Source organism: Asaia siamensis (genome assembly GCF_014635085.1).
In the GTDB taxonomy this organism is placed as follows: Bacteria; Pseudomonadota; Alphaproteobacteria; order Acetobacterales; family Acetobacteraceae; genus Asaia; species Asaia siamensis.
This window is the reverse complement of sequence record NZ_BMCH01000002.1, coordinates 57,672-170,593: the sequence shown is the minus strand read 5'-3', so window position 1 is coordinate 170,593 and position 112,922 is coordinate 57,672. Positions and strand designations below refer to the sequence as shown.

The following is a 112,922-nucleotide window of genomic DNA, read 5'->3' as shown; positions in this document are numbered from 1 at the left end:
CTGCGCACGATGCAGGGCGATACGCGCGCGCATCTCGTCATCCCAGGCGCGTCCCGTGGCAACATAACGCCAGGGCCCCGCTTGCGCCGTGACCAGCGCCTCGGCGTGCCGGCTCTTGCCCGAACGCGCGCCGCCCAGAACCAGAATGGAATTCATCACCCGCTTCCTCTTGCAGAACAGCGCTTATCCCAACAGAAAGGCCTGATGTCACCTTTCCACTCGCTCGATGCGCTGCACGCGGCCTGCACCACACTGCCCATGCCGGACAAAGAGGCCGTTTCCCGGATACGGGCACGCGAGGCGGTTCTGACCAAACCTGCAGGCAGTCTCGGGCGACTGGAAGAACTTGTCGAATGGTTCGGCGCTTGGCGCCCCCTGCAGATCGATCAGGTAGATCTCTGCATTTTTGCTGGCAATCACGGTGTTCTGGCCCAGAACGTCTCGTCATGGCCCGCCGATGTCACCGCCGCCATGGTCGCCAATTTCACTCAGCAGGGTGCAGCCATCAACCAGCTTGCGCGGGTTGCCGATGCGCATCTGCATATCGTGCCCATCAGTGACCTGACACCCAGCGCCGATTTCACGCTGCATCCGGCCCTCTCTCCCGAAGATTTTCTCGCGGCCGTATCGGCAGGATATGACGCCGTTCCGACCCGGTGCGACCTGCTGGCGCTTGGTGAACTTGGCGTTGGCAACACGACCGCCGCCGCCGCCCTCGCCGCCGCACTCTTCGGTCAGAATGGCGCCTACTGGGCCGGGCGTGGCGCCGGGCTCGACGAAGCGGGACTAGCCCGTAAGGCTAGCGCCATCGACAGGGCGCTCGCCCTTCATGGACGCAATCACAGCCCGCTCGATCTGGCGCGCCTCTATGGCGGGTGGGAGCTTGCCGCCCTGATGGGCGCCACGCTCGCGGCACGTCACCGCCGTATACCGGTGCTTCTGGACGGTTTTGTCGTTACCGCCGCCGTTGCCCCGCTTGCCCTGCTCGACCCGACAGGTCTCGATCACACGCGTCTCGCCCATCAATCGCAGGAGCAGGGACACCGCGAGCTGGCCGAGCGTCTCGGCCTCGACCCCCTGATCAACCTGCAACTGCGCCTTGGCGAAGGCTCGGGCGCGGCTCTGGCCATCCCGCTTGTGCGTGCCGCACTCGCCTGTCACAACGGCATGGCGCGCTTTGCCGATGCCTCGATCGACGACATGAACGAACGAAAAACAACAAAAATAAAAACAGATGACTGAGATACGCGCAGATTTGGCGGCGGGCCTCAGCCTGCTCACGCGGCTCCCGACAGGATGGCTCTATTCGCCCAAGGGCGACATCAACCTTGCCCGCTCCAGCTGGTGCTGGCCTCTGATCGGTGGAGCCATTGGCGCCCTGACCGGCGCCGTGCTGGTGCTTGGTATCACCCTTGGCATGCCTGCCATCGTTGCTACCGGCTGGGCTATTGTCGTCCAGCTCGTCCTGACAGGCGCTCTGCACGAAGACGGCTTCGCCGATTGCATCGATGGATTATTCGGCGGAAACACCCCTCAGAAACGCCTGGAAATCATGCGTGACAGCCGTATCGGGAGTTATGGCGGGCTGGCACTCAGTCTCGTGATGCTGCTGCGGGCCGGGACCATGAACACACTTGCTACGCAGCCACTGCATATCGTCTCCATTCTTATGACGGCCGGTGCCTTTTCACGTCTGGCGCTCATGCTGCCTCTTCTCTGGCTGCGCCCTGCCCGCGCAGATGGGCTGGCCCATCAGCTCCGGCATCTGCCCGCACGCTGCCTTCTGATCGCGATGCTGTTGACGGCAGTGATCGCAAGCTCGCTTTCCGTGCTCGGCGCCCTGTCTCTGTTTCTGGTCGCCTGCCTCGGCACGCTGGGTCTGTGCAGCGTCGCCTATCGCCTGATCGGCGGCTATACCGGCGATGTTCTTGGCGCGACGGCAATCATCGCCGAGTTGCTGGTGCTGACAGGGGCAAGCCTCAAAGGCTTCGAATCACTGCCGTTCTGATAAGCCCGGTGGCGCAAGGCCCCCGCGGATAAAGAGCCGTATCGCACCAAAGGAAAGGGGCGCGCCCCTTCCTCATCTCTACTCAGCTTTCCGGATAAACCACCGTCATCTGACAGGAAGGGAGGCACGGAGGCCTAAGGCAGCCTCACCCGGCTGATGAAAGATCGATTGCTGCAATCACCCCATCGTCGGTGCCGAACACCATCACCCCACCCAGAGGCGAGAAAACGAGGCCTGTCACCTTGCCGCGCTTGCCAAGACAGATTGGCAGCACCCGCTCAGAACCGAGTTCAGCGAGCAGCACGGACCCGTCTTCGAAGCCAGCCGCGATGATGTCGTTCTTCGGATGCGCGCAGACAGCAGAGCAGAAGACGCCGGGCAGACGTGCCATCTCCGTGGGGGGCTTGCCCATGGGGCCGCCGCCGAAGAACGGCCACAGCACAATGGCGTCGGCACCCGATGTCGCCAGCCAGCGGCCGTTACGGGTGAAGGAGAGCGACGTAACACGCTTGGGGTAGCCGCTCATGCGCATGTTATGGCCGTCTGACAGACGCCACCCATGCAGGTCATTCTCCTGCATGGCCGTCACGAGAGCCTCGCCACCCGGATGAATGGCGAGCACTGTATGGCTACCTTTCCATTCAAGCGGGCGCACCGTATCGACCTTGGCTCCGATGAACCACATCGACACGCCGTTGTAATGCGACGCGGCAACGCGCTTGCCCTTGGCGTCGAAGACAATGCCGGTGACCGTCGAAGGGTGATCGAGGGTCTTCAGCGTTACCTGACCGACAGCATCGCGAATTTCGAGCTGCTTGCCGACAGAAAACGCAATATTGGCCGTCGTGGTCGCCACGCAATCGACCCAGCGGCGCCCGCAATAAAGCTCGGTGACACTGCCATCGGTCTCGGTGCGGCACAGACGGTTATCTTCACCACCGCTGACAAAGCCTGTCTTGCCCGTATCGGGGGCGAGACAGAGCACAGCACCGTCATGAGCCTCGACCCGCTGCCATGTCTCGGGATGCTTCAGCCCGGCGACGGGAATGAGAAAGATCTCGCCCTCAACCGTGCCCAGAGCGAAGGTCTGGCCATCGCGGGCACAGGCCACGACAGTGACAGGCGAACCAATTGTCTTTTCTGCACCACGCGTGGCGAGAAGTTCGGTCATCTCGCTCATGCGCGGCAGCTCTCGAAGCCGCGACGCAGCTGCGGGCGATTCAGATCGCGCCCGATGAACACGATGCGGGACTCCTTGCTGTCCCCTTCCTTGCCTTTGCCGATATAATCGCCATCCGCCATCATATGGACAGCCTGAAACGCAAAGCGCTCCTCCTGACCGGCAAAATGAAGAATACCTTTCGAACGCAGGATATCAGCCCCGCGCTCCTGAAGCAGCGCACCGATCCAGGCCTGAAAGCGTGGTTCGTCCAGCGGCTCTGACACCGAGAACGACATGCTGGTCACGCCTTCCTCATGCGAGTGCTCGGTGTTCTCCAGGAAGTCGGGCATGGTTTCCAGCGCACGTTCCAGGTCGAAGCCCCCCTGGTCAAGCACCGTGCTCAGCGCAACGGCGCTATGACAGGCGCGATGGATTTGCACGCTGACATTGATACCACGCAGACGGGCCTCGATGGCTTCAAGACCGGCCTCGTCGACCAGATCGGTCTTGTTGAGAATGATCACATCGGCAAACGCCACCTGACTGACGGCTTCAGGGCTCTCATCAAGAGTCTGCATGACGTTGAAGGCATCGACCACCGTCACAACGGCATCGAGACGGGATTTTTCGCGGAGGTTCTCGTCAACAAAGAAGGTCTGGGCCACAGGTGCAGGGTCGGCCAGACCTGTCGTCTCGACAATGATGCCATCGAACTTGCCGCGACGGCGCAGCAGACTGCCCAGAATTCGGATCAGATCGCCGCGGACCGTGCAGCAGATGCAGCCGTTATTGGTCTCGAAGACCTCTTCATCCGCGTCGACAACCAGATCGCCATCGACACCAAGCTCACCGAACTCGTTGACGAGCACGGCATATTTGCGCCCGTGCTCGGTGGCGAGAATATGGTTGAGAAGCGTGGTTTTTCCGGCACCGAGAAAGCCTGTGAGAACGGTGACGGGAATCTTGGTCTCTGACATCGGCACTCCGGGTGCTAGCGAAGGGTTGCTGTGGGCTCAGCATATAGGGTGGCAGACGATGGAGGAACAGAGGCAGCGCGTGCCATGGCCTCGGCCAGCCCCACGCCGAGCAGTGTGAACGCCCAACCACCAAGCGGCAGATTGAGGAAATCGCTGGCAGAGGCCAGCGGCCATTCCTGCACGAAAAAAGCGGCAAACAGCCCGATGCGCCAGGCCTGATGGGCTCCCTGCAGGGGCCAGAGCGCCCGCAGACAGGCAAAGACAAAACCGCCGAACAGGAACAACCCCGGCAGCCCGGCATTGGTCAGGGCCTGCAGATAATGATTATGCGCATGCTGCACACAGATTTGCGTGCCGCCTCCATCCTGCGCCGTACTGAGCCAGGAAAGGCCATGCTGATAGGCCGGGCTGGCGCAGGCATGTCGAAACGCGTCGTAACCGAGCCCGGTGACGGGATGGGTCTGTGCCATGACAACAGCGCGGGTAAAGACCAGACCGTAATGCGACTGCCAGAAATGGCCCAGCTGCTGTGCCGCCAGAATGACAAGGTGATGGAAGGCCTGGGGGGCGAAGAGGCGCGCCAGAAGCACAAGCACCGGCAGGCTGCAAAGGGCAACCAGCGCGGCGGGGCGAAGCGGGCGATAGAACAACGCGCAGACCGCCATGCCAAGAACAGTCAACGCCATCGGAATGCGCTGACCGGCAAGCACCATCAACGCCACCACTCCGATGGCCAGAATGCTCATGCCCAGAAAGCCACGCAGCTTTGCTGCACGATCGGGCATTGCCCCGTTCCTGCCCGCATGATCCACAAGCCACGCACAGCCTAGCATCATCACCGGCAGAACAAGACGTGAGAAAGGCGCAGCTGCACGCGGATGAGCATAAGGCCCCGTCAGCGTGCCATCGAAATAGCGCGGATAGCCGAACAGGTTATGGCCGAACACCGCCTGCACGACGAATTGCAGCACGAAGTAGAGGCAGCACGCGACCAGCACCCCGGCCATCACACGCCGTGCCCGGTCGGTCGAAAGCGTCCAGACCTGCAGCGCCGCAGCCATCAGCGGGAAGCGTATAGCGAGAACAGCCTGTGTGAGCGCCTGGGATGAGCCAAGCCCGATATGAGGCAACGAACAGACGATTTGCCACCCCCACCAGAGCAGGGCAACGCGCACCCAGAACTGGTTCACCCACCCCCAGCCAAGCCCTGATGCGGAACGTGCCAACAGGCCGATTGCCAGCAGGTCCATCAGGATCTCTGAAAAGACCCTGCCATGGATGAGAAACACCGGCAGCAACAGCGTTGCCACCAGACCGAGACGATCAAGCACAGGGAGGAAACGGTCGGTTCTGGTCATGAAACGGTGATGCCCCGTCGCTGCACAGGGCGCAAGGGAGGCAACGATTACCCTGTGCAACCGTATGGAACACGATGTCATCTTTTCCGATCAGGGAGTGTTTTCAATGACGACCGATACAATTACCATCAAGGGTCTCGACAAGCCCGTCACACGCATAGCCCTCGGCACCTGGGCCATAGGTGGGTGGATGTGGGGTGGCCCTGACGACGACAACGCCATACGCACCATTCATCGCGCGCTCGATAGCGGGATCAACTTCATCGACACGGCCCCTGTCTATGGGTTCGGTCATAGTGAAGAGGTCATCGGTCGCGCCCTTGAGGGCGGCAGGCGCAAGGATGTCATCCTGGCAACAAAGCTTGGTCTGGCGTGGACAGATGACCAGAAAGTCTATCGCGACAGCCGTCCGGAACGTGTCCGCAAGGAGGTTGAAGACTCCCTGCGCCGCCTGAAAACCGATGTGATCGATCTGGAACAGGTGCATTGGCCGGACGGTAAGACCCCGGTGGAGGAAACCGCCCACGAGCTGGAAAAGCTCCGGCAGGAGGGCAAGATCAGGGCCATCGGTGTCAGCAATTTCTCGGTGACAGATATGGACCGGTTTGCTGCCGTCACCCCGATCAGCACGATCCAGCCGCCCTATAATCTGTTCGAACGCGTTACCACCGAGCGCGATATCCTGCCTTACGCCAAAGCCCATAACGCAATCGTGATGGCGTATGGCCCTCTCTGTCGCGGACTTCTGGCCGGGAAGATGAATAGCGGGACGCGTTTTCCGAAAGACGATCTGAGAAGCGCTGACCCGAAATTCCAGCCACCAGTATTCGAGCATTATCTGCACGCCGTCGAGGCCCTCAAGGCCATTGCTGCCCGCCACGATAAATCAATGCTGGCCCTCGCCATTCGCTGGGTGCTCGATCAGGGGCCGACAGTGGCACTGTGGGGGGCACGCAAGCCCGAACAGATCGAAGGGATCGACGCCGCCTTTGGCTGGGCGCTAAGCGCGCAGGACAAGAGCGACATCGAGGCCATTCTGCGCACACATGTGCCTGACCCGATCGAGCCCGATTTCATGGCACCGCCACAGCGCGACTGAAGCCAAGCTGCGCCAAGCACAAGGTCGCCGGAAACGGCGACCTTGCACCGCCTGTCGTCCGCCTGGCAGAGCAGCCGCAAAATGCCTGAATGGCGCGCGTAGACAGGATTGAGGCTGTTTGACGGCAGTCCCGGTTATCAGATCCGACGGCGCGAATTCCTGATATTATTATCGTGAAGAGCTATTTTTCTGCCAGTATTGACCAGAACCGTCAGGATATCTGAAACAGGAGAGAATATAAAACAGCAAGAAAAATCCATGACACGCCAATACGAACTCACCCCTGCGGGACCGACTGTCAGATTTCTTTCGCGATGCCTTGATACCGCAATTTGGTGCAGCCTCATCTGGCCTGTCGTAGAATACATTATCTCGCAATGCGGGCTTATAGACGACATCACACCAAAAACGTCGCATAGTGCTAATTATTTCATTTTTATTTATTGTATAATAGCATTTTTAACTTCAGGAATATATTTTATTTCAGATTCCATGATATCTTGTGTTTTCGGAAATAACATTGGCAACTTCATATTCGGCATTTCAATCAGATTCGACGGAAATCCCGATCCGGGATTAACGAGCTATCTGAAACGCAATTTTTACATATGGTCGCTTGGCTTCGGCTGCATGATCCCGGGCCTGAATATCGTCGCCCTGATCGTTCAGTGGTTCGCAAGCACTGGCGCCTCAGGAGCCTCATGGGACAGACGTTGCAAAACGGTCGTTCTGAGCCCACGGGGCAATGAGACCAGAGTGCTGATCGGCATCGTGGCTCTTCTCATTGTCCAAGACATTCTGACATCATTCCGCGGATCCCGGGAGACAACCACGCCAGACGCTCTCCTGAACTCAATAAAGGAAGAGAAGAGAAATTTGCCGCGACGTCTCAGTGACTCGATTGTCGCTGTCGATATCACCTTAGAGAAACAGACGATCGCCAATGATTTCGATCTGCGTGTCAGAACTGGCGACCCTATCCCCGTTACCGACGATCTGAGACAAAAACTCCTGAGCGAACTGCGACCCAAAGTAGAAGCATACTATTGCTCAAAATCAACGAAGCTCCTGCGCGATGCTGGTTACTCGATGTCATGGACATACAGAGGGCTAGACAACGAAACGCTCTTCATCGTCCTTGCGCCATCTGACTGCCCCTAGCCGTCTCCACAAGTGCCGGACGATCCGATCCAATAAGACCGCGTCAGGACCAGAAAGCATCTGCCCCACGCTTGCCGTCCGGTCTCATCAGCGAGATCGGACCGATAAGACTGCAATCCTTTTCACTGCCTCGCGATCACACGAGAAGACGGGAACGAAAATCGATGCGGTGAGTTAACGCTGCATAACGCATTCCCTTTTGAGAGGAACAAACAGATGCGCTCATTTACCCGCCGGGCTCTGGCCGCTTCCACCTTCGCTGCAGCCGCCCTGGCCGTGATGCCGGTTGCCCATGCCGCCCCTGACGCTCTCGGCACGCCGGTTGGTCACATCACGCTCACGGCCAAGTCGGCCGATGTCGGCATCGGGTACACTTGGGGTCAGGGCACGCTGACCTTCGGTCACAAGACCTATCGCTTCAAGATTTCGGGCGGCAACATTGCAGCTGTGGGTTTCTCGAAGATCGAAGCCACGGGCATCGTCTACAACCTCAAGAACCTGCATGATTTCGACGGCGGTTACGGTGCACTGAATGGCGACGCTACGCTCGATCGCGGAATCGGCGGCGCGATCCTGAGCAACAGCAATGGCGTGAAGATCAAGATCACCACTGCAACACGTGGCGCCCATCTGGCCGCTGGCGGTCAGGGCCTGTCGTTCCAGATCGAAGACTGATCACCACTCTTTCGGTGATCGGAAAAAGCGGCTTTCGGGCCGCTTTTTTTGTGCCTTCAGCAGACAATGCCGCTCGCCCAATACTGCCCGGCAGACAGCAACAAGTGACGAAATAGCGCAGGGCTGTGGCGGCTTTCGTCTGTCGGTAGGGCTGTTCAGCTCGACCCGACCAGAAGCCGCCATCAGATTTGCTCACCTGATGCTGCTGCTCACTCAGTCATGCGAGGCAGAATGCTCCCCGCCCGGAGAAACTGAACCGCCGCCGATCATGCTCTGAAGAACGCCATCGCGGCGGATCAGAAAGTGAAACAGGGCGGCCCCGCCATGCGCCATGATTAGGGCAAAAAGGGCGAAAGCCAGCACCGTATGCGTGAGACGCAGCCAGCCCCAGAGCGCCGCGTCATGCGGCAGCAGCGGTGGCAGCAGAACGCCGTTCCCGAATAGCGGAATGGGGTAACCGCCTGCTGAAAGCATGGCCCAGCCTATGAGAGGCAAAGCCATCATCAGCGCGTAGAGCGCCCAATGAGAGGCCTTGGCGCCAATCGCCATGAGCGGCGGCAGATCGGCGGGCAAGGCAGGCGGACGATGAAAGAAGCGATTGATCAGACGCAATACGACAAGCGCGAGCAAGGCAATCCCGAGAGGGCGATGAAACCCGACAAGAGCGTGATAGGCGGGCCCGACACTCGCTGCCATGAACACGCCGACAAACAACATCACCAGGATCAGAACTGCCATAAGCCAGTGCAGCACACGCGAGGAACGCGCAAAAAACACGATCGGGTTCATGACGCTTTCTCCGACGAAACAGACTCCGAACCGGTTTTTTCACTGGGCGACACCGCCGGATCGAAAGCAGGCCTGGGCCGTTTTTCGCGCGAACGCTCGGCAAAGGAACGCATATAGGTCGCCGAGCGCGCCTGAAGAACCGGATCATCGGAAGGCATTATGCCCTCGGGCAGGACCAGCGGGTCGAAGACAATGTCGGTGCAGTCGCCCCCCGCCTCGCTCGCGAGGTGGGTCAGGGTAAGGGTACCCGCCGTAATCTGCTTGTCCTGCCCCGACCAGAGGCGGCTCGGATCGTTTACCGCATCGTCCGCTCCCGCCAGTGTCAGCACCAGCGTCCAGCGCAACGGATGGGCCGAAATGGCCTCATCGAGCTGGTCGAAGGAGGCGTTCTTTCCCTTGCCAGGCATATCGGCAAATCTGGCCTCCTCTGGCACCATCGCAAACCTTATGGCAGTGCTGCGCCCATCGACACCCTGCAGCACGAAACTATCGAGACTCAGGTAGGTGTCGTTCTCAAAACCGGACGTGATCGGCCGCTCTGCGAGTGCCTTTCCGGCCGACGCCAGCCATGGATGCGCCGCGCGAAATGCCTGGACGGCCAGCGGATCAGGTTTGCCTGTTGCCGCCACAGGGCGGACCGCCTGCTGCAAAGCCTGAAATTCCTGCGGCGTACTGACGGGAAAGACTGGGATATCGTTTAGCCCCATGCGCCATTCCTGCCCACCCGGCCCTTTCAGCGCGAGTGCCATACTGCGCACCTTGCCGGGTGCATCACCCTGGTAGGGCATCCCGCCTGCCAGCGCGAAGCGACCGATCACCGGCACACGCTTCGTATCGAACGCAAAAGCCGGAGAATAAGATGCTGCTTGGCCATTGCCTTCAAACCACCCCGCCACACAGACACCTTTGGCGTGATTGCGCCGAAACCCCGGATGCGCGCCATCGACACCCCGAAGCGCGGCAAGCATTGTATTCGGTGTCACGCGATGCGGGCTGAGCCAGCCTCCGGCAGCCGCAAACCCGACGGCCAGCAGGCAAGGCAGAGACGCAACGCCCAGCCACCGTATCAGCCTCCCAGAACCACCAGACGCGTTTGCGCTCATAGTATTTCCTATTCCTGATTGTCATCACCGGGCAGTTCGAGCTGTCCGCATGAGAGAAGCTGAAAGAGGCAGATAGCCGCTCTTGAAAACACTCGTTACCGTGAGCCTATTGAAGTCCCGACAGGATCGTTACGAAAATCCGTTTTAACCAGGCACACGCATCACGCGCAGCCAAGCTGCTTGAAAACCCGCTGTGTCGAGGCGGGCGACCTGCCCAGAAACCGGACAGGTCTGGTTGGCCGCCTGACGAGATCGCCCCCGCAATTGGGGCAGAGCCCGCCAAGCCTGACTGTCGTGCAGTCCAGACAGAAAGTGCATTCGAACGAACAGATCATGGCCTGATCCGTGTCCGGGGGCAGATCACGATCGCAGCATTCACAGCCGGGTCTGAGTTCAAGCATGTCGTCTCTCCTTTGTGCGTGCCGATAACCCGGAGAGCCAATCGTTTCTGCCTATGAGCCTTTATTGCACAATAAAAACGCATCCGGGGTCGTTCACAGGTTTCAGAAAGAAGCGGGTGGGGATAGCCCTCAAAGTTGCGAAGCGCTCTCATCTCAGGCAAGCTCCAATCGTTTCGATCTGATTTTCATTATGCTCCGCCCAACGCCGTCTGCAAAAGGCCCGATCCATGCGCGCAGTTTTCAAAAATACCCTTTCGCTTCTTTCTCTTGCCCTTGCCGTCACCGCTGCCCCCCATGCCTACGCGGCAGAAACAGCAAGCGGCACGCTTTTGGGCACCGATGGCAAGCCTCATGGCACCGTGACCGTTACCGATGCCCCCAAGGGCGTCCTGCTGCGTGTTGTCGCCGAGGGCCTCGCTCCTGGCTGGCATGGCATGCATTTTCATGAAAAAGGCAGCTGCACCCCGCCGAAATTCACCAGCGCCGGTGGCCATGTGCATGCAGTCACCCCCGTCGTACATGGGCTACTGACCCCCAATGCGACGGATGCAGGCGATCTGCCCAATCTCTATGTCGCCAAGGATGGCACGGCGACCGTCGAACTCTACTCGACCCTTGTGTCCCTGCATGGCGCCGATGGCCGTCCCGCCCTGAAAGACGCCGATGGCTCGGCCCTGATCGTCCATACAAGCCCTGACGACTACACGACCCAGCCCATCGGTGGCGCTGGTGCCCGTGTCGCCTGTGCTGTGCTGAACTGAGCGGGTTCATGGGGCTTTGCCCCATTCTCCACCCAAGGGAGGTCGCCCTTTGGAAATTCTCGAATTGGGATGGGAAGGGTAAGCCTCCCTTCCCGGCAGGTGGGTCAGCGCCCCACAAATCTCAGCTCAGAGACCGAGATCGCTCAGAGACGGGTGATCTTCAGGTCTTGTGCCCTGTTGCCAGAAAAACAGGCGGTCTTTTTCGGCTATGGCAACATCGTTGATTGACGCCAGACGCCGCGCCATCAGCCCCTCGGCATCGAAAACCCAGTTCTCATTGCCATAAGACCGAAACCACTGGCCGGTACCATCATGCCATTCATAGGCAAAGCGCACGGCAATACGCGCATCGTCATGGGCGAACAGTTCCTTGATCAGGCGGTATTCATGCTCCCTCGCCCATTTCTCCGTGAGAAACGCGATGATCGCCTTACGTCCCTGAAGAAAGCAGTCCCGGTTACGCCAGACGCTGTCGGGGCTGTAGGCCAGAGCGACCTGCTCAGGGTTGCGGCTGTTCCAGCCATTTTCGGCACGGCGTACTTTCTGACGTGCCGTGTCATGCGTGAAAGGCGGCACAAGAAGAAGGCTCATCACATCGTTCCTTGACGGGCGATCAGGCAGCCCTGCGAAAGGCCCCTTCGCGAATGACGCTCTGAATGGCGGCGGTGAGCTTCGTCAGAGCGTCGGGGGTAATCGTGAAGGCTGGCGTCAGATAAACGATCTGGCGGAATGGGCGCACCCAGACGTCATGAGCTACAAGCGCCGCCTTGAGGCGGTTCATGTCATCGATTGAATCAAGTTCCACCACGCCAATTGCGCCCAGAACGCGCACGTCACGCACACCAGGCAGGGCACGGCACGGCTCCAGCTCTTCACAAAGCTGACGCGCAATAGCGGCGACCTGATCGAGACGCGACTCACGCTCGAAGATCTCCAGCGAGGCGCAAGCCGCCGTGCAGGCGAGCGGATTTGCCATGAATGTCGGCCCATGCATCAGCGCGGCCACAGGCGAATCTGACAAAAAGGCCTCGAATACATGGCGGCGCGCCACTGTGGCCGCCAGCGCCATGGTGCCGCCGGTCAGTGCTTTTGAAAGCGTGATGATATCGGGAACGATACCGGCCTGTTCGCAGGCAAACATCGTGCCGGTACGCCCGAAGCCGGTGAAGATTTCATCGAGAATCAGCAGCACATCGTGCTTGTCGGCCAGGACGCGCAGACGCGCCAGAACCTCGGGAGTGTGGAAGATCATGCCACTCGCCCCCTGAACCAGAGGCTCGACGATAATAGCCGCGATCTCATGATTGCGTTCGGCCAGCAGCGTATCAAGCGCGTCGATAAGCGCCTTGTCGCGCGGCAGATCGGCAAGCACCTGTTCGGGAAAAGCTCCCGCGAAAAGGCTGTGCATCCCTTCTTCTGGGTCGCAGATCGACATCGTGGCCAGCGTGTCGCCGTGATAGCCATCACGGAAGGACAACAGCTTTTTCCGCCCCGTCACGCCTCGATTGATCCAGTACTGGATCGCCATTTTCATGGCGACCTCGACAGCAACCGAACCGCTATCGGTATAGAAGCAGTGGTCAAGATCACCCGGCAGCAAGGCCGCAAGGCGACGCGACAGGTCTTTCACCGGTTCATGCACAAGACCGCCCAGCATCACATGCGGCATACGCTCGAGCTGCGCGCCTATACGGGCACGTATATGCGGATGGTTATAGCCGTGGCAAGCCGTCCACCACGAAGCAATGCCATCGACCAGTTCGCGCCCGTCTTCCAGCACGATTGTCGTGCCTTCAGTGCGCGTCGCGACCAAAGGCATCGGCGCGGTCTTCATCTGGGTATAGGGCAGCCAGATTTGCAGCAGGCCGGTCGAGATGTCGGTGCTCATGCAGGGCTGCCTTACTGCCCGCTATCCGGCTCGCGATCGGCGTCGTAAAGTACCTGAAGCACGGCACACCAGGGATAACGCGTATCGTAGAACTGCCCCTCGGCTGTCGCCAGGGCGCCGTTCGAATCGGTCGGCACATGGGTGAGCGACACCGTGTCGTCCACATTGCCGCCAATGATGCTCAGCTCATTGCCGAAAGGCGGGGCATTCTGATGCGTTGCCACCACGATGCCGCAATGCGACGGAAAGCCGTAGGAGGTCGGCAGCATGGCAAAAGTCACGCTGCGGCTCTTGCCACGACCGACACAGAGCAGATCGCCGAGCTGCGGTATGTAGGTCTTCGGGTCCTGGGCGCGCAGCCCGGTCGACTGGCCCGAGGCGGCGGCATTGATATAGGTCGAATGATTGGGCGAATAGGGAAAGCGGTCATTCGCGCCAGCGACGCGCATCACATAGGAGATGAATGCGGCAGACCACGCGTAATGCCCGTCATTCTCCGGGCGGAAGAGCTGGCCATCGGCATTGTATTTGCCGCTCCAGGAGACCTCGGTCTCATAAGGGTCCTGCCCGATCCACCAATATTCACCCACGCGCTGCCACAGACCGGGAATACGCTCCGGCTTGAGCGAGGGAACACTGGCATCGGGGCGCTCTTCCGGATCGTCATCGCTCACCGGCATGCCGAACATCCGCCATTCGCGCATGGCGATGGCTACGACATCCTGACGATTGAACGGGACAAAATTGCGCGAGGCAAAATCGGGCACATGGCCATCGACGCCATAGGGGCCGGTTCGGCCATTCGCGTATTGCGCCATGGGCGTTTGCGCGACGCCCTGGGCGACGGGCTGCACCGGCTCCGAACAGCCCGGGATCAGGCCCAGCAGGCCCAGAGCCGGCAGCAGACGCCAGGTCAGACGTGCTGAAGGCAGGCGGTTCGATGGCAGATAAGACAGTCCGGCGCTCATGATTTGTTCCTATTCCTCAAACGCGTAACGAGAGCCGAACAGCGCCGGTTCATGACAAGGAGATAGGAACGAGAGCGACCCTTCGGTCAAGTGCCGCCCTCTCAACAGCAAGTCAGCCTGCCAGATCGGGGAACAGGGCAGCCAGACCTTCGGCAGTGGCATCGCATCGCCCGCGCTCGGTAAGAAGCCCCGAGACGAGACGCGCCGGTGTCACATCGAATGCCGGGTTGGCGGTCCTGGTGCCTTTTGGCGTGACACGCAGACGCGCCGCCTGACCCTGCTCGTCGAGACCGTGCACATAGGTCACTTCCTCACCCGAGCGCTCCTCGATCGGGATTTCCTTCACGCCATCGGTCACGCGCCAGTCGATGGTGGAGGAAGGCAGCGCCACCCAGAACGGTACGTCATTGTCCTGTGCGGCAAGCGCCTTGAGATAGGTGCCGATCTTGTTGGCAACATCGCCCTGACGCGTCACACGGTCTGTGCCAACGATCACCAGATCGACCTCGCCATGCTGCATCAGATGGCCGCCAGCATTATCGGCCAGCAGGGTATGCGGCACGCCATGCGCGCCCAGTTCCCATGCGGTGAGCAGGGCCCCCTGATTGCGCGGACGGGTTTCATCCACCCAGACATGCACCGGCAGACCGGCATCATGCGCCATGTAGATGGGCGCAAGAGCCGTGCCCCAGTCGACAGTCGCAATCCAGCCCGCATTGCAATGAGTCAGGATATTCAGACGCTCCTGGCCCGGGCGACGCTTTTCCCAGAGGGCGCGAAACAGTTCCAGCCCGTGACGACCGATGGATTCATTGACCTGCACGTCTTCATCGCAGATCGCATCGGCCTCTGCATAGGCAGCTGCCACGCGGGAATCGGGCGAGAGCGGGCTTAGATGCGCGACCATGCGCTCGATGGCCCAGCGCAGATTGATGGCGGTCGGTCGCGTCTCGACCAGCATCGCTGCAGCCTCCGTGAGCCCCTTATCCGACGCATCCTTCTGAAGCGCGAAAGCAAGCCCATAGGCGGCCACGGCGCCGATCAGCGGCGCACCGCGCACCTGCATGCTGCGTATGGCATGGGCCACCTGCGCCTCGTCGCGCAGCGCGAGAATATCGAGCGTCCAGGGCAGTTTCGTCTGGTCGAAAATATGTACCAGTTCGGGGTCATGTGCGTCGCGCCAGACGCTGCGATAGGGCGTGCCGTTGATTTTCACGTGAATATCCGTCTTTCGGGCGTCAGGATCAGAGGCCTTCCATGTGGCAAATAAGGGAGAAGGACTCAAGTTATCTGCACGTTCTTTCCTGTTCTGCACGTAAAGTCTTCATGGATCTGACATGAGACAATTGCGTTCATGACGCATCCCACGGGTCGGGAGAGTGTTTTACGACCGCACCGATCCGGTCTATATTGAGGCTTGAGCAGAAGGACCTCGGGATGAGCGCACCGCAATGGCTGGTTTGGGCAAGGGATGTACAGGCAATCGCCCAGAATGGTCTGACCTTCTGCCAGAATCCCTATGATCGCGAACGTTATGAGCAGCTTCGTCTGCTTTCATCGAACATGCTCGCAGCCCTGAGCAGCACGACACCCGAGCCCATTCTGACCCTTCTGGAAAATGAACGTGGCTATGCCACGCCCAAAATCGATGTGCGCGGCGCCGTCTTCAACGAACAGGGCCAGATCCTGATGGTGCGCGAGGCGATCGACCACGATCGCTGGACGCTGCCCGGCGGCTGGGCCGATGTGAACCTCACCACGGCCCAGAACACCCTGAAGGAAGTGCTGGAAGAAAGCGGCTATACTGCCGAGATCACGAAGCTTGCCGCCTTGTGGGATCGCGACCGGCAGGGGCACCCGCCCGATCTCTTCAGCTGCGCCAAAGTCTTTTATCTCTGTCGCCTGACAGGGGGCACGCCAACGATCGATAATCTCGAAACCTCCGGCATAGGCTGGTTCGATCGACACGATCTGCCGACTGATCTCTCTCTCGGTCGCCTGCAGCCATCTCAGCTCGCCCGCATGTTCGATCATTACGACCACCCCGAGCTGGCGACGGATTACGACTGACACCATGAGAGTTCTGACCGTTCTCCCCCGCCGGGAAGGCTATGCGCCGGACCGGGCGGGCGCCATCGCGCTTCTGGTATCACGTCTCGCCACGCCTGACGACATCGTCATCGGCACCGAGGTAACGGGCACGCCCCTGCCGGGCGGGCAGTTTTTTGCCATCACCGAGCCGGGCGGCCTGCATCGCTGGAGACGCGATGGCACGCGTTACCGCATTGCTTGCCAGCGTGAGATTCGTCGGCACAAGCCCGATCTCATCGAGGTGCATAACCGCCCTGCCCTCGCCTATGCCCTGAGCCGGTGCGGCATTCCCGTTCATCTCATCCTGCATAACGACCCGCAGGACATGCACGGCGCCAAGCGTCCCCGCCAGAGACAGGAATTGATGCAGCGTGTGCGCGTCTTCACCGTCTCTCTCTGGCTGCGCCGCCGCTTTCTGGAAGATCTGGATGACGGCCCGGTTACGGTCATGCCGAACTGTCTGGATCTCTCAACCCTGCCCGAACCACCGGCAGAGCGCGCCAAGCTTGTCCTGTTTGCGGGGCGCATGGTGTCGGACAAGGGCGCCGACGCCTTTGTACGCGCCTGGTCGGCCATCAGCGCGCAAGCGCCGGAATGGCGCGCCATCATGATCGGCGCCGATCGTTTCCGCTTCAACTCACCCCGCACGACCTTCGTCGATCGGGTCGAGACCGATGCGCGCGCAGCGGGCATCACGCTCTGCGGTTATCAGATGCATCATCAGGTGCTCGAGGCCATGGCCGCCGCGTCGATCGTGGTGGTGCCGAGCCGCTGGCCTGAACCTTTCGGCCTGACCGCACTCGAAGCCATGGCCAGCGGTGCGGCGGTCATCGCCTCGCCTCGCGGCGGCCTGCCGGAAGTGGTCGGAGACGCCGCCCTCCTCGCTTTGCCCGATGATGGCGATGCCCTTGAGCGGGCGCTGCTGCGCATGATCGGCGATCCGGCACTCAGGGCGGAATATATGGCCCGCGGACGCAGGCAGGCGCAGAAATTTGATCTCGTCGCGGCACGCCAGTTGCTGCAGAAAATGCGTGATCGCTCTGTAAAGAGCCGGAAATCCAGATAGATATCTGACTTTCACGCCGCATATTCGACACATTGAGCTCATTTAAAGTACGCCATCAGTATCTGATCGAGAGAAATCATGAACAAGACCCGTTTTTTATCCTCCATGGCGTTAGCATCTCTGGTTTCCATGCCTCTGGCTCATGCCCAGACTTCGGGATGCAACAACAATACTTCCGGCACCGATATGATCGGTCGCCTGGCCAACAAGGAAAACTGCCTGAACCAGCGTGTGGAAAACTGGCAGCAGAAGAACCGCGACGCCGCCGCAGCGCGCCAGAAAAAAATCGACGACCTGCGCGACAAATATACCAATGCTCCTGAGCGCGAGCGCGAGAAGATCCAGGGCAAGATCGAGGATCAGAAGAACAAGCTCAACCAGATCAAGGAAGAGCGCACCCAGAAGCTGGACCAGTTCCGTGCCGACCAGAAGGCGCAGCACGAACGCATGAAAGCGCTTTCCGACAAGACGAAGCAGGATTTCCGCAATCTCGGCCATCTGAACTGACAGCCCGATTGTCACGCCCCTGACCGGGCGCCCTCCTGCGTCAGAGCGCGGGAGGGGAAAGGTCGAGATTAAAAAAGACCGCACCCTATCGAATTCGCATGTCTCATGCCGAATTTCGAGGGTAAGACGGAATGCATGACGGTTTCTTCCCCCCTGCAGGGCGCTTCTCTCGCGACTTCTTTCTCTCGCGAGACCGAACATGGCCTGACTATCTCGCCCCGACATCGGAAGCGCGTGGTTCTGACCGGCGCATCGGGCGGAATCGGTATTCTGATCGCAAGGCGCCTGCTCGCCCTCGATTATCAGGTTATCGCGCTCTGCCGGTCAGCGCCGGCGATCGAGAACGATGCCTTTATTCACCTACCCTGCGATCTCGGCTCACCTGACGCACTGAGCGAGGCCTCTGCCCTGATCGGTGAAAACAGCGAGCCCGTTTTCGCCGTCATTCACTGTGCAGGCACGATTGCGCCATCACCCGTCGCCCAAAGCGATGAAGCCGCTATTGCCGATCAGATCGCTCTCAACCTCAGCGCGCCTATTCTGCTGACACGCCTGATGCTGCCTCTGATGCAAACGGTCGATGGCCCACAGAAGAGCCGCATCGTTTTCGTCAACTCGATGGCTGCGGTCATGCCGCTGGCGGGAAGTGCTGTCTATGCCGCCGCAAAAGCCGGGCTGCGCAGTTTTGCCCTCTCGCTCGCTCAGGAAGTGCGTTCGCGCGGCATTCTGGTCAGCACCGTTTTCCCCGGTGCCGTGCAGACCGACATGCTGACCCGCGAAATGCAGCAGGGCGGGTCGATGCTGAATTATGTCAGCACGCCCCTCGACCCCGATCTGGTTGCCAGGGCCGTGACCGATCAGCTTACCCGGCATCGGGAAGAACGGTTCCTGCCAGCGATTGATGGCACTTTCGGCCGGTTATGCATGCTGGCCCCCTGCCTGCTGCGCCTTTGTCTGCCGCTGCTCGGCCTTCTCGGTCGGCGCGGCTACCGAAAGGCCATGAAGCGGTAACGCAACCTCGGGCATGATAACGCGCAATTGACAAGGGCGGGTCACGACGGCAGGGACAGGGCATGACGCGTTTCGATCCGCTTCTCAGACAGGCCCTCGACTCTCTTGAGGCACGCGCCCTGCGTCGTCGACTGCGCCCCCTGCAACGAACGCCAGATCAGGTGCTGCGTCACGGGCAGGCCATACGCGATTTCTCATCCAATGATTATCTCGGCCTCTCGGGTCACAAAATGCTGCGCGAGCGTGCTGCCGACTGGGCCTTGCGCCATGGCACCGGGTCACGCGCGTCGCGACTGGTTTCGGGCACGCTCGACCTTCACGAGCAGGTCGAAACCCGGCTGGCCGCGTTTAAGGGCACAGAGGCTACGCTGCTTTTCGCCTCTGGCTGGCAGGCCAATGCTGCCGTCCTGCCTGCGCTGTTCCGCCTTGCGAAAGAACAGACCGGCGAGGCACCGCTTGTTTTTTGCGACAAGCTCAACCATGCCAGCATGCATCAGGGCTGCGCTGCCTCAGGCGTAAGGCAGATCCGCTTTCGTCATAACGATCTCGACCATCTTGAAGCCCTGCTCAAGCGCCACGCCGATCTGCCCGGTATGCGCTTCATCCTGACAGAGAGCGTGTTCTCGATGGATGGCGACACAGCCGATATCGCGGCGCTTTCAGCGCTCGCAAGACGCTATGATGCGTTCTTCTATCTCGATGAAGCCCATGCGACCGGCGTACTCGGTCCGCAGGGTCGCGGCCTCTCTCATGGTCACGAGGTCGATCTCGTGATGGGCACGTTCAGCAAGGCACTTGGCGGCATGGGTGCCTATATCGCCGGATCGCGCGCACTCTGCGACTGGCTCATCACGACGAGTTCCGGCTTCATTTACAGCACAGCACCCTCGCCCCCGATGCTGGGCGCGATGGATGCCGCGCTCGAACTCGTGCCCGGTCTCGACCCGCAGCGACACGCGCTTCAGCAGAATGCTGCGACATTGCGCGGCCTGCTCGGCGACGCCGGAATCAATACCGGGCTTTCAACCACCCAGATCGTGCCCGTCATTCTCGGCGATGAAGAAACGACACTCGCTGTTGCGGGCAGGCTGGAGCAACAGGGTTTTCTCACTATCGCCATCAGACCGCCTACCGTGCCACCCGGCTCGGCCCGGCTGCGTCTGGCCCTGAGTGCCGCTCATGACAGCACGGATATCACGCGCCTGGCCGAGGCGGTCATTACAGCCAGCCAGTCCCGCCCGGCATGAAGCTCGTCTTTGTCCATGGCTGGAGTTTTGACGCCAGCTTCTGGCGCCCGCTTCATCAGGCGCTCAACCAGCCTGACGCGCTCTTTCCCGACCGTGGTTATGGCGGCGCCCCTGCCCATATCGCCCTGCCTGAAGAACCGTATTTCCTGATTGGCCATTCAGCCGGGGTGCTTTGGGCATTGACCCGATCCCTGCCCGCCTGTCGGGGAATCATCGCCTTCAACGGTTTCTCACGCTTCAGCCAGTCGGCGGATTTCGCACCGGGCATACCCGGACGGGTGGTCACACGCATGCGTAGCCGCCTCGCCAGCGCGCCGGAAGAGACGGTCACGCAGTTCAGACGGCAATTCGAGCCTTTCCTGCCCTGCGATACCGCGCTCGACAAGCAGGCGCTCGAAACCGGGCTGACCGAACTTCTCGACGCGGATGGACGCGACCGAGCGCGTGAATGGGGCCGCGCCCTGACCGCCATTCATGGCGCGCAGGACCCGCTGATTTCGACCGCCATGCATGAAGCCAGCTTTCCCGAGGCAACACGCCTCGTGATGGAGGGCGGGCATCTTCTGCCGGTCACCGCTCCCCGCGCCTGCGCGGCCCTTATCGACGATATCCTGAAAGCCGCCTCATGACCGATGCGCGCAGCACGATTGCATCGCGGTTCGACAGCGCCGATTTCTATGAAGAGGCCGCGCGTGTGCAGGCCATCGCCGCCTCTGCGCTCGCTGAGAGGCTGACGGCGCTTTATGCAGATCGCCCGGCTCCGAAGCGTATTCTCGAACTCGGCTGCGGAACCGGCATTCTCACCCGCGCCCTGCGCAGGCTTTTTCCGAAAGCGAGGCTAACGGCAATCGATCTCTCTCCCAGAATGGTCGAGCGCACCCGTCAGGCCGTGCCGGATGCTGTCGTTCGTGTGATGGATGCCGAGACACCAACGCTAGACGGCTCTTTCAACCTGATCTGCTCGAGCTTCTGCATGCAATGGTTTACCGATCGCAAAGCTGCCTTCCGGCGGCTGGCCCGGTTGCTGACACCGGGCGGCAGGATCGAGGTCACCACGCTCGCTCAGGGCAGCTTCGCTCAATGGCGGGCCTCCTGCGAGGCGCTCGGTCTGCCCTGCGGCTTTCCGGATTATCCGGCGCTGCCTCTCTTGCAGACCGAATGGCCGCACGCGCTTCGAGGCCAGTGGACGGTCACGCTCCTTCGCGACCCAGTAAGATCGGCACGGGATTTTCTGCGTGATCTGAAAGCGATTGGTGCGACCACCCCCAGAATCGGCAGCACGCCTCTGCCCGCACGCGATCTGCGCCGGGTCATGCAGCATTTCGACAGGACCGCAGACAGCATGGATTATCAGGTCGCTTTCGGCTCTGCCGAAAAACAGGCGCGTTTTTTTGTCACCGGCACCGACACGGGCATCGGCAAGACCCTTGTCTCTGCCATTCTCACCAGAGCCCTCGGCGCCACCTACTGGAAACCCTTCCAGACCGGGCTGAATGAAGAGGCGGGCGATACGGCAGGTGTGACCACTCTGGCGGGGCTGACGCCGGATCGTGTCATCCCGCCTGCCTATGCGTTTCAGGCCCCCCTCTCACCGCAGGATGCGGCAGCGCTCGAGAATATAATCGTAAGGCCGGATACGCTGACACTGCCCGATACGAACAAACCTCTGGTCGTTGAGGGCGCTGGCGGGTTGATGGTGCCGCTCAATGACGACACGCTGCTGATCGACTGGCTGGCCGGCCTCGATCTGCCGGTCATTCTCGTCTGCCGCAGCGGCCTTGGCACCATCAACCACACATTGCTCAGCCTCGCCGCCCTGCGTGAACGGGGCATCGAAACCGCCGGAATCGTGATGAGTGGCGTACCGAATGCGGGCAATCGTGCCGCCATCGAACGCTTTGGCAAGATCGCGGTACTGGCTGAAATTCCACTTCTCGACGACGTCACACCAGAGCGTGTCGCCATCGAGGCGGAAAAACTCGCCCTGACGCTGGGCGTGCAGGGCGCCTGATCGTCAGCCGGGGAAAAAGCGTGGCAGGTCCTGAAACTGCCAGCCGCAAACGCGCCCACGCTGCCCGGTGGCATCAGGGGGGCCTTCATAACCCTCGACGATATTGATGCTCGTCTCATAACCCAGATGCGCGGCCAGTTCCGCCGTCTGCTGCGAGCGCATACCCGAGCGACACAGGAAGAGCAGCGGCGTATTCAGCGAAGGCACGGCCTCACGCAGCGCCTCGGCAAAACCGACCGCGTCATACGGGTCCCAGCTCAGCGCGATCGCCTCCTTGTCGAGCGTGCTCAGATTGGGCAGGCCGACAGCTTGCCACTCACCCGGCGTACGCACATCGATCAGAACGGCATCCTTGTCGGCGCCCAGACGTTCCCACGCTTCGCGCGCTGAAATACAGTCGACCATCGTTTTTCCTCATTTATTTTACATGTCGCGACGTTAAACTCTGAAACCGCAGACGTATAGGATGGAATGCAGATGACCACGCAGACCCCGAATTCTCCGCTTTCTTCGGGCATTATTCCCGGGTGGAAGCACCCTTCCGATGGCATGATCGGTGCGATTGGCGGCACGCCGCTCATCCGCCTGAGACTCGCTTCCGAGGCGACGGGCTGCGACATCTACGGCAAGGCGGAATTCATGAATCCGGGTGGTTCGGTCAAGGACCGTGCCGCCCTTGCCATCATTCTCGACGCCGAGTCACGCGGTGTGCTCAAGCCGGGCGGCGTGATCGTGGAAGGCACGGCTGGCAATACAGGCATCGGGTTGACCCTCGTTGCCAAGGCGCGCGGCTATCGCACCATCATCGTGATGCCTGAAACGCAGAGTCAGGAGAAAATCGATTTCCTGCGTATGATCGGTGCCGATCTGCGCCTGGTGCCTGCCAAGCCATTCCGCGATCCGGGCAATTACGTGCATGTCTCGCGCCGTATTGCCGAAGAAACCGATAATGCGGTCTGGGCCAACCAGTTTGACAACACCGCCAATCGCGAAGGCCATCGTGCGACCACGGCAGCAGAGATCTGGCATCAGCTCGACGGGAAGATCGACGCCTTTACCTGCGCCTGCGGCACGGGTGGCACACTGGCTGGCGTTGCCCTCGGCCTAGGCGATCTGGCCGAGCAGGCCGGCCGCAAGCGCCCCGAGATCGTTCTGGCCGATCCTGAAGGGTCGGGTCTGTATGGCTGGGTCAAATCCAACGATCTCAGCGTCTCTGGCGGTTCGATCACCGAAGGGATCGGGCAATCGCGCGTGACGGGCAATCTTGAAGGCGTCACGATCGACGATGCCGAGCGCATTCCCGATACCGAAGCTCTGGAGCAGATTTTCTCGCTTCAGGATCGTGAGGGCATTTCGCTGGGCGGTTCGGCCGGAATCAACGTGGCCGCCGCGATTCGCGTGGCCAGACGCCTTGGTGCGGGGCATCGGATTGTAACAATTCTCTGCGATGGCGGCGCGCGCTACCAGTCCAAGATCTTCAATCCGTCCTTTCTGCGGGCAAAAAACCTGCCGACCCCACCCTGGCTCGATTGAGACAGGGTTTCGCAACTTGTGACGGAGTGAAACACCCTCTTGTGGCGCCAATGCGATTCGGACCAATGTTACATTTATGGATACGAACCCGCACCTTCTGATCGTTGATGATGACCGCGAGATCCGAGAGCTGCTCTGCCGCTTTCTGGAGCGCAACCATTTCCGCGTGACAGCCGCACGCGACGGGCGAGAAGCCCGTCGTGCCTGGGCTGCCGGGCATTATCAGCTTGTGGTGCTGGATCTCATGCTGCCTGGCGAAAGCGGCCTCGACATCGCACGCTGGCTGCGTAGCCAGGATAATGTGCCCATCATCATGCTGACCGCCATGAGCGATGAGACGGACCGTATCATCGGCCTCGAATTCGGCGCCGATGACTATGTCGCCAAGCCCTTCAACCCGCGTGAACTCCTGGCCCGCATCCGTGCCGTTCTGCGTCGCACCGCCGACAGCTCGGACAAGAAACTCTCTGCTGACTCCCGTACGATCCGCTTCTCAGGCTGGACCCTGGAGCCCGCACGTCGCCGCCTGCTCAACCCTGAAGGCGCCGAGATTCCGCTGACCGGCGGCGAGTACGACATGCTTCTGGCTTTTCTGGAGCGCGCGAACCGCGTGCTGACCCGCGACATGCTGCTCGAATTGCTGCGCGGCCGACAGGCAGGTCCGTTCGATCGCGCCATCGACGTTGCCGTCAGCCGTCTGCGTCGCAAGCTGGAAGATGACGGGCGCAATGCGCAGATGATCAAGACCGTACGTGGTGGTGGCTATGTTCTCGCCGCCGATGTCGAACGCCTCTGACGCTGTGCTGCATCTGCTGCCGCGCTCACTGAGAGCGCGCACCAATCTGCTTCTGATTGCCGGGCTCTGCGTGGTTCAGGCTGCCGGTCTGACCATCCATGCCCTGGATCACCTCAATATCGCCGACCGGGCTGAGATGCACGAAAACGAGCATCACGCCTTTTCCATCTATCATACCCTGGTCGAGCTTCCCCCCTCGGATCGTGAAGCCAGTCTGGCCGCCCTCGAGGTGCCGTCGAACTTCAAGATCATCTTCGATAACAAGCCGGATACGCATCTTCCTGGCTCCTTCATTCCGCTCCCCTTCGGCATGAACCCCATGATGCGCGGCGGCCCACCGGGCGGACAGGAAGATCCCAATTTCGGCGGACCGCCCCCTGTTGGCGGCCCAGGCGATTTCTCGGGTGGCGAAGGCCGTCCGCCCTTCCCTTTCGAAAATGGACCTCCCCCTAATGGCGGTGAGGGTTTTCCCTCTGAAGAGCGTCGAAACCAGACTTTCATGCCACCGCCACTGGCAGGCATCGGCATGCTGCCCGCGAGGCTGCGCCCCGAGCGCGTCATCATCGGGCACAAGCCCGGCACGCGGCATTACGCCCTTTCCTTCCAGATGCCCGACGACCATCGCTGGCTGGTCATGAGCTACACGGTGAGGCCGCCTAACCCGTTTGGTTCCCCTACCTTCATGATCTCGTTTGCCCTCATGACCATTTGCGGTGGCGGGCTGATCCTGTGGGGATCGCATCGTCTCATTGCGCCTGTCGCGACGCTGGCCAATGCCGCCACGGCACTCGGACGCAACGTCCATGCCCAGCCTCTGCCCGAAGCCGGGCCGACGGAAATCCGTCAGGCGGCCGTTGCCTTCAATACCATGGCCGCCCGTATCCGGCGTTTCGTGACCGATCGCACGCTCATGCTGACCGCCATCGGCCATGATTTGCGTACCCCGATCACCCGTCTCAAGCTGCGTGCCGAGTTCATCGATGATGATGAATTGCGCGACAAGTTTCTCGCCGATCTGGACGAGATGGAAAGCATGGTCGCCGCGACTCTCGCCTTCGGGCGCGACAGTTCGACCCTCGAACCCATGACCGCGCTCGATCTGAGTGCCCTGCTCCAGACCGTGGCTGACGAAGCCGCCGAGGCGCGCCCCGATCTGGCTGAAGACGTCAGCTACGAACCCCCGCCGACACCTATCCGCATCAAGGCACGCTCGCTTGCCCTGAAGCGCGCCTTGACCAATCTGGTGATGAACGCCCTGAAATATGGCGGGTCGGTCTCGATCAGCGTCGCCTGCGTGCGTGGCCCGGAGCAGGAAAAATCCGTCTGCATCCGCATTGACGACAGCGGCCCCGGCCTGCCGCCGGAAGATCTCGAACGCATGTTCGAACCCTTCGTCCGCGCCGAGACCAGCCGCAACCGTGAAACCGGCGGCACCGGGCTGGGTCTTGCCATCGCCCGCTCCACCCTGCGCGGCCAGGGCGGCGATGTGACACTGACCAACCGCGCTGAAGGCGGGCTACGGGCGAGCGTCATTCTGCCGATTTGATGTGTGTCGGGCTCCGCCCGAACCCGGCACGGACCTCGGCCTCTGCACCCCGCTTCCCACAGACAAAACGAGTCCAGAGGCAAGCCTCTGGCGGGGTCTGGGACAGCGCCCCATTGCTTATCGCCGTACAGCCCTGACAGCGAGCGTCCCGGCCCCCTGAATGACCCCCACGAGCAGGATCAGCACGGCAACCACGGCAAACATGATGGTCGTGTTGAAGCGCTGATAACCATAGCGGATAGCGAGGTCGCCCAGTCCACCGGCGCCAATGGCGCCTGCCATGGCAGAGGCCCCGACAAGGGTGATTGCCGTCACGGTCAGGCCGGAGAGAAGACCGGGTAGCGCCTCGGGAATCAGCACATAGCGAATGACCATCCAGCGCGTGCCCCCCATGACACGCACGGCCTCGATGAGACCGGGCTCGATCTCCTGCAACGAGATTTCGGCAATACGCGCGTAATAGGGAATGGCCGCAATCGAGAGCGGTACGATGGCTGCCAACGTGCCGAGCGATGTGCCTGCGATGAAGCGGGTGACGGGGATCAGCAGCACCAGCAGAATGATGAACGGAATGGCGCGAACCGCATCGATGACCCAGCCGATAGGGCGACCCAGCCAGGGCAGATCATAAAGATCGGTGCGACGGGTCGCGATCATGAGCACAGCCAGAGGCAGGCCGAAAAGAACAGCGACAAGGCTTGATGCGGCAACCATCTCGACGGTCTGCAGCGTCGATTCAGCGATGAGCCTAGCGATCAGACGGTACATGACCGAGCACCTCCGTCACATGGGCCTGTTGCTCCAGGAAAGCAGCAAGCGGTTCGGTCACAGGGGCAGAGAATGCCAGAATCATGTCGGTCAGGAGATCCCCTCCGCAGGATAGGGTGCCGCCCTGCACCAGGGTGATCTGCTGATCGAAACGCGTGGTCAGGAGTGACAGGAAGGGCGTCTTAGCGGCTTCAGGGCCCAGCACGATGCGCATGAGTGTCAGACCACCCGGCACAGGGACGGCGCTTAACTGGCGTTTGATCGTCTCAGGCAGACCGGGGCGCGTATCGGCCAGCAGGCGCTCAAGCCTCGGATCACCCCGGCTATCACGCATCAGCGTCGCCATGCTGCCGTTTTCGATCAGCGCGCCATGATCGAGCACCAGAACGCGATGGGCAAAGCGACGCACGACTTCCATTTCATGGGTGATGAGAATGATGGTCAGGCCAAGCGTGCGATTGATATCGGCCAGCAGCTCGAGAATGGAGGCGGTCGTATGCGGATCGAGCGCCGAGGTTGCCTCATCGCAAAGCAGAAGCGAGGGCGAATTGGCAATGGCCCGTGCAATACCGACACGCTGTTTCTGACCGCCGGAAAGCTGGGAAGGACGTTTGTGACCGTGGCTCTCGAGCCCGACGAGCGCGAGGAGTTCCTCGACACGTTCCGCGATGCGCGGTTTCGGCCAGCCGGCAATCTCGAGCGGCAGGGCAATATTGGCAGCCACCGAGCGGGAATTCAGCAGATTGAAATGCTGGAAAACGAGCCCCACCTTGCGCCGGGCCGCCACGAGATCACGCTCGGAAAGCTGCGTGAGATCAGCGCCATCAAGCAGGATATGCCCTTCGGTCGGGCGCTCCAGCGCGCAGAGGCAGCGCAGAAGCGTGGATTTCCCCGCCCCCGAACTGCCGATCACCCCGACGATCTCACCCTTGTCGACCTTAAAGCTGATATCACTCAGCGCCGTCTGTGACCCGAAACGGCAGGACAGACCCGAAACGTCAAGAAGGCTCATGGAAAGGCAGGGATCACGGTATTGGCGTACACGTCAATCAGGGCCTGACGGATATTGGGCTGCTGATAGGCGCTCACCAGCGGCTTGACCCAGGGGGCCTGCGCCTCATCGCTGTTGACGGCAATGACGCAGATATAGGGATTGTCCTTCACCCCTTCGCGGGCCAGACGCTCGTGAACCACATCCACACCCGCCTTGTGCGCCCAGTCCGTATTGATCACGGCAGCGTCGAGATCGGGCAGCGCGCGCCCTACTACACCGGCATCCAGCTCCCGTATCGTGAAGTCATGCGGGTTCTCGGTGATGTCGAGCGGTGTCGGCAGCAGGCCCGCCGAAGGCGAAAGCTTGATGAAACCGAGCGACTGAAGCAGCAGGAGCGCCCGCCCTTCATTGCTCGGGTCGTTCGGCACACCGATGACCGCGCCCTTTGGAAGGGTGGCGAGCGTCTTCCATTTGCGGGAATACAGCCCGATCGGCGCAACATAGGTATTGCCTACGGGCACGATCTTGAACCCGTGCCCTTCATTCTGGGCTTTCAGAAACGGCATGTGCTGGAACGAATTCGCATCGAGATCATGCGATGCCAGCGCCTCGTCGGGCGTGGAGTAGTCGGAAAATGTGACGATCTTGAGGGTCAGCCCGGATTTCTGCGCGTTCTGGCTGACAAGACGCCAGATATCCTCATCTTCACCCGCCATGATACCGACACGGATCGGTTTGTCTGCTGCGCGCGCAGAGCGCAGGCCAAGAGCCAGAGGCGCGGCAAGAAGCGTAGACAACACCGAACGACGCGGCAGCGAGGCAAAGGACATGAGAGGAGCACCCGGTTTCTGGCGCGAGTCGGTAAATTGAACGATTATTAATCGTTATTATAAACAGTCTCGACGCATTCAACGATTTATCCGTGTTTTATACAGAACGCCCCATAAATCAATGATCGATCTGGGCAAGCCCCCTCAGATGTCGCCATCGATCTGCGCCGAAACCTTGACGGTATTGGACACGGCGTCCCTTTTGCGCCGGACCATGAGAAAGGCGCCCTGCCAGCTGCCCATTATGATCCATGTGCCTTCAATCTCGTCCCCTGCCTCATTCAGCATGCCCTCATAAAGCACGGTGTGATTGCGGCGATCTGTCTGATAGGTCTTGCGAAACTGCACATGCCGCCCCTGACGTGTCCCGCTGACAAGGGCGACAAAGCAGGCCGAATCTTCTGTGCTGGCATGGGCTCGCTCGGTGATGGTGCCACCAATCACGGATTCCGCCTCAAAAAGCGCCGCCTGGAAGAATTCCGGCTCATAATCACGGGGATAGGTAAACTGCCCGTCCCACTGCCCCGCAACAGACAAGGCCTCACTCATCGCTCTCTCCTCTCGGCCTGCAGCGCGTTTTTGCCCTCGGGCCGGAATGCTGCTCAAAACAGCCCATCCTGTGAAACCACCCTGACGGACGCGCCTTATGCTGACCCTGTGTCTCTATCTTGCGGCAGGTTTTGCCGAAATTGCCGGCTGTTTTGCCTTCTGGGCATGGCTGCGTCTGGACCGGTCAATCTGGTGGATCATCCCCGGGCTGTTCAGCCTGGTATTGTTTGCCTTCATTCTGACCCGCATCGACAGCGACAGCGCAGGCAGGGCCTACGCGGCCTATGGCGGTGTCTATATCACCGCCTCGCTGATCTGGATGCGCCTCTTCGAGGGTCGCAGCCCGGACCGATGGGAGCTGGCAGGCGCGGCGATCTGCCTGTGCGGGGCAGCGCTCATCCTCTGGGGACCACGCTCGACATAAAACGCGGCTTGGGCCATTGACGGGTTTCCTGAATTCCGGAGGCCTTTCGTGTTCCAGCCGCTCTATCGTCGCACGCTCGCCCTTGCGGCCTCGCCTCATGCTGGCTGGTGGCTTTTTGCCGTTGCCTTTGCCGAAGCCTCGTTCTTTCCAATTCCTGTCGATCTCATGCTGATCCCGATGGTGCTGGCGGCGCGCGAGCGGGCCTTCGTGCTGGCGGCGATCTGCACCGCCGGTTCGGTCATGGGGGCCATGCTGGGCTGGGTGATCGGTGCGGTTCTGCTGCAGCATGTCGCCATGCCGATCGTTCATTTCTATCATGCCGAGCACAGCCTCGCGGCGCTTCAGGAAAAATTCAGGCAGTACGGGGTGGCGATCATCCTGCTCAAGGGCCTGACACCGATTCCGTTCAAGATTGTCACCATCGCTGCCGGTGCAGCCCATTTTGCCATTCTGCCGTTTCTGGCGGCCAGTCTGGTCACGCGCGGTGCGCGGTTCTTTCTGGTGGCAACCCTGCTCTGGTTCTACGGCGCCCCGATCAAGGACTTCATCGAGCGCCGCCTGACACTGGTCATGACAGGCTTTCTCTTTCTGATCATCGCTGGCATTCTGGCTGTCACCCTTCTGTAGACCGTATGAGGATTGCCGCCATGCCCAACCAGATTGCCGTCGTCACTGGCGCCGGAGCCGGTATCGGGCGCGCCACGGTGCGTATGCTGGCCTCCTATGGTTTCGATATCGCCCTGCTTGGCCGGAACGAGCAGCGCCTGCAGGATTCTGCGGATGAGCTCGAAACCAGCGCCATTCGCACGCTTATCGTGCCGGTCGATGTCTCGGACGCAAAAGCGGTCTTCGACGCAGCCGAGCGTGTCGAGCGCGAGCTCGGCCCGATTACGGTCTGGATCAACGCGGCAGGTGTAGCGGCCATAGGGCCGGTCCTCTCGCTGGATGCCGAAACGCTCAGGCGCGTAACCGACGTGACCTATCTCGGCTCGGTATTCGGCACACAGGCAGCCCTGGCCTGCATGCGCCGACGCGGCAGTGGCACGATCGTCAATCTGGGGCTCGCCCACCCGCTGCGTGGCCTGCCGCTTCAGGCAGCCATCAATGGCGCCCATGCTGCAATCAGCGCCTTTTGCGACAGTGTCCGCCCCGAAATCCGTGCGCTTTCAGATCGCATTGACCTGACAGTCGTGCATCTGCCCTCGATCAACACGCCACGCCTCGGCTGGAGCCGCAACCGCTCTGGCCATGCGCTCAAGCCTCTTGGCCGCATCTATGAGCCGGAAGTGGCGGCTCACGCAATCGGTCAGGCCGTACTGGGTCATCATCGCGATATCTGGGTCGGCGCCTCGTCGATCCTGCCAAGCCTGATCAATGGCATCGCGCCGTCGCTGCGTGACCGCTATCTCGCCAAGAAAGGCATTGTCGCCCAATACGCATCGGGCAAGGCGGAAACAGAAAGCGACACGCTCAACGAAAGCCTGCCCGGCGCTTATGCCGCCCATGGCCCCTATGAAGGCATCCCCCTGCGCGATCAGGGACGCAAGCCGCTACTGCTGACCATTCCAAGGCGGATCGGTTTTGGCGCTACGCTTCTGTCTCTGGCAGGGGTGCTGCTCGGCTGGGCAGCCCTGCGTCGCAAGGCCTAGCTCGGCTGGCGCGACGTGCCGGCTGCCATCAGGGCGCGGTGCTGCTTGAGGCCATTGACCAGTTTCTCACTATCCTCAGGGGCGAGAACCAGCCCCACCGGCCCATAGGCCGGATGCTGGAAGGCAAGCGTTGAACCCTCGGTCAGCGCGTCGATCTGTAATGCCCAGTTCGTGCTGTATACGGGCAGAAACGGCACATTGCCGATCGCAGGCTGGGGCTGACTGGCCGTCATGGCATAGCGTACGCGACCAAGGCTTGTGATGAGCTGGCTCAGCTGGTCGAGCGTGAGGTCTATTTCCCCCTCGATCCCGCTCCCTTCAAGAAAACGCAGCGTCGCCCCTGTGCCATCCTCTTTCTGGATGACCTGCATTCTTGCACCCATGACCGGAAGCTCCCTCTTTTCGCATTTTCCCAAGGCGGGCCGGCGCGCAAAAGCCGCCGGACCAAAAAAGGTTATGTCTTCTTGCGGGGTTGGAACCCGATCGGAATACCCGGAGACATACCGGGCGATCTAGCGACGATCCTCTGTGTTCTGAACCCATCCGGCGTCTGCCCACCATCCCTGAGCACGAAGGCTTTCTGCCGCCCTACATGCCGCATCCAGATCGGCATAAAGGCCAAAACAGGTCGCTCCCGAACCGCTCATGCGGGCAAAGTGACATTCTTCCGAACGCTCCAGATGGCTCAAGACTTCACCGATTACGGGAAAGAGAGCAATCGCCGGGGCCTGAAGATCATTCGAAGTTGATCGCAGGCTTTCGGCCAGAGCCGCCACATCATGCCATTGCGCTGGCAGCTTGGCAGAAGGACGAAACGCAGCGCCGGATTCCTTCCAGGCGCGGAAAACGGCAGGTGTCGGCACGGCGACACCGGGATTGACCAGCACCATTGCGCAGCGCGGCAGGCGTGGCGCTGCGGCGAGAATTTCACCGATACCCTGCATGCGCCGGGATTTCTGGGCGATACAGACCGGCACATCTGCCCCGAGCGAGGCAGCGATCGGCGCCAGGTCGACATCCTCGCACTGCCAGGCTGCTGCGAGCAGACGCAGGGCAGCGGCAGCATCAGCGGAGCCCCCTCCGATACCCGAGGCCACGGGCAAGTTCTTGGTGAGCCGCATCTGCCAGGCAGGCAGAGTGTCAGAAAGGGAGGCAGCCAGACGCAGGGCCGATGCAGCGCGCAGCACCAGATTATCTGACCCGGCCTCGAGCCCCGCGCCAAACGGCCCGTCGATGGCAAGGCTCATACCGTGCTCAGCAGGACGGGGCGCCTCGAGTGTCAGCAGATCGGCCGTCTGGGCGAATACGGCCAGAGAATCCAGCTCGTGATAGCCATTATCGCGACGTGCGGTGATGTGCAGAAACAGATTGATCTTGGCATGTGCCAGCGAACGGGCAGGTAACATCGACGAACTCATCGGGGCGAAGGAATGGCACGACCGCGCATGACGGGCAGATCCGGCCCACCGGCAAGAGCGGCATCGATCAGCGCCTTTGTCTCGGGCTCGGGCTTGTTGTTGAGCGCCTGGCTCCACTGATCGCGGGCTTCGAGCTGGCGGCCCTGATACCAGTAGGCAACGCCCAGATGATAAGCGATCTCTGCATCGGCGGGGGCCGAATTGACTGCGGAAAGAAGCAATGGCAGCGCCTGGGCCAGATCGCCCTTCTGCTTGAGCAGTGCCCAGGCATAGCTGTCGCGTATCTCGGCATCATCCGGCGCCATGTCCATGGCACGACGCAACAGCAGCAGGGCCTGCTCGGGGCGCTCATTATGCTCGACATCCGAGTAGCCCGCGTAATTGAGCAGAACAGGCTCGGCAGGGGCCAGAGCCAGAGCGCGATCGAGATCGGCCTGGGCCTTGTCACGACGCTTGAGATGGTCCCACGCAATGGCGCGCCCCAGAAGCAGCGGCCAGACCCGTGATTCCATGACGCTCACCTTATTGAGCGCATGGGTAAAGGTCTCGATGGCGGCGTCGGAATGGCCAAGCTGGTCCTGAACCGAACCGAGTTCGTTCAGGATATCGGGGTTGCCGGGGTTGGCCTTGACCACCCGCCCCAGCGCATGGAGCGCCGCGTTGAGATCGTGACGCTTGAGAGCGACCTGCGCCTGGGCATGATCGGAGAGCGGTGCCAGAGGATCGTCTTCCGCCACGCCGTCGAGCGCGGATTGTGCCATGTCGAGCTGGCCGTCATTGCGCAGTTCTTCGGCCAGCAGGATCTTGCCGAGTGTCAGATCAGGGGCGAGCAACAGGGCCTGACGCAGCAGCAGAATCTTGAGCTGACGCAGATCCTTGAGCTTGTCGTCATCCGGGTTGGGCGCCCCGGCATTGCCACTGTCATGCGATGCTGTATCGCCCAGAAGGGCGGTCACACCGATATAGAATTCAGCCAGTCCCTGATTGGGAGAGAAATCGGTACCAATCCTGCCCGGACGCAGGCGCCCGGCGACGAGCTGAAAGGCAGGCAGAAGACCACCGACATTCTTCAGCCTCTGGCGCGCCTCGGCATCGTGATGACGAAAGGCCAGCCAGTCCGCCTCGAACTGCAATGCCTGTACCCGCACCAGAGGCGGCACGGCGACTGCGCTGCGATCAAGCTGGGCAAACAGACTATCCGTACGCGCCTCGTCGCGCAGCGAGGCAATGCGCGCCTGCTGCAAAAGCGCAAGCCAGGTTACCGGGTCGATCCCCCCCTGAGGAAGCGTGATGTCGTCTTCCTGTCCATTGGCGGGATTTGCCCCGTAATGGCACCAGTCACGCAGGCCGCGCCCTGCCATGCGCAGCAGACCATCGGTCTCCTTGCTGTGCAGGGCGAAAAAACCCTCGGCGCTCTTCCAGTGACGATCACGAAACGCTGCCGTACCCAGAACAAGACGCGCCAGGTTTTGCTGTGGCATCAGCCTGGCAAGTGTGACCGCCCGCGCGGCAGAGTCCGACCCGGCATCCATCGCGGCAAAACGCAGGGCCATCAGCACGAAATCGGGATCGCGATAGCCCTGCATCACTGCCTCATAGAGGGCATGATCGGCATCGCTCACATTATTGCGTTGCACCGAGACAATACTGCCAAGCAGACTGCCCGTCAGGGAATAATCGGGCGCCATAAGCGCCACACCGCCCTGAGTGTCGGCGGCCAGAGCTCTGGTCACAGGCACACCGGCAACAGAGGCCAGACAGGCAAGAAGAACGAGCCGGGACGGAGAGCGCTTGGTTTGCATCGTGTGACAATCTAGACTGAACCCGTTCAGACACCAAACTGATAAGAAACCATGTCCCTTTCCCTGTCCGGTCAGGACCGCTCCGAGATTCTTGCCCTGCTGGACCTGTATCGGGACTGGGGAGTCGATTGTGCCCTCGACGAGGTCGCGCCGCACAGGCTCGACCGGGCGGCGTCGCTCGCGCTGCCTCAGGGAGTGCGTCAACGCCCGGCGCGCGCGCCAGCCGCGAGACCAGCCCCTCCCTCTCCCGCCCAGCCGCGTCAGGCCCCGATCGATCCGCAGGCCGCCCAGGCCTGGGGGGTGGAAATATTCCCGGAATGCGCCCTTGCGCGCACGGCCTCGACCAGTGTGCGACCACGCATCGTGCCCGGTGCCCCATTGATGCTGATTGGCGATGCGCCGGATGCTGATGAAGACCGCTCAGGCGAGGTGTTTGCGGGGGAAACGGGGCGCCTGCTGGACATGATCCTTCCCAGTATCGGGCTTGATCGCGCCAGCCTCTCTCAGGCGCCCGCCCTGCCCTGGCGTCCTCCAGGCGGCCGCGCTGTCTCGCTGATAGAAAGCCGCGAGTGCCGCGCTCTGCTCAATGCCGCCATCGTCACGGCCCGTCCCGAACGCCTCGTTCTGCTCGGTCTGACCCCCCTGCGACTCCTGCTGGATGAGCAGGCGAGCATGGCACGGTCACGTGGCGCCTGGCACAAGGTGCGACTCGATGACGGGACCATGGTCGAGGCCTTGGCCATGCAGCACCCGCAACAGCTGCTTTCCAGCGCCAGAGCCCGTCGGGAGATGTGGAAAGACCTTGTTTTTCTGGCAGAAACGCTCTCGTCCTCGTGAGTACGCATCTGGTTTCAGGAGCGTCATAAAAAAAAACGATTTTAGCCCCGGAAAATGCGGTTTTTTAGTGTTATCCCTCTGGTAGAATTCGAGAAACGATCTTAGAATAGCGAACTCCTCTGGTGTGACCTTTTGGCCACTCTTGCTTTATCAGGCAAGGGGGGCTACCAGCATCTCCACCATGCGAGGAATTTCTTATTTCGCGTCGAGTAACAGTGCCCGTGCGTTGATGCTGTGCGCTGTGCTTGTGGCGGGAGCGACGTTCAATCCGCTTCGTGCACAAGAAAGCAAATCGACGCTTAACCCTGCCGATCATGACAACAGCCAGAGCGAGGAAACGGCGTTTGCAACGCCGCATTCGTCTGCGCCTGGTGGTTCGAATGGTCTTCCCCACCCCCTTTCCGCCTCAGATGCTGCGCTTCTGAAAGAGGCTTTCCGCGCCCAGCGTTCCGGCGATTTCGAAACCGCAATCGCCCGTTCCCGTGCGGCCCATGACAACGTGCTCATCGGCGACCTGCTCGCCGAGCGCTATCTCAACCCGGCCTACCATCCCGAACCCGTGCAATTGCGCCTGTGGCTCAAGACTTTTCCCAGTCTGGCCGATGCCGGTGCCATCCAGAACCTGCTGGTCTCGATCAGCCCGAAGGGCAGCGTCGCCCCTCAGAGCTTCCCGACACCACTCGCGCCATCGGATGTCTCATCGACGGGCACAACGGCAGCGCCAGATCCTCTGGCGCATCTTCTCAACCGCAATCCCCTGCTCGATCGCACGATCGGCGAGCGCCTTTCCTGGGGTCTCAAGGGCGGTCAAAGCGCCGTCAAACTGGTGAACTCAACCCCCGGCATGACGCCGCTCTATGCGGGTCAGCTCAAGGCCGAGATTGCACTCGGCATGCTCAGCGCAGGCGAAACCGCCTTTGCCCTGCAAACCGCTCGTGACGGCTTTGCCCAGAGCGCACATCAACTCGGCTATGCCGGATATGTCGCCGGGCTTGCCGCCTGGCGTCAGGGCGCCCTGCACGAGGCATTGGGCTATTTCGAACAGGCTTCACGTGCGGGCACGACAACCAATGAACTGCGCGCCGCCTCCGCCTACTGGGCGTCACGTGCCCATCGTCATCTCGGCAATGCGCCGACCCTGACCACCTCCTGGTTGCAGCGCGCCGCCGCCGAACCAGGCACATTCTATGGTATTCTGGCGCGACAGATGCTGGGACTGCATCATGCAGGCATGACCCCCGGCAAGGACCCAACGCAAAAAGACGGGCATGACGGCATCTCTGCCGATGACACGACGGCGCTTCAGAACCCGATCCCGGTCATGGGTGAAATCGATGTCGAGGCCGTTGCGGCCACCCCTCAGGGTCATCGTCTCTTCGCCCTGCTGCAGATCGGCGAAACCTCGCGTGCCGAAGCCTTGCTGCGCCGCATGTGGCCCGACATCACGTCGGACACGGCCCTGTGCCACTCGGTACAGCTTGTGGCTGCGGCGGCCGGTCTGCATGATCTGTCCGAGCAGATTGCCACTATTCTGGCCGCACGTGACGGTCGCCCCGCCCATCTGGCAGGGTTCCCGACGCCGCAGCTTGCCCCACGTCACGGCTTCAGAATGGACCCGGCACTGGTCTACGCGCTGACCCGTCTGGAATCGAATTTCGATCCCAAGGCGTCATCCAGCGCTGGTGCCCATGGACTGATGCAGATCCGCCCCCTGACCGCCAGCTTTGTCAGTGGCCCCAAGCCTGCGCTCGACGCCCATGGCGTTGCCATCATAAACGTACCGGCCGATATGGTCGGGCGTCTGCACAATCCGGCCGTCAATCTCGAAATCGGTCAGCTCTATGTGCAGTATCTCGCCGGTCTGTCGGAGCGTTCAGAAGAAGCACCCAAGGGGGGCGATCTCATTCACACCCTCGCCTCCTATAATGCCGGGCCGGGCGCCATTGCGCGTTGGGAAAGCGGTGCACCGGGCGAAGCCGGACAGATTCATGATCCGCTGCTTTTCATGGAACTGCTGCCCAATGGCGAGACGCGGGATTATGTTCATCACGCCTTTGCCTATCTCTGGATCTATGCCGACAAGCTGGGCCTGCCTGCCCCGTCGCTTCATGCTCTTGCACGCGCCCAGTGGCCGCGCTTTGCCGATGAGCAGGAAATCGCCAGTGCGCGGCCTGTGACCTATCACTGACCGCATTTTCTACCGTCAGGAGGCACCAAGACTCTCCTGACGGATGATCGTCGCTCCCATCGTCTCGAGAAACGCCCCGTCATGCGTTGACAGAAGCACGCAGGCTATTCGGGATTTCTCGGCCAGCAGCGCGCCGAAAAAAGCGTGCGATTGTGCATCGAGACCATTTGCCGGTTCATCCATCAATAGAAGCGACGGCTCACCGATAAAGGCCGAGGCAATCAGCATTTTTCGCCTCGTGCCCAGCGACAGCGCGTCGTAACGCTTGTCGAGATGCGGCGCGAGGCCGAACCCCTCTATTATTGAAGGGGCTATATCCGGCGCCTTGCGTGCCCAGGCGCAGAGCGCCATCAGATCATGGCCTGTCATGAAGGGATAAACCACTGCCTCGTCGGGCACATAGGCCAGGCTCTGCCGCGCCGCAACGTCGTCACGCACCAGGTGCTTTCCATTGATCCAGACATCGCCATGATCGGGTCTTGCCGAGCCGGACAACATGCGCAGCAAGGTCGATTTGCCGGTGCCGTTCGCTCCCCAGAGACCATAGAATCCGACACCGAGCGACAGGCTGACCGAAGAGAGAACGGGTCGCCCTCCATAAGCCACACAAAGGTCCGAACAGCGCAGGATGGCGGTCATGCCGTCACCTCCATCAGAATGAAACTGACCCAGAGAATGCTCAGGGTCACACTGGCCATGGGCCGCCAGCGCGTATCGATGCGCAGGCTCGATCGCATCGCCACAAGCAGCAGGGCGTAGGACACCACGATCACGATCAGCGCGACCGGAGAAACGAGCGCGTGCAGACACAGAGGCAGCACAAAGACGAAAGCAGAGGGCGCAAAGACGGTCAGCACGAGCGCAAGATCGCGCCTGATCCAGAAAGAGCGCGATAGCGGAAGTGTTGCAATAAAAGCCTTCGCCCGACGATGCGCGGTATCGAGCGCGACGAATGGTGCAAGGCTGCATTGCGAAACGAGGGCCATCCCGACAATCATCACCGGAATGGATCGCCCATCATAGGCAAAGACCGATAACAGCACCCATAAACCGATCGGCAGCAAAAGGGCGATGACAAGTACCACCCCGACACCACTTTCAGGCTCCAACCAGCTGCGCAGCTGCACACGCAGTACGGGAGAAAGCCGCGCCAGCCTGTCGACCGGCCTGGCTCTGACATGGCGCGGGAGCCTCCGATGCGCAGACAGCCATGCCGAAAGAGCACCAATTCCAGGCTCTCGACCGGCCAGAACAAATCCGGCTGCGCCAGATCCGGCAGCACCAATAAGGCACAATACCCTCGACCAGACGGGCTGCGTTACACAGCCGCCAGCGAGCAGAAAATCCGCCACAAAAATCGCGATGCAGAGAGGAATAAGGCGCTCAACGAGCGCTGCCTGAAGAACCAGGACCAGCCCCGCAAAAACCATCAGCGCCATACAATAGAGACACAGGGCTGATAGCGACGCCGCGCCGGTCAGAATGCCACCGATCACGAAAGGCAGGAAAAGCGGCAGATCGAGTGCCGCAAGCAGGGCGCCTGCTGTCAGCAGACGGGTCTGTGGTGTGATGGGCAGGGTATCGAGAAAAGGGCGAAAATTCCCACCGCGCAAGAAGCGGCACAACCCCTGGGACCAGGCTACGAAACCGGTTTGAGCCGCGAAAACCGCTATGAGATGCGCCCGAAAGCCTTGCGGGCCCGCCAGCACCGCCATGGATAAATGGCCCAGTTGCAGAAAAATGGCCACGAAAGGAATGGAAGGGGATGCCAGTACGGCCCCCACCAACATCATCCAGCGCTGCATGAGCAACGCTTTTGCAGCATGAAGCAGATAACGGGCCCGCAGCTTGAAAAAGAAAGTGAAACCCGAACTTGCACGGGTCGATCTCAAGCCTGACATTTGTCCCCCGCCCCATTCATTCAGAATGATAGCGTTACAATCCGGCGGGTAACAAACGAGTTCTGATTAATTTTCCGCTAGAACCTGACGGCTGGCACGCACCTTAGTCACGCGGCGCTGCTCCATCTCGACAACCTCGAACAGCCATCCGGCGAACACCACCTTGTCACCCTTGGCCGGCACGCGGCGCAGCAGGGCGAGAATGGCACCGGCGAGCGTGTGGTAACTGCCCGCAGCAGGCAGATCCGGCAGATCGAGCACCGAGCGCACCTCATCGGCAGGCATGAACCCGTCGAGCACATACTCATCACGCCGCTGCGGATTTTCACGCTCGGTCTTGTTCTTCTCGGCATTTTCGTCACCGACAATCGCCTCGAAGATATCGGAAGGCGTCACGATGCCTTCAAAAGACCCATATTCGTCGAGCACGAAAGCAATACCCAGGCGCTCGCCACGCATGCGTTCGATCATGTCCTGCGCGGTCAGGCTGTCGGGCACCACGATAGGCTGGCGGAGCGCCGCCTCGATCGAGACAGGCAACCCCTGAAGCAGGCGATCCATGAGATCCTTGGCCAGAACGACACCGACCGGGTGATCGACATCGCCCTCGCAAACCAGAATACGCGTATAGGTCGACTGGCGCAGCTTGACGATCAGCGCATCGCGGCTTGCATGGCGATCGACCCAGAAAAGCTCATTGCGTGGCGTCATGATGGCGCGCACAGGACGATCGGCCAGGCGCAGAAGGCGTTCGATCATGATGCGCTCCTCAGTCTCGAGCACGCCAGCCTGCGCCCCTTCAGCCAGAATGGCACGCAGCTCTTCTTCGGTAATGGCCGCACGTGTCAGGCGGCCGACGCCGAACAGACGCAACACAAGAGATGACGCCCCGCTCAGCAGAGCCACGACCGGACGGGAGATGGTCAGAAGCGCCGAGAGAATGAACGAGAGACGCGCCGCGATCTTTTCCGGCTGCTGCAGGGCGATCTGCTTGGGCACCAGCTCGCCGAAGACCAGCATGGCAAAGGTGATGCCCATCACCACAATACCGATGGACAGCTCATTGGCAAAAGGACGCAACAGATCGCTGCGGCGTATCAGAAGCGCCAGATTTTCCTCGATCTGGCTGCCACCAAAGGCGCCTTCGAGAATCGAGACCAGCGTCATGCCGATCTGCACGGTCGGCAAAAAGGAATGCGGCTCATCCGCCAGACGCAGCGCCCGCTCTGCCCCGCGCACCTGCCGTTTGACCAGCGCTGCAAGGCGCGGCCGCTTGGCCGAGATCAGCGCCATTTCGCCCATGGCAAAAATGCTGTTCAGCGCAATGAGAAGGCAGATGACCAGAATGGGGGTGAGCATGGGGTCCTTCGATCGGAAAAAAGAAAAGGCGGACATACACATCGTATGTCCGCCTTTTCAGGATAAAGCTGTCGCGCCCTGTTTGACCAGAGCGCTGAAGAGCGGGCACCTGCCCGACCCTCCCGGGGCCTCACCCCCTTGGATATGAGACGTCAGTCTGCCGCGTCAGCCACTTCGACCGGCTTGTCTTCGGCCTTGTGCACACGCACGCGCGGGCCACGAGCCGGCTTGCGTGATTCAAGCAGGGTTACCTGCTCGGCCACCTGAGCCTCATATTTGTATTCGGCCTTGCGCTGGTTCGCGAGAGAGATCTCAGGGACCATCGGCTTTTCGGTCTCGGGGCCGAACAGCGCAACCTTGGCGATGTGCCACGGACGCTTGACGGCATCCATGACAGCCGTCGATTCATAGCCGGAATGGACCATGCAATCGGCGCATTTTTCGTAGGCACCGGTGCCGTATTGATCCCAAGCCGTATCGTCCATCAGCTCCTTGAACGTCTTGGCATAGCCTTCGCCGAGCAGGTAGCAGGGGCGCTGCCAGCCAAACACGGTGCGCAGCGGCTTGCCCCAGGGCGTGCAATGATAGTTTTCATTGCCTGCCAGGAAGTTCAGGAAGAGCGGCGACTGGGTAAAGCGCCACTTCTTTCCCTTGCCGAGACGGAAGATGTCGCGGAAGAGCTGCTTGGTCTTCTGACGGTTCAGGAAGTGCTCCTGATCCGGTGCGCGCTCATAGGCATAGCCCGGTGCCGTCATGACACCATCGACGCCAAGCGCCATGACCTCATCGAAGAACCGCGCCACGCGCTCGGGCTGAGCGCCATCGAACAGGGTGCAGTTGATGGAAACACGGAAGCCGCGCTCCTTCGCCTTGCGGATGGCGGCAACCGCACGCTCGTAAACACCTTCCTGACAGACTGACGAATCGTGCATCGCCTTGTCGCCGTCGAGATGGATATCCCACGAGAAGAACGGATTGGGTTCGTAATCGTCGAGCTTCTTATCGAGCAGAAGCCCGTTCGTGCAAAGGTAGACGTATTTCTTGCGTGCCGTCAGACCCTTGACGATCTCGGGCATCTCCTTGTGCAGAAGAGGCTCGCCACCGGCGATGGCGATGACGGGGGCGTCAGCTTCGGCATCGGCATCCAGGCATTCCTGCAGGCTCAAGCGCTGGTTCAGGATCTGTGCCGGATAATCGATCTTTCCGCAGCCCGAGCAGGCCAGATTGCATCGGAACAACGGCTCGAGCATCAGAACGAGCGGATAGCGCTTGCGACCCAGCAGATGCTGTTTGACCACATAGCGTCCGACACGGACGGCCTGCATCAATGGAACGGCCATGTATCTCTATGCTCCTACACCAGATGACGTGCGGGCGCGGTGTCAGAAAAGGCCCGACATGAATACCGCGTCGCCGTCATACGTAAGACCCGTTGGTCATATGATTTCGAAAAACAACACCGGAATAAGGGGTGGTGTGCAAGACTGAAAATGATATGCGCGGGCTGGTAAAACGTGGCCTATACACCGCGCATGGGCCACGCCTCAATATCGAAGGCGCTTCGTAGCGCCTACTGTGTCATTTTGGCGACATTTATCTTCACCAGCTAACCAAATTTTAAGCTGAAATCTGTTGCGCGCCCCCTGCCGATGGGCGAATTCGCTGCCTTCGTTATTGCAGGACGGCGGGAAGATTGCACTTTTCGACGTTATGTCGGACATATGCCGCCGCAGTTGAACGCCGGATGACTTGTTTTTGCAGGGAGTCTCCCCAGCTTTCCGACTACGGATCCAGACATATGTCTCTCCCGATTGGCGGGACAGATTTGAGGACGCAGCATGACACAGTTCCCCAGCAGAGTGCCCCAGACCGCCCGTACAGCGCGCACGAGGCGCGCCGCTCTGGGACTGATGGCCCTGTTTTCTGCCCCCGTCGCGCTTTCTTCCTCCGCCCTGATTGCTCCGGCCTATGCCCAGTCTGCCGCTGTCGCTCCGATCAACGCTCTCTATGCAGCTCTCGGTCAGATCCAGTCTTCGGGTAGCGGCACCTCCGACGCCCGCGCGCAGGCCATCGCTCCTGTCATTGATCGCAGCTTCGACCTCTCGACCATTTTGCACAGCTCGATCGGCATGCGTTACACGACGCTTTCAGCCGATGAGCAGAGCAAGCTTCTGACTGCTTTCCGCCAGTTCACGATTGCCCGCTACGTTTCTAGCTTCAAGAAGGGCGGCGACGCCAAATTTACTGTGAGTCCGACCACGCGCCCCGCTCCGACCGGCGGCAGTACGATTGTCAGCACCACCATCGGTGATGGATCCGATTCCGGCACCGCTATCAATTATGTGATGATGCCCTCAGGTGGCGGATACCGCATCGTTGATATTCTTCTCAATGGCCGCATCAGCCAGGTCGCCGCGCAACGCGCCGATTTCAGCTCGACCCTGGCCCGTGGCGGTGTTGATGCCCTCGTGACCCTGCTCAACCACAAGACCGCAAAGTTCATGAATAATTAAGATGCGTGGCCAGTTTCCCCAGATAGCATACCCTGAAAAGGGAAAAGGGGTCACGTGGCTCTCGCTCTGAACTGGCTAGGCTATGCATCGGCTGCCCTTGCGGTGGCTGGTTGCGCCCAATCGGCTATCGGCGCCGGGCTGATCATTGCCTTTCGGGGCAGCGAAAAGCGACGCATCGCCAGAATACCGTCCTCGCCAGGGCCGCAGCCTGCGGTAACCGTCCTCAAGCCCCTGCATGGGGACGAACCGCTTCTTGAAGATGCATTGCGCAGCTTCTGCGAGCAGGATTATCCGATCTATCAGATTGTCTTCGGTGTCCAGCGTCACGACGACAGCGCCATAGAAATCGTCAGACGACTGATCGCCGACTATCCCGAGCGGGACATGACGCTTGTGATCGATGATACGCAGCACGGTACCAACCGCAAGATCGCCAATCTGATCAATATGTATCCTTCGGTGAAGCACGATATTCTCGTCATCTCCGACTCCGATATTCATGTACAGCGCGATTATCTGCGCGACGTGGTATCGACAATCCAGCAGCCGGATACAGGTCTCGTCACCACACTCTATGCGGGTCTTCCTGCCTCGACCGCGCTGGTCAGGGAATTTGCCGCATCCCAGATCAATCACAATTTCATGCCAGGCGTGATGATGTCGCGTCTGCTCGGACGTCAGGACTGCCTCGGCGCCACGATGGCCCTAAGACGCTCGCTGCTCGAACGGGTCGGCGGGCTGGCTGCTCTGGCCGATCATGTCGCCGATGACGCCATTCTCGGCCAGCTCGTCCGCGCTCATGGCAAAAAGATTGCCCTCGCCCCCTGCATGACCTGGACTACGGTCGCGGAAGACACAGCGGGCGACATGATCGCGCACGAGCTCCGCTGGGGCCGGACGGTCAAGAATGTCGAGCCGGTCGGTTATGGGCTTTCCGCCATCCAGCTTCCGCTCTTCTGGTCGAGTGTGGTGCTGTTCTGCTGCTGGCCCGCACGCTGGGCTCTGTGGTTTTTCATCGCAGCCTGGGCTGTGCGCGGGCTTTCAGCGCTGGTCATCGACCGCTCTCTGGGCCGGCTTACACCTGCGGTTTACGCGTTGTTTCCCCTGCGTGAATGGTTGTCGGCCGCAATCATGGTCGGCAGCGCCAGAGGCCAGCGTGTCGCCTGGCGCGGGCAGACGCTGCATATTCGTCGGGCAGCGCCGATTACACCGCCAATACAACCGGTCGAACCCGGAGATTAGACTTTTTAGTGTTTCGGCCTCATATGCTGGGGCATTCGTCAGAAATATCTGAGCCTTTCACCTTTGCGGATCCTGCGATCCGACGGTTTACCCAAGGATTTTCTTCACCATGATGCGCACGCTGTTCCTTCAGCCCCCTTCATTCGACGGTTTCGATGGCGGAGCCGGTTCGCGTTACCAGGCCAAGCGCGAGATCCGCTCTTTCTGGTTCCCGACCTGGCTGGCACAGCCTGCCGCCATGGTCGAAGGGTCACGCCTGATCGATGCCCCGCCGGCTGGCATTGGCATGGAGCCGATCCTGAAGGACGTGATGAATCGCGACCTCGTGGTGATGCACACCTCAACCCCGTCTTTCGCTTCTGATGTACGCGTTGCGCAGATGCTCAAAGACGCCAATCCCAAGCTGATGATCGGCATGGTCGGCGCTAAGGTGGCGGTGCAGCCTGACGAATCGATGGCGAAGGGCAGCCCGATCGACTTCGTGGCGCGCAACGAATTCGATTTCACGATCAAGGAAATTGCCGAAGGCCGCGAGCTGAAGGACGTGGACGGCATCACCTGGCGCAACAAGGATGGCGAGATCATCGCCAACCGTGACCGCGCCATGATCGAGGACATGGATTCCCTGCCCTTCGTGACGGAAGTCTACAAGCGCGACCTGAAGATCGAGGATTACTTCATCGGGTATCTGATGCACCCGTATATCTCGATCTATACCGGCCGTGGCTGCAAGTCGCGCTGCACCTTCTGCCTGTGGCCGCAGACCGTGGGTGGCCATCGCTACCGCACGCGCAGCCCCGAGCATGTGGCTGCCGAAATCCGTCTCGCCAAGCAGTATTTCCCGCAGGTGAAGGAGTTCATGTTCGATGACGACACCTTCACCGACGATCTGCCCCGTGCGGAAGCCATTGCGCGTGAAATGGGCAAGCTGGGCGTAACCTGGTCGTGCAACGCCAAGGCGAACGTGCCCTATGAAACGCTCAAGATCATGAAGGAAAACGGGCTGCGCCTGCTTCTGGTCGGCTATGAGAGCGGCAACCAGCAGATCCTGCACAACATCAAGAAGGGCATGCGCGTCGAAACGGCTCGCGAGTTCACCAAGAACTGCCACAAGCTGGGTATCAAGATCCACGGCACCTTCATTGTCGGCCTGCCCGGCGAAACGAAGGAGACCATCCAGGAGACCATCCAGTTCGCCCGCGAGATCAACCCGCACACGCTGCAGGTTTCGCTGGCAGCTCCCTATCCCGGCACGGCGCTGCACAAGCAGGCCACCGAGAATGGCTGGTTCAACGAAGCTGAAGCCGAGCTGATCGACGAGAACGGCGTGCAGATCGCCCCGCTGCACTACCCGCATCTTTCTCATACCGAGATCTTCAACTCGGTTGAGGAATTCTATCGCAAGTTCTACTTCCGCGCGCCGAAGATCGCCTCGATCGTCAACGAGATGGTTCGCAGCCCGCAGATGATGAAGCGCCGTCTGCGCGAGGGTGTGGAATTCTTCCAGTTCCTCAAGGGCCGTAACGCCGCCTGATCACTCAGGCGTCGTTTATTCCCATGCGTCGTCTGATTGTCTCGGCCGATGATTTCGGCCTGAGCGAGGAAGTCAACGAGGCCATCGAGATCGCCCATCGTGACGGGCTGCTCTCGACGGCCAGCCTGATGGTGGCAGGCCCGGCCAGCATGGACGCCGTGCGCCGTGCGCGCCGGATGCCCAATCTGCGTGTCGGGCTGCATCTGGTCGTCATCGAGGGCGATACTGCCCTGCCCGGCGCCAGCATCGGCGCCATTGCGACCCCGGACGACCAGTTTGGCACCAGCCAGCTTGGTCTTGGGGTGTCCTATTTCTTCCGACCAGCCGCAAGGCGTGCTCTCTCACGCGAGATCGAAGCCCAGTTCCGGGCCTTCATGGCTTCAGGCCTGCGTCTCGATCATGCCAATGCGCACAAGCACATGCATCTCCATCCCACCATCGGGCGGATGATGATCGAAACCGGACAGCATTACGGTTTGCGCCATGTACGCACACCCTGCGAACCGCCCGAACCGCTTGCCGCCGCTGAGACCCATTTCGACTCGCTGGGGGCTGCCGCGCTGCGTCGCTGGTGCGGTGTGCTGCGCCATCAGATCTCGCGGGCAGGCATGACGACCAACGACCATTGTTTCGGCCTGGCCTGGAGCGGCCAGATGCGACCTGGTCGTGTGGCAGGGCTGATACCGCATCTGCCCGAAGGTCTGTCGGAGCTTTATTTTCATCCGGCACTGGAACAGAGCGCGCTGTTGCAGCGCCTCATGCCGGATTATGACCAGCGTGGCGAGTTCGATGCGTTGATAAGCCCCGAACTGCGTCAGGCGGTGCGCTCAGCAAAGATTACCCTGAGCGACTGGGCAGGAAATACCCTGCCCCGTGCCTGAAAGCCTTCGTCTCTAGAAGGCTCTCCACGACACTCAGAGTGCCGAGTCGACCCATGCCTTGAGCGCGCTCTTGGGCAGGGCGCCGGTCTTCTGGGCGACGACTTCACCGTTCTTGAAGACCATGAGCGTCGGGATGCTGCGCACGCCAAAACGCGTCGGTGCTTCAGGATTTTCGTCGATATTGATCTTGGCGACCGTCAGACGGCCCTTGTATTCACCGCCGATCTCATCGAGCGCGGGCGCGATCATCTTGCAGGGGCCGCACCATTCTGCCCAGAAATCGACCAGAACGGGGCCTTCAGCCTGCAGCACGTCCTTTTCGAAACCGCTGTCGCTGACAGCTACGGTGTTGTCGCTCATCCTGTTCTCCATTCGCAATGCAGACCGTTCGGGTCCGTCTCAACACGACATATCAGCAGTTCAGGCAAAGCGTTCAAGAGCTAGTGAAGCAGGAATCGCCCCGTATCAAGAAACACAGTTCCTCCCGACGCGTTTTAGGAAGCAAGGTCATCACGTTACCGGAGAGGTTCTTTTGTCGATGCGTCATGTTTCGCGCGTATTCTGGCTATCGGTGCTGTGCAGCACGAGCCTCCTGACGGCGGTGCCTGCCGCATTGGCTCAACCCACGCTGGCTCCCCTGCCGCCTGCGCCCGAGAATTATACGCCCGAACATATCCCCTCTCCCGTCGTAGCGCCTGCTGCACCCGGCGCATTCGACGCGCTGACCGTGCCCGCAACACATCGCCTGCTACCGGGCAAGATCGTGTTCTCGATGCTGGTCACACCCGACCTCGCCCGTGCGGAACGTTTCTATGGCGGGTTGTTCGGCTGGGGTTTCCGTCCGATCGACGATGGCAGGACACCCCGTGTCGAAATCACGCTTGGCACCCAGCCGGTCGGCATGATGGTGGCGCACAAGCTCGATGACCCCAAACGTGATGTTCCGTTCTGGATGCCGTTCCTGTCGACCTCGGATACCGCGACCGTGACTCGGGTCACGAAGCAGCATGGTGGCAAGGCGATTTTCGGCCCTAAACCCATAGCCGGTCTGGGGCAGGCGGTGATCGTTGCCGACCCGCAGCATGGCCTCTATGCCGCCCTCAGCGCCCAGTCAGGCGATCCGGCTGACCATGGCACTGACCCGACGCTGAACAGCTGGTCCTGGGCAACGCTGCTCTCCCCGGACCCGAGAGCAGCGGCTGGTTATTATCAGCTCCTGTTCAATTACAGGATCGTCGCCTCTCCCGAAGCCGATAGTCCCCAGCATTACATGCTCACCGCGCAGGACAAGGAGCGCGCCAGCATCAACACACTGCCTCCGGGCATCGAGCCGCGTGACAGGGCGCGCTGGGTGCAGTTCGTCGAGGTAAATGACAGCGCGAGCCTTGCTGACAGAGCGCAGAAGCTGGGTGGTCGGGTGATTGTGCCGACACATGTCGACCGTGATGGCGCCCAGATTGCCGTTCTGGCCGATCCGGATGGGGCCGTGTTCGGTGTTATCGAAACCCAGAAAGACATGCTTGAAGGAGCGCTGCCCCGGTGAAGAAAGCATCCGCCCTTTTCGCCCTCGCGGTGATTTCTTCTCTCGGTTTGTCAGGCTGTGGCGGCTATGATGGCTATGGCGGCGGCTATTACGGTTATCCCGGAGGCTGGGGACGCCAAGGCTGGAATGGCGGCTACGCTGTCGGGCCGCATTATACCGGGCGCGGCTGGGGGGGCCGCGGCTATCGCCCGCGCTATGATGACCGGCGCGGCGATCGCGGCCCGCGCAACGGCAATCATGGCGGCGATCATCACCACCATTGATGCAGGCCTTGCCTGAGCGGTCCGGCCGCGGCACGTAGAATGGATAATCTGACGCACCGCCGGGTTCTTGCGCTCAGGCCTCAGGAAACTCCGTCGAAGCGCCCCGCGTCACCGAAACGGGCAGCTGCGCTTCTCACGAGCCTCGGCCCCATGAAGCGTCAGTCATCCGTCACGCTTCGGCGCTACGCCTCCGTCTGAACAAGACTGACGGTCGGGCCTTCGGTCCAGACCAGTGCCATGACAAGTTCATGCTCCGGATAGAGCTGCCTGAGCACGGCACCATAGGCCGCCATCTGGCGTCGATAGGCGGCAGGCACTGCCTGACCGGGGCGGGGCGGGTGCTGATTTGTCTTGAAATCGCAAAGCATCACGCAGCTTTCGGTCACACGCAGACGATCGACCTGACCAAGGACAACCTGACCGAAGGCAAGGCCTGTGATCGGCTGCTCCGCAAGGCTGCCAGGCGCGAAAAGCGGGGCGAGCGTCTTATCCTTCAGAATAGCCAGAACCTGCGTCACCAGACGCTCTACGGCGTCAGGCGCAAGACCATGGGCAGGCCGGGACAGAAAATCCTCTGCGAGAAAACGCCATTCCGACTCGTCACGGTCGGGCAGCCATTGCAGGAGACGATGCACCAGCGTGCCACGATCGAGCGCGCGTTTACGCCCGCTCTCCTGCCCTGCAGCGAGTTGCAGAGGCGACAGGGCCGGCGGTGCCGCGCCATAGGAGGCATTATCCGGCCGACTGGGTGCCAGAGGCCGCGTGAGCGGCGCCTCATGTGGTGCAGGCTGCGCATGCCAGTCCGGAGCATGACCGAACAGGGCAGGCATCGGTACAGGAGAAACAGGAGTGCGCAATCTCGCTGCCTGAGGGGCGCTTTCAGGCTCTGCCTCGATCACAAGGCGCTCGCCATCCCACCCGCCCTCGAAGGGATAGGCTGATGCGCCCAGCTGGGTGAACCCGGCCTCGCAAAGCGCATACCAGGAGTGTTCGCTCGGCTTGCGTCGCGGCTCCCAGCCACACACGACCAGCCAGTCGCTGGCACGTGTCAGAGCGACATAGAGCAAGCGGTTACGCTCTGCCTGCGCCGCTTCCTTTTCCTGCTCCTTGAGTCTGTCCCCAAGCCTGGAGGGCAATTCCTTGCCCGGCATCCACACAGGCAGATCAAGCCCGTTCTGGCGCGTCCAGAGAAGCTTCGTCTCGCCCTGCACCTCACCCGTCATGTCGGGCAGGATCACGAGGCGGGCCTGCAATCCTTTGGAGCCGTGAACGGTCATGATGCGCACGGCATCGATCTCGGACTCGGCCTCGCGCTTGACGGTCAGGCTGCTGGAAGCAAGCCAGTGCAGGAAGCCCTGCATCGACGGCGCGTGCAGCGCCTCGAAACGCAGCGCTGCAGAAAGCAGATCATCCAGCGGTTCTGCCGCCTCCGGCCCGAGACGGGCCAGTGCCCGGGCGCGCCCTTCATGACGACCCAGCGCATCGGCCAGAATCTGATAGGGGGTGGCAAAATCGATACGGGTCTGAAGCGCGGAGAGTCGCTCCCACGCACTCTGCCATTCGGGTCGTTCGAGATGGCGCTCCCGCAGGACCGTCCAGAGCGGGCGCTCGCCACGCTCCATCGCCAGATCCATGAGCGAGGCATCGCTGACGCCACCGAAAGGCGAGGTCAGCGCCGTAGCGAGGGTCAGGTTATCCTGAGGCAGAAGCAGCGCATGACACAGCGCCATCATATCCTGCACCGCCAGTGAATCGGTGAGCCCGACACCGACGAGTGTCGCCACTTCGACGCCCTGACCTTTCAATGCGCGAATGAGCGCCCGCAGGAAGGCCGAACGGCGTGGCACCAGAACCAGAACCTCACCCGCACGCAACGGCGCCTGGCCCGGCTGGGGCGGCTTGCCGATCTGACGGGCGATCCACTGAGCCAGCGTATCGGCCAGTTTCTGCGGGGCACGACTTTGTCCCGCATTGCCGGTAGGGGCCGCCCATGGGTCGTCAATGGCGTCTTTCTCATCTGCCGGGACCAGTGGCCAGAGCTCGACGCGCCCGCCCTGACCGGGGCGGGCAGAACGATGCGGCGGCAGGGAGTCACGCCCCGGCTCGCGCAAACCATCAGCGGCAAGGGGGCTGGCAAAGACCGCATCGACCAGATCGAGCACTGGCGTGACGGAACGAAAGGACACGCCAATTTCAGGATTGCGCCAGTCCTGCTCCGCACCCAGAACCATCTCGCGGAAGCGATCTCTCGCGCCGAACAAACCCTGAGGATCGGCGCCCTGAAAGGCATAGATGGATTGCTTGAAATCACCCACCGCGAAAACCGTGCGCGGGCGGCCTTCCATCTCGCGGGCGCCCTCACCCACGAAGAATTCCTCGATCAGCGCCGTCGCAATTTCCCATTGGGCTGCGGACGTATCCTGCACCTCGTCAAGCAACAGATGATCGAGACCGCCATCGAGTTTGTACAATACCCAGGAAGCACCCGGATCGCGCAGCAGATCCCGCGTGCTGGCGATGAGGTCGTCGTAATCGACCAGACCGCGCAGCGTCTTGTCCTGCGCGTAACGGTCGAGCGTGGGGGCTGCGAGAGCGAACAGGGCCAGATTGAGCGCAATCAGGCGCTGCACGGCAATCGCCTGATCCAGAGCGATGAGCCGCTCGGCTTCGGCGGTGAACGCCTCCATGATATGAGGCCGATCGCGGGCGATGGCAGCGGGGACAAAAGCCCGCGCGGCCCTCGGTGTGCCGGTGCCGGTCACAAAGAACTCGACCCACAGAGCAGGATCGCGCTCGACTGCCGGGCGCGAGAGCGCGTCGAGCATCCTGGTCAGGGTCGCCTGCATGGTGGCGGTACCAAGAGGCAAAGCCTCCTGCGCGCAACGTCGCAGGACATCTTCCTGCGGTGAGGCGCAGCGCTGGGCTTCGAGATCAGCCAGATCGACCTCATCTTCGGCGCCAAAAGCCTTGCGATAGGCCCGCTCGATGGCGCCAGGCTCGATCTGCCAGCGCGCAAAACTCTGCCTCAACCGCGAAACACGGCCCTGCAACGCCCTGATGCGATCGAGATAATCTTCCAGCCCGACCTGCCCCGCCAGAAGGGTGAGACGCGCCTCCATTGACGGGTCACCCTTGGCGCGAGACAGCGTCTGCTCGATGGCATTGGCCAGAGCGAGGCTTGAATCCGTCTCTTCCATCAGGGTGAAATGCGGGTTGATGGCCGCTTCCAGCGGGAAGCGCCTGAGCAGCGACTGACAGAATGCATGGATCGTGCCGATCTTCATGCCTCCCGGCAGATCGAGCACGCGCACGAAGAGGGCACGAGCCGCCTGACGGGTTTCAGGCGATACCGGCACGCTGAGCCCGTGCAATTCGCGATCGAGGGCGTCATCGGGCAGAGACACCCAGCGTCCCAGACGGGATTGCAGGCGATTGGCCATTTCCGCCGCCGCCGCACGGGTAAAGGTCAGACACTGGATACGTGCCGGGTCACTCCCCGGCAGCAATACCGGCGCCCCCGTCTCGGGGTCGGGCATCAGCACCGGCAGCATCAGGCGCAGCAGCCGGTCGATCAGCAGCTTGGTCTTGCCACTCCCCGCCGAAGCCGAGACGAAAACCGACGCCAGCGGATCGGAAGCCTGTCTCTGGATGTCATTGGCTGTGGCAATGACCTGCGAATTCAGCTTTGCCAGATCGCTCATTCTCCGCCCTCCTCACGCGCGGCGCTCCATTCCGACACACGGGCCAGATGGGCGTAATCGCTGTAGCGCGGCACATAATCGGGGTGAGGGTGAGAACGATAGGCCGTCTTCGGATCGTCAAAAACCTCGACACGTCGACGCAGCCTGTCGAGCGCGGAATCGACAAGGGGCTCCAGATCTTCGGGCTTGCGCGGCACGCTGAGCTCCTGACCGCGATGACGGTCGCCCGTCAGACGCCAGTAAAGCAGTGAGGCGGTCTCCGCCGCTGGCAGACCGGCAAAACCACCCAGACGCAGCATGGCCGCTTCAAGCACGAGCTGCGAACTCCAACCGGCTTCGACATCGCTCACCTTGGGCAGAGAGCCCGTCTTGTAATCGATGATCGTGGCACGACCGTCCTGCCCGATCTCTATCCGGTCGGCGCGGGCCGTCAGGCGGAACGGGGCGTAAGGCGGCGTCAGGGTGAGTGTGCCCTTCTGCTCGGTTTTCAGCATGGAAGGTTTCTCACGCAGTGCCTCGCGCTCACACACCCAGTCGGCAATGCGCAACACACGCGGGCGCCACCAGGCAGCCAGGGCCGGGCGCAACTCACGGGCTTCGAGCACCGCAAGCAGACATTCATGCAAGGCCCTGCCGCCCTTTTGTCCCTGTTCCAGCCAACGATCGATCCCGTCATGCACCACCACACCGATATCGGAGCGATCAGCAGCTTCCTCCAGCGCGGGCAGCGCCTTCAGCTTCAGCACATGACGCGCATAGATCGCATAAGGATCGCGCAGCCAGGAATCGATTTCGGTCACGGAAAGCCGGCGCGGACGCAGGGCGACGGGCGGGCGAGGCTCGGGCGGCAGCACGGGGCGCGCTGCTCCTGCAGGCTGATCCATGGTGGCCTGCCAGATCAGGGCGGGATGGGCGGGCAACTTCTGCCCTCGCCCTTCGAGCAGCGCCTCAAGACGCACCAGCCAGCGCGCCGGAACAGCAGGGGCGCCATCGCGTCTGGCCGCACTCGACAGCACGATTTCCTCACCCGAGAGAAAGGCCGTGGTGAAATCATGCGCTGCGGTGCCGATCAGCCGCTCCGGCGAGGGCAGACCGGCGCGTGTGCGCATGGGGCGGCTCAGCCAGGGCCCGGGATCGGTCGCGGGGGGCCAGATTCCCTCGTTCAACCCACCCAGAATGACCAGATTGGCGAATTGCAGACGCGCTTCAAGCACACCCAGAATGGACACGCGGGGATGCAGCGCCTCGCCATCGCGCCCCTGCAGAACGCGCTGACCGAACACCATTTTCCCGGCCATCGACGCCAGCAGGAATGCAGGCAGCCCCACCAGACTCTGGGGCGGCAGAACTGCGCCATGCGTCATCAGACCGACCAGATGACGTGACAGGGCATGGCCCTCTGCGCCCATCCAGAGACGCTCTTCACCCGGTTGCTCCTGCGTGCTGGCCAGAGCTTCCGCCGCCCTGATAAGGCGTGTCAGCAGCTCCGGCAGAGGCAGGGCACCGCAATTCAGCAAGGGCGAGACAGCCGCGTCGAGACGATCCAGAAACAGATCGAGCGGCTCGGCCTGATCGGGGCGATCGGCACTCTCGGCCTCGCTCTGGTCCTGACGATCGAGCGCCTGACGAAGGCCTTTCATGCCCGGTGGTGGTGCAGGCCCACGTAAAACCAGACGCTCGAGACGGCGCGCCGTTGCACGGCAATTGCCGGGTGTGCTGCCAAGCGCCACGAGCGGATGCTTGAGCAGGGATAGAAGCGCCACCGGCGCCAGATTTTCGGCAGCGGCCTCAGCCAGAAGACGGAGAAGGATCGCAGCCGGGCTGAGCGCGAGGCTCTCGCCTGCGCTGTCATCCGCCACGATGCCGTAGCGCAGCAATTCGGTCGCGACTCGTCTGGCCAGAGCGCGGTCCGGGGTGACAAGCGATGCCGTTCTGCCGGAGCTTTCAACTGCCTCTCGCAGAATCATGGCGATGCTGGCGGCTTCCTGCTGCTGATCGGCCGCATCTAGACGGGTGATTCTGGTCAGAGGCAGAGGCACTGTGCTTTCTCCCCAGGCAGAAAGTCCCTCCATGGGGCGCATCATCAGGCTTGCCAGCTTTATGCGGTCCTGCATGGCTTCGCGAAAAACCATCCCTTGCGGTAGCACCCCGTCATCCCAGAGTGTGATGGTTTCACGGGAAACACCCAGATCATCGAGAAGACGTCGAAAGCCCGATTGCGGATGGCTTTCCGGCAGGGTTGCCCACAGCGTATCGGGCAGATCGAGATCGACACCGGGCAGGATCACGCAACCCTGAGGCGCATCGAGCACGGCGCGAAGAATGGCGCAGACAGCAAACATGCCATCGGTGAAACCCACAGCCCAGAGCCTTCCCTGCGGGGGTGCCTGCGTCCAGCGTTCGGCCTGCGCCCTGAGCACGGCGACCTGACGCGCCACCGGGTTCATCAGACCGGTTTCGCTCAGCCAGGCGGGCCAGGCTTCGGTGACGATATGCAGGAACTGCAGCGTCTTGTGCCAGTGATCGGCAAAACGCGGCTCGGCGGCATCGGGCAGGCGCTCGCGCAGATCGACCCCCACACGCTCGGCATCGTCCATCAACTCCGCCAGAGCCGAGGCCAGAGGCCAGGCCTGTTCGAGCGTCAGTTCCGCGCTGAATACGCCCTTCGCCCGCAGAACCAGCGCCGCCAGAACCGACAGACGACGCAGCGGATCAACCGCGGCAGGAAAGGAAAACGCCTCGACACCCGAAAGCGCCAGATCGTCTTCGCTCACATCGCCCACTGGCAGGATGCGCGGCAATAATGCCGCCTTGCCATCGAGACAACGCAGGAACGCCTCGGTGAGGTTGCGTGCCGCACGACGCCCCGGCACAAGAATCAGCGCGTTGGCATCGTCCTGAGCAGCACCCCCCTCAAGCCAGCGTCTTGCCACGTCATCAAGAAAGGAACGGTCTGCGGGGATGGTTGCGAGAATCACAGCCTGCCGCTCCAGCCCTTGATGGTCATCCTGCGCGCCTCTTCGGCTTCCCCTTCGGTCAGGGTGAGATGCAGCGCATGATCGGGCAGTTCGTCTTCTGCGCGTTCGGGCCATTCGACCAGCATGATGCCCTCCTGCAACTCGTCCCAGCCGAGCTCGAAAAGAGCGTCCGGCCCATCAAGACGCCAGAGATCGAAATGCGCCACAGCCCCTTTGGCGGTGTCATAGGTCTGGACCAGCGAAAAGGTGGGGCTGGGCACCTCAAGTGCAGGATCCTGCGCCAGCGCTCTCAGAAAGGCCCGGGCAAACACACTCTTGCCCATGCCCATCTCGCCATGCAGCGCGATCACATCCCCCGGCTGCGCAAGACCCGCCAGACGGGCGGCGAAAGCTTCGGTGGCGGGCTGATCGGGCAGGTCGATTTGGCTCATACTGACAGTGTAAAGCCCGGCTATCTGGATGGGTAGGGGTCTGACAAGCGAGCGAGCCCGATATGTCTGACGCTTCTGGCAGATCTGACCTGAAGGGCCTCAAAAAGGCCCGAAGGTAAAGCTCTTACCGGCGATAGGCAGGCAGGTCGACCTTGCCGAGAATGGCATAGCCGCGCAGGCAGAAACCCAGCACCACGGCAATCGCCCCTGCAGCGATTGGAGGAAGACCGACAGCATCCAGACCGACATATAACCCTGCGGCGAGGGCTGCGGCGGTGACATAGAGCTCGGGCCGGATCACGATGGAAGGCAGACCTGCCAGCACGTCACGGATAATGCCGCCCATGCAGGCCGTGACCACCCCCATGATGGCCGCTGGCAACCAAGGAATGCCATAGGCTGTGGCCTTGGCGGCGCCATAGACAGCATAAGAGGCAAGCCCCAGCCCGTCGAACCAGTCGATGGCGCGCTCATGCCAGACACGATGAGGCGTAAACCACACCAGCAGGGCGATGCCCAGACAGACGGCAATCGGCGCCGTGGCATGCATCCAGAATACCGGCGCGCCGATCAGCAGATCGCGCAGCGTGCCGCCTCCAACGCCGGTCATGGCCGCGAAGAAGGCAAAGGTGACCATGTTCTGCCTTGCCCTTGCAGCAACAAGCGCGCCCGATATCGCAAACACAGCCGTGCCCGCCATGTCGAGATCGGACAATGTCGATGCCGAGAGCGCATGAATACTGGCAAGAGTGGCAGGGCTCACGCCGCGAGCGCTTCAATATCGGCGGCGAGTTGTGCCACGCGTTCGGGTGCGGCATCCCAGGCAAACATGAATCTCGCCCCCCCGCCGATGAACGTATAGAAACGCCATCCCCGCTCGCGCAGCCCTTCGAGCACGGTTTCCGGTGCCTTGAGAAACACGGCATTGGCCTGTGCCGGAAACATCAGGGAAAGACCGGGAACTGCCGTGATCCGCTCCGCCAGCGCCCTGGCGCTGTCATTGCCGTGCTGGCCGTTACGCAGCCAGGCGCCACTCTCCAGCAGACCGACCCAGGGTGCGGAGATGAAGCGCATTTTCGACGCCAGCTGCCCGGCCTGCTTGCAGCGATAATCGAAGCCTTCGGCCAAGGCCGGGTCGAAAAACAGGATCGCCTCGCCAACGGCCATTCCATTTTTCGTGCCGCCAAAACACAGCACGTCCACCCCTGCCTGCCAGGTCATTTCAGCGGGTGTGCAGCCCAGAGCGGCGCAGGCATTGGCAAAGCGGGCGCCATCCATATGCAGACGCAGCCCAAGTTCGCGACAGGTATCGGCAATGGCGCGTATTTCCGCCAGGGAATAGACCTCACCCGTCTCGGTCGGCTGGGTGATCGTCACGACCTTGGGCTTGGGATAGTGGATATCGCTTCGACACGTCGCCAGAGCGCGAATGTCTTCCGGAAACAGCTTGGCATGGTCCGTGCGAGCCACTAGGAGCTTGGAACCATTGGAGAAAAATTCGGGAGCACCACATTCATCAGTTTCGACATGGGCGAAAGATGAACAGATGACGCTGTTATAGGACTGGCAGAGCGATGCCAGCGCCAGCGAATTGGCTGCCGTGCCATTGAAGGCAAAGAACACTTCGCATTGCGTACCGAACAGCGTGCGGAAACTGTCAGAGGCGCGGTTTGTCCATTCATCATCGCCATAAGCCGGCACTGAACCCGCATTGGCCTGCTGCATCACATCCCAGACTTCGGGGCAGATACCGGCATAATTGTCACTGGCAAATTGCTGGGCCACGATGATCAGTCCTTTCTGGACGTACAGGGGCTCCGTGCGAAAGGGGGGTGTGGCGTGTCCCGAGATTGCCGGAGCGGCCACATCTCTCCGGCGGAAACCGGAGATACCACCTTGCCCGGGAGCAGGTTGGCGCCGACAGGACCTGTCGGCTCTTGATGCTGGCGGCTTTCGTATCAAAGCCATGAGTGTCACGCAATGTGCTTCTGTCCAACTGGCGCTAACGCAAGCCATCCTCCGGCTCTGGGCGAGCCTCGCGGTTTCTGTTAGCTGCTATGAGGAACACAGGACATAACAGACAGGATTGAACGCGCTTATGGGCCAGACTCCTCTCGACATCGATGTCGCCATTATCGGTGCAGGGCCGACCGCCCTTTTTGCGGCTTTCGAATGCGGGATGCTCAAACTCTCCTGCGTTCTGATCGACGCTCTGGGAGAGATCGGTGGCCAATGTGCGGCGCTTTATCCTGAGAAGCCGATCTATGACATTCCGGGCCATCCCTCGATCGAAGGCGGCGCACTGATTGCGGCACTTGATGCCCAGATCGCCCCGTTCGATGTGCCGCGTCTGCTTGGCCAGCGTGTCGAGAAGCTTTCTGGCGCCCGTGGCGCGTTCACGCTCGAGACGGACAAGGGCCAGGTCGTGACGGCACGCGCTGTCATCATTGCAGCCGGTGCCGGTGCTTTCGGGCCGAATCGCCCGCCGCTGGAGGGCCTCGACGCCTACGAGGCCAGCGGAGCCGTTCAGTATTACGTCCGCAAGCGCGCCGATTTTGCCGGCAAGCGCATTGTCGTGGCTGGTGGTGGCGACTCCGCCCTCGACTGGGCGCTGTCGCTCTCGGATATCGCTGAAAAAATCTATCTGCTGCATCGCCGCGATCGCTTCCGTGGGGCGCCGGAAACACTGGCTCAGATCGAGGCCCGGGTGGCAGAAGGCCGCATCGAGAAGGTGGTGCCCTATCAGCTTCATGCGCTTCAGGGTGACAATGGCGCCCTGTCGGCTGTCGACGTGATCGATCTCGATGGGCAGGTGCGCCGTATCGAGGCGGATACGCTGCTGCCTTTCTACGGGCTTTCGACCGATCTTGGCCCGATTGCCACCTGGAATATCGACACGATCCGCAGCACCCTGCCGGTGACGCCTTCGACCATGGAAACCAGCCTGCCCGGCGTTTTTGCCATTGGCGATGTGGCGACCTATCCCGGCAAACTCAAGCTGATTTTGCAGGGCTTCAGCGAGGGCGCAATGGCAGCTCATGCCATTCACCCCATCGTTCATCCTGACCAGGCGCTGCATTTCGAATATTCCACCAGCAAGGGTGTGCCCGCAGGCTCTTGAGCGACGGCAGGGCGCGGTTTAGAATGATTCCGAAATGATCGAAAGACGCGAACCCTGATGACAGTACAGCAGAGCGAGGTGGAAGCAGGCGCAAAACAGCGCGCCGGAGGGTGGTTGCGAATCGACCTTGATGCCCTCAAGCAGAACTACGCTCTGCTGCAACAGAAGGTGGGCAGAGAAATTGCCGTGGGCGCTGCCGTCAAGGCCGATGCCTATGGGCTGGGCGTGGCGCGTGTCGCTCCGGCCCTGTATCGTGCCGGCTGCCGTCGCTTCTTTGTTGCAACGGTTGACGAGGGGCTGGGCCTGCGTCCGCTCCTGCCCGCAGATGCGGCCATCTGCGTTCTGAACGGTCCGCCCCAGGGCAGCGAAGCGCTTCTTCTTGCCTCGGGCCTGACACCTGTCCTGAACAGCCTCGACCAGGCGCGGCGCTGGGCAGCGCTCTGCCGGGAAACAGGGCGCAAGGCGGCCTGTCTGCTTCAGCTTGATAGCGGCATGTCGCGTTTCGGTCTTTCGGAAGAGGATCTCGACACGCTCTGCGCAGAGGGTCTGCCCGATGCGCTCGATATCGCCTTCGTCATGAGCCATCTCGCCTGCGCGGATGATGCCACCTCGTCACGCAATGAGGGGCAGCGCCGGGCATTCGAAACGCTGAGGCGCAAGCTACCTGCCCTGCCAGCCAGTCTTGCGGCATCGAGCGGTATCTTTCTGGGCGAAGAATTTCACTTCTCTCTGGTTCGCCCTGGCTACGCGCTGTACGGCGGCAATCCGACCCCTGCCCTTCCCAACCCGATGCATCCGGTCGTTACCATGCTGGGTGGGCTGGTTCAGGATCGGTGGATCGCGCCCGAGACTGCAGTCGGGTACAGTGCCCGCTTTGTGGCCACACAGAAGACCCGCATTGCCACGCTTTCCGTCGGCTATGCCGACGGTTTTCATCGCCGCGCCGGTGGCCTCACCAGCGCGATCCTGCCTGCAAGACCCGAGATTTCGCTCCCTGTCGTAGGGCGGATCTCGATGGATTGCATGGCGCTGGACGTCACCGCGCTGGGAGATATGGATCTGCCCCCCGGCACGGGTTTCGAGCTGATCGGCCCCCACCGTCCGCTGGACGAACTGGCCTCAGCGCTGGATACGATCGGATATGAGCTGCTGACCAGTCTCGGGAAGCGCTTCCATCGTGAATACATTGAGAGTTCACAATGAAGATCATCGTCATGGGCGCCGGTGTGATCGGCGTCACTACTGCCTGGTATCTCGCCGAACAGGGCCATGAGGTTGAGGTCATCGATCGCCAGCCCGGTGTCGGCCTCGAAACTTCCTTTGCCAATGCGGGTCAGGTCTCGCCGGGTTATTCCACGCCCTGGGCAATGCCGGGCCTGCCGCTCAAGGCAGCGCGCTGGATGTTCCAGAAACATGCACCGCTCGTGGTGCGCGCAGCTGCTGTCAACGCGCCCATGCTGCGCTTCATGACGCAGCTTCTGACCAACTGCACGCATCATGCCTATGACATCAACAAGAGCCGTATGCTGCGTATTGCGGAATACAGCCGCGACTGTCAGGCCGAACTGCGCCGCTCGACCGGCATCACCTATGATGACGGCCAGAAGGGGCTGATCCAGCTCTTCCGCACCGACAAGCAGGTTGAACATGCTCATGAAGACATGCGTCTGCTTGCCGAAAGCGGCGTAACGCATGAGCTTCTGGGCATGGACGAGGTGCTGAAATACGAGCCCGGTCTGGGCGGCGCCCGTCATCTGCTCAAGGGCGGTCTGCGTCTGCCGGGCGACGAGTCGGGTGATGCCTATCTCTTCACCCAGCGCCTGGCCGCCATGGCTGCGGAAAAAGGCGTGAGCTTCCGCTTCCGCACCGAGATCCAGGCCATCGAGGCAGCAAGCGATGCCATTTATGGCATCCGCACCAGTGCTGGCCGCCTGACAGCCGACGCCTATGTGCTGGCGCTTGGCAGCTATTCGCCGCGTCTGCTCAAGCCAATCGAGCTCGACCTGCCGGTCTATCCGGTAAAGGGCTACTCGCTCACGGCACCGATCACCGATGAGAGCCGCGTGCCGACCTCGACGGTCAATGATGAGACCTACAAGGTGGCCATGACCCGCCTTGGCGACCGTATCCGTATTGGCGGCACGGCAGAACTGACTGGCTGGCGTCTCAAGCTGAGCCAGGATCGTCGCGAGACGCTCGAACTCTCGTTCAACGAGATGTATGGCGGCGCCGATCTCAGCCGCGCCCGCTACTGGACCGGCCTGCGCCCCTGCACACCCGATGGTACGCCTGTGATCGGCCCGTCCGGCCGTTACAGCAATCTCTGGCTCAACACGGGCCATGGCACGCTGGGCTGGACCATGGCCTGTGGCTCGGGCCGAATCCTGGCTGACCGCATCAGCGGCAAGCGCACGGATATTCCGGCGCTCGATCTGTCGCTGGATCGCTATACTTCCTGAGGTGCTTTGGGGCTCTGCCCTGAACCCGGAAGGGGGCTTGCCCCCTTCACCCCAACTAGGAGATCACGATCTGATCTTCAGGCGGCATGACTGCACGATACAAACAGCTCTGCTCGGTCTTTCGTTACAGGAGGCCGTCAGCTTTGGTGAATTTCCAGCAGCCTGACCGACAAGCTGAAGCAGGCCTTGTGGGCCATCGCCTCATACCTCCCGGGACATGGCGCATCGGGCACAAAAAAAGGGGCCGTTTCCGGCCCCTTTTCCGTAACCAGTCTCAGGACTGATCAGTTGCCGGAAGCGTCCTTCTCGGCGGCAGCTTCTGCACCCTTCTTGTGGTGCTTGTGCTTGTGCTTGCCCTTATGCTTGTGCTTGGCAGCCTTGTCGTCGGTCGATGCCGCCGGAGCAGCTTCAGACGTCGAAGCCGGAGCGGTGGCTTCCGGAGCTGCAGGAGCGGCCGGCGCAGCAGCAGCAGGAGCCTGGGCAGCCGGAGCGGCATCCTGAGCGAAAGCAGGAACGCTCAGCGTCATGGCAAGAGCGGCAACACCGGTGAGAAGGCGACGATTGAAAACGAGCATGAAACGAGCTCCAGAAAACGAATTCACATAATCACAGGCGTCAGTCAGTCCGAAGAAAAGGGCCGTCTGAACTCATGACCTTGTAGACGCTAACAGTATTTTCTCAAATCGTCTCGAAAGAAATTAGATAAAATGAATGTAATCGCACGGTAAAGGCGCATATTCGCCTTAATCGCGACACGATCATAAAAAAAGGCCACCGCTGCCGGTGACCTTTTTTGAAGGCTGATTCGTTTGTGAACCGGCCTTGTCGTCCTGTCAGAATGCCGCCTGACCGATTGGTGCCAACCGGTCAGGATACATGTCCTTATCAGACGTCAGACTTGACCTTGGACATACGCTTGCGCTCGTTCGGATCGAGGTAGCGCTTGCGGATACGCACCGCAGTCGGCGTCACTTCGACCAGCTCGTCGTCTTCAATATAGGCAATGGCCTGCTCAAGGCTCATCTTGCGCGGCGGGGTCAGAAGCAGTGCGTCGTCCTTGCCGGCGGCACGGATGTTCGTCAGCTTCTTTTCACGCACGGCGTTCACATCGAGATCGTTCTCACGCGAATGCTCACCGAGAATCATGCCCGTGTAGATCTTCTCGCCAGCATCGACGAAAAGCGTACCGCGATCCTGCAGCGAGAACAGGGCGTACTGCGTGGTCGCACCGTCTTCTGCCGAGATCAGCGAGCCGTTGCGACGGCCTTCGATCGTGCCTGCATAGGGCTTATAGCCCGCGAAGAGACGGTTCATGATGCCTGTGCCGCGCGTGTCGGTCAGGAACTCGCCGTGATAGCCGATCAGGCCGCGCGACGGGATGAGGAAGGTCAGACGAACCTTGTCACCACCCGACGGACGCATGTCCTGCATCACGCCCTTACGCATCGACATCTTTTCGACGACCACGCCCGAATAGGGCTCGTCGACATCGACCAGAACCTCTTCGTACGGCTCTTCACGCTCGCCGGTTTCTTCGTTGTTGCGGAAGAGAACGCGCGGACGACCGATGGTCAGCTCGAAGCCTTCGCGACGCATGGTCTCGATAAGCACGCCAAGCTGAAGTTCACCACGACCGGCAACCTCGAAAGCTTCGCTTTCGGCGCTCTCGGTCACCTTGATGGCGACGTTGCCTTCGGTTTCCTTGAACAGACGGTCACGGATCTGGCGCGACGTCACCTTCTTGCCTTCACGACCGCCCAGAGGGCCGTCATTGATGCGGAAGGTCATGGTCAGGGTCGGCGGATCGACCGGGGTGGAGGGCAGCGGGGCGTCGAGAGCTGGGTCTGCAATGGTGTCGGGGATGGTTGCGTCGGACAGACCGGCCACAGCCACGATATCACCGGCTTCGGCTTCATCCACCGGCACGCGGTCCAGACCACGGAACGACAGCAGCTTGGTCAGACGACCCGTTTCCACGATCGTGCCATCGGGGCGCAGCACGCGCACCGGCATGTTCACGCGGGCGCGGCCCTGCTCGATACGCCCCGTCAGGATGCGGCCCAGGAAGTTGTCGCTCTCGAGAATGGTCGAAACCATGCCGAAAGGGGCTTCCTTGTCGAGGCCCGGCGTCGGCACGTGGCGCAGCACCAGGTCGAACAGCGGGGACAGATCCTTGCGGGGGCCGTTCATTTCCAGATCGGCCCAGCCCTGACGGCCCGAAGCGTACAGCATCGGGAAGTCGAGCTGATGCTCGTCGGCGCCCAAAGCTGCGAACAGGTCGAAGATTTCTTCATGAACTTCATCGGGACGGGCATCGCCACGGTCGATCTTGTTCACGACCACGATCGGACGCAGGCCGCGGGCCAGCGCCTTGCCGAGCACGAACTTGGTCTGCGGCAGAGCGCCTTCAGCCGAGTCGACCAGGATGATCGCGCCGTCCACCATGCTCAGGATACGCTCGACCTCACCACCGAAATCGGCGTGGCCTGGCGTGTCGATGATGTTGATACGCGTCTCGTTCCAGACGACCGAGGTGCACTTGGCAAGAATGGTGATGCCACGCTCGCGCTCGAGGTCGTTGCTGTCCATCGCGCGCTCAGCAACATGCTGGTTTTCGCGGAACGAGCCGGATTGCTTGAGAAGCTGGTCAACAAGGGTGGTCTTGCCATGATCGACGTGCGCGATAATGGCGATGTTACGGATTTCCATGAAGCGGTCCTGATCGGGCTTGCAGGGTCACGCCCTGCCGGATCGCTCCCTGGGAACGACACAAAGCCGGGACTGACAGAATGGCCGTGTTCTGCACAATTTCCCGTCAGAGTGCAATGAAAGGTTCCGAAAAGACGGGTTTTTCAGGCATCACATGGTGAAATCGTGCCTGCTCGATGGGGATGGACTTCTAACGGGCAAGGTATGCGGGGCGCTGCCCCGCTTCCCGGAAAGGAGCACGCCCCTTTCATTCCTGTTTGATTTCAAAAGGGTTTCCAAAGGGCGACTGCCCTTTGGCGGGGGATGGGGCAGAGCCCCACGAAGACCTCACGCCTTGAGCGCGAAGTCCTCTGCAGGGCGGGCGCCCATGCGGGTGATGATAGCCCCGGCCGACTGGTTGCCGAGTTTGGCGCAGGCCTCAAGGCTGTGCCCCTTGGCAAGACCGGCAAGGAAACCGGCAGCAAAGGCATCGCCAGCGCCCGTGGTATCGACCACCTTGACCGGTTCGGTCGGCACGACGAGCCTCTGACCTTCAGAGAGAATGACAGCGCCCTTCTCGGCGCGGGTAAGCACGACCAGAGAGGCATCAGCGCCTGCCTGGGCCGAGGCGGAATCGAAATCATCGGTGCCGTAGAGGGCGCAGATCTCGGCTTCGTTGGCGAAAAGAATATCGATATGGCCAGCCACGAGCGCGCGGAAAGCGTCGTGGTGACGGGCAACGCAGAATGTATCCGACAGGGTGAGCGCGACGCGGCGCCCTGCCTTGTGAGCAGTCTCGGCGGCAAGGATGAAGGCAGCCTGGGCGCGATCCTTGTCGAAGAGATAGCCTTCCATATAGGTCACGGCAGCGCTGGAAACTGCTTGCTGATCGACATCCTCAGGCCCGAACTCGGTGCAGATGCCGAGATAGGTATGCATGGTACGCTGCCCGTCAGGGGTGACCAGAATGATGCATCGCGCCGTCGGGCGGTCTGCACCCTCGACGGGAACAGAAGGATAAAGCAGGTTTTGCGCGGTCAGGTCTCTGGCATAGCCAAGCCCGGCCTCGTCGGCGGCAACCTTGCCGAGATAGCCCACGCGGGCGCCGAGACGGGCGGCAACAACAGCAGTATTGGCAGCGGAGCCACCACCCATGACCTGCTCAGGCGTGATCTTCGCTTCGATTTCTGCAGCCTGGGCGGCATCGATCAGGGTCATGCTGCCCAGGGGCGAACCGAGCGCGGTCAGCGTCTCCTGGGAAACCGGGGCCAGAATATCGACAATGGCGTTGCCGATGCAGAGCAGATCAAGAGCAGGCGCAGTCATGAAGTCTCCAGAAGAGATGAATTAAAGCGGAAGAACCCTTATTCACGCCATGAAATCAACATGATCAATCGCGATCGTAACGCTGCGTGAACGACAGGTTCGGCATTCTTCGCCAAAGGCCATGACACAAGACTCGGTCAGGGTCAAAAACCGCGAAAACCTGCCGTTTATCGGCTTGTCGCTTGCGCATCTTAACGTGTAAGCCGGGTAAGGGCGTGAGGTGCTGTTTTGCTGGCATCTCGCCTGTCCCAAGCCGCCAGCGGCACCCGAACCGCCACCTCTTTGAACGCGCAGCGGGGTTCTCTTGTTCAAACGACGCAAACCAGAAGATACAGCTCCTCAATCTTCAGGTGCTTCGGCCAGTATTGGTCAAAAAGCGACTGCTCCCGGCTCGGGCAGCGCTTCGCTCTTTCCTGAGCGTCCGGCCCCAGCAGCCGACGCTTCACCAGCCTCTCAAATCAAGGATTCTGCCGCGATGGGTCGTTCGCCGTTCCCCACCCCTCCCTCTCCTGCCACGCCTGCGGCCCCGGCAGCTCCGGCACGCCCCGCAGCAGCAGCTGCTGCTGCCCCCGGCGGTCGTCGTGAAACCTCTGATCGCCGTACGCTCGTCGTGGGACGCGGCATCTCGGTTCAGGGCTCGATTCAGGACGCAGAGCGTCTTGTGGTCGAAGGGACGGTTGAGGCCTCCCTGCTTCAGGCAGCCGAGCTTTCCGTTGCACCGGGCGGTGTTTTCCGCGGCGAGATCGAAGTGGAAGATGCCGATCTGGCCGGTACGATTGACGGCACGCTGACCGTGCGCGGCAACCTGACCGTGCGCGCTACCGGCAAACTGATCGGCAAGACGCGTTGCCGCCGCCTGCAGGTCGAAGATGGTGGCCAGATCACGGGTCATCTCGAAATGATCACGGGTGACATGCCGCCGCGCCCCGCTTCGCTCGAAACGTCGGCGCCGGCTGTCGAAAAGCCGGAAGAAACGACCCCTTCCGCCTGAGCCCGCCAGGGACCAGATACAAAAAAGCCCGGTCCTTGATGACCGGGCTTTTTTATAGGGCGAAGCCTTAAGCTGGAAAGATCAGCCGACGCTTTCGCGACGGTCACGCAGCTTCACATAGGCAATTGCGCAATGCTCGGCGCAGTAAGGCTTGCCGGGAACGGGCTTGGCACCGCAGAAATGGAACCCGGGCGTGCCGGGATCACCGTTCGGCCAGCAGCAGGCCGGACCGCGGCGCGGTGAGGTTTCTGTCGTCAACGGGCGCAGAAGCGGGCGAAGCATCAGGTCTGGCGACATGGTTTTGGCCTCGGCGGGTTTGCGGGTCGGGCTGGGCTTGCTGGCAGCAGGCGCAGCGTTATCAGGCACTGCAGAACTGGCGCTTGCGGCGGGTTTTTCAACCGGTTCCGGTCTGGAAACAGGCGGCGCGACCGGCTCGGCGGCGACAGGCGCTGCGGGTGCAGCTGCGACTGACGGTTTCGCCTCGCTGACGGGCGCGGTCTGCGGCGCAGCCGGAGCTACCGTTACCGTCTCGTCGGCGACAGGCGCGGCCGGAGCTTCGGTTGCTGCGTCCTTGCGTGGCTTGGCCGTCGCGCGGATCGGCGATGGGCGCGGTGGCAGACCCAGGCGATGGGCCTTGCCGACAACGGCGTTTTTCGTGATCGACAATTGCCTGCCAATCTCGGCAGTGGATAGTCCTTCCTGCCAAAGCGTCTGAAGACGGGAGATTATTTCGTCAGTCCATTCCATCGCCCGTGCTCCTCATTCAGTCCTGTGACGTAAAACTAGGGTGTCGCTACGACTTGCTCAATCCGTAAAGCGGATTTTTCTATGATGAGACTGGCGGATAAACACGGAGCTCTTGCTCAAGTCAATCTGAACCCGCACGAATTACCAAAGAATGAGGGGCGAGCCGCTGTCATGACGCAGAAGGCATCGCCACTTATGCCCATTCACTCCGCGCTGGGGGACCTGACGAGGCGAACACTGCGCCCCTCGACCACGAGATGGATCTCTCCCTTGAGCAAAGCAAGCGCGTCTTCGCCAAAAACGGCGCGACGCCATCCCTGCAGGACGGGGCTGTCGGTCTCGCCCAGCGCGAGACTGTCCAGATCATCACTCGTCGCGACCAGCTTGGGCGCCACGCGATTGGCCTCACAGCTTGCAGCCAGCACCACCTTGAGCAGCGCCACGAGCGCAGCAGATGGCTTGGCCCCATCCGACTTGCGCGGCGGGCGGGGCAGGTCTTTTTCCGGCAGATCAATGCCGGTCTGTATGGCAGCGAGCAGCCCCGGTGCGGCCTTACCTTCAGCAAAACCACGCGAGACACCACGCACACGCGACAGCGCCTCGGAATCCTGAGGACGAACAGCAGCGATTTCCAGCAGGCTCTCGTCGCGGATCAGACGCTGACGCGGAATATTCAGCGCCTGCGCCTCGGTCTCGCGCCAGGCAGCAACCTCACGCAGCACGGCCAGCATGCGGCGATTATTGGTGCGCGCCTTGAGGCGCTCCCACTGGCGGCGCGGATCGGGACGGAAGGTTGCCGGATCATTCAGCACAGCAAGCTCGGCGTCGGCCCAGCGCAGGCGGTTCTGCTTTTCAAGCTCGTCATGCAGCGTCAGATAGACATTGCGCAAATGGGTGACGTCTGCCGCTGCATAGGCGATCTGCGCCTTCGACAGGGGGCGGGCTGCCCAGTCGCTGAAACGATGCGTCTTGTCGATGCTCGCGCCGGTAATGGCATTGACCAGCGTGTCATAGCCGACCTGATCGCCATAGCCACCGACCATGGCGGCCACCTGCGTGTCAAAAATGGAGCGGGGCAGCGCATCGAAGAGATGCAGGAAAATCTCGAGATCCTGACGGGCTGCGTGGAAGACCTTCACGCAGCTTTCTGTCGCCAGCAGATCGGCAAGAGGTGCGAGGTCCAGCCCGGGCGCCAGCGTATCGATGACGGCTACATCGGACACACCACCCAGCTGCACCACACAAAGCTCAGGCCAGTATGTATGTTCGCGCACGAACTCCGTATCGATCGTAACGAACGGCTCCTGCTTGAGTCGGGCGCAAAGTTGCGCCAAATCTTCTGTAGAAGACACGATGACTGGGGCTGGGAAACCGGCTTGAGACACTTGCATTTCCCTTCCATACATCAGGGCAGACCATCATGACCACATCAGAGAACGATCTGGCGGCGCTTAGCCAGCTCGGCCGTCAGACAACCCAGCCGGACAGCCCGGAAACCGCAACGCTTGAACGCGTACCGAGCCCGCATAAAGGCCGCGATTACGTCGTGCGCTTCACGGCACCGGAGTTCACCTCGCTTTGCCCCGTCACGGGCCAGCCCGATTTTGCACATATCGTGATCGACTATATTCCAGACGAATGGATCGTCGAAAGCAAGTCACTGAAGCTCTATCTGACCAGCTTCCGCAATCATGGCGCGTTTCACGAAGACTGCTCGGTCAGTATCGCCGTGAAACTGGTCGAGATCCTGAACCCGAAATGGCTGCGTATCGGCGCCTACTGGTATCCGCGCGGCGGTATTCCCATCGACGTCTTCTGGCAGACGGGTGAAGCACCGAAGGGTGTCTGGATTCCGGCTCAGGACGTGCCCGGCTATCGCGGTCGCGGCTAGATCACGCGACCATCGCCCCCAGGACGGGGGCGGAATGGAAGCGATCGTAAAAAATCGCTTTCCGGTATGAAAAAGGCCGGTACCCTGAGAGGGAACCGGCCTTTTTCAAGAATTCAGTGAAGCGGGTGGGTCGCTTCGGCGGCCTCGATGGCCGCTCTGGTCGCCTGAATCTTGCGAGACAGACGATCCTGATCGGCAATGTCGTCAGCGGCCACATTCGTCAGCTGGGTTTCCAGCATTTCGAGGCGGCTCTCTGCTTCACTCAGAACGATATCCTCGATCGGAAGCGCCTCATCCGCAAGGATGGTGCAGCGATCGGCCGTGATATCGGCGAAACCACCGGAGACGAAGAAACGCTCGGTAACGACGCCATTCTCATAGAGACTGACGACGCCACCGCGCAGCAGCAGCATGATCGGCGCGTGATCCGGCATGGCCGCGATATCGCCTTCCTCGCCCGGGATGACAGCCATGTCTACTTCCTTCTGGAAGAGCAGCTTCTCCGGGCTGATGATTTCGACCTGAACCGGCATGGGCTTACGCCGACTCCTTCATCTTCTCGGCCTTGGCGATCGCTTCGTCGATCGGGCCGACCATGTAGAAAGCGCCTTCCGGCAGGTGGTCGTATTCACCGGCCACAATCGCCTTGAAGCTGCGCACGGTGTCGTCAAGCGCAACGAGCTTGCCCGGCGAACCCGTGAAGACTTCAGCCACGTGGAACGGCTGCGACAGGAAGCGCTGGATGCGACGTGCGCGCGCCACGACCTGCTTGTCCTCTTCCGAAAGCTCGTCCATGCCCAAGATCGCGATGATGTCCTGCAGGCCCTTGTAGGTCTGAAGGATACGCTGCACGTCACGGGCCACCTGGTAGTGCTCTTCACCGACGATCTTCGGGTCGAGAGAACGTGAGGTGGAGTCGAGCGGATCGACAGCCGGGTAGATACCCATTTCAGCGATCGAGCGGTTCAGCACGGTCGTGGCATCAAGATGGGCGAAGGTCGCGGCAGGAGCCGGATCGGTCAGATCGTCGGCAGGCACGTAAACGGCCTGAACCGAGGTGATCGAGCCCTTCTTGGTCGAGGTGATGCGCTCCTGCAGGGCGCCCATCTCGGTGGCCAGCGTCGGCTGATAGCCAACGGCCGAAGGAATACGACCCAGCAGAGCCGAAACTTCCGAACCAGCCTGGGTGAAGCGGAAGATGTTGTCCACGAAGAACAGCACGTCCTGGCCTTCCTCGTCGCGGAAATATTCTGCGAGAGACAGGGCAGACAGGGCAACGCGGGCGCGGGCACCCGGCGGCTCGTTCATCTGGCCATAGACCAGTGCGACCTTGGAGCCAGCCGTCGAGCCGTCTTCGCCAATCTTGATCACGCCGGCATCCTGCATTTCGAAATACAGGTCGTTGCCTTCACGCGTACGCTCGCCGACACCGGCAAAAACGGACACGCCGCCATGGGCCTTGGCGATGTTGTTGATCAGTTCCTGAATGATAACGGTCTTGCCGACGCCGGCGCCACCGAACAGACCGATCTTGCCACCCTTGAGGTAAGGGCAGAGCAGATCGACAACCTTGATGCCGGTCACGAGAATTTCGGACGCAGCAGCCTGGTCTTCGAAGGACGGGGCCTTGCGGTGAATCGGATAATGCTTGTCGGACACAACCGGGCCGCGCTCATCGACGGGCTCGCCAATGACGTTCAAGATACGGCCAAGCGTGGCCGGACCAACCGGAACGGTGATCTGCGCGCCAGTATCCTTGACGGCACTGCCACGGACCAGACCATCGGTGCTGTCCATGGCGATGCAGCGCACTTCGCGCTCACCGATTTCCTGTGCCACTTCGAGCACGAGGGTCTGGTCGCCAATCTGGACGTGCAGCGCATTGAGGATATGCGGCAGCGTGCCTTCGAACTGGACATCGACCACGGGACCGCGGACCTGCGTCACGCGACCCACGACGTTGCTGCTGGCAGACGACAGAGTTTCGGACATCGTATTTCGGCTCCTGCGTAAAAGTCTCAGACGGCTTCAGCGCCGGAGATGATCTCGATAAGTTCTTTGGTGATGTTGCTCTGTCGGGTGCGGTTGTAGCGCTGCGACAATTCGTCGATCGCCTTGCCTGCGTTCCGTGTCGCGTTATCCATGGCGGTCATGCGCGCGCCCTGCTCGCCAGCTGCACTTTCGAGAAGCGCTGCGTAGAACTGCACCTGGATGTTACGCGGCAGAAGCTGAGCGAGCAGCTCGGCTTCATTGGGCTCAAATTCGTATTGAGCGCTATATTCTGTCTGATTGTCGTTCTCAGGCACCGTCAGCGGCACCAGGGCCTCTTCTGTCGGTGTCTGCGTCATGGCGTTCACGAAGCGGTTGAACACAACCGTCACGCGATCGACCTGACCCGAGGTCAGCAATTCCGTCACACGCTCGCCAAGCTCGGCAGCAGCCTGGAACTGCACCTCGCGGCCGCCCGTGCCCGTGATACGGTCAACAAGCTTGGTGGGGAAGATGCGCGCCATGGCATCGCCGCCCTTGCGGCCGACGGGCAGGATGCGCACCGTTTCGCCCTGTGCCTCGAGACGCGCCACGATCTGACGCGTTGCGCGCACCAGATTGGCGTTGAAGCCACCGGCAAGACCGAAATCGCTGGTCAGAAGAACGACGAGATGGGTCGAGCCCTTGCCACCTTCGAGCAGGATCGGCAGCTCGCCCTGACCGGCTGTTGCAACAGCCAGCTCGGCCAGCATGCGACGCATGGCAGCAGCATAGGGACGCGAGGCCTCGGCATGCTTCTGAAAACGGCGCAGCTTTGACGCTGCAACCATTTTCATGGCGCTCGTGATCTTGCGCTGTGATTTCACGCCCGCGATCCGGGCGCGCAGTTCCTTCAGCGAGGGCATGATCCGTCCTTAGGCTTCGAAGCGCTTGTTGAACGCCGTGAGCAGCTCGGTCAGCTTGGCTTCGACTTCCGGCTTGATCTGGCGATCATTGCGGATGGCGTCGAGAATGTCCTTGCCCGGGCCACGCATCTCGGCAAGCAGAGCGGCTTCGTAGCGCACGACCTGATCGACCTTTACCACGTCGACAAAGCCACGCGTACCGGCAAACAGCACCACAACCTGCTCTTCAACCGGCAGCGGCGAGGTCTGCGGCTGCTTCAGCAGCTCGGTCAGACGGGCGCCACGTTCCAGCTGCTTGCGGGTTGCGGGGTCGAGATCGGAAGCGAACTGCGCGAACGCAGCCATTTCACGATACTGGGCCAGGTCCAGCTTGATCTTGCCGGCAACCTGCTTCATCGCCTTGATCTGGGCTGCGGAGCCGACGCGCGACACCGAACCACCGACGTTCACAGCAGGGCGGATGCCCTTGTAGAACAGATCGGTCTCAAGGAAGATCTGACCGTCGGTGATCGAGATCACGTTGGTCGGGATGTAGGCAGCAACGTCACCAGCCTGCGTCTCGATGACCGGCAGAGCCGTCAGCGAACCACCGCCGAACTCGTCGGACATCTTGGCAGCGCGCTCGAGCAGACGCGAATGCAGATAGAACACGTCACCCGGGAAAGCCTCACGGCCCGGCGGACGACGGAGCAGCAGCGACATCTGGCGATAGGCCACGGCCTGCTTGGACAGATCGTCATAGCAGATCAGGGCATGCATGCCGTTGTCACGGAAGAACTCACCCATCGAGCAGGCCGAGTACGGAGCAAGATACTGCATCGGTGCCGGGTCGGAAGCCGTTGCGGCGACAACGATGGAGTATTCCATCGAGCCTTCTTCCGTCAGCGTGCGAACGAGGTTGGCAACGGTCGAACGCTTCTGGCCGATGGCAACATAGATGCAGTAGAGCTTTTGCTTCTCGTCACCTGTGGCGTTGACGGGCTTCTGAGCAACGATGGTGTCGATCAGAATGGCGGTCTTGCCGGTCTGACGGTCACCAATCACGAGCTCACGCTGGCCACGGCCGATCGGCACCAGGGCGTCAATGGCCTTGATACCGGTCTGCATCGGCTCGCAGACGGACTGGCGCGGCATGATGCCGGGCGCCTTGACCTCTGCGCGCTTCATGACGACGTCGGTCAGCGGGCCCTTGCCGTCGATCGGGTTACCGAGAGCGTCAACAACGCGACCCAGAAGACCCTTGCCGACCGGCACTTCGACCACAGCGCCCGTACGGGTGACGGTGTCACCTTCGCGGATGCCGTCACCATCGCCGAACACGACAACGCCAACGCTGTCTTCTTCAAGGTTCAGCACCATGCCACGGTCGCCCGTGGTCTGGAAATCGACCATTTCGCCGGACATGGCGTTGGACAGGCCATAGACGCGCGCAATGCCGTCACCGATCGACAGGACCGTGCCCGTCTCGGAGACCTGCGCATCGTCATTGAAGGACGCGATCTGCTGCTTGAGGATGTCCGAAATCTCTGCGGGACGGATATCCATCACGCGGCTCCCTTCATGGCATTCTGGATGCGGGTCAGACGCCCGCGAATGGAGGTATCAAATAGCTTGGCGCCGATCTGCACGACAAGGCCACCGATCAGCTCGGGCTCGACGCGTTCGATCATGGACACACGGGCATAGCCCGCTTCTGCCAGGCGAGTCTGCAAGGCGCTGCGCTGTGCCGCACTGAGCGGCTGTGCGCTGCGCACTTCGGCCACGGTCTCACCACGACGCTTGGCGTCAAGAGCGATAACCGCACCGAGAATATCATCGAGGCGTGCGGCGCGACGGTTGCGCGCGATGACGCCAATGAAACGCTGAAGCGTTTCGCTGAAACCCTGGGCCTTCAGCACGGCGCCGAGTCCCTGGCCAGCCTGACGGGAATCAAGACTCTGGTCGGTGAGGAAGTCGCGCAGCGGCGCGCTTTCCACAATCAGCTTGCGCAGCGCACGCACCTGATCGAGCACCTCAGGGAGTACCGACTTCTCTTCGGCATACTCGTAGAGCGCCAGGGCGTAGCGATGGGCCACGCCTCCTGGCGAGTCCAAGCTGACCTGCGGTGCTTCGGCTGTTTCGACCACTGTCACGTCTGGCGTTCCCACCCCAATTACACAAACATCCTGACGACCAACGGGGGAGCCGTGCAGGGTTTTGCCCCAACGCACCACTCATGCAACCGATTGATCATGACTCAGGTAACGAGACTGTTCATCCCGATTCCGCAATAACGGATCAGGCCTCGCGGGGCGTCTAGCACGCGTCTAGCGCCCTGTGCAACTGACACTCTGGTGCAAAGCAGGCCACGGACAGGAACCTTCCCGGCTTCACCAGACCTTCCGCAAGCGCTTTGTTCCGGATTTGCACTCTCGCGGCGGTTTTTGCCACAACCGGGCGCTTCTCCCTGCTCAGAACAAGGACACTTATGTCACTCATTTCCTGCGCCCCTCTCATTCCCTCCCGACGCAGTCTCGCCCCGCTTGTCTGCTCTCTGGCGATTCTCTCCTCACCCGCGTTGGCCGCAGCCCCACCGGAACAACCTGCAGGTGTGCCCTACTGGGATAACTGGACCGATGAGCAGGGCGTGAGCCATCTGACAAAATGCAAACTGCGCAATTTCACTCTCAGGCAACTGGCACCCCATGCGGACCCGCAATGGGTCAATCACGCGCAGCAGGGGCAGGCCCGTATGGTGACCAGTGTGCAGCCTGCACACTGGAAGGGCGGCTGGCATGCGCCGGAGAGCGTGCAATGGATCGTCCCGATCCAAGGCGTGTGGTTTGTTCAGAGCATGGATGGCACACGGGTGGAACTGAACCCGGGCGACGCCCTGCTGAGTGAGGACGTTGGCGCCAAAGCCGACAGGGACGGTCATATCGGCCATCTCTCGGGCAATGTCGGCGATGCGCCTGTCGCCCTCATGATCACGCAGTTTGCGTCAGCAACGCCCAGCCACAAACCCTGCCTGACAGAGTGAGCACGCGGACACGCGCCTGAACAAAGGCACTCTGATGTAATTTTTCGGGAGAGGATCGGCTGGAGCGGGCGAAGGGAATCGAACCCTCCTCAGAAGCTTGGAAGGCTACTGCATTACCACTATGCTACGCCCGCGCTTCAGCTGATGACCCTCCCTAACGCCGATCCCGGCGCGAGGCAAGTGACAGTTTTGGCCGAAAAACTGCAAATGATCTCTTGACTTAAGCGCTCCGGCGCCGCATTACGCCGCAAGTGGTCTCGTCATGACCCAACCGGACCGGATGTTTCATCTGCGATGGTTGACCAGGCGGACGACGTTAGGGGTGTAGCTCAATTGGCTAGAGCGCCGGTCTCCAAAACCGGAGGTTGAGAGTTCGAGACCCTCCGCCCCTGCCACCACGCCGCAGCCGCTGGCTGATAAAGTCAGCGAGCGGAGTCGGGCGCGGTATTCCGCCACGCGCGGCTTTCAGATAAACATGAGGATGACGGTGTCGGTCACTACCCCCAAAAACGGGTCGCAGCAGTCTTCGCCCTCTAAGGGTGGCGCCCCGAAACCCTCTGCAAAACCAGCAATCCGTTTCAATCTGGTGCAATACCTGAAAGACGTCCGCGCGGAAGCAACCAGGGTCACCTGGCCGACTCGCCGCAATACGCTGGTTACAACGGGCGCCGTGCTGGCCATGGCCGCCCTCACCTCTGTTTTCTTTTTCGTCGTCGACCAGGTTATCGGGCTTGGCGTGCGCGAACTCTTTGGCATTGGAGGCTAAGACGAACAACCATGGCTAAGCGTTGGTACGTCGTGCATGTCTATTCCGGGTTCGAGAAGAAGATTGCCACCCACATCAAGGAACAGGCAGCTCAGAAAGGTCTGAGCGATCAGTTCGAGGAAGTTCTGGTACCGTCCGAGGACGTTACCGAAGTGCGCCGTGGTCGCAAGATCAATGCCGAGCGCAAGTTCTTCCCGGGCTATGTTCTGGTGAAAATGGAACTGACCGACGATGCCTGGCATCTGGTCAAGGATACCCCCAAGGTCACCGGCTTTCTGGGCACGCGCAACCGTCCCTCGCCCATCACCGAGGCGGAAGCAGAGCGTATGCTCAAGCAGGCTGAAGAAGGTGTCGAGCGTCCGCGTTCGGCTCTTACCTTCGAGATCGGCGAACAGATCCGCGTAGCCGATGGTCCGTTCACTTCGTTCAACGGTGTCATCGAGGAAGTGGACGAAGAGCGTTCGCGCCTCAAGGTCAGCGTCTCGATCTTCGGTCGCTCCACACCGGTGGAACTCGACTACACACAGGTCGAGAAGCTCTGATTATTCGGCTCTAAGCCTGAAAAAACCCGCCTCCGAAAGGAAGCGGGTTTTTTTGTGCCTGTTTGGCAGAGCCCGAAAGGCTCCTCCCTGAAAACAAGGGAGAAGCCGTCGCAAGCCCTCAGGGCGTGGCCGGAAGCACTGGCAATACCGGCAGGGCGCGGATCTTCTGTGCTGCCAGATCGGCCAGTTGCCCTGTCAGGGTGCTGAGACCAGCCACCAGCGTGTTGGCCTGCTTGTTTTCGAGATGGGTCTGCAGCTGGACCGGAATCGTGAGATTCGGACCAATGCCGGATTTTTCGCCATGAACCGAGAGCGACCCGACAAGGGACGCATTCCCCTGCTGATCGGCATTGAAGGCCGTAACCGTCAGCTCGACGAAAGCGAGAGGCTTGGTCGAAACCGCGTCGTTCTGGGCAAAAACGGTCGTTCCCGACAGGCGCTGCGCCAGATCCTGCGTCAAAACACGCCCGATCATGTCACCAATCCCTTCGCTCCAGGCATTCCCCTTCGCGATGCCCAGTTTGTAGTCCTTGTCCTGACGCACGATTTCGTCGCGATCAAGGCTGGCGGTCACGACAGGCGTGCGCACCTCGACCACAACCGGGCCGCCCTGCTGGGCGACGCCGGGTACGGGCGCGATGGAGTAAAGTGTCGGATCGCTGCCACAGGCCGAGAGCCCCGTCATCGTCAGAAGCGACAGGGCAGCAACAGCGACGGGACGGCGCATGGCGCGATGCGAGCGGAGAGAAAGCAATATCTTCACGTCAGTGGCGTCCCGTAATCAGTGCCGAAGGATGGTGATTCAGGTAGTCGGTAAGGAAGCGTATGGAACGCGCCGCCTGGCCGAGCTGGGTGATCATGGCCTGCAAATCGCGATGGAAATCGGTATCGCCACCATAGCTGGCCAGCACTACCTGCGCGTTTTTCAACGTACCCTGAAGCGCATCGCTCATGGCGGGCAGCTTCTTGAGCAGGGGCTTCATGCCCTGATCGGCATTCTGGGTCAGCTCGGAAATATGACGCAGCGAATCGCGCAGAGCGACAATCGACTGCTTCACTTCCGGGCTCGCCAGGCGCTGATCGGCATGTGCCAGCAGATCATTCAGATGCTCACCGATCTGGGTAAGCGGCATGGCCGCCACCTTGTCCATGGTCGTCGCCGCAGAAGCCATGATGCCGTCGATACCGCCAGGCTGGCTCGGAATGATGGCGACATCATCCTCATAGGTCAGACTCTCGGGCTTGGCGTTCTTGACAAATTGCAGGCCGATCATCGATTCGCCGGTCAGGAAGCTGGCGCTTTCGACCGAAGCCCTCATCCCTCGCGCCACAAATGCCTCAAGCAGTTTGTGCCGTGCGTCGCGTGAGCTGTCTTCGGTGCTCAGAACACGCTCCGGTTCGAGTTCCATCTCGACACGGACGCGGGCCGAAGCATCCTTTTCGTTCACCTTGAGCGAAACATCGGTCACGCTGCCCACTTGAATGCCAAACATGCTGACCGTTGCCCCGCTTGTGAGGCCCTTGACGGAGCTGTCGATATAGGTGGCGGCCTTGATTCTCTGATGATAGCGCGCGTTATCGGCCTCGGCCTGGCTGCCATACAGTCTGAAGACCGAATTGGCAGGCGCCTGGGGCGCATCCACCTTGAGGCGTCTTGTTGGCAGACCAAAAGCCACGCCGCCCGAAAGCAGCGCCTGAAGCGAGGTAAGCTGAACCTTGAGCCCACCTGCACCGAGCCCGACCTGAACACCAGAGACATTCCAGAAGCGTGTATCAGTGCGCAGGTAATGATCGTAGGGCGACTTGACGAAGACCTGGACCATGATCGGGCCTTCGCCACCCGGTGGCATGGTGTAACCCAGCACCTCACCTACCGACATGTCACGGAAGAAGACCGGCGCCCCTTCACCAATCGAGCCAAGCGTGGGCGTTACCAGCATAAAGGTGGAACCGGGCTGGTCCGAGCGCACGCCAGGGGCTGCTTCAAGCCCTGTGAAATTGCTCTCGTAGCGACCACCCTTCTCACCCGGATCGATCGCGATATAGGCCCCGGACAGCAGCGTTTCGAGACCGGTAATGCTGGCACCGTTGATACGCGGGCGCACGACCCAGAAACGCGTGTGATCGGTCAGGATATCCTCGGTATCGCCATTCATGCGCACATGTACGATCACGCGGCGCATATCCGGCGTCAGGCTGATATCCTGCACCGTACCCAACGTCACGGCCTTGTTCTTGACCTGGGTCTGCCCCGCAGTCAGGCCGGAAGCCGTATCGAAGGTAATGGTGATGTCCGGCCCGCGATTGGCAAGGCTCCGCCAGGCAAGCCATCCGGCAATCACGATCGCTAGGATCGGAATCAGCCAGATGACCGAGAAACGCGTCTTTCTGACCCCGGCCTGTTTGGGGGCGGGTGAATTCTGACGGGATTGATCGTTTTGGTCGCTCACGCGCGCTCAGGCTCCATATCGTGAGGAGGAAATGAAGTACCGCCCTCGGAGATCCCTCCCGGTGCGGAATTTTGTCTTGCCTCGTCGGGAGCCGGAACCGGGCCGTTTTCCCCTGCGGCGTCCCACATGCTGCGTGGGTCGAAGCTATGCACCGCAAATATCGTCACAATGACGACGATGGTGAAGAAAACCACACCTGGATCGGCGAGAACATTGGCGAGAAAGTTAAAATGTACGATCGCAACCAGAATTGAGATCATGAACACGTCGATCATCGACCAGCGTCCGATCAGATCGATCAGTCGATACAGCTTGGTGAGATTGCGCAGGCCCCTTTTCTGCTTGCGCCATGTGCCGATAACCATGACGGCAAGAGAGACGATCTTGAGCACCGGCACGGTGATCGAGGCAAAAAGCACCAGCAGCGCCAACGGGATCAGATCAGACTGCCAGAGTTCGATCACGCCATGGATGATGGTGCTGGTGTCGGGCTGACCCATCTTCGTATAGGTCATGACCGGCAGGAGATTGGCCGGAATATAGCAGATGATCCCGGCCAGCAGCAGGGCGGCGGCATTGGTCAGGCTGTTGGATTTGCGTCGGCGCAGGATCTGATGGCAGCGCGGGCAATCGCCCATATCGCCTTCACGCGACACGGGGTGATCGAATGCCATGACCAGCCCGCATGAATGGCAGGACAGCATGTGCTGCAGCGATGGCATGAACTCTTCAGTTGCCGTCAGATGCTCGACCGGCAGGATACGTCCCTCGCCATCTGCCATCTCTTCGCGAATGTCGCGGTTATGCCAGATACGCTCGACATCGAGTGTGGAATCGGTAGCCGCCATGGTGAACATGAGCGCCGCGATCAGGAACACGCCAGCCTGCAGATCGACAATCGCCAGATCGATGAGCTTGGTATAGGCGACGAACACGCCGAGAATATAAACCTCGATCATCGACCATTCGCGCAGCCTGTCGTACCAGGACATGAGGCGCGGCGCCCAATCCGGCATATGCCGCCGGCTGGCCCCGATCAGAATGGCCCCCATAAGCGCAATCACGATGCCTGGCATGACCAGAGTGGTCAGGCCGACAATGACGCCAATTTCGCCAAATCCTTCTCTGCCGAGTTCGATCGGCCCTGTCAGAATCGTGACCGTGTTCACGCGACCATGAACATTGATCGTCAGCAACTGGGTGATGAGAAGCGCCAGATAGAGCGCTGCCGAGGCAAGACAGAAGGCCGTGGGGGCAGCGATAGGCGCCGTGCGCCTGCGCCGGGCCAACTGGGCATCGCACCGCGTGCAGAAGGCCACCTGCCCGCGCTTGAGACGCGGCACTGTCTGGAAAAGCCCGCAATAGGGGCATTCGCGCACACCCTCCACGACTTTCAGCGTCGGGGAAGGCGTCACGGAAGAAGTCATCGTGACGGCATTGCGCCACAGACGCTTATGGAAGCGATCAGACATGAATCATAGTGTAGCGAACGATTCCGTTGAGAGATAGGTGTTTGCCCTGTTGCAGTCCCCCGCAGTCTCGGCTATAGCACCGCGCCAAGGACGCCGACATAGCTCAGGGGTAGAGCAACTGATTCGTAATCAGTAGGTCCTCGGTTCAATTCCGAGTGTCGGCACCACTTTCCCGTTGCATCATCCCGCCTTGTGGATCGCCCTCGTGCTTCGACGCCCGAGCACCCAGCCTGCGACACAGTATAACGCCAGAAACCCGAGCGGGATCCAGTCGCCTCTCAGGCTTTGTGCGACCAGATCACTCAGCACAGTGGTCAGATTGACCAGACAGGTCACGATCGCCAGCACGGGCACAATACCGATCCAGAGAGTCCCGACGCGCAGACCGGGCAAAGGCACGCGAAAACGCGCCGGAGCGCGTGTGGCATCGCCACGCAGCTTCATGACCGCCACTGCAATCACGACAAAGCCGATCATGGTGCCGATACTGACCAGATCGGCCAGAAGCGCGATGGGCAGCAGAGCCGCGGTCAGGGCTGTGAGCGCCGTCGTCATGGCAATCGCCAGAACCGGTGCGCCGCTTTTCGGATCGACCAGACTGAACCGTTCACTGATCAGCCTGTCATGAGCCAGGATATGGCAGAGCCGTGACTGACCATAGAGACTGACGAACAGCACAGACCCCAGACCGATCACCGATCCGAATTGCAGAACGAATCCCAGAGACGGCATGGCGAGGGCCTGCACGGCAAGGGCGACAGGGCTTGCGACATCGAGCGCGCGAAACGGCACCAGCCCGGTCATGACCAGCGACACCATCACATAAAGTACCGCACTGATCGCCAGCGCACCGATCAGACCGAACGGCACATCACGTCCGGGATTGCGCGCCTCCGATGCGGCAATAGAGATCGAGTCAAACCCGAGATAGGCAAAGGACACAACCGCGACGGCACGCAGCAGACCCGCCGGACCGAAATGGAACCCGCCCTCGGATTGCGGCAGGAAAGGATGCCACAGAGCAGGCCTGACATGGCTCCAGCCCACGGAGACAAAAACGACGAGAACGGCCAGTTTGAGCAGAACGAAAGCGCCATTCGCCCGGCTCGCCTGACGAATGCCCCGAGACAGGATCAGACCGAGCACAAGAACCAGACAGAGCGAGACCGCATTGATCTGGCCAGCCAGATGGAAACCCCCGTCATGCCAGATGACCGTCGAATTGGTTGCAGCACCAGGCAGGGTCAGGCCACAGGATGCCAGCAGGCCGGAAAGATAGCCGGTCAGGCCAACCGACACGGCCGAGCCAGCCAGAGCATATTCAAGCACCAGCATCCAGGCGACCCACCACGCAGGGCCAATGCCCAGAATAACGCGCGAATAGCCATAGGCCCCCCCCATGGCTTCAGGCAGGGCAGAAGCAAGCTCGGCATAGCACAGGCCAATAAAGCCGCAGCTTATGGCAGCCAGAACGAATGAGAGGGAGACGGCAGGCCCGGCATAATGGGCGGCGGCAATACCGGGCAGAACATAGATACCGGCACCGACCACACTGCCGATACCCATCATCAACAGGCTGAACGGCCCGAGCTGACGATGCAGGATGCGAGACTGGCCTTCAGCCGCCATGATGCCGTTTTCCTCAAGAGCTTGAACAAAAGGAAGCGTGACGCGCTCCCTGTCGCAAGGCAAGCCCACAAGCCCGGCAAACGACAGCTGACGCCGTCAGAACATCATGTTGACGGCAATCTGTGGCGAAACGGTCAGACTGGTATTGTGGCCTGCAAAAAAGGTCGAGGCGCCTGCAATCACACCAAAGCGTGGTGACCAGCTGTATTCGAGGGCTGGCGCCACCATCCAGTCGCCTGACGAGGCCCCGATACGGTCAATGCGTCGTCCGTCACGATAGGAGCCCCAGACCCGCGACCCGTTGGACCAGTCGCGCACCATATCGACCGCCAGCACGAGACGCTGGTTGAAACCGAACTCGAGTGAAAAGCCGGTCTGACCGTTCATGCCGGGGCGCCCGCGCCCGACAAAGCCCTTGGTCGTGCCATAACTCGTCATGTCCTGCAGCTGTGCGGAAGAGACCGCACGCCGGAACGTGCCCCACATGCGCAGACGCAGCGTGTAGTCATGGGGCAGTTCATAGGTCGATTGCTCGACCAGGGCCGTACGAAAGACATAGGCGCCATTACCCACACCATCCTGGCTGCGGCCAAGCTGCGAGTAATCGCCTGTCGGCATGAGCATGCCGACAAAAAGGCTCATGACCGGAATATAGCGTTTGGGATCAGGATCGAGGAAGCGCCACAGGAAATCGACCGGCATGTCGCCGAATTTGAGCCCGCTCGTATTGCCGTCATGTTTCTTCCAGCCATAGCTGATCGCGGGGAAGATCTGGATACTGATATGATCGGTCAGACCATATTTCACCATGGTCGAGTTGCTGATGGTTCTCTGTCCACCATCCATCGGCGCACTCGAGCCGTTGGCCCCGAGATAATCGACTGCCTGATTATAGGTGAGATACGGTTCGATCCCGAGCACACCCGCCTTGAACTGCGGACCAGATGGCGAGATGAGCGAGCCAGTATACCATTGCTCGCGTTTAGGTTGCGGCTCGTCATCAGAGGCACGCGCCGAAATCGTCATGCAAAAAGCAAAAGCGATCACGAATAAGCGAGGTAATCCAGACAAGACTGGACGACTTATTTTTGCAAAAGTGGGATTTTGTCTCAAAATTACGCCGTGCTGTTCTTTTGTTTCTTCGCAACGGTTTAATTTCTTATTTTATGAACGCAACCGTTATCCCGGCGGTATTTTCTGCACAGGGAGACAGGTTCATTAACAGGCAAGGGTTATACAGGAACCGCCTCACGCAAAAGTGAGAAAGTAATCACTGCAACTCATTTTTCTGTATTCGATTTTATTCTGGATTTCGGAAGCGCTGCTCCAGACAAATGAAAGTCTTGTCTGGAGCGGGCGATGGGATTCGAACCCACGACCCCAACCTTGGCAAGGTTGTGCTCTACCCCTGAGCTACGCCCGCGTTCCGTTGGACGGGTTAATATTGCCTACAGCGTTATGGCGCAAGAGGGTTTTTTCAAAAAACGCGTTTTTTTTCACTTTCCCTGCGTCAGGCCCTGTCGGACTTGCTTCCTAAGGGCTTCAGAACAATCTTGTAGCCAAGCTTACCGGGCGGCAAAGCCCCTCACCGGCATCGCCTTAGAACAGAGAGATTCCATGGATTACATCATCGGGCAGAACCCTCCCCAGCCGCAGGGTGTAACGGGCGCCCCCCAGAATGCTGGCGCCATGATCGTCGATGCCGACCAGCGCAGCTTCATGCCAGAAGTGCTGGAGGCCAGCCGCCAGCTTCCGGTACTGGTCGATTTCTGGGCCCCCTGGTGCGGGCCATGCAAACAGCTCACGCCCATTCTTGAACGCGCCGTCACGGCGGCTGGCGGCCGGGTCAAGCTGGTCAAGGTCGATGTCGAAGCCAATGCGGCGCTGGCTGCACAGCTCGGACAGATCGGCCTGCCCATTCAGTCGATCCCGCTGGTCGCTGCTTTCTACAAGGGACAGATTCTCGACATCATGCAGGGCGCCCAGCCTGAGAGCGAAGTGCGTCGCTTCATAGAGCAGGTCCTCAAGGCGACAGGCGCCACCATGCCAAGCGCCGATCTGCTTGCTGCCGCTAATGCTGCCCTGCAGGACGGCGAGGCGGCAGAAGCGGCCAGTCTCTATGCGTCACTGCTGGAAATGGAACCAGAGAACCCCGAAGGCTGGGGAGGCATGATCCGTGCCCTGATCGCTCTCGATGACGATGAAGGTGCCGATGAAGCCCTGAGTCAGGTGCCGCCCAAGCTGGCAGAGCACCCCAGCGTCTCCGGTGCCCGCTCTGCTCTGGCCCTTCACAAGGAAAGCCGTCAGGCTGCCTCGGCTCTGGACGGGCTTCGCGCTGAATGTGCCGCCGCGCCTGATGACCTCGCCCTGCGCTTTCGTCTTGCGGGTGCGCTGAACGGCGCGGGTGACAAGGCGGAAGCTGCCGACACATTGCTGTCGATCCTGCGCCAGGACCGTGAATGGAATGAAGGTGCCGCCAAGGCCGAACTGTTGCGCTTCTTCGAAGCTTGGGGAAACAGCGACCCGGCAACACTTCCGGCCCGTCGCAAGCTCTCCGCCCTGCTCTTTTCCTGAGCCTTCTCCGGCCCTATCACAGATCAGGGCCGGATTTCCCCAGGCGAGGCGTCATGTTTCATGAACAGACGCCCCGGCGATACGGCCTCTCAACATTTCAGGATTTCGAACATGGCTCAGGATCTCGACCCACGCCTTCTCTCCATGCTGGTTTGCCCGGTCACCAAAGAAGCGCTGGTCTATGACCGCGATGCGCAGGAACTCATCAGCAAGGGGGCCGGGCTGGCCTATCCCGTTCGCGACGGCATTCCGGTGATGCTGCCAGAAGAAGCACGTCATATTTCGGACTGACAGGCAGATTTGCAGGCGCGACCCCACAAGGGGTCAGCGCAGGACGAACAGGGCCGTGTCCAGCGTGAAACTGCCATCTTCGTCGATTTCCAGCATTTCCCTGACGGAGGGGCTGGTCGCACGCTGCAGAGAAAGAATGGCCTGCTGATGCAGGTCTGGCGTTTTCGTGCGCGCTACCCAGGGTACAAAATCGAGGCGCAACCGCCTGTTGGTGACGGCCTCGACCTGAAAACCGGCAGCGGCAAGCAGACGGCACCACTCCGATACCTTGTAATTGCGCATGTGAGACGGGTCGCGCAGCGTTTCTATGGTCTGCAGCACCGAATCGGCCATGGCATTTTCCGGGGCGACCGTATCGACCAGAATCCCTGTGCCGCCGTGACGCAGGACCCGCCTCCATTCACTCAGCCCCGTTTCCAGATCGGCCCAGTGATGCGCACTGAAGCGACTCAGAACAGCATCGAACGATGAAGCAGCAAATGGCAGGCTCTCGGCATAACCGCAAACCGGGCTCAGCTGGACAAGGCCACGCTTGTGCGCTTCTTCCTGCACCGCCCGCGCCATGCTGCGTGTCGGGTCATACGCCACAACCCGATCGACATGCGGCGCGACAGCGTAGCTGACATGCCCTCCCCCACAACCGAGATCGAGAACAACGCGCGCCTCTGATGCTTTCACGAGAGCGGCTATATGATCCAGATCTGCACCCGCGGCATGGACTGCACTCTGCACGTAATCGCGTGCACGCGGGTCATATTGCCCGGTCACGAACTCACTCATGCCCCGCATCCTTCTTGCCGTAAGAGACTTCTGCGTCAGGCACCGCATATTGCGGCTTGACCTCACTGGTGACCGTCTCTGTTGCAAGCCCCGGCAGTATTGGCGGGCCAGACTGCCCGTCCATACCCGGAATGGCGATGGGCAACGAGGCATAGGCACGGGCCATACGGTCGTGATGGGGCGGTCGCCCTGGCGGATGGCCGGGCGGGCCGTTGACAGCCAGATCAGGCCTGGGCGGGCCGAACGTCTCTGCCGCGCAGCCGGTAAGAACCGTCATCAAGAAGAGAAGCGAAAAGGCACGCATGCAATGAGTTGTATCAACCCCACTCACGCGCGGCAATTGACGGATGGGCGCCGCTGCGGCAGGCAGGGCGAATTGTCTCAAGGAGAGAGTTTCGTGTTCGATGGATCGCTTGCCTCACCCCGTGGTCGCCGCAGGGCGTGGATCGACAGCCTGTTTGTCGATCATGCGATCTTTCGCCTACCCTGGACCAATCTGGCAACTGTGGTGCCGGGCAAGGTCTATCGCTGCAATCACCCGACGCCGGCAAGGCTCGCGCGTCTGAAGCGCCGCCTGGGACTGCATACGCTGGTCAATCTGCGCGGTCATCGGCGCTGTGGCTCCGACGCGCTTTCTCGCGATGCTGCACAGAACCTTGGTCTTGCCCATATCGACATGGCCTTTGAAAGCCGTGGCGCCCCTCATCGCGATCGCATCTTGCGCTTTGCCGGGCTTTATAAATCCATCGACATGCCAATGCTCATGCATTGCAAGTCGGGTGCCGATCGCGCCGGTCTGGCCTCTGCTCTGGTCATTCTCTTTGAGGGAGGCTCTGCAGCCGAGGCGCTCAGGCAGCTCCATTGGCGTTTTGGCCATTTCAATCGCGCCCGTACCGGCATTCTGGACGCCTTCGTTCTGCGCTATCAGAGGCAGGCTGAAGGTCGAGTTCCGTTTCTCGACTGGGTCGAGCACGAATATGACGAGGTTCAGCTCAAGCAGGATTTCGTGGCCGGCAAACTGGCATCTTTTCTTACGGATCAGGTTCTGCGTCGGGAATAGAACCTGCCGGGCGCACGCCCTATTCGGGCGAGGCCATGCTTTTCACGAGATTAACGAGCTGTCGCCTGACACGCTCGTCGGAAATGCGTTGAAACGCCCGGAGAAGCTCCAACGATGACTCGTCAAGATCAGAGCCTTTCGCCGCAAAACGCGATGCATCACGCCCCATCTCGCTTCCTTTGCCATTGAAGCCTGGCGGCACCTCGGAGAACCCCGCGCCCTGCGGAGAAAATCCCGGGTTCGACGGCCTGACACCTGCTAGATCATCAAAAAAGAACCCTATCGGCACGTTCAATACGCGCGACATCTCGTAGAGACGGCTGGCACCAACCTTGTTGGCACCACGCTCGTATTTCTGCACCTGCTGGAAGGTCAATCCAAGTGCTGCGCCAAGCTTCTCCTGAGAGATACCCAGAAGAGTCCGTCGAAGCCGAATACGCGCTCCCACAAGGGCGTCTATCGGACCAGCGGCCGAAGCGCTTTTCGTGGTATTACTCATACACAAGGACTCATACTGGGGTTAATCACAGGTGCCAATCGTAATCCATTAACCTTTTATTATCTATCTTCGCTGGCGCCCAAGGAAAACAGCCAGAAAAACCCCAAAAGCACAGAGAACTAGCGGCAGATTCCTTCCATAGCGGGCAAAGATGGTCGGTGGCTGAGGCGAAGGTAAGGCAATGACCAGACTGTCTGCATGCCCCCAGGACAGACGACCCAGTTCGTGACCCGAAGCATCGAATGCCGCGGTGATACCCATATTTGCCGCCTGAGCGACCGGAAGCCCCTCTTCGACGGCGCGCATTCTGGCCGTGGCGAGATGCTGGCGCGGTCCGGCACTATTGCCGAACCACGCATCGTTGGTGACATTGGCCAGCCAGCTGGGTCGGCTTGGCCCGATGACATGCCCAGAGAAAATAATCTCGTAGCACACCATGGGGCCCACTTGCCCCAGAGCAGGAAGGGACCAGGTTGCGAGGCCGCGACCGGGTGTCAGTTGGTCAGGAAGAAGGTTGAACGGAATGAAGCGCGGCTGGTACTCACCAAACGGAACGAGTGTCGCCTTGTCATAGACCGCTGCAATCTTGCCGCTCTCGTCCAGCGCCATGACACTGTTGTAAAAGCGGTTCTGGGTATCGCGCCGATCAGACCCGATCATGCCCCACGCACCGTCTGCGGCCTGCGCGATCAGCCGACGCGCGGCTTCATCCTCATCCAGCAGCCCTGGAAATCCGGATTCAGGCCAGAGATAGACGACGCTGCGATCCGCGGCCAATTCACGCGCCCGGGCGACCCCTTCATTCGTCAGACGCAGATAGAGCCTGAACGCATCCAGCGCTCCCGAACGCGAGAGAATATCACGTTCCTGCACATTGCCCTGCAGCAGGGCGACCACCGGATTGGTTACCGGAAGCAGGGTCGGATGAGAGAGGCGATACCAGCCTGCCCCGATCCATGCGGCATAGAAGATGCCTAGAAAAATACGCGCCCGGCGGGAGTGCCACACGAGGAGACCGGTGAGAACAGCGAGAAAACTCAACCCGTCGACGCCGATATAGGCCGCAGGCTGGATCAGGATGTCTCCTGCCAGACCGGGAAGCTCGAAAACGCTGCCTGTCGGGTTCCAGGGGAAGCCTGTGAAGATAAAGACACGTGCCATGTCGGCGAGTGTCCAGAGCGCTGCAAGCAGAATCATTCTGGACAGACCGGAAGGCGCCAGACGACACAGCAGGACGGGCACCACGGTAAGCGGAGCCAGAATCAGGGCACATCCGGGCGCAGCGATAGGCACGGCCCACCAGAACTCATGGGCGCGGGTCAGGATGGCATTGGTCAGCCAGGAAAGCGCCAGGGTATGGTAGCCAAGGCCGAAGAAGAAGGCGTGGAGAGCCAGCTGTCGGGCGCTCGACGCATCCTGGGTGCAGCGATAAAGGTAGAGAAGCCCGAGTGCCAGTGCCGGCAGAAAAAAGAGGGGCGGAAGCGCCAGGGCTGCAAACGCCCCGACGAGAAGATCAGCCAGAATCATTTTCCCGGTGGAAAATGGAAGCCGGCTCGGCGGGAAAGGAGAATTCCAGAGCCGGTAAGTCACAGTTTGCTCCTGGTTTTATTCGAGAGCGTCCCTCAAGCGACGCTCATAGTGACGGTAATATTTGTCCGCCAGAAGCTCGCTTTTGACGAGAACGGCAACATCCGTCGTGTTGAATTGCTCATCGACGACAGCGCCGTCACCAATGAAACCACCCAGACGCAGATACCCCTTGATGAGAGGCGGCAATCTGGAGAGACATTTACGGTGATCAAGCAGATGCGGATCACTGCGCTGCATATCGACATAACGATCTGGCAGGGCACGGATACGCAGCGCCGGAGGCGCCAGATGGTTATGATAGAGATAGGTCAGTTCGTCTGCCATCAACTCCGGATTGGTACCGGGCAGACTGGCACAGCCGAACAGCACATCGATCCGATGCAGGAAAATGTAGGAGGCGATTCCCCGCCAGAGGAGCTGCATGGCCGAACGACCGCGATAACGCTGATCGACGCAGGAGCGACCAACCTCCAGCAGGCGCCCCGGAAACTCGGTCAGCGGGGAAATATCGTATTCGCTGGACGTGTAGTAACGCCCAAGGAGGGCTGCCTTGTCACTGGTGAGCAGACGATAGGTGCCCACCACACCTTCCGCTCCGGAAGAGACGGCATGGTCGATAACCAGCAGGTGGTCGGCCACTTCATCAAAATCGTCGATATCGCGCTTCAGCCGGGCGGTGCGTTCATCGGCGCGCGCACCCATCTCTTCAAAAAAGACGCGATAGCGCAGCGCCTGCGCTGCCTCGCGCTCGGCATCTGTTGTCGCGATCCTGACACCCAGCTGCCCGCCGCGTAATTCAGGAAAGGCATCCCGCGCCAGATCGAGTGTCGAGAGTGACTGACTGGACGCTCCCGTGCTGTCGCCATCTGTCACCAGAAGGCGAAACATCTCGGCGTGCGAAGGTTTGGCGTTCATCCGTCCTGACCTGTCGGCTCACCTGCCTTCTGCGGCAGGCGGCGACCAAAAAGTTCGAGACGATGAGAAACCAGATCGAAGCCAAGACGACGCGCGAGCCTCTCCATCAGGGCTGCGTGTTCCTCATCCTCAAATTCCACGACATGGCCGGTATCGACGTCGATAAGATGGTAATGGTGCTGGTGACCCGGCTCACTGGCCTCATAGCGTGCGCGACCGCCGCCAAAGTCACGACGCTCGAGAATGCCCTTTTCCTCGAGCAGCCTGACCGTGCGATAGACCGTGGCGATCGAGATCCGGCTATCGAGCTGTGACGCGCGGCGATACAGCTCCTCGACATCGGGGTGATCTTCAGCCTCTGACAGAACGCGCGCGATAACGCGACGCTGCCCTGTCATTTTCAGGCCACGTTCGATGCATAATTGACCGATGCGCGACTCATCCTGAGCCCGCCCGCTTCGCTTTGCGTCAGCTTTCGCTTCAGATACCATGAAATAGGGCGTAGCCGAAAACCGAGCCCTTTGCCAACGTTAAGTGGCAGGCAAAGGGCGGCTTTCTCACCGTCTGTGACCCAGGCCGATCTTGCGGGCAAGATTCGAACGATGGCTGGCGTAATTTGGCGCGACCATCGGATACTCGGGTGGCAGATCCCAGCGCTCACGGTATTGCTGAGGCGTCATATCGTACACTGTCTGCAAATGACGACGCAGTAATTTCAGCTTTTTTCCGTCTTCAAGGCAAATGATGTAATCGGGAAAGACTGATTTCTTGGGAGGGACTGCCGGAGTTGGCTTGACGGTCTCGGGCTTGGTATGGGCAACACTTGAAAGCGTCTGATGCACCGAACGGATCAGGTTTGGTAGATCCTGACCAGCAATTTCGTTATGAGTTACATAAGCGGAAATAATCTGTGTAGTTAGCTTTTGAAGGGTCAAGTTATCCGGATCGTCGGACATGTGAATTCTCCCCAAAGAACGTATTTAAGGAAAGATATACTGATTGGTAAAATGAATTCAAGAAAATATAACAACTATTCGTAAAGTTTAAATATTATGCCGTTAAAAACAATCGACATCCGTGACAAGACCTGCCCCATGACGACGGTTCACGTCAGACTTGCTCTGGATAAAAGCAGTCCCGGTGAAGCATTGGAAATTATTTTACGCGGCGAAGAAACGAGACGGAATGTGGAAATTCTTCTCAGAACACTTGGGCAGAAAAGTGACTGTCAGCCGCTCGGCGAAGATACGATAGCTGATTACCGCGTGACGCTCGTCAAATCGTAGCTCAGGACTGATGCGTCACTCCCGTCGGGATAATACGCCTTTCTGCGCCCGCACAGAATGAAGCCGTGCTTCAGATAAAGTGCCTTCGCCGCATCATTCCTGACTGAGACCTCGAGAAAAAGGGTGGTCACGTCGCGCGCTCTGAGCGCCGCGCAGCCTGCGACCAGCAGTTGCGCTGCCAGGTTTTTCCTTCGATATCGGGGGTGAACACCCAGAGTCAGAATTTCGGCTTCGTCGGCGCTCTGCCGCAGCATCAGCAGCCCGGCTGGATCTTCGCCGACCACAATAACCCACGCCATGATACCGGGGGTCGCAAACAGTCCCGAGAAAGCGTCTTCATTCCAGCGCTCGTCTTCCTCAAAGCAGGCGGAATGCAGATCAGAAAGCAGCAAAGCATGAGAAGGCCCTGCTGGGATGCAGGCTGGGGAACCGGTCAAGGAAGCGGCGCAGGCCGCAGGCCCTGCGCAGGCGGCCTGGCTTCTGGCGCATCGATATACAAGGGCTGCAAAGGACCGCTGGCGGGTATTCGTGATCCGGCTTTGAAGATCAGGGCGATATCAGGCTGCGCCACATCAATACGCCTGAGACCTGCATCCTGGAGCAGGGAAGCCCCGTTCCCGATCACGCAACTGCCCTCTGGCAGGGCAAGGTCGTCAGGAGCACCAGCCCAAAATCTGCCGTCCTGAAACTCGACATAGATCCTGTTCCGCCTTGCCTGCGTCACACAGATACTGTTTTCCCATGCGGGATTGGATCTGAAGCATTGCCCGGTTGTCACGCCATGAAGGGTCGCTCCAAAGCCGAATGCCAGACCATCGGCAAGAGCCAGACTGGCCCGCAGCCCGGTAAATGACCCAGGCCCGGTAACGGCGATGATGCGATGAGGACCCTTTTGCCAACCGAGCGTGCGAAGCAGGTTCTGGCAGGTAGCGGCCAGAGAGGCGGTTGCCCCGACCCCCTCCAGATGTTCCTGGGCGACGCACTCACTCCCGAGAAAAGCCGCCACATCGCCACATGACCCGGCACCAAGCGTGGCGCCATTCAGCACCAGACTGCGCGTTGCACCATCTGCCTGCATCAGAGAACGAGACAGCTCTCGTCAAAGCCCAGACGCATGGCACGCTCGGGCAGAGCCTGGGCATCGGGATAACCGAGCCCGGCTATGAAATTGATCCGCCACCCTGTGTCACCGAGGAAAATCTCTTCCACAGCGTATGAATCGAAACCAGAGAATGGCGCCACGGACAGGCCCAGGGCGCGGGCCGCCAGGATCAGATAGCCTCCCTGAAGGGAGCCATTGCGAAAGGCCGTTTCTTCCGACAAGCCAACATCGGCGGCAAACCAGTTACGCAGATCGGCTTCGCGACTCAGCCTTGGCAAATGCTCGAAGAAAAGTGGGTCGTGGCACACGAGCACCACGACAGGCGCCTGCAGACAGAGCGCGATATTACCGGATGAGAGAGCCGGTCTGAGCCGCTCCTTCATGTCATCGGATGTCAGGAAAACAAAGCGCGCCGGGCAGCAATTGCCTGAAGTCGGTCCGAGCTTGAGCAGGTCATAGAGCGCAACAAGCGTTTCACGCTCGACCGGCAGGTCGGACCAGCCACGCGGCGAGCGCGCGTGGCGGAAGAGTTGATCGAGTGAAGTCTCATCCAGGGGGGCCGTCATGAAGGTCTCTGGATGGGTCTCGCTCACGTCTTCAATCCTCAACCTGTTCGACGGCCACCACTTCAGGAACGTAGTGGCGCAGCATGTTCTCTACACCGTGCTTGAGTGTTGCACGCGAAGAAGGACAGCCCGCACAGGCACCCTGCATCGTCAGGCGCACAACGCCATCACGGTAGCCCCTGAATACGATATCACCACCATCCCCCGCAACGGCAGGGCGAACGCGTGTATCGAGCAATTCGCGAATCTGGGCGACAACAGCCTCATCTTCCGGCGCAATCGCTTCTTCCTGCGTCTCGGCAGCGGCCTCAAGGCTGGGCGCGCCCGACTCGAAATGACTGGTGATGGCGGCAAGAAGCAGCGGCTTGAGCGTGTTCCAGCTGAACTCATCTGTCTTGGTGACAGAGATAAAATCGGCCCCGAGGAAAACGCCACAGACACCGTTCACATCGAACAGCGTCGTCGCCAGGGGAGAGCGCCCCTCTGCTGCCTTGGCCTCGGCAAAATCGGCCGTCCCGCGATGGCCGGTCACGGCGCGACCGGGCAAGAATTTCAAGGTGGCGGGGTTTGGTGTATCCTCGGTCTCGATGAACATCACGACTCTCAATTTGCAGTTGTCGCTGTGAGATGTGCCATCAATCGCGACTACGCAAGTCCCTTATCCCGAATTCAGACCTTTGCGGCACCGAGAGGAAGCGTGATCTGAACGCAAAGCCCGCGACCCGGCACGTTGTGCAGATCAACCTTGCCTCTGGCGCGGCCCACCTCGCGGGTAACGATGGCAAGCCCTAGCCCCATGCCGCCCGTCGCACGAGAGCGCGACCCCTCGACACGATAGAACGCAGAAAGCACCTTTTCGAGTTCGGCTTCGGGAATGCCGGGACCGTCATCGACGACCGATATAATGGCTGCCTGACCCGCGGTTTCGAGCGTGACATGGGCATCGCCACCATAATTGCAGGCATTATCAATGAGATTGGCAAACACACGCTTGATGGCAAGCGGTCGCACCCAGGCCTGACAACGGTCGGGGCCGGTATAGCTCGTCTCCCTGCCCCGATCGCTCTGTGAGTCGAGCAGGGTATTGAGTATGGCCACGAGATCGACCTGCTTGACCGGCTCGGGATCGAGATCGCCAGCCAGATAGGCAAGCACGCCTGTCACCATGGCCTCCATCTCATCGATATCGGCCTCAATGGCTGCCTGTGTTTCCTCGTCGTCCATGAAGCCGGCGCGCAGTCTCAGACGCGCCAGAGGTGTTCGCAGATCATGCGATACGGCGGCCAGAATTTCGGTGCGGTCATTGATAAGGCGACGAATGCGATGCTGCATCTTGTTGATTGCATTGGCCAGACCACGCACTTCTCGCGGCCCACGCTCATCGACCATCGTCCATTGCATGTCATCGGATTTGGCGATGCTATCGGCCACCTCCGCCAGCGCCCTCAGCGGGGTGCTGAGCGACCGCACGATCATGGCTGCTGCAATCGCGACGGCACTGGCCGTAATCGCCGCAGAGGCCAGGCCACCCGTCATATGACGATGCTTCAGAATACCGGGCACATTGAAGACAAGGCGGCTGCCATCAGCCAGCTGCAAGGTGCCGTGGATGCTCGATGAATCGGCGCGATCGGCCCAGACATGAAGATCGGCCCGCGCCAGATCGCGATCATTGGCGATCAGGCTGTCTTCGACATGACGCAGCCGATGCGGCTGATCGCGCTCGAAACTCTGATTGGCTGACCGCCAGGCCACGCTGATTCCGTTGTCTGAAAGCAGCGCCCCCAGCAGCCCGCGCTGGCTGATCGGGGTTGTACGCAACACCCTGAGATCGGTACTCAGCTCTTCGGCAAGCTGGGTAATGCGGCTGTCATCGTCGATATAGGTTTCGGCTTCCTCATAGAAGAACGCACTGGCCACAAAGACGAGAATGACTGCCGCCAACAGCACGACGCTGACACGCCCCACAAGCCCGACAGGCCAGAGACGAATGATGCGGGGCGTGCTGCCCCCTCCCAGGGTGAAAGGCATTTACCCTCAGACGCGCTCGACTTCAGCGACAAAGATATAGCCGAGGCCACGCACCGTACGAATCAACGCGTCAGCATCGGCGCCGAGCTTGCGACGCAGGCGGCTGACCAGAACGTCGATGCTGCGATCTGAAACATCGCCCAGACGTGTGCGCGACAGTTCGAGCAGACGATCACGAGCGATGACACGCTGGGGGTTGTCGAGGAAGCTGATGAGCAGATCATGCTCTGCGCCCGAAATATCGACGACGGCCCCGGACGGGTCGGTCAGTTCGCGACGGCGCAGATCGAGCTTCCAGCCTGCAAACAGGATGGTTTCCTTGCGGGAAACTTCGGTCGGCGCTGCACCCTGGCCGCGGCGCAGGACAGCGCGCACACGGGCAAGAAGCTCGCGCTGGCCGAAGGGCTTAGCCACGTAGTCATCGGCACCGATCTCGAGGCCGAGAACGCGGTCACGCTCTTCACCGCGTGCGGAAACCATGATGATGGGGGTCTGGGCGAGAGGCGATTCGCCCGGATGGTTGGTTCCCTGGCCGTTGCGGATGGCACGGCAGAGTTCAATGCCACTGGTCTTGGGGAGCATCACATCCATCACCAGAAGGTCTACCGGACCGACTGCGAGGGCGTCCCACATCTCATCTCCTGAAGCCACACTGCGAACCCGGAAACCATCGCCCTGAAGGGCGCGCTGGATCAGGGTTCGCATGCCGGGGTCGTCTTCAACGATAAGGATACGAGCCGGCAGGTCAGGAGCTGGAGTTACTGTCGTCATTTATCCCATCGATCATGCTGTGGTAGACGAGATTTGATACAATCTATGTCTACCACGGCGCAAGGACAACCGTTGGGAGCGCGTTTACACGCGCTTTACCTCACTTTGATGGTTTCGTTACAAGAAGCGTCCAAAGCTGAGCCAGATCCGCAGATCCGTGGTCGCCATGGACATCAGCAAAAGTCTTGACGGCGTCGTCCTTGCGACCACCATCCATCTGCGCCATGCCGTATTGAAGCTTGGCTCCTTCCGGCGCGGCCGGTTTTTTGGCCAGGCCTTCACGCATCAACGCAAGACCGGCATCGACCTGACCATTCAGCACCAGGTTATAGCCTGCCGTGAGTGACGGGGCCGCGTTGGGCATCTTGCGGGCCGCATCGGCATCAGCCGCAAGGCTGGCCTTTGTCTCAGCAACACGCTTGACGACCATGGCTTTCAGGCGTGCCTCGCGGGCGGCGCCGGCATCCTTGCCCAGCGCACCAGACGCATAGGCCTGATCCATCAGATTGAGACCGAGCTGGGGCAGACCTGCCTGAACCGCGCGCTCAACCATATCCATATAGTCAGAGGGGTCCTTGAGAACACCGGTCGCCATGCGCAGGCGCTCTAGATTGAACTGCAGCGCATCCGGCATCTGCGGGTCAGCCGCGAGATTATGGATCAGCATCGCCCAGTAATCAGGCTTTGAGTAGAACTTGGCCAGCAGCACATAGGCATGCGTCTCGTTGGCCGAATCCTTCATCTGATGATAGCAGGTCGCCAGGAACTGAAGCTGGTTCTCGCTGGGGACGTGCTTCGCCTTGATTTCGGCGTCGATCTGATCCTGCTGGACACGGGCAGCATTCTTGTAATCCTGCTGCAGGTAATAGGCCTGCACCAGAAGAGCCTGCATCTGCGCATTGGGGCCGGCGATCTTCAGATAGCGCTCGATAGCCGGCACAGCGTGAGCATAATCCTTGGCGTTATACGCCATGGTCGCATTGGCCATGAGCATCTGCTGCTTGGCAGCAGCAGGCGTGCGCGACGAGGCGATGAGAACATCGTAGGCCTTCGACGCAGCCGCCACATCACCCGACGACGCAGCAACAGCCGCGCGCATCTGGGCAATGGTGTATTTCTCGTACTCGGTTTTCCCCGGCAGGGCATCGGCCGCATCAACGGCAGCCATGGCCTTGGCATAGTTTTTCGCACCCAGAGCCGATTGCGCCTCCTGGAGCGGCTTACCAACCTTGGCGCTCAGCTGGTCTTCAGCGTAAGCGGCAGGAGCCACCCAGGCACCGATGACGGGAACGGAAGAGGAAACCGCCAGAAGCGAGCTGGCTGCAAGGAGGGCGCGAGAACAACGGGGAAAACGCACTTACTGTCCTTCCATGAACTGGTCTTGACCAACGATACCGAGCTTGGTGACGCCCAGACGCTGAGCGTCGGCGAGCACGTGAGCTACCGTCTTGTAGTCGGCCAGACGATTGGGGTGAATATGCATTTCAGGCTGATCAGGCTGATTGGCTGCATCCATGAAATGAGCCTGGAGATCGGCCTCGGACGAAATGGGGGCACCATTCCAGCTGATCGAGTTATCGAAATCGATCGCAACCGTGACAACCTTGGGCTCTTCCGTGCTCGGCGGCGGGTTGCCCTGCGGCAGGTCCAGCGCGACCGAATGGGTCTGGAGCGGGATGGTGATGATCAGCATGATGAGCAGCACGAGCATGACGTCAATCAGGGGCGTCGTGTTGATATCGACGATGCCCTCGTCTTCATGCGTGCTGTCGGATCCGACGCTCATGGCCATGAGAGAACTCTCCAACAGGCGGAAAACCGGCAGAGGCCGGATTCTGGAAAAAACGGAGCCGGAAGACCCTGCCCTGTGAGCGGGGTCTTCCTGTAGCTGGGGCCCTGACCGGGATCAGGAGTGAGGCTGCTCGGTGATAAAGTCGATGTGGTAGATGCCAGCTTCCTGGCATGTAGCAACGACCTTGCCGACAGCTTCGTACCGTGCCTTGCCGTCGCCCCGGATCTGGATCTGGGGCTGCGGCTTGATGACTGCGACCTTCTCGAGACGATCGAGCAGATCCTGATGACCGCGCAGAGGAATCTCGTTCCAGTACGCCTGACCATTCGCCGTGACCGCCAGGACAACGTTGCCTGGCTTGGTCTGGGTCGGCTGGTTGGCGTCGCGCGGCAGCTGCACCTTCACGGAATGCGTCGCAACCGGGATGGTGATCAGGAAGATGATGAGAAGAACAAGCATCACGTCGACGAGCGGCGTCGTGTTGATCGCCGAGACGACTTCGTCTTCTTCACCACCCCCACCGACGTTCATTGCCATGATCAGGCAACTCGCGAGCTGGTGGTCGTGGTCGTCGGGCTGTGGTCACCACCGGTCGTCGGCGTTACGCCGTGACGGAAGCCACCCAGCAGAACGGACTGAACGTCGGCGGCGAAGTTGCGCACGCGGTCCATGGCGCCCTTGTTGCGACGAACGAGCAGGTTGTAGCCCAGAACGGCCGGAACAGCGGTAGCAAGACCGATAGCCGTCATGATGAGCGATTCACCAACCGGACCGGCAACCTTGTCGATCGATGCCTGGCCTGCAATGCCGATGGCGGTCAGAGCGTGATAGATACCCCAGACGGTACCGAACAGACCGACGAACGGCGAGGTCGAACCCACGGTGCCGAGGAAGGCCAGGCCGCCCTGCAGACGCGTGTTGATGGTGTCGACCGAACGCTGCACGGACATCGCGGTCCAGCTGTGCAGGTCGATGGCGTCGCGCATCGAGCCTTCATGATGCTCAGCAGCAACGATACCCGTCTCTGCGATGTAGCGGAACGGCGAAGCCGGCTTCAGGGCAGCAGCACCTTCCTGAACGGTCGGCTTGGTCCAGAATTCACGAGCGGCTTCCTTGGAAGCACCAAATACCTTGGCCTGCTCCATGAACTTCGTGACCATGATGATCCAGGTACCTGCGGACATGATCACCATGATGATCAGAACGCTACGGGAAATCACGTCACCGCCGGACCACAGGGCGCCCAGACCGTACGGGTTTTCCTGAGACTTCGGAGCAGCCGTGTCAGCAGCAGCTTCCGGGGCCGGAGCAGCGGCATCGGGAGCCGGAGCGGTAGGGGCTGCGGCGTCAGGAGCCGGTGCACCCGGAGCCGGAGCAGCCGCGTCAGGTGCCGGAGCGCCCGGGGCAGCAGGAGCGGCTGCATCAGGTGCGGGCGCAGCAGGAGCTGCGGCGTCAGGCGCTGCCTGCGGTGCAGCCGGAGCGGGCTGGGCAGCCGGGGCGTCCTGAGCAAGAGCAACGGCCGGCACGACCACACCTTGCGCCACGGCAAGCGTGACTGCCAGGGCCGGGGCGGCGAGAGCGGGAAGGCGGAACAGTCTCGTCATTAACTCCAAATCCTCTGAAAAAGAGCCCCTATCGAGAAGGACTCTGGCAGTGCCGCCCCGTTCTGGGGGGAGCGGCTTGGTTTCTCACTATCCGGGGCGCGGAGGCTGCCTGCCCCCGTCCCCGCCGGGCGGAAAGATCCTGCGGACCCCTCACCCCATTCTCTTTTCCGGTCGGGGGGAAACCCGACCGGTCCGCACTCAGTCGTCGCCCAGGGCAAAATTGATGTGCAGGGTATGGTGATGCTCGACCACGGCCTGACCGTTGGTGACGGCGGGCTGGTAACGGGCCTTGCGAAGGAATTCCATCGCGGCTTCCACGAAGGCGTGGCCACCGGAGGAGTTCAGCACCTGACAGTTGGACGGCTTGCCCGTCGTGTCGATGTCGCAGGCCACTGTCACACTACCCTCACGGTTTTCCTCGAGCATTTCCTCAGGGAAGACAGGCTTCGCACCGTTGATCGGCACAGCGCCAGCGGAGTGGTCAGGAACCGGCGGACCTACAGGCGCGGACGGCGTGGGCGGAGCCGAGACAGTCGCAGGCGGCATTGGTGCCGGCGGCTTCTCATGCGTCACCTGCTTGATCACGTGCTTCTGCGGCGGCGGCTGAATCTGGATCTTCGGCGGCGGAATATACGGCGGCGGCGGCGTCGTCATCTGCGGCGGCGGCGGTGGCGGCGGCGGCGGCGGTGGCTTCTTCGGTTCCGTAATGATCTTCGTCTTGATCGGCGGATGGAACTGTTCGACGATTTTCGAACCCAGACCATTCACCAAGGCGTAGATCACAACGACGTGGAAGAGCACAGCGATTGCGATGCCGACGATGTACTTCGTCGGGCGTCGCTCCTGCTCGGCGTAGTTCATCGGTTGTGTCACTCCAAACCCTCTGTCCTGTGCCCCACACCTCTCTTGCGAGAGGGGCGGACCGACTTGAAATTATCGCAACCGCCCCATGCGACTTGCGTTCCGGTCAAGCGTCAGTTTGGCCGACACATCCCGAAATGTTTACCATGCTTCTGACGCATGGCTCCCGTGCAAATTGGGCAAAGGTAAGGCACTGCTGTCAAGTCAGTTTCGTTTCGTTCGTGCCGTTTTCCCGGAGCGCGTTGGTTTGCATACCAGCGACACGACACTTTGAGACACAGTGAAACGGAACATTAATTCACTGCAAGAGTAATATTTATGAAAGACGAAAAAAGGGGCTGAAAGTCTTGCGTAGCAAGAGATTCAGCCCCTCCTCCATAGCCCAGCTTATTGAGCTGTGGCGCTTGCTTCCGAGCGCGTTGCACCCACGCGCTGTGCCAGAGCAGCAGACATGAAATCGTCCAGCGCTCCATCCAGAACTGCGTCTGGATTACCCTTTTCCACGCCTGTGCGCAGATCCTTCACCAACTGATACGGTGCCAGAACGTATGAGCGAATCTGGTGCCCCCAGCCGATATCGGTCTTGGCCGCCTCGGTCTGCGCCGCCGCCGCCTCGCGCTTCTGAAGCTCTGCTTCATACATGCGGGCCTTCAGCATCTGCATGGCTGTGGCACGGTTGCGATGCTGCGACCGGTCTGTCTGACACGCCACCACAATTCCCGTCGGGATATGGGTGATGCGAATCGCCGAATCGGTCTTGTTGACGTGCTGCCCACCGGCGCCGGAAGCGCGGAAGGTATCGACCTTCAGATCGCTGTCATTGACCTCGATCTCGATCGTGTCATCCACCACCGGATAGACCCAGACAGAGGCAAACGACGTCTGACGACGCGCTGCCGCATCGAAGGGCGAGATGCGCACCAGGCGATGCACACCGGCCTCTGTCTTGAGCCAGCCATAGGCATTGGCACCCGTCACCAGCAGCGTGGCGGATTTGATGCCCGCCTGTTCGCCTTCGCTGGTTTCCATGACCGTCACCTTGTAGCCGCGCTGCTCTGCCCAGCGGGTGTACATGCGCAGCATCATCTCGGCCCAGTCCTGGGCCTCCGTGCCGCCAGCGCCTGCATTGACCTCGATATAGCAGTCATTGCTGTCCGCCTCGCCCGAGAGCAGGCTCTCGATCTGACGGGCATTGGCCTGCTCGGCCAGCTTGCGCAGGGTTGCCACGGCTTCGGCCACGGTGTCCTGATCCTGCTCTTCCTCGGCCAGTTCGACGAGTTCGAGCATATCGACGGTGTCGCGTTCGATCTTCTCGACGCCTTCGATCTGCGTCGCCAGAAGCGTGCGTTCACGCATCAGCTTCTGTGCAGCGTCGGCATCGTTCCAGAGGTCGGGGTCTTCTACGCGGTGATTGAGTTCCGCGAGTCGTGTCTGTGCTGCATCCCAGTCAAAGATGCCTCCTCAGCAGTGCCACCGACTGCTTGATCTGCTCCGATAGGGCCTCGGTTTCGGCCGACATTGTTCATGCTCCCAGAAAAGGTTTGTGCCTCAATAAAGCCCGCCCATGCCGATGTCACCCGGAGGTTGCGCATTGGGGGCCTGAAGTTTCTTGGGGGCGCCCGAATTCTCGCCATTGGGGTCGCTCAGACCCGCCTGACTGGCTGCCCCGGCCATATCGGTTTCCGTATCGTACAGATCGGTCCCTGTATCGGCAGCTGTCAGCGCCTCGGTACCGGCACCGAAGCCGTGCAGAGCGATGCTCATGCCTGGCACCTGATCGGCCTTGAACCCGTCGACCGCCATGAGGCGACCCGTGTCGTAGCGGGCCAGTGTCACGCCTTCGGGCACACGGAATTTGAGTTCGGGCCGCCCTTCGAGCGCGACCTTCATGAAGCGGTTCCAGATCGGACCGGCGATGCGCCCGCCGGTCTCGCTCTTGCCGAGGGATTGCGGTGTGTCGAACCCGACCCAGACGATGGTGACGATATCGGGCGTAAAACCGGCAAACCAGGCATCGCGGAAATCCTGGCTGGTGCCGGTCTTGCCCGCGATCTCGCGCGTGATGCCCTGTCCTGCAATCGTGCCGGTGCCACGCTTGATGACATCCTGCATCATTGCCGTGATCTGATAGGTGCTCGCAGCGCTTGCGACCTGACGCCGGTTGTCCTGCAGATGCGGCACTTCCACGCTGCCTGCCACGGGCTGGGTCACAGCCGGCTGCACAGGCGCAACCGGCGGCGTTGCCGGCGGCACACCGGTATCGGGCGTGGCCGGAAGGGCGGGGGCAATGACAGCTGTCTGGTTGGGTGCCTGCATGGTGGTGCCAAGAGACACGCCCTCGGGTTTCCAGAGCACGGTGCCGTCCCGGTCGAGCACGGCATCGATCAGCGACGGCGTGACAAGCTTGCCGCCATTGGCGATGGTCGCATAGGCCCCTGCTTCACGCAGCACCGTGGTCTCGACCGCGCCGAGCGCTGCTGGCAGCACATGCGGCATCTGGTCGACAAGACCGATGGAGATGGCCATGTCAGCCACGGATTTCATACCCAGATGGGCGGCAAGACGAATGGTAACGAGGTTGCGGCTTTCACGCAGTGCGTCATGCAGCGTGGTCGGGCCCCAGTTATCCTCTTCGTAGTTCTTCGGGTGCCAGTCGCCATAGGAGACAGGGGCATCGTCGAATTTCTCCGACGGCGGAATCCCCTGCTCCATCGCATCAAGATAGACGAAGGGCTTGAAGGATGAACCTGGCTGACGCAGTGCCTGCGTTGCACGGTTGAACTGCGACTCCTTGAATGACCAGCCGCCCACCATGGCCAGAACACGCCCTGTGCGTGCATCGAGACTGACGAGAGCGCCCTCGACTTTTGGCACCTGACGCACCGCGACACGGCCCGGTTCAGCCTGCGGCTCGATCATGATCACATCGCCAGCCGCCAGAGCGCCACCACTACGCATCCAGCCAAGATCCTTCGGCAGGACCTGTCCTTCCTTTGCCTCGCCATGCGAAAGCCAGCCCACACGGCCCTGGGCGGGGTTGAGGACCACAGCCAGGCGCCACTGGTCGATCATGCCAGCAGGAGGCGTGATATCTTTAAGCGCCGTGGCCCAGCCTGCAATGGCACCCGGATCATGCAGCTTCGTGACCGGACCGCGCCAGCGACTATGGCTGCGGTCATAGTCCATGAGGCCCTGCCGCAGGCTGAGCGTTGCCGCATCCTGAAGTTTGCGGTCGAGGCTGGTATGCACCTCAAGCCCGCCCTGCATGGCCCGGTCAGGACCGTAGCGGTCTATGAGCTGGCGACGGACTTCGCTGCCGAACCACTCGGCATTGGGCAGAGGGCCAAAACGCACCGCATCATGCGGGATGAGCGGCTCTTTCTGCCCGGCCTCTGCGGCCTCTCGCGTGATGGCATGAATTTCTGCCATCCGGTCGAGCACCCAGTTGCGGCGTTCGATGGCTCGCTCGGGATGGCGATAGGGATTGTAGTTTGCGGGCGATTTCGGCAGCGCCCCCAGAAAGGCCGCTTCGGCATCGGTCAGCTGGTCGAGCGGCTTGTTGAAATAGGTCTGCGCTGCTGCCGCAACACCATAGGCGCCGTTACCGAGATAGATACCGTTGAGGTAGATCTCGAGAATCTTGTCCTTGCTGAGCGTCTGCTCGATACGCAGGGCGAGGAGTGCCTCTTTCTCCTTGCGCTCGAGGGTACGCGCATTGCTGTTAAGCAGCATGTTGCGCGCCACCTGCTGCGTGATGGTCGAGGCCCCCAGGGCACGCTTGCTGCGATGCGTCAGGTTGGTCAGCTCGGCACGCAGGATCGCCAGTGGATCAAGCCCGGCATGGGTATAGAAATTCTGGTCTTCCGGCGCGATGAAGGCGTTCTTCACGCGCTCGGGAATGGCGTTGATCGGAATATAGATCCGGCGCTCGGCGGCAAGCTCGGCCATGATCCGGTCATCAGACGTATAGATCCGGCTGACCGTGGGCGGCTGATAGGTCTTGAGCGTGTCGACACTCGGCAGGTCGGAAGCGATCTGCTCATACTGATGCCAGACAAAAAGCCCCGACCCGGCCACACCGACCAGCATGACGCCGACCGCAATGGCCAGACCCTGACGCCAGCGACGGAAGCGTGGTCCGCGCGGCGGCCCGTTGCGCCCACCGCCGCGCCGTCCGACCATTGGCGCAGTCGCTGAAGTGCCACCACCGGTCGCAGTGGAAAGCCACAGGGATGAGAACGTGTCGGATGAGAGGGCAGTAGAGGCTCGGATCATGAGAATCGTTTAGCAGCCTTGAGGGAGCACGTCGCCCCCCGCAAACTTGGGACAGGGCAACCATTATGGCACGGTTTCATCAAGGGACACGAGCGTCTCATCGCCTGCCGGGTTCCTTCGGCGCCCCTGCACGGGCAACCTCAAATCTGCCTTTTTGATTTGCACGCACCATGCTGGATCAGGCGGTTCAGAAACGGGGCAGCTCCCCGGTTACTCCATCCACGCCGGGTCAAGGCTCTGCCTCAGGGAGATCCAGCGTCAGGGGGCGCGGCTCGCTCCCCGCGCTACCGGCGTGGGTGTAGGTTTGGGCAAAGTCTGGCCTACAAACGACAATCGCGACCTGTGAAGGCCGCGATTGATCAGACCAGACTGGTGCTAAGTTTCCTGGGCGTCAGGAAGATGCCGCGCCCTGCACACCGACCTGAAGCATATAAAGGGCGCTGCCTGCGCACATCACGATATGGTCGCGCTTTGGCCCCGCAAATGTCAGGTTCGAGCACCCCTGCGGCAGACGGATACGCCCGAGCAGAACGCCTTGCGGGCTAAATACGAACACACCACACAAGCCGAGCGGGCCTGTCACACCGCACCACAGATTGCCGAACACATCGGCCCGGAATCCGTCAGGATTCATCTGGGCGCCATGAAAGCGCATATCTGCAAAGACGCGCCCGTTGGTCAGGCTGTCGCCCTGCACGTCGAACACATGAATAGCCTGGTCGCCGCCCTTCTTCTGACCGGGCCCGGCAGGGGTCGAGGCAATATAGAGCTTCTTGTAGTCGGGCGAGAAAGCGAGACCATTGGGGCAGGTCACGTCTTTTTCCATCAACACGGCCTTGAGCGTGCCATCGGGGGCGAGACGGAACACGTGGTCCTGCTGGCGTCTCACGCCACCAATCTCGCCAATCAGCTCCCTTCCGATCTTCCAGCGGATCTTGCCATCGGGATTGGTCGGACCGCCCGGCTCGTCCGCATGGCCTTCCGAGATGTTGGTCCCGTAACCCGGATCGGTAAACCAGATGCTGCCATCCGGATGCGGCACAACGTCATTGGGTGAATTCAGCCCCTTGCCTTTGAACTTGTCGGCAAGCACCGTCACACTGCCATCATGCTCGAAGCGAACGAGCCGACGGAAAAAATCCTCACAAGTGATCAGACGGCCCTGGAAATCGAAACAATTGCCGTTGGCGGCATAACTGTCCGGACGGAACTCCGTCACCTCGCCCGTTTCCCAGATATAACGCAGCGCCTTCGACTGAACGACGTCGCTGAAAACCAGATAACGCCCTTCGCTGCTCCAGGCGGGGCCTTCCGTCCAGTCACCCTTGTCGTAGATCCGACGGATGGGAGCAGCGAAATAGGTCAGATTGCTGAAAGACGGATCGAGCGCGATCACATCGGGGTCAGGAAAATAGGCCGGTCCCGCAGCAGCACCCCATTGGCGGGGCGGTTGGCTGATCACGTTGGGCGGTGTTGCCGTTGCCTCTGTCGCGGCACGGGCCGGCAGGGCAGCGCAGACAGCGCCGCCCAGAGCCGTTGTCAGAAACCCTCTGCGGGCGAGGGGCATCTTGAGTTCCATCATGTGATCCTGTGAGCGTTACGGTTCCTGCTGTCGCGGCGGGAACGTCTGGCACCGTAATCCGGACGAGATGAGTTTTGTATCAAGTTATTGTCAGCCCGGGATTATGAGCCGGGCCGTCACTTCCATGCCGCATAACGGCCATGTGATGTGTTCATGAAAGTATTCCGACGCATTGACTCGGCGCCATCGGGCGGTGTCACCTTGCGCCATCAGGACCGCCTGCAAGATCAAGGACCCGAAGACTCATGACTGCTGTCAGCCCCCTCGCCGGCAAGACGCTGGATCCCTCCGCCCTCGCCGACATACCGGCACTCATCGGGGCCTATTACAATCGCAAGCCAGACCCGGCGATTGCGGGCCAACGCGTGTCATTCGGCACCTCCGGTCATCGCGGGTCGTCACTGCATACGAGCTTCAACGAGAACCATATCCTCGCCATCTCAGAAGCGATCTGCCGCTATCGCAAGGACAAGGGAATTACGGGGCCGCTTTTCATCGGCATCGACTCCCATGCCCTGTCAGACCCGGCACAGCGTTCGGCCATCGAAGTATTCGCCGCCCATGGCGTCGAAGTGCGTATCGACTGCAACAGCCGCTTCACCCCTACCCCGGTCGTTTCCCATGCCATCCTGACCTACAACAAGGGACGCAGCGAGGGGCTGGCCGATGGCGTGGTGATTACGCCTTCGCACAACCCGCCGGTCGATGGCGGCTTCAAATACAACCCGCCCCATGGTGGTCCGGCTGATACCGACATCACCAAGGTCATTCAGGATCAGGCCAATGCCTTTCTGACTGCCGGTCTCAAGGACGTGCATCGTCTGCCTTACGAAGAGGCCCGCAAGGCCGATTGTGTACGCGGCCATGATTTCATCACGCCTTATGTCGATGATCTGGGCGCGGTCATCGACATGGAGGCCATCCGCAATTCGACCATCCGCATCGGTATCGATCCGCTGGGTGGCGCGGCGCTGGATTACTGGCCTGCCATCATCGCGCGTTACGACCTCAAGGCCACGATCGTCAGCATGGAGCTCGATCCGGCATTCGGGTTCATGACCGCAGACTGGGACGGGCAGATCCGTATGGACTGTTCCTCACCCTATGCCATGGCCCGTCTGATTGGCATGGGCTCGCAATTCGATGTCGCCTTCGCCACCGATACGGATGCCGATCGTCACGGTATCGTCTCGCGCCCCGACGGGCTGATGAACCCAAACCATTATCTCGCCGTCGCAATCTGGTATCTCTTTACCCAGCGCAAGGGCTGGGGAGCGAACGCGAAGATCGGCAAGACGCTGGTCAGCTCGGCGCTGATCGACCGCGTCGCGAAAAAGATCGGCCGCGAAGTGGTTGAAGTCCCTGTCGGATTCAAATGGTTTGTCGACGGGCTGTATGACGGCACGCTCGGTTTCGGTGGCGAAGAGAGCGCGGGCGCATCCTTCCTGCGTCGTGACGGTGGCGTATGGTCGACTGACAAGGATGGTCTGATTCTGGGTCTTCTGGCCGCAGAAATCACCGCCGTAACCGGCAAGACCCCGGCAGAGCACTACCATGCCCTGACCGCCGAACTGGGGGCGCCTTTCTATCAGCGCATCGATGCGGCTGCGAATGCAGAGCAGAAAGCCATTCTGTCGAAGCTCACCCCGGAAAAGCTTTCCATGACGCATCTGGCAGGCGACGCCGTGACGGCAACCCTGACCCGCGCACCGGGCAATGACGCCGCTATTGGCGGCCTGAAGGTCACGACCGATAATGGCTGGTTTGCAGCCCGCCCCTCAGGCACGGAAGATGTCTACAAGATCTATGCAGAAAGCTTCGTCAGCGAGGCCCATCTGAAACAGATCCAGCAGGATGCCCAGACCGCTATCTCGGCCCTGTTCAACGCCTGAAAACATGAAACCCTCTCCTTTTCGGGAGAGGGTTTCAAAAAAACCGGCCCGGACACCATCCCTGTTGTCCGGACGCCCCGCAGGACGGAAAATCCGGCCTTAACGGATTTTACTGCGGTTTGGACGCGGGGCGGGAAAGGGGGATTATTCTCCAGACCAGCCCGTCGCGCATGACAACACCGTGCCAGAGGGCAGCACCGATATGCAGGGCTATGAGGGCGGCAAAACCCCACCCGGCCCAGTGATGGACGAGACGCAGCGGGTCTTCGAAGCGACCATCCGCCGATAATGGCAGAAGCGGCCAGTCAAACAGACCGAACATGCTGAGTGGCAGAGCCAGCGATGAAGCTGATGCCAGCGCCCACCCGCTGAGCGGCGACAGAATCTGCCCGGCATAGAGCAGAGCATGAGTCATCGAGGCGATATGGCGCATCAATACCGTTTCTGAGGCTGGCAGAACAGGCGGCTTATGACGCAGACGCCAGACCACCCGCAGCACCACCAGAACCAGGGTGATCATGCCCAGAGCCCGATGGGTCTGGAACAAGGAAAACGTGACCATGTCATCAAGAGTCACGTGATCCATCGTCAGGCCAAGGCCGATCTGTACTAGAAAAAGAGCGGCAATCAGCCAATGCAGCAGGCTTGCTACACGCGTATAGCGCTGTGTCCCTGTGCTTGTATCAGACCCGGCCATGGCATCCGCTCTCAGGAGTGATCGAGCTGAGCGAAAAGCTGATCAAAGCGGATCTTCGCCGCACCCGGTTGTGAAACGGCCTTGGCTGCGGCCTCATTCACCGGCTTGTCCACCACGACCATCCCGACCATGCCCAGGAAATAATGCGGCAGGCATTTATAACCGTAGAGACCCGGCTTGGAGAACGTCACGCTGAGATCATGCCCCATCTGACCGGCAAACGGGGTGGCCCCATCGGGGATCATGCCGGTAATGGACTGGGCGTTATGCCCCGGATCGCTGGCAATGAAATGCACCGTATCGCCGGGCTGGATATGCACGATGGCGGGTTCGAAGCCCCGGCCACCATTGGCAGCGTGAGACAGCATCTTCACTTCTACCGTCGCAGCCTGAGCGGCGAGAGGCATCATGGCGGCGCAGAGCGCCAGAGCACGTATCATTCTGGACATGGTCTACTCTCCTGACCCGCCAGCACCGTGGCGCTGGCGTGAATCTGCTTCGTCAGAAGCTCAGTTGCGGTGCAGATCGAAGCGATCGAGCGTCATCACCTTGGTCCAGGCCTTGGCGAAATCGGTCACGAACTTGGCCTGTGCATCATCAGACGCATAGACTTCAGCCACGGCCCGCAATTCGGAGCTGGCACCGAAGACCAGATCGACAGACGAGGCCGTCCAGCGCTGCTTGTTCGTCTCGCGATCGAACCCGTCATAGACACCAGGCTGAGAAGCCGACTTCTCCCAACGCGTCGACATGTCGAGCAGGTTGACAAAGAAGTCGTTGCTCAGTGCGCCGGGGCGGGTCGTCAGAACACCCTGCTCTGAATGCGCCGTGTTGATATCCAGCACACGCAGACCACCCAGCAGCACCGTCATTTCAGGCACTGTCAGATCGAGATTACCCGCACGGTCGACCAGCATCTCAGTAGGAGACTTCTCATCCTGCTCCGCACGATAGTAGTTGCGGAAAGCATCGGCGCTCAGCTCCAGCAGGGCAAAGCTCTGCTTGTCGGTCTGCTCCGGCCCGGCATCCACACGACCCGGTGCGAAAGGCAGGTCGAGGCTGACACCAGCCTTCTTCGCGGCCTGTTCGACACCGACATTGCCGGCCAGCACGATCACATCGGCCAGCGAGACCTTGCGACCATGGTGGTTGGCACTGTTGAAGTGCTTCTGCACGGCCTCGAGCTTCGGCAGAACGATTTTCAGATCGGCCGGATCATTGACAGCCCAGTCATTCTCGGGTGCCAGACGGATACGGGCACCATTGGCACCCCCACGATGGTCGGACGTGCGGAACGACGCGGCAGAAGCCCAGGCGGTCTTGATCAGGTCACGCTCGGAGATACCCGAAGAGGCGATGGCTTTCTTCAGCTCGCGGATATCAGCCTGATTGATCGTTGCCCCCTGCGCAGCGGGAAGCGGGTCCTGCCACAGGAAATCGGCAACCGGGACTTCAGGCCCGAAGTAACGCGATTTCGGCCCCAGATCACGATGCGTCAGCTTGAACCAGGCATGGGCAAAAGCATCGGCAAACTGCTCGGGATGAGCCGCCCAGCGTGTGATGATCTCGTGATAGGACGGATCGGTCTTGAGCGCGATATCGGTCGTGAACATCATGAGCGGATGCGCCTTGTTCGGATCGCTGGCGTCCGGCACGATGTTTTCCGCATCCTTGGGCATCCACTGGATGGCACCAGCGGGGCTCTTGGTCTTGACCCACTCATGGCCCAGCAGATTGTCGAGATACTGCGAGGTGAAGTGGATCGGATCAGCCGACCACGCGCCTTCAAGACCGCTGGTGATGGCGTCGGTCGCCTTCAGCTTGCCCTGCACGCAGTGATTGGCCCAGCCGAGGCCCTGCTGCTCGACCGGTGCGGCAGCCGGCGCAACACCGACGCATTTCGTGGCCGAAGCGGCACCATGAGCCTTGCCGAAGGTATGGCCACCAGCGATCAGCGCCACAGTCTCTTCATCATTCATGGCCATACGGCCGAAAGCGAGGCGGATCATCTGGGCAGCCGCTGCCGGGTCAGGCACGCCGTTCGGGCCTTCCGGGTTGACGTAAATCAGGCCCTTGGTGGTGGAGGCCAGAGGCTTGGGGAGATGACCGCCGGGCTCGACGCTGGACTTCTTGATCTGCGAGTCCACGTTCGATGCGCCGAACTGGGTGCCGGGGCCCCAGTAGACTAGCTCTGATTCCCAGTCATCGGCACGACCACCGGCAAAACCGAGTGTCTTGAAGCCCATGGATTCGAGGGCGACGTTACCCGTCAGCACCATCAGATCGCCCCAGGACAGGTCACGACCATATTTCTTCTTTACCGGCCAGAGCAGACGACGCGCCTTGTCCAGGCTTGCATTGTCGGGCCAGCTGTTCAGCTGCTCGAAGCGCTGCTCGCCACCTTCCTCACCGCCGCGACCATCCATGGCGCGATAGGTGCCAGCGGCATGCCAGGCCATACGCACGAAGAACGGCGCATAGGTGCCGTAGTCTGCAGGCCACCAGGGCTGCGACTGGGTAAGTGTTTTGCGGATATCAGCCTTGACCGCATTCAGATCCAGCTTCTGGAAAGCACGCGGATAATCGAAATCGCCGCCATAGGGGTTCGATTCTGCTGCATGCAGACGCAGCGGTGCCAGGCTGAGGCGGGTCGGCCAATAGAACTCATGGGGCTTCTCGATGCCGTCTGCACGGGCTGAAGAAGGCAGCGTGGTCAATGTGGTGGAAGCGATCAGCGCTGCCATCCCGAACTTCAGAAGCTTCATTTCATTACTCCCTGAGTATTCTCTATGATCCTCCTGATTTTGAGGATCATTATTGTGGTTCCCGGTTTATTTTCAGTATTGTTATTTATCAAACCGATTGTAATTATATCTCTTATAGGAAAAACCCCACTTCACAGCGGCGTCCTACCACCCCGGCTGACCGATCAGCCGGGAGAAAACAGCGGCTGGCGTGTCCCGGCGCAGCATGGCGCCCATTTCGGCCCCGAGCGCCGACGCCTCTTCCGGCAGACCGGCAATCTCTCGCCGCACCACGACGCTGCCATCTTCGGCAGCGATCAGCCCGTGCAGCACCAGACGCCCGTTCTCGAGCCTGGCAAAGCCGCCGATGGGCGTGCGGCATGACCCGTCCAGCGCCTCGAGCAAGGCGCGCTCTGCCGTTGCAGCCAGACGGGTTGCCGGATCTTCGATTGCCGTCATGAGCTTGCGCAGCCCGGTGTCGCGGCGGCGCAGGGTGATACCGATAATGCCCTGCCCGCAGGCGGGGAGCATGTCATCAGGCTCGAAAACCACATCAGCCCGCGCGGCCATGCCCAGACGGTTCAGCCCGGCAAGAGCCAGCAACGTGGCATCGCATGCCCCCTCTTCCAGCTTACGCAGCCGCGTCTGCACATTGCCTCTTATGAGGCAGAATCGCAGATCGGGTCTTCTGGCGAGAATCTGCGCCTGACGTCTGACAGAGGCACATCCGATAACGGCTCCTTTCGGCAGGCAATCCAGCGGGTCCTGACCAGGCTGCACGGCATTGCGATCGCGCAGCACAAGAGCATCACGCGGGTCTTCACGCCTGAGCGTGCAGTCCAGCACCAGATCATCGGGCAAAAAGGTTTCCAGATCCTTGAGGCTGTGAACGGCAAAATCGATCTCGCCAGCACGCAGGGCTTCGTGGATCTCTTTCGAGAAAAGCCCCTTCCCTCCGATTTCGGCCAGTCGCCTGACCTGATCACGGTCGCCTTTCGTCGAGATTCGGCACTCCTGCAGGGAGCCGAATATTTCCAGAAGCGGAAAAGTCTCGCCCAGCTGCGCCATGAAGCTGCGTGCCTGAACAAGCGCCAGAGGCGATGCGCGGGTGCCTACCCGAAGATCACGCCCGAAGACCGGATGCGGCAGTGGCCGAGACGACAGGGTCGCGGCGAAATTCAGATCGGTCATCAGGGAGGAGGCGGGCAGGATCGTCATGCGCCCAGCCTTACTGCCCCGGTAATTCAAGGTGTAATTGTTTGTCCTACGATCAGTAACAGGAATTACCTGTCAATACCGCGCCTGTCCGCCACCGGACACGGGCTGCTACCTCCTTCTGTGCCGGTTCCTGCCTCGTGTCTTCTTCGCAACAAGTTATGCCAAATTGACAGATCTGCAGGCATGGAAAGGGCTAATACCTTTTATTAATAATGATTCTCATTATCATTATTAATAAAATAAGTGAAAGGCCCCTCTTCAATGCCCCCCTGTCCTGCTGTTCTGTCACGAGGCCGGAATATCCCGATAGCCGGCACCCTGCTGCTCGCCCTGGTGAGTGGCGCTCTCTGTCTTCCCGATACGGCGCAGGCCGAAGAAGAGAACAGGAAAACGGCTTCCACCTCGCAGCAAGGCAGTAAAAAGGAAGCGCCACGCAATAATGACAGTGGAAACCCGACCGAGACGATCGTGGTTGTTGGCGACAAGCTCGACCACCTGAAGAACACGAACAGCGCCGTAACGGTCCTGCGTCATCTCGACGCAAGCGAATACCGGTCGCTTTATGACGTGGTCAATCGCGTGCCCAACATGATCGGCAATGCTGCCGACATCCCGACAATACGTGGCGTGACGGGCTCTGGCGCGGCAGGTGGTATTTTCAGCCTGATGTCAGGCAGTCGCCCCAGAACGGCGACCATTATCGATGGCCTGCCCGAAACCTATTCAGGCCAGCGTTATGTCGATGCCGGAACCTGGGATATGGATCAGGTGAGCGTGCTGCGCGGCCCTCAGGCCACGACACAGGGCCGAAACGCCATAGGAGGCGCCATCACG

The 112,922-nt window shown here is 60.8% G+C and carries 110 protein-coding genes, 4 tRNA genes and 1 riboswitch (2 of these 115 cut by a window edge); of the genes, 43 read left to right on the top strand and 71 right to left on the bottom strand.

The window, feature by feature from the left end; translation table 11 throughout:
* Window positions 1-156 carry the 5' end (the start) of a bifunctional adenosylcobinamide kinase/adenosylcobinamide-phosphate guanylyltransferase gene (cobU, locus tag IEV53_RS04330; protein WP_188425568.1) on the bottom strand. It extends 339 nt beyond the left edge of the window, so 156 of the gene's 495 nt are visible here — the first part of the coding sequence; it begins with the start codon at window positions 154-156; its stop codon lies off the left edge, out of view.
* 48 nt (window positions 157-204) lie between these two features.
* Between cobU and cobT the strand changes: the two genes are divergently transcribed.
* On the top strand, window positions 205-1,242 hold the full coding sequence (cobT, locus tag IEV53_RS04325) for a nicotinate-nucleotide--dimethylbenzimidazole phosphoribosyltransferase (RefSeq protein WP_188425567.1): 1,038 nt from the start codon (window positions 205-207) through the stop codon (window positions 1,240-1,242).
* Window positions 1,235-2,008 carry an adenosylcobinamide-GDP ribazoletransferase gene (locus tag IEV53_RS04320; RefSeq protein ID WP_188425566.1) on the top strand — a complete coding sequence of 258 codons (774 nt, stop codon included), beginning with the start codon at window positions 1,235-1,237 and terminating at the stop codon, window positions 2,006-2,008. The genes cobT and IEV53_RS04320 overlap by 8 nt, the downstream gene beginning before the upstream one ends.
* A gap of 145 nt (window positions 2,009-2,153) precedes the next feature.
* On the opposite strand, the gene IEV53_RS04315 is transcribed toward IEV53_RS04320, so the two are convergent.
* Genes IEV53_RS04315 through IEV53_RS04305 form a run of 3 tightly spaced genes read right to left on the bottom strand, consistent with a single transcriptional unit; the run spans window position 2,154 to window position 5,505 of the window.
* Window positions 2,154-3,179: a WD40 repeat domain-containing protein gene (locus tag IEV53_RS04315; protein WP_188425839.1), complete on the bottom strand. Its 1,026-nt coding sequence runs from the start codon at window positions 3,177-3,179 to the stop codon at window positions 2,154-2,156.
* A 5-nt stretch (window positions 3,180-3,184) separates the two neighbouring features.
* A complete protein-coding gene (locus IEV53_RS04310) occupies window positions 3,185-4,147 on the bottom strand; it encodes a CobW family GTP-binding protein (protein WP_188425565.1) in 963 nt (320 codons plus the stop codon).
* 14 nt (window positions 4,148-4,161) lie between these two features.
* Complete coding sequence (locus tag IEV53_RS04305; protein ID WP_188425564.1) at window positions 4,162-5,505, bottom strand: O-antigen ligase family protein; 1,344 nt, start codon at window positions 5,503-5,505, stop codon at window positions 4,162-4,164.
* Between the two features lie 106 nt (window positions 5,506-5,611).
* Between IEV53_RS04305 and IEV53_RS04300 the strand changes: the two genes are divergently transcribed.
* The 3 genes from IEV53_RS04300 to IEV53_RS04290 all read left to right on the top strand — a co-directional run bounded on the left by IEV53_RS04300 (window position 5,612) and on the right by IEV53_RS04290 (window position 8,440).
* The gene (locus IEV53_RS04300; RefSeq protein WP_188425563.1) at window positions 5,612-6,604 is read left to right on the top strand and encodes an aldo/keto reductase; all 993 of its coding nucleotides are present in this window, start codon (window positions 5,612-5,614) and stop codon (window positions 6,602-6,604) included.
* 258 nt (window positions 6,605-6,862) lie between these two features.
* A complete protein-coding gene (locus tag IEV53_RS04295) occupies window positions 6,863-7,765 on the top strand; it encodes an RDD family protein (RefSeq protein ID WP_188425562.1) in 903 nt (300 codons plus the stop codon).
* Between the two features lie 216 nt (window positions 7,766-7,981).
* Window positions 7,982-8,440: a hypothetical protein gene (locus IEV53_RS04290; protein WP_188425561.1), complete on the top strand. Its 459-nt coding sequence runs from the start codon at window positions 7,982-7,984 to the stop codon at window positions 8,438-8,440.
* Between the two features lie 213 nt (window positions 8,441-8,653).
* On the opposite strand, the gene IEV53_RS04285 is transcribed toward IEV53_RS04290, so the two are convergent.
* The 3 genes from IEV53_RS04285 to IEV53_RS04275 form a co-directional block, all read right to left on the bottom strand.
* A complete protein-coding gene (locus IEV53_RS04285; protein ID WP_188425560.1) occupies window positions 8,654-9,229 on the bottom strand; it encodes a cytochrome b in 576 nt (191 codons plus the stop codon).
* Window positions 9,226-10,332 (bottom strand): catalase family peroxidase, encoded by a 1,107-nt coding sequence (locus IEV53_RS04280; protein WP_188425559.1) that lies wholly within the window; start codon window positions 10,330-10,332, stop codon window positions 9,226-9,228. Before IEV53_RS04280 ends, IEV53_RS04285 begins: the two co-directional genes overlap by 4 nt.
* A 161-nt stretch (window positions 10,333-10,493) precedes the next feature.
* The gene (locus IEV53_RS04275) at window positions 10,494-10,733 is read right to left on the bottom strand and encodes a DUF1272 domain-containing protein (RefSeq protein WP_188425558.1); all 240 of its coding nucleotides are present in this window, start codon (window positions 10,731-10,733) and stop codon (window positions 10,494-10,496) included.
* A 227-nt stretch (window positions 10,734-10,960) separates the two neighbouring features.
* Here IEV53_RS04275 and sodC point away from each other — a divergent pair, with 227 nt between their 5' ends.
* A complete protein-coding gene (gene sodC, locus IEV53_RS04270; protein ID WP_188425557.1) occupies window positions 10,961-11,494 on the top strand; it encodes a superoxide dismutase[Cu-Zn] in 534 nt (177 codons plus the stop codon).
* Between the two features lie 126 nt (window positions 11,495-11,620).
* Here sodC and IEV53_RS04265 read toward each other — a convergent pair whose 3' ends face one another.
* From IEV53_RS04265 to mtnA, 4 genes are all read right to left on the bottom strand, one after another.
* Window positions 11,621-12,085: a nuclear transport factor 2 family protein gene (locus IEV53_RS04265; protein ID WP_188425556.1), complete on the bottom strand. Its 465-nt coding sequence runs from the start codon at window positions 12,083-12,085 to the stop codon at window positions 11,621-11,623.
* A gap of 22 nt (window positions 12,086-12,107) precedes the next feature.
* Complete coding sequence (locus IEV53_RS04260; RefSeq protein WP_188425555.1) at window positions 12,108-13,382, bottom strand: adenosylmethionine--8-amino-7-oxononanoate transaminase; 1,275 nt, start codon at window positions 13,380-13,382, stop codon at window positions 12,108-12,110.
* Between the two features lie 11 nt (window positions 13,383-13,393).
* Window positions 13,394-14,350 (bottom strand): DUF2272 domain-containing protein, encoded by a 957-nt coding sequence (locus tag IEV53_RS04255; RefSeq protein WP_188425554.1) that lies wholly within the window; start codon window positions 14,348-14,350, stop codon window positions 13,394-13,396.
* A gap of 112 nt (window positions 14,351-14,462) precedes the next feature.
* Complete coding sequence (gene mtnA, locus IEV53_RS04250; protein WP_188425553.1) at window positions 14,463-15,566, bottom strand: S-methyl-5-thioribose-1-phosphate isomerase; 1,104 nt, start codon at window positions 15,564-15,566, stop codon at window positions 14,463-14,465.
* 221 nt (window positions 15,567-15,787) lie between these two features.
* On the opposite strand from mtnA, the gene IEV53_RS04245 reads away from it, so the two are divergent.
* The 7 genes from IEV53_RS04245 to bioD all read left to right on the top strand — a co-directional run bounded on the left by IEV53_RS04245 (window position 15,788) and on the right by bioD (window position 22,283).
* Complete coding sequence (locus tag IEV53_RS04245) at window positions 15,788-16,420, top strand: NUDIX hydrolase (RefSeq protein WP_188425552.1); 633 nt, start codon at window positions 15,788-15,790, stop codon at window positions 16,418-16,420.
* A 4-nt stretch (window positions 16,421-16,424) separates the two neighbouring features.
* Complete coding sequence (locus IEV53_RS04240) at window positions 16,425-17,507, top strand: glycosyltransferase family 4 protein (protein WP_188425551.1); 1,083 nt, start codon at window positions 16,425-16,427, stop codon at window positions 17,505-17,507.
* 78 nt (window positions 17,508-17,585) lie between these two features.
* Window positions 17,586-18,014: a hypothetical protein gene (locus IEV53_RS04235; protein ID WP_188425550.1), complete on the top strand. Its 429-nt coding sequence runs from the start codon at window positions 17,586-17,588 to the stop codon at window positions 18,012-18,014.
* Between the two features lie 135 nt (window positions 18,015-18,149).
* The gene (locus IEV53_RS04230) at window positions 18,150-19,025 is read left to right on the top strand and encodes an SDR family NAD(P)-dependent oxidoreductase (protein WP_188425549.1); all 876 of its coding nucleotides are present in this window, start codon (window positions 18,150-18,152) and stop codon (window positions 19,023-19,025) included.
* A 62-nt stretch (window positions 19,026-19,087) separates the two neighbouring features.
* A complete protein-coding gene (locus IEV53_RS04225) occupies window positions 19,088-20,272 on the top strand; it encodes an aminotransferase class I/II-fold pyridoxal phosphate-dependent enzyme (RefSeq protein ID WP_188425548.1) in 1,185 nt (394 codons plus the stop codon).
* The gene (locus IEV53_RS04220) at window positions 20,269-20,901 is read left to right on the top strand and encodes an alpha/beta fold hydrolase (RefSeq protein ID WP_188425547.1); all 633 of its coding nucleotides are present in this window, start codon (window positions 20,269-20,271) and stop codon (window positions 20,899-20,901) included. Before IEV53_RS04225 ends, IEV53_RS04220 begins: the two co-directional genes overlap by 4 nt.
* Complete coding sequence (gene bioD, locus IEV53_RS04215) at window positions 20,898-22,283, top strand: dethiobiotin synthase (RefSeq protein ID WP_188425546.1); 1,386 nt, start codon at window positions 20,898-20,900, stop codon at window positions 22,281-22,283. The genes IEV53_RS04220 and bioD overlap by 4 nt, the downstream gene beginning before the upstream one ends.
* 3 nt (window positions 22,284-22,286) lie before the next feature.
* On the opposite strand, the gene IEV53_RS04210 is transcribed toward bioD, so the two are convergent.
* On the bottom strand, window positions 22,287-22,688 hold the full coding sequence (locus tag IEV53_RS04210; RefSeq protein WP_188425545.1) for a rhodanese-like domain-containing protein: 402 nt from the start codon (window positions 22,686-22,688) through the stop codon (window positions 22,287-22,289).
* Window positions 22,689-22,832: 144 nt separating this feature from the next.
* Between IEV53_RS04210 and IEV53_RS04205 the strand changes: the two genes are divergently transcribed.
* The 3 genes from IEV53_RS04205 (at window position 22,833) to IEV53_RS04195 (ending at window position 26,158) form a co-directional block, all read left to right on the top strand.
* Window positions 22,833-23,816: a cysteine synthase A gene (locus IEV53_RS04205; protein WP_188425838.1), complete on the top strand. Its 984-nt coding sequence runs from the start codon at window positions 22,833-22,835 to the stop codon at window positions 23,814-23,816.
* A gap of 76 nt (window positions 23,817-23,892) precedes the next feature.
* Window positions 23,893-24,612 (top strand): response regulator, encoded by a 720-nt coding sequence (locus tag IEV53_RS04200; protein ID WP_025840579.1) that lies wholly within the window; start codon window positions 23,893-23,895, stop codon window positions 24,610-24,612.
* A complete protein-coding gene (locus tag IEV53_RS04195; RefSeq protein ID WP_306414287.1) occupies window positions 24,569-26,158 on the top strand; it encodes an ATP-binding protein in 1,590 nt (529 codons plus the stop codon). The genes IEV53_RS04200 and IEV53_RS04195 overlap by 44 nt, the downstream gene beginning before the upstream one ends.
* Window positions 26,159-26,275: 117 nt before the next feature.
* Here IEV53_RS04195 and IEV53_RS04190 read toward each other — a convergent pair whose 3' ends face one another.
* The 4 genes from IEV53_RS04190 to IEV53_RS04175 form a co-directional block, all read right to left on the bottom strand.
* Window positions 26,276-26,926, bottom strand: coding sequence for a methionine ABC transporter permease (locus IEV53_RS04190; protein ID WP_188425544.1), 651 nt, complete (start codon window positions 26,924-26,926; stop codon window positions 26,276-26,278).
* Window positions 26,907-27,938 (bottom strand): methionine ABC transporter ATP-binding protein, encoded by a 1,032-nt coding sequence (locus IEV53_RS04185; RefSeq protein WP_188425543.1) that lies wholly within the window; start codon window positions 27,936-27,938, stop codon window positions 26,907-26,909. Before IEV53_RS04185 ends, IEV53_RS04190 begins: the two co-directional genes overlap by 20 nt.
* Window positions 27,935-28,750, bottom strand: coding sequence for a MetQ/NlpA family ABC transporter substrate-binding protein (locus IEV53_RS04180; protein WP_188425542.1), 816 nt, complete (start codon window positions 28,748-28,750; stop codon window positions 27,935-27,937). The genes IEV53_RS04185 and IEV53_RS04180 overlap by 4 nt, the downstream gene beginning before the upstream one ends.
* A gap of 144 nt (window positions 28,751-28,894) precedes the next feature.
* Window positions 28,895-29,299, bottom strand: a complete 405-nt coding sequence (locus IEV53_RS04175; protein WP_188425541.1) for a hypothetical protein — start codon at window positions 29,297-29,299, stop codon at window positions 28,895-28,897.
* A gap of 97 nt (window positions 29,300-29,396) precedes the next feature.
* Here IEV53_RS04175 and IEV53_RS04170 point away from each other — a divergent pair, with 97 nt between their 5' ends.
* Genes IEV53_RS04170 through IEV53_RS04160 form a run of 3 tightly spaced genes read left to right on the top strand, consistent with a single transcriptional unit; the run spans window position 29,397 to window position 31,372 of the window.
* Window positions 29,397-29,723 carry a YnfA family protein gene (locus tag IEV53_RS04170; RefSeq protein WP_188425540.1) on the top strand — a complete coding sequence of 109 codons (327 nt, stop codon included), beginning with the start codon at window positions 29,397-29,399 and terminating at the stop codon, window positions 29,721-29,723.
* Between the two features lie 48 nt (window positions 29,724-29,771).
* Window positions 29,772-30,350: a YqaA family protein gene (locus tag IEV53_RS04165; protein WP_188425539.1), complete on the top strand. Its 579-nt coding sequence runs from the start codon at window positions 29,772-29,774 to the stop codon at window positions 30,348-30,350.
* A 20-nt stretch (window positions 30,351-30,370) separates the two neighbouring features.
* Window positions 30,371-31,372 (top strand): SDR family oxidoreductase, encoded by a 1,002-nt coding sequence (locus tag IEV53_RS04160; protein ID WP_188425538.1) that lies wholly within the window; start codon window positions 30,371-30,373, stop codon window positions 31,370-31,372.
* Here the strand turns inward: IEV53_RS04160 and IEV53_RS04155 are convergent.
* The 3 genes from IEV53_RS04155 to IEV53_RS04145 form a co-directional block, all read right to left on the bottom strand.
* Window positions 31,369-31,755 (bottom strand): hypothetical protein, encoded by a 387-nt coding sequence (locus IEV53_RS04155; protein WP_188425537.1) that lies wholly within the window; start codon window positions 31,753-31,755, stop codon window positions 31,369-31,371. The two genes, IEV53_RS04160 and IEV53_RS04155, sit on opposite strands and share 4 nt — an antisense overlap.
* Before the next feature lie 129 nt (window positions 31,756-31,884).
* Entirely contained in the window at window positions 31,885-32,778 is an 894-nt protein-coding gene (locus tag IEV53_RS04150; RefSeq protein ID WP_229719574.1) for a 4-(cytidine 5'-diphospho)-2-C-methyl-D-erythritol kinase, read from the bottom strand.
* 8 nt (window positions 32,779-32,786) lie between these two features.
* Window positions 32,787-34,592 carry a tetratricopeptide repeat protein gene (locus IEV53_RS04145; protein WP_188425535.1) on the bottom strand — a complete coding sequence of 602 codons (1,806 nt, stop codon included), beginning with the start codon at window positions 34,590-34,592 and terminating at the stop codon, window positions 32,787-32,789.
* Window positions 34,593-34,643: 51 nt separating this feature from the next.
* On the opposite strand from IEV53_RS04145, the gene IEV53_RS04140 reads away from it, so the two are divergent.
* On the top strand, window positions 34,644-35,429 hold the full coding sequence (locus tag IEV53_RS04140; protein WP_188425534.1) for a uracil-DNA glycosylase: 786 nt from the start codon (window positions 34,644-34,646) through the stop codon (window positions 35,427-35,429).
* A 181-nt stretch (window positions 35,430-35,610) separates the two neighbouring features.
* A complete protein-coding gene (locus IEV53_RS04135) occupies window positions 35,611-37,617 on the top strand; it encodes a transglycosylase SLT domain-containing protein (RefSeq protein ID WP_188425533.1) in 2,007 nt (668 codons plus the stop codon).
* 15 nt (window positions 37,618-37,632) lie between these two features.
* On the opposite strand, the gene IEV53_RS04130 is transcribed toward IEV53_RS04135, so the two are convergent.
* The 4 genes from IEV53_RS04130 to hpnH all read right to left on the bottom strand — a co-directional run bounded on the left by IEV53_RS04130 (window position 37,633) and on the right by hpnH (window position 42,217).
* Entirely contained in the window at window positions 37,633-38,256 is a 624-nt protein-coding gene (locus IEV53_RS04130; protein WP_188425532.1) for an ATP-binding cassette domain-containing protein, read from the bottom strand.
* Window positions 38,253-39,509 carry a hypothetical protein gene (locus tag IEV53_RS04125; protein ID WP_188425531.1) on the bottom strand — a complete coding sequence of 419 codons (1,257 nt, stop codon included), beginning with the start codon at window positions 39,507-39,509 and terminating at the stop codon, window positions 38,253-38,255. Before IEV53_RS04125 ends, IEV53_RS04130 begins: the two co-directional genes overlap by 4 nt.
* Window positions 39,510-39,584: 75 nt before the next feature.
* Window positions 39,585-40,877 (bottom strand): hemolysin family protein, encoded by a 1,293-nt coding sequence (locus IEV53_RS04120; protein WP_188425530.1) that lies wholly within the window; start codon window positions 40,875-40,877, stop codon window positions 39,585-39,587.
* Window positions 40,878-41,029: 152 nt separating this feature from the next.
* Window positions 41,030-42,217, bottom strand: coding sequence for an adenosyl-hopene transferase HpnH (gene hpnH / locus IEV53_RS04115; RefSeq protein ID WP_188425529.1), 1,188 nt, complete (start codon window positions 42,215-42,217; stop codon window positions 41,030-41,032).
* A gap of 498 nt (window positions 42,218-42,715) precedes the next feature.
* Between hpnH and IEV53_RS04110 the strand changes: the two genes are divergently transcribed.
* The 4 genes from IEV53_RS04110 (at window position 42,716) to hpnK (ending at window position 47,047) form a co-directional block, all read left to right on the top strand.
* Window positions 42,716-43,390 (top strand): ABC transporter substrate-binding protein, encoded by a 675-nt coding sequence (locus tag IEV53_RS04110; protein WP_229719572.1) that lies wholly within the window; start codon window positions 42,716-42,718, stop codon window positions 43,388-43,390.
* Between the two features lie 54 nt (window positions 43,391-43,444).
* Window positions 43,445-44,632 carry a bacteriohopanetetrol glucosamine biosynthesis glycosyltransferase HpnI gene (gene hpnI / locus IEV53_RS04105; RefSeq protein WP_229719568.1) on the top strand — a complete coding sequence of 396 codons (1,188 nt, stop codon included), beginning with the start codon at window positions 43,445-43,447 and terminating at the stop codon, window positions 44,630-44,632.
* A 109-nt stretch (window positions 44,633-44,741) separates the two neighbouring features.
* Window positions 44,742-46,166, top strand: coding sequence for a hopanoid biosynthesis associated radical SAM protein HpnJ (gene hpnJ / locus IEV53_RS04100; RefSeq protein WP_188425528.1), 1,425 nt, complete (start codon window positions 44,742-44,744; stop codon window positions 46,164-46,166).
* 23 nt (window positions 46,167-46,189) lie between these two features.
* Window positions 46,190-47,047, top strand: coding sequence for a hopanoid biosynthesis-associated protein HpnK (gene hpnK / locus IEV53_RS04095; protein ID WP_188425527.1), 858 nt, complete (start codon window positions 46,190-46,192; stop codon window positions 47,045-47,047).
* Between the two features lie 33 nt (window positions 47,048-47,080).
* On the opposite strand, the gene trxA is transcribed toward hpnK, so the two are convergent.
* Window positions 47,081-47,407, bottom strand: coding sequence for a thioredoxin TrxA (trxA, locus tag IEV53_RS04090; RefSeq protein ID WP_025840568.1), 327 nt, complete (start codon window positions 47,405-47,407; stop codon window positions 47,081-47,083).
* A gap of 178 nt (window positions 47,408-47,585) precedes the next feature.
* Between trxA and IEV53_RS04085 the strand changes: the two genes are divergently transcribed.
* Together IEV53_RS04085 and IEV53_RS04080 are read left to right on the top strand one after the other, a co-directional pair.
* Window positions 47,586-48,590 carry a VOC family protein gene (locus IEV53_RS04085; RefSeq protein WP_188425526.1) on the top strand — a complete coding sequence of 335 codons (1,005 nt, stop codon included), beginning with the start codon at window positions 47,586-47,588 and terminating at the stop codon, window positions 48,588-48,590.
* Window positions 48,587-48,853 carry a spore coat protein gene (locus IEV53_RS04080; RefSeq protein ID WP_188425876.1) on the top strand — a complete coding sequence of 89 codons (267 nt, stop codon included), beginning with the start codon at window positions 48,587-48,589 and terminating at the stop codon, window positions 48,851-48,853. The genes IEV53_RS04085 and IEV53_RS04080 overlap by 4 nt, the downstream gene beginning before the upstream one ends.
* 182 nt (window positions 48,854-49,035) lie before the next feature.
* On the opposite strand, the gene addA is transcribed toward IEV53_RS04080, so the two are convergent.
* The 5 genes from addA to IEV53_RS04055 all read right to left on the bottom strand — a co-directional run bounded on the left by addA (window position 49,036) and on the right by IEV53_RS04055 (window position 57,748).
* Window positions 49,036-52,554, bottom strand: a complete 3,519-nt coding sequence (addA, locus tag IEV53_RS04075; protein ID WP_188425525.1) for a double-strand break repair helicase AddA — start codon at window positions 52,552-52,554, stop codon at window positions 49,036-49,038.
* Window positions 52,551-55,532: a double-strand break repair protein AddB gene (addB, locus tag IEV53_RS04070; protein WP_229719561.1), complete on the bottom strand. Its 2,982-nt coding sequence runs from the start codon at window positions 55,530-55,532 to the stop codon at window positions 52,551-52,553. The genes addA and addB overlap by 4 nt, the downstream gene beginning before the upstream one ends.
* Complete coding sequence (tsaE, locus tag IEV53_RS04065) at window positions 55,529-55,963, bottom strand: tRNA (adenosine(37)-N6)-threonylcarbamoyltransferase complex ATPase subunit type 1 TsaE (RefSeq protein WP_188425523.1); 435 nt, start codon at window positions 55,961-55,963, stop codon at window positions 55,529-55,531. The genes addB and tsaE overlap by 4 nt, the downstream gene beginning before the upstream one ends.
* A gap of 124 nt (window positions 55,964-56,087) precedes the next feature.
* A complete protein-coding gene (locus tag IEV53_RS04060; protein WP_229719555.1) occupies window positions 56,088-56,726 on the bottom strand; it encodes a trimeric intracellular cation channel family protein in 639 nt (212 codons plus the stop codon).
* Complete coding sequence (locus tag IEV53_RS04055) at window positions 56,723-57,748, bottom strand: threonine aldolase family protein (protein WP_371869827.1); 1,026 nt, start codon at window positions 57,746-57,748, stop codon at window positions 56,723-56,725. The genes IEV53_RS04060 and IEV53_RS04055 overlap by 4 nt, the downstream gene beginning before the upstream one ends.
* Window positions 57,749-57,799: 51 nt before the next feature.
* Window positions 57,800-57,912, bottom strand: a riboswitch (SAM-I-IV-variant riboswitch).
* A gap of 149 nt (window positions 57,913-58,061) precedes the next feature.
* On the opposite strand from IEV53_RS04055, the gene IEV53_RS04050 reads away from it, so the two are divergent.
* Genes IEV53_RS04050 through IEV53_RS04040 form a run of 3 tightly spaced genes read left to right on the top strand, consistent with a single transcriptional unit; the run spans window position 58,062 to window position 61,543 of the window.
* Window positions 58,062-59,084, top strand: coding sequence for an NAD(P)/FAD-dependent oxidoreductase (locus tag IEV53_RS04050; protein WP_188425522.1), 1,023 nt, complete (start codon window positions 58,062-58,064; stop codon window positions 59,082-59,084).
* A gap of 57 nt (window positions 59,085-59,141) precedes the next feature.
* Window positions 59,142-60,287: an alanine racemase gene (alr, locus tag IEV53_RS04045; RefSeq protein WP_188425521.1), complete on the top strand. Its 1,146-nt coding sequence runs from the start codon at window positions 59,142-59,144 to the stop codon at window positions 60,285-60,287.
* Window positions 60,284-61,543: a D-amino acid dehydrogenase gene (locus IEV53_RS04040; RefSeq protein ID WP_188425520.1), complete on the top strand. Its 1,260-nt coding sequence runs from the start codon at window positions 60,284-60,286 to the stop codon at window positions 61,541-61,543. The genes alr and IEV53_RS04040 overlap by 4 nt, the downstream gene beginning before the upstream one ends.
* A 284-nt stretch (window positions 61,544-61,827) precedes the next feature.
* Here IEV53_RS04040 and IEV53_RS04035 read toward each other — a convergent pair whose 3' ends face one another.
* From IEV53_RS04035 to IEV53_RS04025, 3 genes are all read right to left on the bottom strand, one after another.
* Window positions 61,828-62,118, bottom strand: coding sequence for a hypothetical protein (locus IEV53_RS04035; RefSeq protein WP_188425519.1), 291 nt, complete (start codon window positions 62,116-62,118; stop codon window positions 61,828-61,830).
* Window positions 62,119-62,428: 310 nt separating this feature from the next.
* Window positions 62,429-64,252, bottom strand: a complete 1,824-nt coding sequence (gene typA, locus IEV53_RS04030; protein ID WP_188425518.1) for a translational GTPase TypA — start codon at window positions 64,250-64,252, stop codon at window positions 62,429-62,431.
* A 327-nt stretch (window positions 64,253-64,579) separates the two neighbouring features.
* Complete coding sequence (locus IEV53_RS04025; RefSeq protein WP_188425517.1) at window positions 64,580-65,557, bottom strand: adenosine kinase; 978 nt, start codon at window positions 65,555-65,557, stop codon at window positions 64,580-64,582.
* A gap of 475 nt (window positions 65,558-66,032) precedes the next feature.
* Between IEV53_RS04025 and IEV53_RS04020 the strand changes: the two genes are divergently transcribed.
* Entirely contained in the window at window positions 66,033-66,548 is a 516-nt protein-coding gene (locus IEV53_RS04020; protein ID WP_188425516.1) for a bactofilin family protein, read from the top strand.
* 81 nt (window positions 66,549-66,629) lie between these two features.
* Here IEV53_RS04020 and IEV53_RS04015 read toward each other — a convergent pair whose 3' ends face one another.
* Both IEV53_RS04015 and rnd read right to left on the bottom strand, forming a co-directional pair.
* On the bottom strand, window positions 66,630-67,295 hold the full coding sequence (locus IEV53_RS04015; RefSeq protein ID WP_188425515.1) for a GcrA family cell cycle regulator: 666 nt from the start codon (window positions 67,293-67,295) through the stop codon (window positions 66,630-66,632).
* A gap of 203 nt (window positions 67,296-67,498) precedes the next feature.
* Window positions 67,499-68,686, bottom strand: coding sequence for a ribonuclease D (rnd, locus tag IEV53_RS04010; RefSeq protein ID WP_188425514.1), 1,188 nt, complete (start codon window positions 68,684-68,686; stop codon window positions 67,499-67,501).
* A gap of 29 nt (window positions 68,687-68,715) precedes the next feature.
* Here rnd and queF point away from each other — a divergent pair, with 29 nt between their 5' ends.
* Window positions 68,716-69,186, top strand: a complete 471-nt coding sequence (queF, locus tag IEV53_RS04005; RefSeq protein WP_188425513.1) for a preQ(1) synthase — start codon at window positions 68,716-68,718, stop codon at window positions 69,184-69,186.
* A 113-nt stretch (window positions 69,187-69,299) separates the two neighbouring features.
* Here queF and atpC read toward each other — a convergent pair whose 3' ends face one another.
* The 5 genes from atpC to atpH are packed head-to-tail and all read right to left on the bottom strand — an operon-like array spanning window position 69,300 to window position 74,212.
* The gene (atpC, locus tag IEV53_RS04000; RefSeq protein WP_188425512.1) at window positions 69,300-69,719 is read right to left on the bottom strand and encodes an ATP synthase F1 subunit epsilon; all 420 of its coding nucleotides are present in this window, start codon (window positions 69,717-69,719) and stop codon (window positions 69,300-69,302) included.
* Window positions 69,720-69,723: 4 nt separating this feature from the next.
* Window positions 69,724-71,178, bottom strand: coding sequence for a F0F1 ATP synthase subunit beta (gene atpD / locus IEV53_RS03995; protein WP_188425511.1), 1,455 nt, complete (start codon window positions 71,176-71,178; stop codon window positions 69,724-69,726).
* Window positions 71,179-71,204: 26 nt separating this feature from the next.
* Entirely contained in the window at window positions 71,205-72,080 is an 876-nt protein-coding gene (locus IEV53_RS03990) for a F0F1 ATP synthase subunit gamma (RefSeq protein ID WP_188425510.1), read from the bottom strand.
* A gap of 9 nt (window positions 72,081-72,089) precedes the next feature.
* Window positions 72,090-73,625 (bottom strand): F0F1 ATP synthase subunit alpha, encoded by a 1,536-nt coding sequence (gene atpA, locus IEV53_RS03985; RefSeq protein ID WP_188425509.1) that lies wholly within the window; start codon window positions 73,623-73,625, stop codon window positions 72,090-72,092.
* On the bottom strand, window positions 73,625-74,212 hold the full coding sequence (atpH, locus tag IEV53_RS03980; RefSeq protein ID WP_229719545.1) for an ATP synthase F1 subunit delta: 588 nt from the start codon (window positions 74,210-74,212) through the stop codon (window positions 73,625-73,627). Before atpH ends, atpA begins: the two co-directional genes overlap by 1 nt.
* A gap of 335 nt (window positions 74,213-74,547) precedes the next feature.
* On the opposite strand from atpH, the gene IEV53_RS03975 reads away from it, so the two are divergent.
* Complete coding sequence (locus tag IEV53_RS03975) at window positions 74,548-75,099, top strand: cupin domain-containing protein (protein ID WP_229719544.1); 552 nt, start codon at window positions 74,548-74,550, stop codon at window positions 75,097-75,099.
* 60 nt (window positions 75,100-75,159) lie between these two features.
* On the opposite strand, the gene IEV53_RS03970 is transcribed toward IEV53_RS03975, so the two are convergent.
* Window positions 75,160-75,233, bottom strand: a tRNA-Gly gene (locus tag IEV53_RS03970).
* A gap of 184 nt (window positions 75,234-75,417) precedes the next feature.
* On the opposite strand from IEV53_RS03970, the gene IEV53_RS03965 reads away from it, so the two are divergent.
* The 3 genes from IEV53_RS03965 to nusG all read left to right on the top strand — a co-directional run bounded on the left by IEV53_RS03965 (window position 75,418) and on the right by nusG (window position 76,407).
* Window positions 75,418-75,494 (top strand) — tRNA-Trp (locus tag IEV53_RS03965).
* An 86-nt stretch (window positions 75,495-75,580) separates the two neighbouring features.
* Window positions 75,581-75,865, top strand: coding sequence for a preprotein translocase subunit SecE (gene secE / locus IEV53_RS03960; RefSeq protein WP_229719543.1), 285 nt, complete (start codon window positions 75,581-75,583; stop codon window positions 75,863-75,865).
* Between the two features lie 11 nt (window positions 75,866-75,876).
* Window positions 75,877-76,407: a transcription termination/antitermination protein NusG gene (gene nusG, locus IEV53_RS03955; RefSeq protein ID WP_023979810.1), complete on the top strand. Its 531-nt coding sequence runs from the start codon at window positions 75,877-75,879 to the stop codon at window positions 76,405-76,407.
* 118 nt (window positions 76,408-76,525) lie between these two features.
* Here the strand turns inward: nusG and IEV53_RS03950 are convergent, their stop codons facing one another.
* From IEV53_RS03950 to IEV53_RS03940, 3 genes are read right to left on the bottom strand one after another with little or no spacing between them, the layout of a single operon-like run.
* Window positions 76,526-77,170 (bottom strand): PqiC family protein, encoded by a 645-nt coding sequence (locus IEV53_RS03950; protein WP_229719542.1) that lies wholly within the window; start codon window positions 77,168-77,170, stop codon window positions 76,526-76,528.
* 1 nt (window position 77,171) lies between these two features.
* The gene (locus IEV53_RS03945) at window positions 77,172-78,857 is read right to left on the bottom strand and encodes a PqiB family protein (protein ID WP_188425508.1); all 1,686 of its coding nucleotides are present in this window, start codon (window positions 78,855-78,857) and stop codon (window positions 77,172-77,174) included.
* Window positions 78,854-80,329, bottom strand: a complete 1,476-nt coding sequence (locus IEV53_RS03940) for a paraquat-inducible protein A (RefSeq protein WP_188425507.1) — start codon at window positions 80,327-80,329, stop codon at window positions 78,854-78,856. Before IEV53_RS03940 ends, IEV53_RS03945 begins: the two co-directional genes overlap by 4 nt.
* 92 nt (window positions 80,330-80,421) lie before the next feature.
* On the opposite strand from IEV53_RS03940, the gene IEV53_RS03935 reads away from it, so the two are divergent.
* Window positions 80,422-80,496: transfer RNA gene (locus IEV53_RS03935), tRNA-Thr, on the top strand.
* Window positions 80,497-80,509: 13 nt separating this feature from the next.
* Here IEV53_RS03935 and IEV53_RS03930 read toward each other — a convergent pair.
* The 3 genes from IEV53_RS03930 to IEV53_RS03920 form a co-directional block, all read right to left on the bottom strand.
* Window positions 80,510-81,958, bottom strand: coding sequence for an APC family permease (locus IEV53_RS03930; RefSeq protein WP_188425506.1), 1,449 nt, complete (start codon window positions 81,956-81,958; stop codon window positions 80,510-80,512).
* Between the two features lie 96 nt (window positions 81,959-82,054).
* A complete protein-coding gene (locus IEV53_RS03925; protein WP_188425505.1) occupies window positions 82,055-82,984 on the bottom strand; it encodes a hypothetical protein in 930 nt (309 codons plus the stop codon).
* Window positions 82,985-83,306: 322 nt separating this feature from the next.
* A tRNA-Gly gene (locus tag IEV53_RS03920) sits at window positions 83,307-83,381 on the bottom strand.
* Window positions 83,382-83,575: 194 nt separating this feature from the next.
* Here IEV53_RS03920 and IEV53_RS03915 point away from each other — a divergent pair.
* Both IEV53_RS03915 and IEV53_RS03910 read left to right on the top strand, forming a co-directional pair.
* Window positions 83,576-84,532 (top strand): tetratricopeptide repeat protein, encoded by a 957-nt coding sequence (locus IEV53_RS03915; protein WP_188425504.1) that lies wholly within the window; start codon window positions 83,576-83,578, stop codon window positions 84,530-84,532.
* A 111-nt stretch (window positions 84,533-84,643) separates the two neighbouring features.
* Entirely contained in the window at window positions 84,644-84,823 is a 180-nt protein-coding gene (locus tag IEV53_RS03910; protein WP_188425828.1) for a Trm112 family protein, read from the top strand.
* A 33-nt stretch (window positions 84,824-84,856) separates the two neighbouring features.
* On the opposite strand, the gene IEV53_RS03905 is transcribed toward IEV53_RS03910, so the two are convergent.
* Window positions 84,857-85,603, bottom strand: a complete 747-nt coding sequence (locus tag IEV53_RS03905) for a class I SAM-dependent methyltransferase (protein WP_229719541.1) — start codon at window positions 85,601-85,603, stop codon at window positions 84,857-84,859.
* Window positions 85,596-85,907 carry a hypothetical protein gene (locus IEV53_RS03900; RefSeq protein ID WP_188425502.1) on the bottom strand — a complete coding sequence of 104 codons (312 nt, stop codon included), beginning with the start codon at window positions 85,905-85,907 and terminating at the stop codon, window positions 85,596-85,598. The genes IEV53_RS03905 and IEV53_RS03900 overlap by 8 nt, the downstream gene beginning before the upstream one ends.
* Before the next feature lie 93 nt (window positions 85,908-86,000).
* Here IEV53_RS03900 and IEV53_RS03895 point away from each other — a divergent pair, with 93 nt between their 5' ends.
* Entirely contained in the window at window positions 86,001-86,663 is a 663-nt protein-coding gene (locus IEV53_RS03895) for a protein-tyrosine phosphatase family protein (protein WP_188425501.1), read from the top strand.
* Between the two features lie 19 nt (window positions 86,664-86,682).
* Here the strand turns inward: IEV53_RS03895 and IEV53_RS03890 are convergent, their stop codons facing one another.
* The 5 genes from IEV53_RS03890 to IEV53_RS03870 form a co-directional block, all read right to left on the bottom strand.
* Window positions 86,683-87,162 (bottom strand): helix-turn-helix domain-containing protein, encoded by a 480-nt coding sequence (locus IEV53_RS03890; RefSeq protein WP_188425500.1) that lies wholly within the window; start codon window positions 87,160-87,162, stop codon window positions 86,683-86,685.
* Window positions 87,163-87,225: 63 nt separating this feature from the next.
* Window positions 87,226-88,689 (bottom strand): apolipoprotein N-acyltransferase, encoded by a 1,464-nt coding sequence (lnt, locus tag IEV53_RS03885; RefSeq protein WP_188425499.1) that lies wholly within the window; start codon window positions 88,687-88,689, stop codon window positions 87,226-87,228.
* Window positions 88,690-88,767: 78 nt separating this feature from the next.
* On the bottom strand, window positions 88,768-89,640 hold the full coding sequence (locus IEV53_RS03880) for a GNAT family N-acetyltransferase (RefSeq protein ID WP_188425827.1): 873 nt from the start codon (window positions 89,638-89,640) through the stop codon (window positions 88,768-88,770).
* A 23-nt stretch (window positions 89,641-89,663) separates the two neighbouring features.
* Entirely contained in the window at window positions 89,664-90,158 is a 495-nt protein-coding gene (locus IEV53_RS03875; RefSeq protein ID WP_188425498.1) for a Fur family transcriptional regulator, read from the bottom strand.
* Between the two features lie 66 nt (window positions 90,159-90,224).
* On the bottom strand, window positions 90,225-90,623 hold the full coding sequence (locus IEV53_RS03870) for a MucR family transcriptional regulator (RefSeq protein ID WP_188425497.1): 399 nt from the start codon (window positions 90,621-90,623) through the stop codon (window positions 90,225-90,227).
* A gap of 96 nt (window positions 90,624-90,719) precedes the next feature.
* Between IEV53_RS03870 and IEV53_RS14935 the strand changes: the two genes are divergently transcribed.
* Window positions 90,720-90,953, top strand: a complete 234-nt coding sequence (locus IEV53_RS14935; RefSeq protein WP_371869826.1) for a sulfurtransferase TusA family protein — start codon at window positions 90,720-90,722, stop codon at window positions 90,951-90,953.
* Here the strand turns inward: IEV53_RS14935 and IEV53_RS03860 are convergent.
* The 14 genes from IEV53_RS03860 to IEV53_RS03795 form a co-directional block, all read right to left on the bottom strand.
* Entirely contained in the window at window positions 90,926-91,345 is a 420-nt protein-coding gene (locus IEV53_RS03860) for a GNAT family N-acetyltransferase (RefSeq protein WP_229719540.1), read from the bottom strand. The two genes, IEV53_RS14935 and IEV53_RS03860, sit on opposite strands and share 28 nt — an antisense overlap.
* A gap of 41 nt (window positions 91,346-91,386) precedes the next feature.
* The gene (locus IEV53_RS03855) at window positions 91,387-92,031 is read right to left on the bottom strand and encodes a tRNA threonylcarbamoyladenosine biosynthesis protein TsaB (protein ID WP_188425495.1); all 645 of its coding nucleotides are present in this window, start codon (window positions 92,029-92,031) and stop codon (window positions 91,387-91,389) included.
* Window positions 92,031-92,621 (bottom strand): malonic semialdehyde reductase, encoded by a 591-nt coding sequence (locus IEV53_RS03850; protein WP_188425825.1) that lies wholly within the window; start codon window positions 92,619-92,621, stop codon window positions 92,031-92,033. Before IEV53_RS03850 ends, IEV53_RS03855 begins: the two co-directional genes overlap by 1 nt.
* Before the next feature lie 31 nt (window positions 92,622-92,652).
* Entirely contained in the window at window positions 92,653-93,216 is a 564-nt protein-coding gene (locus tag IEV53_RS03845; protein WP_188425494.1) for a NifU family protein, read from the bottom strand.
* A gap of 74 nt (window positions 93,217-93,290) precedes the next feature.
* On the bottom strand, window positions 93,291-94,652 hold the full coding sequence (locus tag IEV53_RS03840) for an ATP-binding protein (protein WP_188425493.1): 1,362 nt from the start codon (window positions 94,650-94,652) through the stop codon (window positions 93,291-93,293).
* A 6-nt stretch (window positions 94,653-94,658) separates the two neighbouring features.
* Window positions 94,659-95,423, bottom strand: a complete 765-nt coding sequence (locus IEV53_RS03835; RefSeq protein WP_188425492.1) for a response regulator — start codon at window positions 95,421-95,423, stop codon at window positions 94,659-94,661.
* A gap of 100 nt (window positions 95,424-95,523) precedes the next feature.
* Window positions 95,524-96,780: a hypothetical protein gene (locus IEV53_RS03830; protein ID WP_229719539.1), complete on the bottom strand. Its 1,257-nt coding sequence runs from the start codon at window positions 96,778-96,780 to the stop codon at window positions 95,524-95,526.
* Window positions 96,781-97,215, bottom strand: a complete 435-nt coding sequence (locus IEV53_RS03825) for an ExbD/TolR family protein (protein ID WP_188425491.1) — start codon at window positions 97,213-97,215, stop codon at window positions 96,781-96,783.
* Between the two features lie 114 nt (window positions 97,216-97,329).
* Entirely contained in the window at window positions 97,330-97,752 is a 423-nt protein-coding gene (locus IEV53_RS03820) for an ExbD/TolR family protein (protein ID WP_188425490.1), read from the bottom strand.
* 2 nt (window positions 97,753-97,754) lie between these two features.
* Window positions 97,755-98,819 (bottom strand): MotA/TolQ/ExbB proton channel family protein, encoded by a 1,065-nt coding sequence (locus IEV53_RS03815; RefSeq protein WP_188425489.1) that lies wholly within the window; start codon window positions 98,817-98,819, stop codon window positions 97,755-97,757.
* 198 nt (window positions 98,820-99,017) lie between these two features.
* The gene (locus IEV53_RS03810) at window positions 99,018-99,680 is read right to left on the bottom strand and encodes an energy transducer TonB (RefSeq protein WP_188425488.1); all 663 of its coding nucleotides are present in this window, start codon (window positions 99,678-99,680) and stop codon (window positions 99,018-99,020) included.
* Between the two features lie 387 nt (window positions 99,681-100,067).
* A protein-coding gene (gene prfB, locus IEV53_RS03805; protein ID WP_188425487.1) for a peptide chain release factor 2 occupies window positions 100,068-101,199 on the bottom strand; the annotation gives its coding sequence in 2 pieces (ribosomal slippage) (window positions 100,068-101,129 and window positions 101,131-101,199; 1,131 coding nt in all).
* A gap of 29 nt (window positions 101,200-101,228) precedes the next feature.
* Window positions 101,229-103,862, bottom strand: a complete 2,634-nt coding sequence (locus IEV53_RS03800; RefSeq protein ID WP_229719671.1) for a penicillin-binding protein 1A — start codon at window positions 103,860-103,862, stop codon at window positions 101,229-101,231.
* 484 nt (window positions 103,863-104,346) lie between these two features.
* Complete coding sequence (locus IEV53_RS03795; RefSeq protein WP_371869839.1) at window positions 104,347-105,534, bottom strand: SMP-30/gluconolactonase/LRE family protein; 1,188 nt, start codon at window positions 105,532-105,534, stop codon at window positions 104,347-104,349.
* Window positions 105,535-105,782: 248 nt separating this feature from the next.
* On the opposite strand from IEV53_RS03795, the gene pgm reads away from it, so the two are divergent.
* A complete protein-coding gene (gene pgm, locus IEV53_RS03790; RefSeq protein ID WP_188425485.1) occupies window positions 105,783-107,429 on the top strand; it encodes a phosphoglucomutase (alpha-D-glucose-1,6-bisphosphate-dependent) in 1,647 nt (548 codons plus the stop codon).
* Between the two features lie 109 nt (window positions 107,430-107,538).
* Here pgm and IEV53_RS03785 read toward each other — a convergent pair whose 3' ends face one another.
* The 4 genes from IEV53_RS03785 to hemC all read right to left on the bottom strand — a co-directional run bounded on the left by IEV53_RS03785 (window position 107,539) and on the right by hemC (window position 112,088).
* Window positions 107,539-108,126 carry a cytochrome b gene (locus tag IEV53_RS03785; protein WP_188425484.1) on the bottom strand — a complete coding sequence of 196 codons (588 nt, stop codon included), beginning with the start codon at window positions 108,124-108,126 and terminating at the stop codon, window positions 107,539-107,541.
* Between the two features lie 11 nt (window positions 108,127-108,137).
* Complete coding sequence (locus IEV53_RS03780) at window positions 108,138-108,575, bottom strand: pseudoazurin (protein WP_188425483.1); 438 nt, start codon at window positions 108,573-108,575, stop codon at window positions 108,138-108,140.
* A 60-nt stretch (window positions 108,576-108,635) separates the two neighbouring features.
* Complete coding sequence (gene katG / locus IEV53_RS03775; RefSeq protein WP_188425482.1) at window positions 108,636-110,891, bottom strand: catalase/peroxidase HPI; 2,256 nt, start codon at window positions 110,889-110,891, stop codon at window positions 108,636-108,638.
* A gap of 144 nt (window positions 110,892-111,035) precedes the next feature.
* Window positions 111,036-112,088 carry a hydroxymethylbilane synthase gene (hemC, locus tag IEV53_RS03770; protein WP_188425481.1) on the bottom strand — a complete coding sequence of 351 codons (1,053 nt, stop codon included), beginning with the start codon at window positions 112,086-112,088 and terminating at the stop codon, window positions 111,036-111,038.
* A 261-nt stretch (window positions 112,089-112,349) separates the two neighbouring features.
* On the opposite strand from hemC, the gene IEV53_RS03765 reads away from it, so the two are divergent.
* A protein-coding gene (locus IEV53_RS03765) for a TonB-dependent receptor (RefSeq protein WP_188425480.1) crosses the window boundary here: on the top strand, window positions 112,350-112,922 show its 5' portion. 1,545 nt of this gene lie beyond the right edge of the window; the window shows 573 of its 2,118 coding nt (coding positions 1-573); its start codon is at window positions 112,350-112,352; the stop codon falls past the right edge of the window.

Excerpts from the sequence above, each read along its gene's own strand:
- IEV53_RS04280 (WP_188425559.1), bottom strand. The coding sequence starts at position 10,332 with ATGAGCGCAAACGCGTCTGGTGGTTCTGGGAGGCTGATACGGTGGCTG.
- IEV53_RS03795 (WP_371869839.1), bottom strand. The coding sequence starts at position 105,534 with ATGGAACTCAAGATGCCCCTCGCCCGCAGAGGGTTTCTGACAACGGCT.
- IEV53_RS03845 (WP_188425494.1), bottom strand. The coding sequence starts at position 93,216 with ATGTTCATCGAGACCGAGGATACACCAAACCCCGCCACCTTGAAATTC.
- bioD (WP_188425546.1), top strand. The coding sequence starts at position 20,898 with ATGACCGATGCGCGCAGCACGATTGCATCGCGGTTCGACAGCGCCGAT.
- hpnH (WP_188425529.1), bottom strand. The coding sequence starts at position 42,217 with ATGGCCGTTCCATTGATGCAGGCCGTCCGTGTCGGACGCTATGTGGTC.
- hpnJ (WP_188425528.1), top strand. The coding sequence starts at position 44,742 with ATGATGCGCACGCTGTTCCTTCAGCCCCCTTCATTCGACGGTTTCGAT.
- IEV53_RS04230 (WP_188425549.1), top strand. The coding sequence starts at position 18,150 with ATGACGGTTTCTTCCCCCCTGCAGGGCGCTTCTCTCGCGACTTCTTTC.
- IEV53_RS03780 (WP_188425483.1), bottom strand. The coding sequence starts at position 108,575 with ATGTCCAGAATGATACGTGCTCTGGCGCTCTGCGCCGCCATGATGCCT.
- IEV53_RS03990 (WP_188425510.1), bottom strand. The coding sequence starts at position 72,080 with ATGCCCTCGCTGAAGGAACTGCGCGCCCGGATCGCGGGCGTGAAATCA.
- IEV53_RS03975 (WP_229719544.1), top strand. The coding sequence starts at position 74,548 with ATGTCACTCATTTCCTGCGCCCCTCTCATTCCCTCCCGACGCAGTCTC.
- IEV53_RS03925 (WP_188425505.1), bottom strand. The coding sequence starts at position 82,984 with ATGACGATTTCGGCGCGTGCCTCTGATGACGAGCCGCAACCTAAACGC.
- IEV53_RS04315 (WP_188425839.1), bottom strand. The coding sequence starts at position 3,179 with ATGACCGAACTTCTCGCCACGCGTGGTGCAGAAAAGACAATTGGTTCG.
- hemC (WP_188425481.1), bottom strand. The coding sequence starts at position 112,088 with ATGACGATCCTGCCCGCCTCCTCCCTGATGACCGATCTGAATTTCGCC.
- IEV53_RS04145 (WP_188425535.1), bottom strand. The coding sequence starts at position 34,592 with ATGCAAACCAAGCGCTCTCCGTCCCGGCTCGTTCTTCTTGCCTGTCTG.
- cobT (WP_188425567.1), top strand. The coding sequence starts at position 205 with ATGTCACCTTTCCACTCGCTCGATGCGCTGCACGCGGCCTGCACCACA.
- IEV53_RS04210 (WP_188425545.1), bottom strand. The coding sequence starts at position 22,688 with ATGGTCGACTGTATTTCAGCGCGCGAAGCGTGGGAACGTCTGGGCGCC.
- IEV53_RS04245 (WP_188425552.1), top strand. The coding sequence starts at position 15,788 with ATGAGCGCACCGCAATGGCTGGTTTGGGCAAGGGATGTACAGGCAATC.
- IEV53_RS04085 (WP_188425526.1), top strand. The coding sequence starts at position 47,586 with ATGCGTCATGTTTCGCGCGTATTCTGGCTATCGGTGCTGTGCAGCACG.
- IEV53_RS03880 (WP_188425827.1), bottom strand. The coding sequence starts at position 89,640 with ATGTTTCGCCTTCTGGTGACAGATGGCGACAGCACGGGAGCGTCCAGT.
- IEV53_RS04190 (WP_188425544.1), bottom strand. The coding sequence starts at position 26,926 with ATGTACCGTCTGATCGCTAGGCTCATCGCTGAATCGACGCTGCAGACC.
- IEV53_RS04035 (WP_188425519.1), bottom strand. The coding sequence starts at position 62,118 with ATGCTCGTTTTCAATCGTCGCCTTCTCACCGGTGTTGCCGCTCTTGCC.
- IEV53_RS04290 (WP_188425561.1), top strand. The coding sequence starts at position 7,982 with ATGCGCTCATTTACCCGCCGGGCTCTGGCCGCTTCCACCTTCGCTGCA.
- IEV53_RS04140 (WP_188425534.1), top strand. The coding sequence starts at position 34,644 with ATGTCCCTTTCCCTGTCCGGTCAGGACCGCTCCGAGATTCTTGCCCTG.
- katG (WP_188425482.1), bottom strand. The coding sequence starts at position 110,891 with ATGAAGCTTCTGAAGTTCGGGATGGCAGCGCTGATCGCTTCCACCACA.
- IEV53_RS04155 (WP_188425537.1), bottom strand. The coding sequence starts at position 31,755 with ATGGGTGCAAGAATGCAGGTCATCCAGAAAGAGGATGGCACAGGGGCG.
- IEV53_RS04160 (WP_188425538.1), top strand. The coding sequence starts at position 30,371 with ATGCCCAACCAGATTGCCGTCGTCACTGGCGCCGGAGCCGGTATCGGG.
- IEV53_RS04225 (WP_188425548.1), top strand. The coding sequence starts at position 19,088 with ATGACGCGTTTCGATCCGCTTCTCAGACAGGCCCTCGACTCTCTTGAG.
- IEV53_RS03915 (WP_188425504.1), top strand. The coding sequence starts at position 83,576 with ATGGATTACATCATCGGGCAGAACCCTCCCCAGCCGCAGGGTGTAACG.
- IEV53_RS04120 (WP_188425530.1), bottom strand. The coding sequence starts at position 40,877 with ATGCTCACCCCCATTCTGGTCATCTGCCTTCTCATTGCGCTGAACAGC.
- IEV53_RS03825 (WP_188425491.1), bottom strand. The coding sequence starts at position 97,215 with ATGGCCATGAGCGTCGGATCCGACAGCACGCATGAAGACGAGGGCATC.
- IEV53_RS04240 (WP_188425551.1), top strand. The coding sequence starts at position 16,425 with ATGAGAGTTCTGACCGTTCTCCCCCGCCGGGAAGGCTATGCGCCGGAC.
- IEV53_RS04015 (WP_188425515.1), bottom strand. The coding sequence starts at position 67,295 with ATGGAATGGACTGACGAAATAATCTCCCGTCTTCAGACGCTTTGGCAG.
- IEV53_RS03875 (WP_188425498.1), bottom strand. The coding sequence starts at position 90,158 with ATGGTATCTGAAGCGAAAGCTGACGCAAAGCGAAGCGGGCGGGCTCAG.
- IEV53_RS04220 (WP_188425547.1), top strand. The coding sequence starts at position 20,269 with ATGAAGCTCGTCTTTGTCCATGGCTGGAGTTTTGACGCCAGCTTCTGG.
- pgm (WP_188425485.1), top strand. The coding sequence starts at position 105,783 with ATGACTGCTGTCAGCCCCCTCGCCGGCAAGACGCTGGATCCCTCCGCC.
- rnd (WP_188425514.1), bottom strand. The coding sequence starts at position 68,686 with ATGCAAGTGTCTCAAGCCGGTTTCCCAGCCCCAGTCATCGTGTCTTCT.
- IEV53_RS03800 (WP_229719671.1), bottom strand. The coding sequence starts at position 103,862 with ATGGTCGGACGGCGCGGCGGTGGGCGCAACGGGCCGCCGCGCGGACCA.
- IEV53_RS04175 (WP_188425541.1), bottom strand. The coding sequence starts at position 29,299 with ATGAGTGAGGCCTTGTCTGTTGCGGGGCAGTGGGACGGGCAGTTTACC.
- IEV53_RS03900 (WP_188425502.1), bottom strand. The coding sequence starts at position 85,907 with ATGCGTGCCTTTTCGCTTCTCTTCTTGATGACGGTTCTTACCGGCTGC.
- IEV53_RS03810 (WP_188425488.1), bottom strand. The coding sequence starts at position 99,680 with ATGAACTACGCCGAGCAGGAGCGACGCCCGACGAAGTACATCGTCGGC.
- IEV53_RS04295 (WP_188425562.1), top strand. The coding sequence starts at position 6,863 with ATGACACGCCAATACGAACTCACCCCTGCGGGACCGACTGTCAGATTT.
- IEV53_RS04020 (WP_188425516.1), top strand. The coding sequence starts at position 66,033 with ATGGGTCGTTCGCCGTTCCCCACCCCTCCCTCTCCTGCCACGCCTGCG.
- lnt (WP_188425499.1), bottom strand. The coding sequence starts at position 88,689 with ATGATTCTGGCTGATCTTCTCGTCGGGGCGTTTGCAGCCCTGGCGCTT.
- IEV53_RS04170 (WP_188425540.1), top strand. The coding sequence starts at position 29,397 with ATGCTGACCCTGTGTCTCTATCTTGCGGCAGGTTTTGCCGAAATTGCC.
- IEV53_RS03820 (WP_188425490.1), bottom strand. The coding sequence starts at position 97,752 with ATGGCAATGAACGTCGGTGGGGGTGGTGAAGAAGACGAAGTCGTCTCG.
- hpnK (WP_188425527.1), top strand. The coding sequence starts at position 46,190 with ATGCGTCGTCTGATTGTCTCGGCCGATGATTTCGGCCTGAGCGAGGAA.
- IEV53_RS03890 (WP_188425500.1), bottom strand. The coding sequence starts at position 87,162 with ATGAGTAATACCACGAAAAGCGCTTCGGCCGCTGGTCCGATAGACGCC.
- IEV53_RS03855 (WP_188425495.1), bottom strand. The coding sequence starts at position 92,031 with ATGCAGGCAGATGGTGCAACGCGCAGTCTGGTGCTGAATGGCGCCACG.
- IEV53_RS03850 (WP_188425825.1), bottom strand. The coding sequence starts at position 92,621 with ATGACGGCCCCCCTGGATGAGACTTCACTCGATCAACTCTTCCGCCAC.
- atpA (WP_188425509.1), bottom strand. The coding sequence starts at position 73,625 with ATGGATATCCGTCCCGCAGAGATTTCGGACATCCTCAAGCAGCAGATC.
- IEV53_RS04040 (WP_188425520.1), top strand. The coding sequence starts at position 60,284 with ATGAAGATCATCGTCATGGGCGCCGGTGTGATCGGCGTCACTACTGCC.
- alr (WP_188425521.1), top strand. The coding sequence starts at position 59,142 with ATGACAGTACAGCAGAGCGAGGTGGAAGCAGGCGCAAAACAGCGCGCC.
- IEV53_RS04260 (WP_188425555.1), bottom strand. The coding sequence starts at position 13,382 with ATGAGCACCGACATCTCGACCGGCCTGCTGCAAATCTGGCTGCCCTAT.
- IEV53_RS04310 (WP_188425565.1), bottom strand. The coding sequence starts at position 4,147 with ATGTCAGAGACCAAGATTCCCGTCACCGTTCTCACAGGCTTTCTCGGT.
- IEV53_RS03940 (WP_188425507.1), bottom strand. The coding sequence starts at position 80,329 with ATGTCTGATCGCTTCCATAAGCGTCTGTGGCGCAATGCCGTCACGATG.
- IEV53_RS04275 (WP_188425558.1), bottom strand. The coding sequence starts at position 10,733 with ATGCTTGAACTCAGACCCGGCTGTGAATGCTGCGATCGTGATCTGCCC.
- IEV53_RS04135 (WP_188425533.1), top strand. The coding sequence starts at position 35,611 with ATGCGAGGAATTTCTTATTTCGCGTCGAGTAACAGTGCCCGTGCGTTG.
- IEV53_RS04285 (WP_188425560.1), bottom strand. The coding sequence starts at position 9,229 with ATGAACCCGATCGTGTTTTTTGCGCGTTCCTCGCGTGTGCTGCACTGG.
- IEV53_RS03910 (WP_188425828.1), top strand. The coding sequence starts at position 84,644 with ATGGCTCAGGATCTCGACCCACGCCTTCTCTCCATGCTGGTTTGCCCG.
- atpC (WP_188425512.1), bottom strand. The coding sequence starts at position 69,719 with ATGCCGGTTCAGGTCGAAATCATCAGCCCGGAGAAGCTGCTCTTCCAG.
- queF (WP_188425513.1), top strand. The coding sequence starts at position 68,716 with ATGACCACATCAGAGAACGATCTGGCGGCGCTTAGCCAGCTCGGCCGT.
- IEV53_RS03905 (WP_229719541.1), bottom strand. The coding sequence starts at position 85,603 with ATGAGTGAGTTCGTGACCGGGCAATATGACCCGCGTGCACGCGATTAC.
- nusG (WP_023979810.1), top strand. The coding sequence starts at position 75,877 with ATGGCTAAGCGTTGGTACGTCGTGCATGTCTATTCCGGGTTCGAGAAG.
- IEV53_RS04025 (WP_188425517.1), bottom strand. The coding sequence starts at position 65,557 with ATGACTGCGCCTGCTCTTGATCTGCTCTGCATCGGCAACGCCATTGTC.
- IEV53_RS03930 (WP_188425506.1), bottom strand. The coding sequence starts at position 81,958 with ATGGCGGCTGAAGGCCAGTCTCGCATCCTGCATCGTCAGCTCGGGCCG.
- IEV53_RS04305 (WP_188425564.1), bottom strand. The coding sequence starts at position 5,505 with ATGACCAGAACCGACCGTTTCCTCCCTGTGCTTGATCGTCTCGGTCTG.
- IEV53_RS04300 (WP_188425563.1), top strand. The coding sequence starts at position 5,612 with ATGACGACCGATACAATTACCATCAAGGGTCTCGACAAGCCCGTCACA.
- IEV53_RS04255 (WP_188425554.1), bottom strand. The coding sequence starts at position 14,350 with ATGAGCGCCGGACTGTCTTATCTGCCATCGAACCGCCTGCCTTCAGCA.
- IEV53_RS04265 (WP_188425556.1), bottom strand. The coding sequence starts at position 12,085 with ATGAGCCTTCTTCTTGTGCCGCCTTTCACGCATGACACGGCACGTCAG.
- atpD (WP_188425511.1), bottom strand. The coding sequence starts at position 71,178 with ATGTCCGAAACTCTGTCGTCTGCCAGCAGCAACGTCGTGGGTCGCGTG.
- IEV53_RS03840 (WP_188425493.1), bottom strand. The coding sequence starts at position 94,652 with ATGCCTTTCACCCTGGGAGGGGGCAGCACGCCCCGCATCATTCGTCTC.
- IEV53_RS03870 (WP_188425497.1), bottom strand. The coding sequence starts at position 90,623 with ATGTCCGACGATCCGGATAACTTGACCCTTCAAAAGCTAACTACACAG.
- IEV53_RS03835 (WP_188425492.1), bottom strand. The coding sequence starts at position 95,423 with ATGACGACAGTAACTCCAGCTCCTGACCTGCCGGCTCGTATCCTTATC.
- IEV53_RS04050 (WP_188425522.1), top strand. The coding sequence starts at position 58,062 with ATGGGCCAGACTCCTCTCGACATCGATGTCGCCATTATCGGTGCAGGG.
- IEV53_RS04185 (WP_188425543.1), bottom strand. The coding sequence starts at position 27,938 with ATGAGCCTTCTTGACGTTTCGGGTCTGTCCTGCCGTTTCGGGTCACAG.
- IEV53_RS03785 (WP_188425484.1), bottom strand. The coding sequence starts at position 108,126 with ATGGCCGGGTCTGATACAAGCACAGGGACACAGCGCTATACGCGTGTA.
- IEV53_RS04200 (WP_025840579.1), top strand. The coding sequence starts at position 23,893 with ATGGATACGAACCCGCACCTTCTGATCGTTGATGATGACCGCGAGATC.
- IEV53_RS04320 (WP_188425566.1), top strand. The coding sequence starts at position 1,235 with ATGACTGAGATACGCGCAGATTTGGCGGCGGGCCTCAGCCTGCTCACG.
- secE (WP_229719543.1), top strand. The coding sequence starts at position 75,581 with ATGACGGTGTCGGTCACTACCCCCAAAAACGGGTCGCAGCAGTCTTCG.
- typA (WP_188425518.1), bottom strand. The coding sequence starts at position 64,252 with ATGGAAATCCGTAACATCGCCATTATCGCGCACGTCGATCATGGCAAG.
- tsaE (WP_188425523.1), bottom strand. The coding sequence starts at position 55,963 with ATGAGCCAAATCGACCTGCCCGATCAGCCCGCCACCGAAGCTTTCGCC.
- IEV53_RS04150 (WP_229719574.1), bottom strand. The coding sequence starts at position 32,778 with ATGTTACCTGCCCGTTCGCTGGCACATGCCAAGATCAATCTGTTTCTG.
- IEV53_RS04235 (WP_188425550.1), top strand. The coding sequence starts at position 17,586 with ATGAACAAGACCCGTTTTTTATCCTCCATGGCGTTAGCATCTCTGGTT.
- IEV53_RS04110 (WP_229719572.1), top strand. The coding sequence starts at position 42,716 with ATGACACAGTTCCCCAGCAGAGTGCCCCAGACCGCCCGTACAGCGCGC.
- IEV53_RS14935 (WP_371869826.1), top strand. The coding sequence starts at position 90,720 with ATGCCGTTAAAAACAATCGACATCCGTGACAAGACCTGCCCCATGACG.
- trxA (WP_025840568.1), bottom strand. The coding sequence starts at position 47,407 with ATGAGCGACAACACCGTAGCTGTCAGCGACAGCGGTTTCGAAAAGGAC.
- addA (WP_188425525.1), bottom strand. The coding sequence starts at position 52,554 with ATGAGCGATCTGGCAAAGCTGAATTCGCAGGTCATTGCCACAGCCAAT.
- IEV53_RS04180 (WP_188425542.1), bottom strand. The coding sequence starts at position 28,750 with ATGTCCTTTGCCTCGCTGCCGCGTCGTTCGGTGTTGTCTACGCTTCTT.
- IEV53_RS04130 (WP_188425532.1), bottom strand. The coding sequence starts at position 38,256 with ATGACCGCCATCCTGCGCTGTTCGGACCTTTGTGTGGCTTATGGAGGG.
- sodC (WP_188425557.1), top strand. The coding sequence starts at position 10,961 with ATGCGCGCAGTTTTCAAAAATACCCTTTCGCTTCTTTCTCTTGCCCTT.
- IEV53_RS03815 (WP_188425489.1), bottom strand. The coding sequence starts at position 98,819 with ATGACGAGACTGTTCCGCCTTCCCGCTCTCGCCGCCCCGGCCCTGGCA.
- IEV53_RS04205 (WP_188425838.1), top strand. The coding sequence starts at position 22,833 with ATGATCGGTGCGATTGGCGGCACGCCGCTCATCCGCCTGAGACTCGCT.